Source organism: Cryobacterium sp. PH31-O1, from assembly GCF_030063455.1.
Taxonomy (GTDB): domain Bacteria; phylum Actinomycetota; class Actinomycetes; order Actinomycetales; family Microbacteriaceae; genus Cryobacterium.
Map to the genome: position 1 here is coordinate 170,792 of NZ_JASITB010000002.1, position 113,398 is coordinate 284,189.

The window sequence follows — 113,398 nt, forward strand, 5'->3', positions numbered from 1 at the left end:
TATCGCCGAGGGAGTGTGAGCGGAGCAGCACGGTGGCGGTGCCCGGCGCGAACGATACCGTTTCGAGCAGCGAGCGGATGGGTGCGACGCCGATACCGGCCGCGATCAGAACGACGCGGGGCGAGGTGCGGGCGCTTTCGGTGAAGAGTCCATAAGGGCCTTCGAAGCTCACTCGGGTGCCGCGCGGCACCCGCGGCAGCTCGGCGGAGGCGTCCCCGAGGCCGCGTACCGTGATGCGCAGCGAGCGTCCGTTCGGCGCGGCTGACAGCGAGAACGGATGCGCCTGCCACCACAACCCAGCCGACCAAAACCGCCAGATGAAGAACTGGCCACTCGAAGCCCCCAGCAGGTCGAGTCGACGCCCCACGAGGCTGATCGAGACGACGCCGGGCGCCACCTGCTCGATGCTGTCCACCCGCAGTTGGTGCCGCAGGGAACGAACGACCGGAAGCACGAAACGAAAAACAACAATCGCCGCAGCGACGGCCGCGTACAGGGCGAGCCAGTAGTAGCGGGCGATCGCGCCCTCGCTGAGCAGACCCCCCACACTCAACTGGTGTGGAATGGCCACGAGCACCGAGAGGTAGGCGAGCAGGTGCACAGCGTGCCACGCCTCGTAGCGAAACTTGCGACGCACCACCAGGAGCGACGTCACGACGACACCGATCATGAGCGCGAGGCCGAGAAAGGCGAGCGGCATATCGGGCAGGGACGTGAACATGTTCCAGACCTCGACGAACACGTTGACGTTTTCGGCGAGCGCATAGCCGGTGATTAACAGCACCGCGTGGCCAAGGATGAGGTACAGGGCCGGCTTGCCGAGCGACTGGTGCACGGCCATAGCCTGGTCGTGCCCGAAGGCGCGGTCGATCGGGGGCAGCCGTGCGGCCAGCACGAGCATCACCAGCAGCAGGTCAGTTCCGACCAGCCCGGCGACGATTCCGAGCGAGGTGAAGGCGTCGGCCGGGGTGCCGAATCGGGCGGCTCCCCCGTCGGCGAGAAAGATGGCGATCACGATGGCGACCGACGCGACACAGAGAATCTGCAGGCTGTCGGCGAGGCGCATCCGCTTGCCGTAGGCCGGGTGGGGCAACGCTGCGCGAGTGCGGGGCGTTGGCACCGGACCGGACCGGGTGGTGCGCGTGTCGAGGCTCATGAGTAGAGCATCGACCGAAGGCCCATCGAACAGCTATCGATAACCTGTGAACAGTCTGTGTGTCGTCAGTGCGTCGACGTACCCATCGTTGACGCATCGGCGTGTGCACATTCAGCTATGCCCGCAGCGGCCGTCGCCGTCGAAGGTGTGCGCGCGCCAACAGCACAATGATGAGCGCAATTACACTGCCCAACACCGTTTCGAGCACCCGATCGAGTAACAGTTGCGGCACCGCAACCGGACTCGTGAGGTGCACCACGGTTAGGGCGAGCGGGGTAACGAACAGCAGTGCCGCCCCGTAGTGCTTCCCGATCAATATCTCGGCACCGAACTGACCGGCGGCGATCACAAGAATGAGCACCGCCACCGGTGGCCCCGGCAGCAGCACCAGCGCGGCGATGCCGACACCGAGTGTTGTGCCGATCATGCGGTGCAAGGACCGTGACACGGAGTGTGCCGCGCCGGGTGGCGGGAGAACAGCCACTACGCTGACCACCGCCCAATACGGATGCCCAATGCCCACAGCGAATGCCACGGAACCAGCGATGAGCGCACCCACGACGTTCTGCGCTACAGACACCCACACTGTCGCATCCGTGATGGCTCCAGGAAGAAAATCGGGATTGCGGGACAGATTCTTATAGAGGTCTGGTTCGCGCTGCCCGGCAACGCGGCGCAGCACAGCTCCCGACATAGTGAGCAACCAGGCGAACGCTGCGGAGGCGACAGCCACGAACAGGCGAGGCCAGAACTCATCCGCCGGCGTGGGAAGCTGCGCGACGACGGCGTAGCCAAACACGAAGAAGATCGGCGTGGCCGGAAAGAGGCCTGCCGTGGCTGCCACGAGAATTCCGGTCACGATCACCACGACCAGCCCGGCCGTGAGCACGAGCAGGGGCGCTTCGATAATGGCTAAGACGAGGGCGAACGCGATGATCGCGACCATGAGGGTACCGGCAACGGTGACCGTGCGCAGGCGCACCCGGTACGGCTCGTTACGGCCAAACAGCGCCGTCATTGCACCAAACGCCGCGTAGGCGGCCCAGTCGAGCTTGCCGGTAAGCACGAGAACGGTCAGGGGCAGGGCGGTGGCAACCGCGGCGCGAGAGGCGACCTCGAACTGAAATGAACGCAGCGAGCGCACCCACTGCTTCAGGGATTCAGGCTGGTGTGATTCGGGTCCAGTCGGCTCGGCAGAGTGATTCACGGGCTGCTCGCTAAATTTTTTCGATCGGGGCAATCTTGATCAACAGTTTTTTAGCACCCATGGTGTCGAACTGCACGTGCGCAATACGCTTGGTGCCTTCGCCGGTGATCTGGTTGACCCGGCCCTCGCCAAAATCGTGATGACGGATGCGGTCGCCCGCGACCAGCTTGAGGCTGCCGTTGTCGCGAACCGTTCCGGTGATCTTGTTCGCCCACTCGGTCTTTGGCTTGCCCGGCGGCAGGCCGGCCTGCTTCGCGCTGTTGGCGTAACCGCTGCGTCCGCCATAACCGTCGCTGCTTGACCCGCCGAGCGAGTTGCCGAAGCCTCCGAACCCGCTATCCCGGCGGGCATTGAGCGCGCGCGGCTGGGTACCGCCGCGGGAGTTGGCCATACCCGGCGACTGCTTCCAGTCGATCAGCTCTGCCGGAATTTCCTGCAGATAGCGACTGGGCATCGCTACATTGATGTCACCAAACTGCGCTCGGGTCATGGCGAGCGACAGGTAAAGCCGTTTGCGCGCGCGGGTGATGCCCACATAGAACAGGCGGCGTTCTTCGGCCGGTCCGCCGGGCTCGTTCGCTGACATCTGGTGCGGCAGCAACCCCTCCTCAACACCGGTCAGGAACACCGCCTCATACTCGAGCCCCTTAGCGGTGTGCAGGGTCATCAGTGAGACCGTGCCAGAGGCATCGTCGAGGTCGTCGGCCGCCGCCACGAGTGACACCTGGGTGAGAAAGTCCACGAGACCACCGTCGGGATTCTCCTTGTTGAAGTCCTTGGTCTGGGCCACGAGTTCTTCAATATTCTCGGCCCGTACCTCGTCTTGCGGGTCACGGCTATTGCGCAACACGGCGAGCAGCCCGCTGCCGTTGAGCAGAAACTCGAGCACCTCAGAGACATTCGATGCTCCGACTTCCACGCCGTCATCGGTGACCGAGGTGGGCACGAGCATGAGCGCCGCAGCGTCCAGCAATTCGGCGAGCTTCAAAATGGCGCCGGTGACTTTGGGACCGAGGCCGAGTGCGGCCGAATTGCGCATTGCCTGCCGAAAGGTGAGCTCGTTATCGTCGGCAAAACTGGAGAGGCCGGTCTCGGTGGCTGGGCCGATCCCGCGCTTGGGGGTGTTCAGAATGCGCCGCAGGGCGAGCTCATCGACCGGGTTGGCGACGGCGATGAGATAGGCCAGGGCATCCTTTATCTCGGCCCGTTCGTAGAACTTGGTGCCGCCAACCACCCGATAGGGCGTGGCCGAGCGCACCAGAATCTCTTCGAGCGCTCGGGTCTGCGCGTTGGTGCGATAGAAGACCGCCATGTCGCGGTAAGCCATGCCTGCGGCGTGCAGCACCTGAATCTCATCGGAGACGAACTGGGCTTCGTCGTGCCCGGAGTAGGCGGTGAAGCCCACGATTTTTTCGCCGTCACCGCCCGCACTCCACAGCTTCTTGTCGGTGCGGTCGAAGTTATGGCCGATCACGGCGTTCGCGGCCGAGAGAATGTTCTGGGTGGACCGGTAGTTCTGCTCGAGCAGAATCACCTTCGCGCCCGGATAGTCCCGCTCGAAACCGCTGATATTGCGGGTGTCGGCGCCGCGGAAGGCGTAGATCGATTGGTCGGAATCGCCGACCACGGTGAGTGACGCCCCGGGGATGGCGCCGGTGGCGTCGCGCAGGTTGCGCACGTGCACGCCGTCTTCTTCCATCTCTTGGGCGAGCTCGGCCGTAACCGGCCGGGTGAGCTCGTGCACGAGGGCGTACTGGGCGTGGTTGGTGTCTTGATATTCGTCGACCAGGAGGTGCCGAAACCGACGCCGGTACAGGGCGGCGACCTTGGGGAACGCACGAAAAAGGTAGACGGTCTCGCCGATGAGATCGTCGAAGTCGAGGGCGCTCGCGGCGCGCAGCCGGGCCGAGTACTGCCGAAAAATCTCGACGAACATGACCTCCTGCGGGTCGCTCATGTTCGCGTTGCGTGCGTAGGAGTCGGCATCGGCGAGCTCATTCTTGAGCTTGGAGATCTTCGCGCCCGCCGAGCCAGGCGTGAACCCGTAGGTGTCAGCGTCGAGCCCCTTGATGATGCGTTTGAGGGTGACCTTCGTGTCGGCCGAGTCGTAGATGCTGAACGTGCGGGCCAGGCCGATCTTTTCGGCTTCGCGGCGCAGAATGCGCACGCAGGAAGAGTGGAAGGTGCTGATCCACATTCCGTCGGCCCCCTGGCCGAGGATGGCGTGCACCCGCTCGCGCATTTCGGCAGCGGCCTTATTGGTGAAGGTGATCGCGAGAATCTGGCTGGGCCAGGCATCGCGGGTTTCGAGCAGGCTCGCGACCCGCCGGGTGAGCACGCTGGTCTTGCCCGAGCCGGCGCCGGCGATGATGAGCAGCGCCTGGCCGCGGTATTCGACGGCCTCTTTCTGCTCGGGGTTGAGCCCGTCGAGCAGGGGGCTGTGCTGGGTGTTGCCGGTGCCCGCGTAGCCGGATGCCGCGTTTCCATTTGTATCGAGAATGATCGGCGTGGCCGAGCGGCCGGTGGTAGCGGGCGCGGATTCCGCGTTCAGAGGTGTGATCATGTCGGTTTCCAGTGTAGGCGAGGCCACTGACAGGAGAACTGGTCAGCACGAACTGGTCAGCGCCGCGCGTCCCGCACGTGCACGGCCAGATCGGGGTGGTCGGCGAACACACCGTCGACGCCCGAGTCGAGAATCAGGCGAAATTCCGACTGCCAGTGGCCGAAATCCGCCTTGCGGGTGCCGCTTCGAAACGTCTTCGCCAGAAACTTGTTCTCCGGGCGCAGGGTCCAGCAGTAGATCTCGAGTCCGGCAGCGTGGGCGTGGTCGACCAGAGCGGATGCCCCGATCACATCCCCAGCGTCATCCGCATCGAGAATGAGCGACTTGGGCACGCTGATGCCGTCGACCCCGATATCACCTGTGGCAGTGCTCGAGCCCATGCTGCTGCGGGAGCCGCCGGCCAGACGCGTGCCCGAGCGGCCCGCCGCCAGGGCCGCGAGACCGTCAGCGGTGAGGTGATCGGCGTAACTGAGGGCGCCGGCGCCGTACTCGGCCAACTGGTCGGCCGGATGTCCCTGGTCTTCGAGCAGAAAGATGCGCTTTCCGCGTATGCCCTGTGCCCGCACCTGGGCGAGCACGCTCGGTTCAAAGCTTTCGACGGTGAGCCGGTCGGTGTTCCAGCCGGCGGCGGAGACCTCGGCGGCGAACAGTTCGGGCAGCGGCAGGTCGAGGCTCGCGAAGTAGTGGCCGTGCTTAATCTCGGCGACGATTCCGAGCGCCCGGTCGGAGTGCTCGGCAGCGGCGTCAACGAGGTCGAACAGGTCGCGCAGCCGCAGAATCGGCTGCTGGTCGTCGAATGTCGTGTTGCTCTGCCGGAGGGTGGGCAGCCGTTCCCTGGCGCGCAGGGTACTTAGCTCTGCCCAGGTGAAGTCCTCGGTGAACCAGCCGGTGACCATTCGCCCGTCAACGTGTTTCTCGGTACGGCGAGCGGCGAATTCGGCGCGAGTGGCGACATCCGTTGTGCTGGAAATTTCGTTTTCGTGGCGGATGACGAGCACGCCGTCCCGGGTCGCGACCAGGTCGGGTTCGACGGCGTCGGCTCCGAGCGCGAAGGCGAGAGTGAAAGCTGAACGGGTGTGCTCGGGCCGGTGGCCGCTTGCACCGCGGTGGCCAATGACGATCGGGTGCATGGTCTCAGGCTAACCGCGCCAGCAGAACGGATGCTGGGGCGGGCATCCGCTCGCAGCGAAACGAGTGCGAAACACCGCCGATAATGCTGCAAATCGGCTGATCCCCGGCGCATTCGCCGGTGCTCTCGGGTACCGTGGAAGAAGTGCCGCACCAGGCGCTGCGTGCTGGTTCGCCTGCGCGCACCGAATACTCCAGCTGATTGTGAGTACAGCAACACATGGCATCCTCCAACCCCGCTTTCTCCCGCAACGAGGCGTTCGGCCCTCGCGGCGCAGTGGCGTCGTCGCAGGCCCTCTCTGACAACGATCTGCAGTCGATGTACAACCGGCCCGCCGCCGGTGCACAAGACACCGAACGCATGACCTACGAAGACACCATCACCAAGACCGGTCTCGGCTTTGCCCTGCTGGTCGTCGCCGCCATGATTTCCTGGGTCGCTACCCCGGTGCTTCCGTTCCTGTTCATTCTCGGTGCCATCGTCGGTTTCGTGCTCGGCCTGGTCAACACCTTCAAGAAGGAGCCGTCGGCTCCGCTTATTCTCGCGTTCGCCGGGGCCCAGGGCTTGTTCGTCGGCGGCATCTCGCGCGTCTTCGAAGAGCAGTACGGGGGCGTCGTCATGCAGGCGGTTCTCGCCACCCTCGTGGTCGTCGCTGTCACCCTGGCCCTGTTCAAGAGCGGCAAGATCCGCGCCTCGAAGAAGGCAACCAAGATTTTCTTGATCGCCATGATCGGTTACGCGGCGTTCTCGCTCATCAACGTGGGAATGATGATTTTCGGCGGCAGCGACCAGGCCTTCGGGATGCGCAGTGCGAGCATCGAAATTCTCGGCTTCGACATCAAGCTCGGCATCCTCATCGGCCTGCTCGCGGTGCTCCTGGCCGCGTACTCGCTCGTGCTCGACTTCGACTTCATCCAGAAGGGCGTCAACAACCGCCTGCCGCGCAAGTACGGCTGGACCGGCGCGTTCGGCATCATCATGACCGTCGTCTGGCTCTACGTCGAGATGCTGCGCATCTTCGTGCTCGCCCGCGAGTAGCTCTCGAAATGCGCCCTCGTTCTTTCGGAACGAGGGCGCTTTTTCGTACCCAGGGTGGGTCACACTGTGGTTGGCTTAAGTAATGAGTTTCACTGACCTGCACGCGCTGCTCCCGCTCGAAGCAAACGGCCTGAACGCCGCGTTTGGTTACATCGGCAGCGCCATCGTGCTCCTCGGCCTCGCCTGGGTGGTTATCCTCGCCATCCGCCGGTACCTCAAAGCCCCTAAAGACTGAGCTGGCTTACACCGGGAATACTCGCGATCAACGAAGCGAACGCAGGTAGCGCTTCCGCGCGATGAGCTGTGCCACCATTAGCAGCGGGTAGAGGTCTCGCCACGGCTGCTGCGGGGCCGCCCGGGTCAGTGAGCGCACCGTGAGACGCACCGCGTCGCCGTGCCCCACGACCTCCGTCACGTCGAAGCGGCGGTAATCTCGCGCACTCGAGGGCCAGGCAACAAGCCCAGGATTGGTCACTCTGGATCAGCCCCTTTGAATCAGCCCCTTTGACAGATGAAAAGCGGGGCCGGCTCGTCTGAGCCGGCCCCGCTGCCACGCTAGCGCGGGGCTACTCCCACTCGATGGTTCCCGGCGGCTTCGACGTGACGTCGAGCACGACGCGGTTCACGCCGTCGACCTCGTTGGTGATGCGGTTAGAAATTTTCGCGAGCAGGTCGTACGGCAGGCGGGTCCAGTCGGCGGTCATGGCGTCTTCGCTCGACACCGGGCGCAGCACGATGGGGTGGCCGTAGGTGCGGCCATCGCCCTGCACGCCCACCGAGCGCACATCGGCCAAAAGCACGACGGGGCACTGCCAGATCTCGCGGTCAAGACCCGCGGCGGTCAGCTCGAAGCGCACGATGGCATCCGCTTTGCGCAGCAGGTCGAGGCGCTCCTGCGTGATCGAGCCGACGATGCGAATGCCCAGGCCTGGCCCGGGAAACGGCTGGCGCTGTACGATTTCGGCCGGCAGGCCGAGTTCGGCGCCGATCGCGCGCACCTCATCTTTGAACAGAGTGCGCAGCGGTTCGACCAGTTCGAACTTGAGGTCGTCGGGCAGGCCACCCACGTTGTGGTGGCTCTTGATGTTCGCGGTCCCGCTTCCGCCGCCGGATTCGACCACGTCGGGGTAGAGCGTGCCCTGCACGAGAAACCGGATCGGGTCTCCGTCGATTTCCTTGGCCTCTTCGATCAGTTCGGCCTGGGCCTGCTCGAAGGTGCGAATGAACTCTCGGCCAATGATCTTGCGCTTGGTCTCCGGGTCGCTCACGCCCTCCAGCGCGGTGAGAAACTGCTCGCGCACATCAACGGTCACCAAGCGGATGCCGGTGGCCTTTACGTAGTCCTCTTCGACCTGACGACGTTCGTCTTCGCGCAGCAGACCGTGGTCGACGAACACGCAGACCAGCTGGTCACCAATGGCCTTGTGTACCAGGGCGGCGGCGACAGCGGAGTCGACCCCGCCGGAGAGCCCACAGATAACCTTGCCGGTGCCGACCTGGGCGCGAATCTTGGCGACCTGCTCGGCAATAACGTTGCCGCTGTTCCAGTCGGCGGCGATGCCGGCGGCACGGTGCAGAAAGTTCTCCAGCACGTGTTGGCCGTTTTCGGAGTGCTTGACTTCGGGGTGCCACTGAACGCCGTAGAGCCGCTTTGCGTCATTGGCGAACGCGGCCACCGGGGTGGAAGCCGACGAAGCGAGCACGGTGAAGCCGGCGGGGGCGGTGGCGACCGAGTCGCCATGGCTCATCCACACGGTTTGGCTGTCCGGCTGGTCGGCCAGCAGCACGTTACCGTCGTTGCTCACGGTAACCGGGGTTGATCCGTATTCGCGCGCTCCGGTGTGGGCGACGGTGCCGCCCAGGGCGGTAGCCATCACCTGGAAGCCATAGCAAATTCCAAGCACGGGCACGCCAAGCTCGAAGATCGCCGCGTCGAATGCGGGCGCACCCTCGGCATAGACGCTTGACGGGCCGCCGCTCATAATAATTCCGCGCGGGTTTTTTGCCAGAACTTCGGCGGCGGTGATGGTGTGCGGAACAATCTCCGAATAAACGGATGCCTCCCGCACGCGCCGAGCGATCAGCTGCGCGTACTGCGCCCCGAAGTCGACCACGAGCACGGGGCGATCGAGCCCGGAGTCGGCGAGGGGGGCATCCGCTGTGGCGGTATTAGCGGGGGTGCTCACGAAGCCACCGTCGCAGCTGCCGCAGCCTTCTTAGCCTCGAGCTGCTCGAGGGTTTTCTTGACGCGGCGGGTCATGGGGCCTTCCAGAAAGAACGAGAGTGTGGGGATGATGCCGCCGAGGGCGATCAGCACGAAGAGCGGGAACGGCCAGCGCATGATGCTCCACAGGCGGAAGTCGGCGAACAGATAGAGCACATAAAACCAGCCGTGCACGATCAAAATGATGGTGCTGAGGTTGATGGCGGCGACGGTTCCGCGCGGCACCATGGCGAGGAAACCCTCGGTGCCGTTCATTTCGAGTTCGTAGCCGAGCACGAACTTGGCGTAGACCTCGGCGCAGAGCAGCAGCAGAAAGACGCCCGTGATGATGGACGACACCTGGTAGAGCCGAAGCGCACCGGGGATTCGGGAAATATCGGCGGGCTTGGGATCAAGTGGCATGGGGTAATTCTATGCGCCCGCGCTGGGAGTGCTTGCAGCGGCCAATTCGAGCTCGGCTTCTTCCTGCTCGCGTTCAAGCGCGTCCCGCACCAGCCGGTACCAGAGGAAGACCGCGAACCCAGCGAAGACGACCCACTCGATCGCGTAGAAGATGTTCAGCCAGTTCAGTGACTGGTCGACTTCGGGCACCGGGGAATCGATCACATCAAGGCCGGCCGGGGCCGTTGCGTCGACGATATAGGCGGAATAGACCGATTCATTGGTGAAATCCGCCCACAGATTGATCAGAGCGGATGGCGCGACCTTGGTTAGCTCCATCGAGTCGCCCTCCGGGTCGGGCAGCTCGGGGGCTTCGCCGGTGAGAAAACGCCCGGTCAGGGAGACTGGGGTGTTTTCCGGTTCGCTTTGGAGCGCGGCGATGACGGTCTCCGCCGTGGTTTTGTCGGGGGCCCAGCCGCGCGCGACGGCAATACTGACGGCGGCATCCGTTTGAAAGTGGCTGACCACCCAGAACCCTTCGGTGCCGCCGTTGATGCGCGTGCTGATGATCGTCTCGTCGCCGGCCACCCAGGTGCCCAAAGTGGTGACCATCTGGCCCGTTGCGATCTGCATCACTCCGCCGTCAGGTTGGGCCACCTCGGCGAGTGGCTGCGCCTGTTCGGTGGTTCGCTCCACGACCACACCAGACTCAATGGCGCGTTCCAGCTGCCAGTTCCCCAGCAGGGCGAAGGCTGCGGCAATGCCGAGGGCAAGCAGCAGTGCGGCCACCCAGCGGGGGCGCACCATCATTCTGATCACGAATAGTCACCTGTGTGGGTTTCTCGCCCGGGTTTGCGTGCCGGTGTGTCGGCCGTGTCATCGGGTTGTGGGGAATGCTGGCCGAGAGCGAAATCAGCCATTGGATCCAGACCTGGATCGGTCGAATGCGAGCGTTTCACTGTATTGACAGTATCGGCCGCTGGGTGGGAATTGGCCGAGTCGCGTTTGGAGGCATGGCGTGCGTACTCGTCGGCGTCGGCGGCCTGGGCGGCGGTCGCCGCCTCGACGAGGGCGATCTCCTCGTCGAGCATGGGGTTGCGCGGCGCCCTGGCGGCACCGGCTGCCGGCACGCGGCGGCGCAGAGCCGACCCGATCCTCTCGGAATTCGAAGCGAACAACGGGCCGAGGATCGCCATGACGAGAACGTACAGGCCCGCGAACGGCTGGAGCCTGGGGTCGAGCCCGGCCGACACCGACAGGGTAGCCAGGATCAGCGTGAACTCACCGCGGTTTACGAAGATCGCGGCGGTGTTGAGGGCTTCGCGCGGCCCCATTTTGTGCAGCCAGGCCAACAGGGCGCCTGACAGCAGACTGAGCACAAAGGTCATCACGATGGCGATGAGTACAACGCCGATCACCGATCCGAACTGGGCGACGTCAAGGGCAAGACCGAAGTTAAGAAAGAAGAATGCCGCGAAAATATCGCGAAGCGGCACCGCGACGCGTTCGATTCTGGCGCGATAGCTGCTCGCGCCGAGCACGACACCGATCAGGAACGCGCCGATCGCATCCGTTACGCCGATGATCTCGCCGATGCCGGCGAACAGCACCACGAGCCCGAAGAACAATATGGTGAAGAGTTCGTCATCTTTGGTGCGCATGAGGCGCGATACCAGGCGCCCGCCCCAGCGGGCGAGCGAGAACATCGCCACCAGAAACAGGAACGCGATGGACAGTTGCAGCACGATCGGCCAGATCTCGGTTTTGCCGCTGAGTACAACGGAAACGATCGAGAGGTAGATCGCGATGAAGATGTCGCCGACGACGGTGACGCCGAGGATCATCGGGGTCTCTTTATTGGCGAGGCGGCGCAGTTCGATGAGCAGTTTGGTGATGATCGCGCTCGAGGAGGTGCCGGTCATGCCGGCGATGACGAGCGCTTCGCGCGGGCCCCAGCCCACGAGCAGTCCGAAGATGAAGCCGGCGCCCATGTTGATGAGAATCCAGGATCCGCCGGAGATGATCAGGGTCTTGGCATTGCCGAAGAATTCTTCCTGATCGAACTCGAGGCCAAGGCTGAACAGCAGCAGGATCAGGCCGAACACGGCGATGAGTTCAATGTCGCCGGATTGAAAGTCGAGGGGGAAGAAGTCGCTGTTCGGGCTCGCAAGAACACCGACGATCATGTAGATCGGGATGGTGGGGAGCCCGATCAACTTACCCAGACGTCCGAGAACGTAGGCAACGACGAGCAGGATGCCAAGAACGAGGAGGTCTTCGCCCACATGCATCGCTTATCCCCCTGGCGGAGCGTCGACGGTCTTCGCCTTCACTTCACCGGTGCGGAAGAAGGCGAAGGCCTTGACGACCTTTTCGGGTGAGCCTGCGACGACGAGGGTGTCACCGGGGAAGACCTTGAAGTCGGCGGCGGGGGCCGGGTTGGCGGATTCGCCGCGCACGACGGCGACGACGGTGAGCCCGGCGATACCGCGGTCGGCGGGGTTGCCGAGCGCCTGCCCGGCGATGTGGTCTTCATAGTCCACGGTGAACCAGTCGATGCTGAGGCCGGGAATCTGGTCGAGGGCGCTGAGCGACTCGGTGATCTGGGTTCCGCCGAGCAGCTCGGCGAGGGTATGCGCTTCGTCTTCATTGAGCCGCAGCGAGACTTTGCTCGCGTCGGGGCCTCCCTCATCGTCGGCGAAGGTGATGAGGTCGCTGTGGCCGGAACGGTGGGCGATGACGCCGACCTTGCCGCCGTCATCCGTGATGAAGGTGTGCAGCACACCCACGCCGGGAAGTTTGACCCGCCGAACATCAACCATTGTCATGACTCCTGAGGTTTAGGGGCAGTTCCCCTATTGTATCGGAGCCGCTTTTGCCCCCGCGCGCCCGTACCGGTGCCGGTGCCGCTTTCGCCCCCGCCGGTCGCCCGCGTCCGCCGCGGCCAACGGATGCCCCGGGTCCGCAGCGCCAAGCGGATGACCGCGCCCCATTTCGGTAGCCGCTACGCCGATTACCGTAGCGCTCACCCAAACCGGGCGCGGTCATGGCGATCGGCCGACGAGTTATGCACAGAATGGGCCAGGGCGGCCGACCAAAGCACCTCGCGTGGCACTCTCACGTCATGACAGTCGCATCCGTTGATCCCCCCAGCACCCTCTTGGCCATCACTCGAACGGATGGCCTCCTGTTGCGCTGCGACGCGGCAGCGGTCGGCCTCGAGCAGGAATTGCGCCGCGGATTCTCGCAAGGGCAGCTCGTGCGCATCCGTTACGGGGCCTATGTGGGCACAAGTGTGTGGTCGAAGCTCGGCCCGAATGGCCGCTATCTGTGCCGCATTCGCGCCTTCGCGGCGATCAGTGCCGAACCGCCGGTGTTCTCGCACCATTCCGCGGCGGCGATCTGGGGGTTACCGCGGCCCGCCGCCTGGCCGACGGATGTCCATATCAGCGTCCCCGAGGCATCCGGCGGCCGTTCGCGACCCGGGGTAGTTCGGCACACTGCTGGACCGCCGCCACTGGTCGTCGAACGCGACGGGCTCCGGGTGACAACGGTCGCTGACACCGCGGTCGAGATGGCCCGCGTTCTGCCGTTTGCAGACGCCGTCGCGATGATGGATCGTGCCATCCATATTCCCCGGCGGGGCGTCAGCTTGACGACTCGCGAGGACCTGGATCGGTCGCTCGCGGCCCTTGCCGGTCCGGTTCGGCTGAAGGGACGGGGTGGTGCGCTGCGGGCGGCTGAGTTCGCGTGCACGCAATCAGGGTCGGGCGGCGAATCGATCAGCCGGGCCAACATCCATCTGCTCGGATTCGAGGCTCCAGAATTGCAGGTGCGTTTCGACGACGCCGCAGGGTTCATCGCCTTCGTCGACTTCTTCTGGCGCTCGATCAGCAAGGTCGGCGAGTTCGACGGCCTCGGCAAGTACCTCAAGGAGGAGTACACGCGCGGCCTCACAACGGCACAGGTCGTGATGGCGGAGAAGGACCGCGAGGACCGCGTGCGGGCGCTCGGTCCGACATTTGCCCGGTGGGACTGGACGATCGCCCGCGACCTGGCCGTCTTCGGCAAGTTCCTGAGCAGCCACGGAATCCCCCGTGCGCGATAGGCCGCGCATCATGGCCGCGCCCCGTTTCGGTAGGCGCTACGCCGATTACCGTAGCGCGCACCCAAACCGGGCGCGGTCATCCCAGAGACGCGCGGGCGGGGGCGTGCGACAGCGGCTAGTTGGTGACCACGATGTCGGGGGCCTCGAGGCGCACCCGGTCGGCTGATTCGTCGTTGGGTTCCTCCTGCGAGGCCCGCTCGGCGGCGACCCGGGTGAGGTAGAAGCCCACCTCGCGGTCGACGCGCTCCTGATCCCAGCCCAGCACACCCGCCATGAGCGCTGCGGCGACCGGGGCGGCCGAAACCCCGCGATCCCACGCTTCGATCGAGATGCGGGTGCGGCGAGCGAGCACGTCTTCCAGGTGCAGCGCACCCTCGTGCGAGGCCGCATAGACGACCTCAGCACCAATGTAGTCGTCGGCACCGGGCAACGGGTCGGCCAGCGCCGGGTTGGCGCGAATGAGGTCGAGCAGCTCATCGGTGAGGGTGCCGTAGCGGTTGAGCAGGTGTTCCACCCGCACGGTGTGCAGCCCAAACGCCCTGGCGATCTTGCCGCGTTTGTTCCACGCAGCCTGATATCCCTCAGCTCCCAACAAGGGGATGTCCTGGGTTGCCGACGCGGGAATGCGGCCGTCGAGGGCTGACACCGCGGCGTCCACGGCGTCTTTGGCCATGATGCGGTACGTGGTCCACTTGCCGCCGGCGATCACGACAAGGCCGGGTACAGAATGCCCGACGAGGTGTTCGCGGGACAGCTTGGAGGTCTGGTCGCTCTCGCCGGCCAGCAGCGGGCGCAGCCCGGCGTAGACCCCCTCGACGTCTTCCCGGGTGAGCGGAACACTCAGTACCGAGTTGATGTGCTCGAGGATGTAGTCGATGTCGGCTGCCGTCGCGGCTGGATGCGCCTTGTCGAGGTACCAGTCGGTGTCGGTCGTGCCGATGAGCCAGTGGCGGCCCCACGGAATGACGAACAGAACGCTCTTCTCGGTGCGCAGCAGCAGCCCCATCGCACTCTGGAACCGATCACGCGGCACCACGAGGTGAACGCCCTTCGACGCGCGCACCTTGAAGGTGCCGCGTTCGCCGACCATGCGCTGGGTGTCGTCGGTCCAGACGCCGGTCGCGTTGACGACCTGCTTGGCCCGCACGTCGAAGTGTTCGTCGGTCTGCAGGTCGTGGGCGCGTACGCCGACGACGCGTTCCCCCACCTTAATGAAGCCCTCGACGCGCACCCGGCTGGCCGCGTGGGCTCCGTAGAACGAGGCCGTGCGCACAAGCGACGACACATACCGGGCGTCGTCGACCTGGGCATCGTAGTAGGTGATGCCGCCGACCAGGGCGTTGTTGGCCAGGCTCGGAATGAGCTTCTGCACCTGACTCTTAGACAGGTGGCGGTGGTGCGGCACTCCAGGCGGGCGGCCACCGGTATAGGAGAAAATATCGTAGAGCAGCATGCCTGCACCGATATAGAGCCGTTCGGTGAACCGTTTCTTGAGCGGATACAGAAACCGTACCGGCTTCACCAGGTGCGGCGCGATGCGCTGCAGCAGCAGCCCCCGCTCCGTGAGGGCCTCACGCACCAGGCGAAAGTCGAGTTGTTCCAGATAGCGGATGCCGCCGTGCACGAGTTTGGACGACCGGCTCGAGGTGCCAGACGCCCAGTCCCGCGCTTCAAGGATGCCGACGCTCAGGCCCCGGGTGACGGCATCGAGGGCTGCACCGGCCCCGACGATGCCGCCGCCGACGACGAGGATATCGAGTTCTTTGTCTTTGAGCTTGGCGAGAGCGGCGACCCTCTCCTCAGGCCCCAACTTTGTGGACCTCGTGACTGAATTACCAGTAACCAAATTGTGGGAGGCCATTGCTGCTCCTGTTCAGACTCAGTGTTCAAGACGAGCGGTCAGGGGAAGTGCGACGAACAACTGCGACATCATTGTTGCGGGTAATGCTGAAAAGAACGTCTGTCTTCGACGCTAGTTCACTCGGTACGGCGCGACAACCACTTCAACCCGTTGAAATTCTTTGAGATCGGAGTATCCCGTGGTCGCCATCGACCGGCGCAGCGCGCCGATCAGGTTGGCCGTTCCGTCGGCGACGGGTGCCGGGCCGTAGAGAATCTCTTCGAGCGGGGCCACGGTGCCGACCTCGACCCGCTTGCCGCGCGGAAGCTGCGGGTGGTGCGCCTCGGCGCCCCAGTGGAATCCGCCGCCGGGGGCATCCGTTGCCCGGGCCAGGGCGGTACCGAGCATAACGGCGTCGGCGCCGCAGGCGACGGCCTTGACGATGTCACCCGAGGTGCCGAGGCCGCCGTCGGCGATGACGTGTACGTAACGACCGCCGGACTCATCCATATAGTCGCGACGCGCGCCGGCGACATCCGCTACGGCCGTGGCCATCGGGGCGTGGATGCCGAGGGTAGCGCGGGTGGTCGACGCGGCTCCTCCGCCGAAACCGACCAGAACACCGGCCGCGCCGGTGCGCATGAGGTGCAACGCTGCCGTGTAGGTGGCCGCACCGCCGACGATAACGGGGACATCGAGTTCGTAGATGAACTTCTTGAGGTTGAGCGGTTCCTGGTTCTGCGACACATGCTCGGCCGACACGGTCGTGCCGCGAATAACGAACAGGTCAACGCCGGCAGCTACGACGGTCTCGTAGAGTTCCTGCGTGCGCTGGGGCGAGAGAGCCCCGGCCACCGTCACCCCGCCCGCGCGGATCTCGGCGAGACGGGCGGTGACCAGCGCCGGCTGGATCGGCGCTGAGTACATGTCCTGCATGCGCGCGGTGGCTTTATCGGCGGGCAGGCTGCGAATTTCGGCGAGCAACGGCTCGGGGTTCTCGTGCCGGGTCCACAGGCCTTCGAGGTCGAGCACGCCGACGCCGCCCAGCTGGCCCATCATGATGGCCGTGGTGGGCGAGACGACGGAGTCCATGGGGGCAGCGAGCACCGGAATGGCGAACTGATAGGCGTCGATGGTCCAGCCGACCGACACGTCCTCCGGGTCTCGGGTGCGCCGACTGGGCACCACCGCGATGTCGTCGAAGGCGTATACGCGGCGAGCACGCTTAGAACGGCCGATCTCGATTTCCATGACTTCAGTTTAGACGACCACCACCGACATCCATTTTTCAGCGGATGCGCCCGCCCGCCACTCTCCCGGTGCCAGCCACCCTGGCGGACTCCGGGCGAAGCGAACCGGCGAAGCTAGCGGCGGTAGTTCGGAGCCTCAACCACGATCTGCACGTCGTGCGGGTGCGACTCCTTGAGCCCGGCCGGCGTAATACGCACGAACTTGCCCTTCTGCTTGAGCTCGGCGATGGTGCGGGCGCCCACATAGAACATGGACTGGCGCAGGCCACCGATGAGCTGGTACGCCACGGCGGCCAGCGGACCGCGGAACGGGACCTGGCCCTCGATGCCCTCGGGGATGAGCTTCTCGTCGCTCGGAACGTCACTCTGAAAGTAGCGGTCTTTCGAGTACGACGTTTTCGAACCACGGGTCTGGAGCGCGCCGAGCGAACCCATGCCGCGATAGGTCTTAAATTGCTTGCCGTTGACGAACACAAGTTCGCCGGGGCTTTCGGTGCAACCGGCGAGCAGGGAGCCGAGCATGACGGTGTCGGCACCCGCCACGAGCGCCTTGGCGATGTCACCGGAATACTGCAGTCCGCCGTCGGCGATCACCGGAATACCGGTTTCGCGCGCGGCGAGGGAGGCCTGGTAGACGGCGGTAATCTGGGGAACACCCACACCGGCCACGATGCGGGTGGTGCAGATCGAGCCCGGGCCCACGCCCACCTTGATGGCATCGGCACCGGCGTCGACGAGCGCCTGGGCGCCGGAGCGGGTGGCCACGTTTCCACCGATCACGTCGACGTCGGCGAAGGCTTTGTCTGATTTCAGCCGACGGATGATGTCGAGCACGCCGGCGCTGTCGCCGTTGGCGGTGTCGACCACGAGCACGTCCACCCCCGAGTCGAGCAGGGCGCTCGCGCGCTGCCAGGCGTCACCGAAGAAGCCGATGGCCGCACCCACGCGCAGGCGTCCGGCGTCGTCCTTGGTCGCAAGGGGGTATTCCTCGCTTTTGTCGAAGTCTTTCACGGTGATCAGGCCGGTGAGCTTGCCGTTGGCGTCGATCAGGGGGAGCTTTTCGATCTTGTGCTTCGCGAAGATCGCGAGCGCGTCTTCGGGGGCCATTCCGACCTTGCCGGTGATCAGCGGGGACCTCGTCATAACCTCACTCACCCGGGTGAGTGCCTTCTTGGCGTGCGGCACGAAACGCATGTCCCGGTTGGTGATAATTCCCACGAGGATGCCTTCGCCGTCGATGACGGGCAGCCCGCTCACGCGGAACTGGCCGCAGAGGGCGTCGACCTCGGCCACGGTAGCGTCTGGCGACGTGGTCACCGGGTTGGTGATCATGCCGGATTCGCTGCGCTTGACCAGGTCAACCTGCTCAGCCTGGTCGCCGATGGATAGGTTGCGGTGCAGAATGCCGAGGCCGCCCTCGCGGGCCATGGCGATGGCCATGCGGGTCTCCGTGACGGTGTCCATGGCGCTGGAGAGCAGCGGCAGTGACACGTCGATGCGCCGGGTCAGGCGGGATTTGGTGACCGCCTCACTCGGAATGACGTCGGTGTGCCCCGGTAGGAGCAGCACGTCGTCGTAGGTGAGCCCGGTGAATCCGAACGGATCTGGCTGATCCATGAAACCCCTTACCTGTAGCGAAAAACAGAAAATTGTCCGGCAAAACGCGTGACCACCCCACGGGACGTGATCCGAATTAACCGGTCCTTCAATGTTAAGCGTGTTTGGGGTCATCACATTCCGCACACAATTACCGCAGGTTGCGGAGTTTCGAAACATATAGGACATAATCGGCACGTACTCTCAACAACGACGTTGGAAGTACTTGCCCGGCGTCCGCCCGGTTACCCACCGGTCGGCACCCACATGGAGGTCCCGTGAAGTCCACTCTTACGGCTCAGAGATACATTCCCAGGATGCTGGCTATCCTGTTCGTGACGCTTCTCGCAGCCCTGACCATGGCCACCTTTTCGGTGAGCAGCGCGCACGCCGACGAGGTCGGCACCGAGTTCGATTTCACCATCTCCGGCAATGTGCAGTTCGACGGTGAGGCCCTCGACGGTGTCGCCGTTGCCGTCGACGGTAATGGCTACAAGGCCGACACCGTGACGGATGCCGAGGGTAAATGGTCTATCGGAGTTCCCGAGAAGGGTAGTTACGAGGTCACCCTCGACGAAGACACCCTGCCGGAGGGTGTCATCGTGGCCAAGGGCGGCAACGTCATCGATACCGAGTTCGGACTGACCGACCGCCGCTCGGTGAACTTCTTCCTCGGCGAAGGCACCCGTAACACTGTGAGCTTCTTCGACCAGTTCGTGAACCGATTCTTCAACGGCTTGAACTTCGGCCTGCTGCTCGCCCTCGCGGCGATCGGCGTGTCGCTGATCTTCGGTACCACCGGGCTGAGCAACTTCGCCCACGCCGAGCTGATCACCTTTGGTGCGCTGATGACGCTGGTGTTCTCTGTCAATCTGGGGTTGCCGATCTGGCTCGCCATTCTGATCGCCATCCTTCTCAGCGGCGCGCTCGGGTACAGCCTTGATGCGGTGCTCTGGAAACCGCTGCGCCGTAAGGGCGTGGCGGTGATCCCCCTCATGATCGTGAGCATCGGCCTGTCGCTCGCCCTGCGCTACCTGTACCAGTACTTCTTCGGCGGCAGCACGAGCCAGCTTCCGGGTGCAGGCATGGCCGATCTCAAGTTCGGTCCGATCTCGCTCTCCCCCATCGACCTCGCGAGCATGGGCATCAGCATCGTAGTATTGCTCGCCGTGGCCTACTTTCTGCTGCGCACCCGCATCGGCAAAGCCACCCGCGCCGTGTCCGACAATCCCAGTCTGGCCTCGGCGAGCGGCATCGACGTCGACAACGTCATTCGCATCGTCTGGGTGGTCGGTGCGGCCCTGGCCGGGCTCAGCGGCGTACTCTGGGCCTACTTCCGCCCGGGTGTCAGCTGGGATATGGGCTTTCAGATGCTGTTGCTGGTCTTCGCCGCCGTGACCCTCGGCGGTCTCGGCACGGCGTTCGGCGCCCTCGTCGGCTCTCTCATCGTCGGGCTCTTCGTTGAGCTGTCGACGCTCTGGCTTCCGTCCGACATGAAAATTGTCGGCGCCCTCGTGATCTTGATCCTGGTGCTGCTGTTTCGACCGCAGGGCATTCTGGGTCGCAAAGAAAGAATTGGTTAGGGGTTCTCATGGACTGGGGAGCAATCTTCAACAACGCCGCCGTCGAGCTGGTCAGCCCGACCACGGCCGCCTACGCACTCGCCGCCCTCGGACTGGCCGTGCACTTCGGTTACACCGGCCTGCTGAACTTCGGCCAGGCCGGGTTCATGGCCCTCGGAGCTTACGGCTACGCCATTTCGATTCTGACCTTCGGGTTTCCGGTCTGGGGCGCCTTCCTGGTCGGCGTGGGGGCATCCGTTGTTTTCGCGCTGATTTTGGGTATTCCCACACTGCGGCTGCGTGCTGACTACCTCGCGATCGTCACAATCGCCGCCGCTGAGATCGTACGGCTGTTGTTCACGACGAATACCTTCGCCGCGGTCACCGGTTCGGCCAACGGCCTGAGCGGCTACAAGAACGAATTCGCCGCGCTCAACCCGCTCGCGGACGGCAGCTACGGATTCGGCCCGTTCACGAACAACGCCTACGACACCTGGCTGCGTATCGTGGCCTGGTCGATCGTTATTCTCGCGGCCCTGCTGGTCTGGCAGGTCATGCGCAGCCCCTGGGGACGCGTCATCAAGGGCATCCGCGAGGACGAAGACGCCGTGCGTGCGCTCGGCAAAAACGTCTACGCCTACAAGATGCAGTCGCTCATTTTCGGTGGAGTGCTCGGCACCATCGCCGGCATGATCTTCGCCCTACCGCGAGCGGTCGTGCCGTCGAACTACCAGACGACCCTGACCTTTTTCATCTACGCCATTTTGCTGCTCGGCGGGGCAGCGACGGTGCTCGGCCCGATCATCGGTTCGATGATCTTCTGGGTGCTGCTTTCGTTTTTCTCCGGCTTCATCGCCCGGGCCGTTGAGGCCGGCTGGCTGCCGTTCATGACGGCGATCCAGGGCGGGCAGTTGCGCTTCATCCTGGTGGGAGTGGCGATCATGTTGATAGTCATCTTTAGACCGCAAGGCATCTTCGGCAACAAGAAGGAGTTGGCTTTTGTCCGCTAGCGCTGGTCTCGATTCGGCGGCTCCCCTCGAGCCGCCCGTTCCCACTCAAAAGCCGATCAAGACGACCGGCCTGCACATCGGCGAGGCCGAGCCAGGCTGCCGCAAGGTCGACCCGATTCTCGTCGTTGACAACGTGCGGCGAACCTTCGGCGGTCTGACCGCCGTTGATGTCGACCACGTAGAAGTTCCGCGCGGCGCAATTACCGCCCTGATCGGCCCGAACGGTGCCGGCAAGACGACCCTGTTCAATCTGCTGACCGGTTTCGACAAGCCCGACGACGGCAAGTGGACCTTTGACGGGCGTTCCCTCGCCGGCGTTCCCGCTTACAAGGTCGCCCGCATGGGCCAAATTCGCACCTTTCAGCTCACCAAGGCGCTTGGGTTACTGACCGTAATGGACAACATGCTGCTCGGTGCCAAGGGCCAGACCGGCGAGAACATGTTCCGCGCGCTGATGCCGTTTCTCTGGCGCAACCAAGAGGAGGAGAATCGGGCCAAAGCGCTCGACCTGCTCACCCGGTTCAAGCTCGACACCAAGAAAGATGACTACGCGGCGAGCCTTTCCGGCGGGCAGCGCAAGCTGCTCGAAATGGCGCGGGCGCTCATGAGCGACCCAACCCTGGTGATGCTCGATGAGCCGATGGCCGGGGTTAACCCGGCGCTGACCCAGTCGCTGCTCGACCACATTCTCAACCTCAAGTCCCAGGGCATGACCGTTTTGTTCGTGGAGCACGACATGCACATGGTGCGCCACATTGCGGACTGGGTGATAGTGATGGCCGAGGGCAAGGTGGTCGCCGAGGGCGATCCGCACGAGGTGATGAAGAACCCGGCCGTGATCGACGCCTATTTGGGCCAGCACCACGACGAAGATATCGGCGAAGACCCGGGTACCGAGACCGAGAACGTGTCAGCCATAAAGGAGTTGCTCGATGACGAACGCTAATCCTATGACCGCGCCGGCTCCGACCGAGACCCGGGAAGCGGTCGTCGAAGTCAAAAACGTGACGGCCGGCTACGTCACCGGCGTCAACATTCTCAACTCCTGCTCGCTGACCGCTTACGCGGGCGAGCTGATCGGCATCATCGGCCCGAACGGTGCCGGCAAGTCGACGCTGCTCAAGTCGATCTTCGGCCAGGTGAAGGTTCGCGACGGCGTGATTCTGCTGCGCGGCAAGAACATCACCAACCTCAAGGCCAACAAGCTGGTCGCGCAGGGGGTGGGCTTCGTTCCTCAGAACAACAACGTCTTCCCCACCCTGACCATTCGCGAGAACCTCGAGATGGGCATCTTCCAGAAACCCAAGGGACTCATCGAGAGGCTCGAGTTTGTCACCGAGATTTTCCCCGAGCTGAGCAAGCGGATGTCACAGCGCGCTGGGTCGCTCTCCGGCGGCGAACGGCAGATGGTTGCCATGAGCCGCGCGCTCATGATGGGCCCACACGTGCTGCTGCTCGACGAGCCGAGCGCCGGCCTCTCCCCCGTGCGTCAGGACGAAGCCTTTCTGCGGGTGAAGGAAATCAACAAGGCCGGCGTGACCACGATCATGGTCGAACAGAACGCCCGTCGCTGCTTGCAAATCTGCGACCGCGGCTATGTGCTCGACCAGGGCCGTGATGCCTACACCGGAACCGGACGTGAGCTTTTGAACGACCCCAAGGTGATCGGCCTGTACCTCGGCACCCTCGGGCAGGACTAACACCCGAAATTTGCTGTACCAGCCTGTGGCGGCGTCTGAGATGTTCTCGGACGCCGCTTCTCTTTGTGTCGGTGACAGACGTCCATAGCTGGCGCCTCCAGGGGACCTGGTACGCAGAAGGGCCCCGGCCGAAGCCGGGGCCCTTCAACTCAGTAAAGCGGTGAAGCTAGTTGATGCGGGTGTACTTGTTGTCGGCACCGAACTCGTAGACGCCGATGGTTGCTTCGGTGGGGTCGCCGTTCTCATCGAACGTGATCGGACCGGAGAAGCCGTCGTAGTCCACCTGGTCGCCAGCCTTCAACGCCGCAGCGGCCTCAGCGAAGTCAGTGACCGTAGCGCCTTCTCCACTGCCGCCGGAGACCTGGCGGAGGTAGCTCGCGATCGATTCTCCTGAAGTGTCGTTGGCTGCGTAGGCAGCCAGGGCGATCAGGATCACGGCGTCGTACGACTCGGCAGCGTAGCTGTAGTCAGTCAGCGTCGGGTCGACCTCGAGGAGGCGGGTGGTGAAGTCACCGAGAGTGGTGGTGTCGAGGCCGGGCAGCGTGCCCTTGGAGCCCTCGATGAGGCCAGCCGCGAAGTCGGCACTGTAGTCGGAGACGTTACCGTCGACGAAATACAGCTTGTCGCCGGGGAAACCGGAACCGACCAGGGCTGGGGTGATGACCTTGGCCTGGTCGAACGTGACGAGCGCGATCGCGTCGGGGGCTGCCGCGGTGACTTCGGCGATCTGCGAGGCAAAGTTGGAATCGCCCTCGTTGAACAGCGAGGTCGCAACGACTGTGCCGCCAGCGGCCTCGAAGGCATCGCTGGTGTACTTGGCCAGGCCGGTGCCGTACGCATCGTTGAGCACGATCAGACCGAGGGTGGCGTTGCCGTCGTCAGCGATCTGGGTGCCGAGCACTTCGCCCTGCAGAACGTCAGACGGAGCCGTACGCCAGTACAGGCCATTATCGTCGTAGGTCGTGAAGGCGTCCGAGGTGTTGGCCGGGGAGAACTGCACGACGCCGGCGCCGGTGATCTGGTCGATCACGGTCTTGGAGACACCAGAGGAGGCCGCACCGATGATGGCCGAGACATCCTGCGACAGCAGGTCGGTCACGGAGACGGTGGCGGTGTCGGTCGTGGTGTCGCCAGAGTCGCGGAAGATGGCTTCAACGTCGATACCGAGGCCGGCCGCGTTGATGTCGTTGACGGCGAGCTGAACGCCGGCTTCTTCGGGCGGGCCGAGGAAGGCCAGTCCACCACTCTGCGGGAGGATGGTGCCGATCTTAAGGGACAGATCGCGGTCACCGGCCTCCACCGGCTGAAAGTCTGCGGCATCCGCCGACGGTGCCGCCGAATCGCTGGGCGCCGTAGCGGCGCCGTTGCTGCAGCCGGTGAGCACGAGTGCGCTCACTCCGACCAGTGCGATACCGGTAACGAGGGTACGAACTGAGCGGGAGGCCGAGGCCTTCGCGAATACGCTCATTTTGCTCCTTGATAGTTGAAGAGAGGTAACTCTGGTCAGCCGATTGACTGCCGTGGTGTCAGAGTAGGCAATCGAGAGCTCCGAAACCTACCTGTGCGTGTTACAACCGTGTAAAGCGACCAAATCGTTACGAACGAACGCCGGTGATCCCCTGATAGTCAATGATCTGCTTTTCAGCCAGGGCGAACACACACTCTCCCCAAGAGGCGCACACCGCGCTTCCCGAAATCACCTGCGGCCAGCCCGCTGCGAGCGATGCACCGCCGTCATCGCCGGTGATGAGGGCGGCCAGAGCTGCAGTGACCACCCCGTCGTAGGCTTCCGCGCCGCCGTCGGTGCCGGCCAGGCCGGGGTCGGCGGTCTTCAGCCGGGCGGTGAATGCCTTATCGGCGGCGAGCGGTGTGCCGCCGTTGGCGAAGTCGCCGAGGGCCACCATAGTGGCGTTGCCGACGGTGCTGTCAGCATCCGCTGGTAATGCTGTCGTCGCGTCCCACAGCACCAGGTCGACTCCGCGTGCCACCAGGTCGGCGTAGGCGGCAGCGAGGTCGCCGGCCGAGTTTCGATGGATGAGCTGCACGGGCTGGGTCGGCGTGGTTTGCTCGGCGAGGATGTCACGCACCGCCAGTTCGGTGCCGGCCACCTGGGCGGCGCCGCTCGCGGCGTTGTCTCCGGTCATGGGAAAGAGCGTTCCGATAAGAAGCGTTCCGTCGCCGGAGGGTGCTGCTGTCGCGGCCGTCGTCGGGGTGGGACTCGGTGAGGCGGCCGGGGTGCTCGTGCAACCGGTGAGGGCGAGGGCGCCAAACAGTACGGCGACGATGAGCGGGCGACGGGGCATCTGGATCCTTTGGTGCGAGGGCAAGTAGTTTCAGGGTATCGATGCTCAGGCTGGTTCGAGGGCGCTGCGGCGCGGTGCACGACCGGAGGCGATCATGTCGATGGTCAAAATGATCAGGGCCACCCAGACCAGGCCGAAGCCGACCCAGCGTTCGACCGGCATCGCCTCGTTCAGGATGAACACGCCGACGAGAAACTGAATGACGGGCGCGACGAACTGGATAAGCCCGAGCACCGTCAGCGGCAGCCGACGCGCAGCGGCAGCGAACAACAGCAGCGGAACCGCGGTAATGACACCGGCAGCGAGCAGGCCCATGGTGTGCACCGGTGAGACCGTACCGAAAGTGAGGCCGGACACGGTCGCCACGACCAGCAGCTGCACAACAGCGACCGGGGCTAGCCAGGCCGTTTCAAGGGTGAGGCCGGTCACAGCGTCGACGTTTGGGCCGACGCGCTTCTTGATCAGGCCGTAGAACCCGAACGAGAATGCGAGGATCAGCGAGATCCAGGGCAGTGTTCCGTAGCCGACGGCGAGTACCACCACCGCGAGAAAACTGATTCCAATGGCCACCCATTGCAGGCGGCGCAGGTGTTCGCGCAGCACAAAAACGCCCAGCAGCACGGTGACGATGGGGTTGATGAAGTAGCCGAGGGCGGCCTCGACGACGTGCCCGGTGGTCGCGGCAATCACGTAGGTCTGCCAGTTGATGAAGATGAACACCCCGGCCAGCCCCATGGTCCAGACCAGGCGTGGCTGTTTGAGGGCCCGCCCGAGCACGCCCCAGGTGCGGGTGAGGGTGATGATCAGGGCGCAGAAGACCAGCGAGAACAGCACCCGCCAGGCCACGATTTCAAAGGCACCTGAGGGGGCGAGGAGCAGAAAGTAGAGCGGCAGCACACCCCAGAGGGCGTAGGCGAGGCCGCCGAAACCGAGGCCGGCGCGGTGGGTGGAACGAGCCGCCATCTCGGCTGGGGCGGCGGCATCCGTCATGAGTTATCTCCTGCGCTACACGAAATGGGCAAACAAAAAACTCCCGGATGGCAAGGCCATCCGGGAGTTTCAGTCTAGAGACTAGTTTCAGGCTCTAGATAACGAAGTGAAGAACCTACTTAGCGTACGACCACGGCGAGCACGTCGCGAGCGGAGAGAACCAGAAGGTCATCGCCACCGAACTTGACCTCGGTTCCGCCGTATTTGGAGTAGATGACCTTGTCGCCGACGGCGATGTCGAGGGGAACGCGGTTGCCGTTGTCGTCGATACGGCCGGGGCCGACGGCAACAACTTCGCCCTCCTGGGGCTTTTCCTTCGCGGTGTCAGGAATGACCAGACCTGATGCGGTGGTCTGCTCGGCGTCGACCTGCTTGATGACGATGCGATCTTCGAGCGGCTTAATGGAGACCGACACGGTTGACCTCTTTCTAAGATTTGGGTTAGCAGACTCACAGCGAGAGTGCCAAGTGAAGTTTAGGGGGCTTCTGGCACTCACGCAACGTGAGTGCCAGAACGGGGTCATTTTGGTAGCGTTGCAGCATGGATCGAACCGAACTCGTTGAGCTGCTGTCCCCCGCGAGTTTGCGGCTGCTGGACTCCCTGCCGCCCTATGACAGCAACGGTGACGTGCTGAAACTCGTGAGCGATCTGCGCAAGGCCGGGCACACGGCCGGCCTTGTGTCGGCCGTGCTCAGCCAGTCCAGGCTACGGGCGAAGGCCTCGGCCAAGTTCGGTGAATTCGCCGAGCGGATGCTGTTCACCGAGGCCGGCCTGGAGCAGGCGACCCGGTTGCGGGTGGCCGCACTGCACGCTGGCCGGTTCGCCGGACTCGGTGCCACCCTCCATCGAGCGCCGCGGGTAGCCGACCTCGGCTGCGGCATCGGCGGCGACGCGATGGCCCTCGCGGCGATGGATCTGCCGGTCGTCGCCGTCGACGCCGACGAGGTCACGGCAACCGTGGCGAGTTTCAACCTCGCGCCGTTCCCCAATGCGTCTGCGCTCCAAGCCGATGCGGAGACCGTAGATCTGACTGATTTCGATGCGGTTTGGCTCGACCCGGCTCGCCGCACGAGCGGGCACAGCAACACCACGCGGCTGACTCGCTCCGAGGACTATTCGCCCTCGTTGGACTTCGCCTATCTGCTGGCCACTCGCCTGCCGCTCGGCATGAAGCTCGGGCCCGGCCACGACCGCGATCAGATTCCGGTCGACGCCGAGGCCCAATGGGTCTCGGTGGATGGCCAGCTGGTGGAGATGGGACTGTGGTTTGGCGCCCTCGCTCGCCCGGGCATTCGTCGGGCGGCACTGCTCCTGACCGCGGGGGGCGTGCACGAACTTACAGCTGGCGCCGACAGCGACGACGCCGTGGTGGGCGCCCTCGGCAGCTACGTGTACGAGCCAGACGGCGCGGTGATTCGGGCGCGCCTGATCGGCGACCTGGCCCGCTCGCTCGATGCCCGCATGCTGAGCGAGTCAATCGCCTACCTGACCAACGACACCCTCACGCCGACGCCGTTCGCGAGTGCGTTCCGGGTGCTGGAAACCCTGCCCTTCGATGAGAAAAAGCTGCGGCTGGCGCTGCTTGAGCGCCACATCGGCACGCTCGAGATCAAGAAGCGCGGCGTCGACGTGGATCCGGCGACGCTGCGCACCCGGCTGAAGCTCAAGGGGCCGGAGTCGGCGACGCTGATTCTGACGCGCACGAACGGGCATCGGGTGGCGCTGCTCGTGGAGCGCGTGCGCTGACTGAACGGCTAGAGCAACGGCAGTACGATCTGGCTGATGTAGACAATCCAGCCGGCCGCGAGCAGAACCCCGACGAGGCCGCTCAGGAGCCCGCTCAACCAGAGGGTGCGCGCCCGGTTCTCTGTGCTGCGTGCTATCAGAGCGAGGGTGATCGCGCCCAGTGCGATCGGCAGTCCGAACACACCGATCACGCCGAGGGCGAGCCCGACCAGCCCACAGACCACGGAGGCGAGCGAGAGCCGACGGCGGCCGGTGACGCGCGCGACCTCAGCCTCGGTGTAGGAATAGGGCACGAACTCGGTCGGAGCGGTTACCGTCGATGCCCAGTCCAGCTGACTGCCGGGCGGCGCCGGGGCGCGCGTGTAATCCAGCTGCGCCGAGGCGTCTTCGTGCTGGTGGGGTGTGGTCATGGCTGTCCTCTGGCCTGAAGTCGCAGTCGCAGCCGCAGCCGCAGTCGCTCAGCCCGGCCGGTCGAGTCGGACCGGGCTGGATCGAGTTCTGGTTAGTAGGTGGAACCGGTGGTGGCAGCCCCACTAACGATAATCGCGATCAAAATGAACACGCCGATGATGCTGATGACGATACCGAGGTAGCCCAGGATCAAACCCCACAGGGCCAGACCGTAGCCCTTTTCACCGGTCTTCTTGATCTGGCTCATCGCCATGTGTCCGGTGATGACCGCCACTAGCGAGATGAAGAATGCGCTCACGAGCGAGATGATCGCCAGAACGTTGTACTTGTCCTGGGGGTTCTGCTGCCCGTATGGGTTCTGGCCGTACGCGGGCGGCTGGCCGTAGGCGGGCGCTGCCGGGGTGCCCGGTGCCGGGTAGCTGGGGTAGGCCGGGGCTGCGGGCACTCCATTCACCGGCGGTACGCTCGGGCCGGCAGGCTGCGAGCTTATCGGGTCGCTGTTCGTCGGGTCGACGGGGGGCTGGGTGGGATCAGACATCGGCGGTCTCCTTCATGATTTCGTTCGGTGGTCGCTCGGCCAGATTATCGTGTTACGGCGCGCCGAGCGACTGGGCCGCGTTCGAGACCTGGATCTGGTCGACCGGCAGGGTGGAATCGGCGCCGAATTCGAGCGTCGAGGGCTCGTGCCCGGCCATGATCAGCTGTGCGCCGAGGGCGGCGATCATGGCGCCGTTATCGGTGCACAGGGAGAGCGGCGGGATGCGCAAAACCACGCCGGCGGCATCCGTTCTCTCGGTCGCGACCTGACGCAACCGAGCATTGGCAATGACCCCGCCGCCGAGCAACAGCCGCGGCACGTTGTAGTCGGCGCACGCCGCGAGGGCTTTGGTCAGCAGGATGTCCACGACGGCCTCACGAAAACTGGCCGCGACATCGCTGATCGGCACGGGCTCGCCCGCGTCCTGGCGCTGTTCGACGAAACGGGCGACCGAGGTCTTCAGTCCCGAAAAGGAGAAATCGTAGCGGTGCGCGGCCATGTCCTTGGGCTTGCTGAGTCCGCGCGGAAAGCGAATCGCTTTCGGGTTGCCGGAGGCAGCGACCCGGTCGATCTGCGGCCCGCCGGGGTAGGGCAGGGACAGCAGGCGGGCGACCTTGTCGAAGGCCTCGCCGGCAGCGTCGTCAATGGTCTCGCCGAGAAGTTCCACATCGCTGACCAGGTCGCGCACGAGTAGCAGCGAGGTGTGTCCACCGGAGACGAGCAGGGCTATGGTGGGATATTCCAGCGGTTCGGAGTCGCTGACGTCGCCCCTGCTGTGCAGCAGGTCGGCGCCGACGTGGCCGACCAGGTGGTTGACAGCGTAGATCGGCTTGTCGAGCGCGACGGCGAGCGCCTTCGCGGCGCCAACCCCGACCATGAGGGCACCGGAGAGTCCCGGTCCGCTGGTGACGGCTATGGCGTCGAGATCGCTTAACCGGATGCCCGCCTCGGCGACGGCCGCGTTAATGGCCGGCACGAGTTCGTCGAGGTGGGCCCTGGCCGCGATCTCGGGCACGACGCCGCCGTAGCGGGCGTGCTCGTCCATGGAGCTGGCGATGGTGTTCGAGAGCAGCGCGGTGCCGCGCACGATGCCGATCCCGGTCTCATCGCACGAGGTCTCAATGCCGAGCACGAGAGGGTCTGATCGATTCATAGCGGTGCGGTTCATGAGGGCACCGATTCTATGGGGGTCACGAGCATAGATTCCAGTTCGGGAATATTTAGGCGCATGACGATCGCGTCGACGTTGTCGGGCTGGTAGTACCCTCGGCGCACCCCGATGTCGATGAATCCGAGGCGCTCGTAGAGGCGCTGGGCGCCCGGGTTATCGGCCCGAACCTCGAGGAAGACGAGCCGGGCACCGCGTTTGCGAGCCTCGCTGATGAGGGCCTGCATGATCGTGCGCCCCAGCCCGTGGCCGCGCGCCGCTGCGGCGACGGCGATGGTCTGAATATCGCCCTCGAGGCTTCTCTGGGGGGCGAGCAGCCCGGCGTAGGCCTCTATTCTGGCCGGATCGTCGGGTGGGAACGCCACGAGGTAGTAACAGGCGGGGTCGCCGAGGTCGCGCATCATCATCGACGCCGACCAGGCATCGTTCTCGAAGATGCTGGTCTCCAGCGCCATGATGGCCGAAAGGTCGGCCTCGTGCGCGCGGCGCAGCTGCCAGGTCATCGGCTGACCCGCTTGGGCCCGTTCGAGAGCGTGACATCGGGCGACCGCAAATAAAGCGGCTCATTGGCCGCGAACGGGCGATCGTGGGCGTGGCTCAGTTCGGCGACCAGACCGAGTTCGCCAGCCGAGACAGTGGCGGCGTCGAGCCGAGGCCAGCGCGCGTGCAGCCAGGTCGGGGCGTCGAGGTCGGCCGGTTTGGCCAAGCCGGGCGGGCCGACGCGCACGGGCAGGCCGACGGCATCCGCTTGCGAATAGGCGCTCCAATAGATTTCGCGGCGGCGGGCGTCGGTGACAACCACGAGCGGGCCCACGTGGCCGCGGCGATAGTGACCGTAGGCGATGGCGTCGTGGCTGATCACCGGAACGAGCCGTTTGCCGGCACCGAGGGCGAAGACGCGGGCCGCAGCGATACCGACACGCAGCCCGGTGAACGGGCCGGGGCCCATGCCGCCGACCACGCCGGAAAGGTCCGCCGGAACGATCTTGGCTTCGCGCAGGCAGTCCAGGATGAAGGGGCCGACGATCTCGGCGTGACGCATGGTGTCGGCTTCGCCGCGTTCGGCGATGACCCCACGGCCTCGGTCGACGACGGCGACGCTCGTGCCGGCGGAGGTATCGATGGCGAGTAGCACCCGTTCAGCCTAGCTTTAGTGGGGCCAGCGCTTCGCGCGGCGGCGCCTGGGTCAGCTCGCAGCGGGCTTCGGCGCGCGCTGGGCACGCACGGCCTTGATGCTCAGTTGCACCACGGCCAGGATCAGCAGCCCGGCAAAGAGGATGCCAGAGAGCCGTGGCGGAATGATGAGCGCAAGCGCCACGCCGGGGGCGGAGACGAGGGTTGCGGCGACTCCGACCACGAGACCGGCGCGCACGTCGACCCGGCGGCCACGAATGTTCGAGACGGTACCGACGATGCCGGTCGGCAGCATCACGAGCAGCGACGTGCCCTTGGCGATCAGGTCGCTCGCGCCGAAGAGGGCGATCAGGCCGGGCACGGCGATGACACCGCCACCGATCCCGAACAGACCCGACGCGATGCCCATGAACAGGCCCAGGACAATGTAGCCGACGACGACATACCAGGTGAGGTCGACGGCTTCTCCGCGAACCGGGGCGACCAGCAACAGGCGAGCGGCCACCACCACGAGCAGGCCGATGAACATCCAGCGCAGCCAGACCAGCGGGATGCGGCGCAGCAGCCTGGTGCCGATGATCGCACCGACGACGGCGCCGATGACGATGAAGCCCGCGGCAACGAGGTCGACATGTCCGTTGAGAAAGTAGGTGGTGGCGCCGACCGCTGAAGCCGGCACAATGGCCACGAGCGAGGTGGCGGCGGCGCGGCGCTGGTCCATCTGGGCCAGCCCCACGAGCAGGGGCACCATCACGATGCCGCCACCGACACCGAACATGCCCGAGAGGAAACCGCCGATCATGCCGATCAGGGCAAGGACAAACCAGTACCGAACGCCCGCTGAGGGCAGGCCGGAATCAGGTGTCACGGGAGCGCACGAAGCGGGCAGCGGGATACGGGCATGGCTTCAGCCTAGGCGGGTTCCGTTGGCAGCAACTCCGTCAGACCACTCCAGCGCTGCCCATGGCCGCTGATTGTCAGGGTTCGTGGCTCGTCGAAATCGTGGTCAAGATCGAGAACGAATTTCGCGGCATCCGCTTCGCCTGCTGCGAGCGACCGGCCCTGCGGCCGCTCGATCTCGATGTCGAGCCAACACTCGGTCACGCCGTCGAGCAGGCCGCGGCCCCACTCCACCACCACGATGGATCGGTCGAAATCGATGTCGAGGTCGTCGAGTTCCATGGCGCTGCCGAGACGATAGGCGTCAACGTGCACGAACGGCGGCCCCCCGACCAGGCTCGGATGGGTGCGCGCGAGCACGAAGGTCGGGCTCGTGACGGCGCCGCGCACTTGGAGGCCCTCGCCGAGGCCGCGCGTGAGGGTGGTCTTGCCGGCGCCGAGCGGGCCGGTCAGCACGATCAGATCACCGGCCTGCAGGAGGCGAGCGAGGTTGACGCCGAATCGGTGCATCGCCGCTGCATCGGCAATCGTGCGGCGTACCTCAGCCATTGATGTGCCGCCGGGGCACCCTGTGCCCGATGCGGGTGACGATCTCATAGTTAATGGTGCCGGCGGCGTTGGCCCAGTCGGTGGCGCTCGGCGCTCCGGTGCTCGGGTCACCGAACAGCACGACCGCATCGCCGACGGTTACCGCGGGGCTGTCGAAGCCGAGATTGACCACGAACTGGTCCATCGCCACCCGGCCGACCAGGGGATAGTTCTCACCGTGAATGTGCACACGTGCCGCGCCAGAAGCCTGCCGCGGAATGCCGTCGGCATAGCCGAGCGGCACGAGCACGAGCGTCGAATCGTGCGGCGCCCGCCACAGGTAGTCGTACGAGACGCCGGCCCCAGCGTTCACCCGACGGACGAGCGCTACCCGGCCGCGCAGGGTCATGGCCGGAATTAGACCGAGGTCGGTGCTGGTCGCATCGTCGAAGGGAGACAGCCCATACACGGTGATACCGAACCGCACCATGGTGAACCGGGCGGCCGGCAGCCGCAGCGCTGCAGCGGACGACGCGAGGTGCACGAGCGTGGGGGTCAGTCCGGCGATGCGCGCGGCGGCGACTCCTCGTTCGAAGCATTCGAGGGCCTGCTGGTCGTCGAACGCTGAGGCGTTGGCGAGGTGGCTCATGACACCGTCGACCCGCAGCAGACCGTCCCGTTCGAGTTCAACGGCGAGCGCAAACACCTCGGCCCAGTCGTTCTCGTGCACGCCGTTGCGGCTGAGACCGGTTTCGAGTTTCAGGTGAACGGATGCCGTCTGGCCGAGTTCCGCCGCAGCATCCGCTACCTGCTGCACCTGGCGGGCTGAGGAGAGCCCGAGGGTGACGTCATCGTCGATGGCGGCGCTGAAATCGGCATCGGGATCGTGCAGCCAGGCCAGGATGGGCGCGTCGATGCCGGCGTCCCGCAGGGCGAGGGCCTCATCGATGTCGGCAACGCCCAGCCAGTCGGCCCCGCCGGCGAGGGCAGCGCGCGCCACCGGGACCGCGCCGTGACCGTAGGCGTTGGCCTTGATCACCGCCATCGCGTGCGGAGTGCCGACGAGTTGGCGCAAGTGGGCCATGTTATGGCGGATCGCGGCGAGGTCGATCACGGCTTCGCGAAACCCGCTCACAGCTCCCCCTCGGCGACGACGAAGGCGCAAGCCACCCCGGCATCGTGGGTCATTGTGACGTGAACCCGGCTGATGCCACGAGCGGTGAGCGCCAGGAGGGCAGTCCCGCTGAGTTTGAATTCGGGATTGCCGTGCGGGTCGTTCACGATTTCCATTTCTTGCCAGGTGGCCCCCGCACTGTCGCCGAGGGCCTTGATCAAGGCTTCTTTCGCCGCAAAGCGCGCCGCAAGGGAATGCACCGGGAGACCCCGCTCGCTTTCGGTGAACAAGCGCGAAACCAGACGCGGTGTGCGCTCGACCTGCCGGGTGAACCGCGCCAGGTCGACAACGTCCACCCCGATGCCCTTGATCATGGAACTTTTCGGCCGTTCCTACTCGACCGTGACTGACTTTGCGAGGTTGCGCGGCTGGTCGACGTCGAGGCCCTTGGCGATCGCGAGTTCCATGGCGAACATCTGCAAAGGCACGACCGCGAGCAGCGGTTCGAACAGCGGCGCCGCGAGCGGAATGTGAATGACAGTCTCGGCGAACGGCAGCACCGCGGCGTCGCCGACCTCGGCGATGGCGATAATGCGGGCGCCGCGAGCGCGGATCTCCTGGATATTGGAGACGACCTTCGGGTGCAGGTGGGCTGAGCCGCGCGGGCTCGGCACGACGACGAACACCGGCTGGCCGGGTTCGATCAGCGCGATCGGGCCGTGCTTGAGCTCACCGGCAGCGAAGCCTTCAGCGTGGATGTAGGCGAGTTCCTTGAGCTTGAGTGCACCCTCGAGCGCGATCGGAAAGCCGACGTGGCGGCCGAGGAACAGCACAGCGCGGGTGTCGCTCATCCAGCGGGCCAGTTGGCGCACCTCGTCTTCGACGCCGAGAACGGCCTGGATCTTCTCCGGAATGGCCTGCAGTTCTGCCACCTGCGCGGCCTGCTCGGCCTCGGTAAGACTGCCGCGCACCCGGGCGAGGTGCAGGGCGAACAGGTACAGCGCGGTGATCTGGGCAACGAAGGCCTTGGTCGACGCTACAGCGACCTCGGGGCCGGCGTGGGTGTAGATCACGGCGTCACTCTCGCGCGGGATGGTCGCGCCCTGCGTGTTGCAGATGGAGATAGCCCTGGCACCGAGCGCCATGGCGTACTTGACGGCCATGAGCGTATCCATGGTTTCCCCGGACTGGCTGATCGAGATCACCAGCGTGTCCGCGGTGAGCACCGGGTCGCGGTAGCGGAACTCATGGCTGAGTTCGACGTCCACCGGCACCTGCGCCCACTTCTCGATGGCGTACTTGGCGGTCTGACCGGCATACGCGGCGGTGCCGCAGGCGACGATGACGATACGACGGATGCCCGCGAGCACGTCATCACCGAATTCGGTCAGTTCCGGCACGACCACCTGCCCGTCGGTGATGCGGCCGCGCAGGGTGTTGGCGACGGCGTCGGGCTGCTCGGACACTTCCTTGGCCATGAAGCTGGACCAGCCGCCCTTTTCACTGGCGGAGGCGTCCCAGGCGATGTCGAATTCTTCGGTCTCAACCGGGTGACCGTCGAAGTCGGTGACGGTGACGGCATCCGCTGTGATGGTGACGATTTGGTCCTGGCCGATGGCGACGGCTCGGCGGGTGTATTCGACGAACGCGGCGACGTCGGAGCCGAGAAAGTTCTCGCCGTCGCCGAGGCCGATGACGAGCGGGGAGTTGCGGCGGGCACCGACGACGACCCCGGGCTGGTCCTGGTGCACGGCGAGCAGTGTGAACGCACCGTCGAGCCGGGCCACGATGCTGCGGAACGCTTCGGCCAGGTCGCCGACGCGCTGGTATTCGCGGCCGAGCAGCACGGCGGCGACCTCGGTGTCGGTTTCGCTTTCGAAGGTGAAGCCCTCGGCGAGCAGTTCGTCTCGCAGCGGGGCGAAGTTCTCGATGATGCCGTTGTGAATGAGGGCGAGCTTGTCGTTGTCGCCGAGGTGCGGGTGGGCATTGCCGTCGGTAGGTGCGCCGTGGGTGGCCCAGCGGGTGTGGCCGATGCCGGTCTGGCCGTCGTTGATCGGATGCGCCTTCAACTCAGCGGTCAACGCCGAGAGCTTGCCGGCCTTCTTGGCGGTGTTGAGTACGCCCGACGAGTCGATGATGGCGATTCCCGCGGAATCATACCCGCGATATTCCAGCCGTCTGAGCCCTCCCATGAGAACGTCAACAGTCTTGTTGCTTCCGACATAACCTACGATTCCGCACATGGAAGTCGATTTTAGTCGGACTAAGCTTGGGGGAATGTCCGAACCGGTGCTGACCCCTGTAATGAACGGTCACCGCACCCCTTTTGTTGAGCTCGATCGAGCCGACTGGGCGGCGCTTGCACCGACCACCCTGCTGCCGCTCAAAGAGACCGAGATCGTGCAGTTGCGCGGCCTCGGCGAGCCGCTCGACATCAACGAGGTGAAGGATGTCTACCTTCCGCTCAGTCGGCTGCTCAACCTCTACGCGGCGAACGCCCGCACCCTGCACCGTGCGACGAGTAGTTTTCTGGGTGAACGCGCCCGCCCCACCCCCTTTGTAATCGGTGTGGCCGGCTCGGTCGCGGTCGGCAAATCGACCACCGCCCGGCTGCTGCGCGAGATGCTTGCCCGCTGGGAGGACACTCCCCGGGTCGAACTCGTCACGACCGATGGTTTTCTGTTTCCCAATGCCGAGCTGAACCGTCGCGGTCTGATGGAACGCAAGGGATTTCCCGAGTCGTACGACCGGCGCGCCCTGCTGCGATTCGTCAGTGCGGTTAAGAGCGGCGCCCCCGAGGTACGGTCACCGTTCTACTCGCACTTGAGCTACGACATCGTGCCTGACGCGCAGATCGTGGTACGGCAACCCGACATTCTCATCGTCGAGGGTCTCAACGTGCTGCAGCCGCCCGGCCCTGGCCATGGACTCTCGGTCAGTGATCTGTTCGACTTCACCATCTATGTCGATGCCCGCACCCAGGACATCGCCCGCTGGTATGAAGAACGCTTTCTCAAGCTGCAACGGGGGGCCTTTGCCAATCCCAACTCGTTCTTTCACCGTTACGCCGCGTTGACCGAGGATGAGGCCCGCGCCAAGGCGCGCACCATCTGGACCAGCATCAATCAGCCCAACCTGCTGCAGAACATTCGTCCCACCCGGTCGCGCGCGACCCTCGTGCTGCGCAAAAACCCCACGCACGCCGTCTCGACGGTGCTGCTGCGCAAGGTCTGACCCCCGCGCACGTACGCACTCTGCGGACGGGGCCCGGGCCCGGACCCCGGGCCCAGTTTATAAACTGGGCCCACGGACGGGGCCCGGGCCCCGTCCGGTAGGGGGCAGCCGGGCAGGGGGCAGTCGGGGAGGGGGCAGCCGGGGAGGCTAGCGGGTTAGGCGGGCACGCACTACGTCGGCCAGGGAGTGCGCCAGCCGGTCGGCAGTGGGCTGGTCGGCGGCTTCCACCATCACCCGCACCATCGGCTCGGTGCCGGAAGGGCGCAGCAGCACCCGGCCGGTGTCACCAAGTTCGGTTTCTGCGGCGATAACAGCCTCGGCGATGACCGCGTCGGCACCGAGCGCCTTGTGGTCAACGCCCCGCACGTTCACGAGAATCTGCGGATACACCGTCATAACGGATGCCAGTTCGGCGAGCGTCTTACCCGTGCGCGCCATTTCGGCGACGAGATGCAACCCGGTGAGGATGCCGTCGCCGGTCGTGGCGAACTTGGTCATGATCACGTGGCCGCTCTGCTCGCCGCCGAGGGAATACCCGTGGGCGTTGAGCTCTTCGAGCACGTAACGGTCGCCGACCTTGGTCTGCACCATGGTGATGTCGTTGGCCGCCATGGCCTTGCGCAAGCCGAGGTTGCTCATGACGGTCGCCACGAGCGTGCGGTCCTTGAGAACACCGCGTTCGGCCATCGACACGGCCAGAATGGCCATGATCTGGTCGCCGTCAACGATGTTGCCGTCGCCGTCCACCGCGAGACAGCGGTCGGCATCGCCGTCGTGGGCGATGCCGATGTCGGCGCCGTGCTCAAGCACGGCTTTGGCGAGGTTGTCGAGGTGGGTCGAACCCACGCCGTCGTTGATGTTGAGACCGTCGGGGTCGGCGCCAATCACGGTGAGGCGAGCACCGGCATCCGTGAACACCTGCGGTGAGACACCGGCAGCGGCACCGTGGGCGCAGTCGAGCACGACGTGGATGCCGTCGAGGCGGTGAGGCAGGGTCGTGAGCAGGTGCACAACGTAACGGTCTTCGGCGTCGGCAAAGCGACGGATGCGTCCGACGTCGCCGGCGATCGGCATCAGCGTGTCACGACCGATGTAGGACTCGATGCGGTCCTCGACGTCGTCGGGAAGTTTGGTTCCGCCAAAGGCGAAGATCTTAATGCCGTTGTCGGGCGCAGCGTTGTGTGAGGCAGAAATCATCACACCGAAGTCGGCACCGATATCGTTGATCAAAAAGGCTGCAGCGGGGGTGGGGATGACGCCGGCGTCGAGGACGTCAACACCGCTGGAGGCCAGGCCGGCCGAAACGGCAGCGGTGAGGAATTCACCGGAGATTCGCGGGTCGCGAGCGACCACGGCGACGGGCCGCCGACCCTCGGCAAGACGTGCTTGGGCACGACGTCCCTTGGTCAGCACCGCGGCGCTGGCCTGGGCAAGGCTCAGGGCCAGGCCAGCCGTGAGATCACGGTTGGCCAAGCCCCGAACGCCGTCCGTGCCGAACAGACGAGTCATTTCGTCGTCGGCTATCGGGTTAGCGCTTGCTGAACTGAGGTGCCTTACGGGCCTTCTTGAGTCCGGCCTTCTTACGCTCCTTGACTCGAGCGTCGCGGCTGAGGAAGCCGTTCTTCTTGAGGATGGCGCGGTTGTTCTCTTCGTCGATCAGGTTCAGGCAGCGTGCGATGCCGAGGCGCAGCGCGCCAGCCTGGCCGGACGGGCCACCACCGGTGATGCGGGCGATGACATCGTACGAGCCGAGCAGGTCGAGGACCTTGAACGGGTCGTTGATGAGCTGCTGGTGCAGCTTGTTCGGAAAGTAGTCGGCAAACTCGCGGCCGTTGACAACGATCGTGCCGGAGCCGGGGACGATGCGCACGCGGGCGATGGCCTGCTTGCGACGGCCGACGGCTGCGCCGGGAACGTTGAGAACGGCGCGGGGCACCTTGGTTACGGTTTCGGCCGGAGTCTCGGTGGAGTAGCTCTCCGGAGCCTGGTCAATCTGGTCTGCGATCTTCGCCACGATGATGGGAATCCTTTTTATCTAAGAGTCGAGAAGTCTGGGTGCCGGCGCTACTGCGCGACCTGGCTGAGCGTGTACGGCTTGGGCTGCTGAGCGGAGTGCGGGTGCTCAGGGCCGGCGTACACCTTCAGCTTGGTGAGCTGGGCGCGACCGAGCGAGTTCTTCGGCAGCATGCCGCGGATCGCTTTTTCGACCGCACGGGTCGGGTGCTTCTCGAGCATCTCGGAGTAGTTGGTCGCCGTGAGTCCGCCCGGGTAACCGGAGTGGCGGTACGCGATCTTCAGGTCGAGCTTCTTGCCGGTGAGGGCAACCTTCTCGGCGTTGACGATGATGACGAAGTCACCACCATCCATGTGCGGGGAGAAGGTGGCCTTGTGCTTGCCGCGCAGCAGGATTGCCGCGTGGCTGGCCAGACGTCCGAGAACGATATCGGTGGCATCGATGACAACCCAGTCGTGCTGGAGTTCGCTTGCCTTGGGGGTGTAAGTGCGCGTCACTAGTGTGCTGCTTTCTTCTTTTTCGAACGGAGGTGTTCGTGAATCCCGCTCCGGGCATGTTTTCGTAAAGAGAACACTGTCGATGGAGGGCTCACGTTCGGATGCCGTGCTGCAACGCACAGACACCAAGGGTCAACACTAGTCGGAGGCGGCCGCGGACGCAACCTGGGCAGCGACCGGCAGCGAGCGCCGGTTGCGGGTGTCCGCGGCGCGCTGGGCCAGGGAAGCGTCGTCGGGGTAGCCGACGTCGATCAGGGTGAGACCGTGCGCCTGCATCACCTTGAACTCGCTGATGCGGTGCTTGTCGAAGTGCAGGTGGGCGAGGGTGCTGCCGTCGAGGCGCCCCTCCCCCACAGCCACGCAGGCGCCGACCATGGCGCGCACCATGCTGTGGCAGAAGGCATCCGCTTTAATGGCGGCAATGATGAGGCCGTCGTCGTCGCGGTGCCAGCGAAAGTCCTGCACGGTGCGGATGGTCGTCGCTCCCGGGCGCGGCTTGCAGTAGGCAGCGAAGTCGTGCAGGCCCACCAGCGTGGCTGCTGCGGCGTCCATGACGGTGAGATCGAGTTTGAACGGATGCCACGTGGTGCGCAGCCGCTGCTGCGGGTCGTGCAGGGCGAGCGGGTCAGCGATGCGGTATTCGTAGCGACGCCACAGGGCCGAGAACCGGGCATCGAACCCACCAGGAACGACCGTGGCCCGGCGCAGCACGATGTCGGGCTTGGTCACCAGGATGCCGCCGAGGCGGCGCAGCACCGCGGTGCCGAGATCAACCGGAGGGCGATTTCCGGTGCCGCGCTGAATGCGCACGAGCGAGTGCGCCTGTTCGGCGGTGAGGTCGAAATGGGCGACCTGACCGCGGGCATGCACCCCGGCATCCGTTCGGCCCGCGACGATCAGGGTGGGGTGAGGGGGGAAGCTCTGCAAAATGCCGGCGAGCCCGTTTTCGATGTCGGCCTGCACGGTGCGAAACCCCGGCTGGCGGGCCCAGCCGGTGAAATCGGTGCCGTCGTAGGCGAGGTCGAGGCGGATGCGCGTGGAGCCCAGCGCTGCATTCGCGGCGCGGGGCACAAAAAGATTCACGAGGGTAAGCCTAGGTGGCGCGGGCGGGTTATCGTTGAAACCGGCCCCGGTCCACCCCCATTCTGAGTGCCAAAGAAACCTCGTCTTGCCCATGACTCGCTCCCCGCGCTCGTTCCCGCTCACCGGGAGGACTCGGTCAACGGCGGCGGTATTCGGGCCAGAGAACGCACCAGTGCTGGGGCCGAAGAATGTGCAGCGCAGCGGCCGCTTGGCCGGGCTCGACGGTCTGCGCGCCCTCGCCGTCATTGCCGTCGTGGTCTACCATTTTTTTCCGGCTCTGCTGCCGGGCGGGTTCATCGGAGTCGACGTTTTCTTCGTGATCAGCGGATTTCTGATCACCGGGCTGCTCGTCTCCGAACACACCCGAACCGGGCGCATCTCGCTGCGCCGTTTCTGGCAACGCCGCGCCCGCCGCCTCGTTCCCCCACTCATCCCGGTGATTCTGATCAGCTGCAGCATCGCATTCTTGATCGGCGGCGACGTGCTGGTCGGGCTCGGCGCCCAGCTGCTCGGTGCCACGACCTTCGGCTACAACTGGGTGTCGATCGCCAATGACGCCAGCTACTTCAGCGTCAACGAGCCAGAGCTGCTGCGCAATCTGTGGTCACTTGCCGTGGAAGAGCAGTTCTACCTGGTTTGGCCGCTGCTGCTGCTGGCCGTGCTGCTGCTTCGCCGCCCGCCGGTGCGTCTGGCCGTCGTTACCGCCCTGTTCATCGCCTCGGCCTTCTGGATGGGCCTGCTGTACCAGCCCGGCGCCGACCCCACCCGCGTGTACTACGGTTCAGACACGCACAGCTTCGGACTGTTCGCCGGTGCTGCCCTGGCCCTGCTGCTGCGCCGTCCGAGTGGGCACCGCAATGAGTTGCCACGTCTGCGCCCGTGGCTCGGCGGCGCTGCCGTGCTGGCGATTGCTGCCTTCGCGCTCTGGTTGCCCGAAGACGGCACCGCGACCTTTCGCGGAGGGCTCGTCGCGGTGAGTCTGGCCACCGCGGTCGCTATCTGGGCTGGCGTGCGCGGCGGCAGGTTTGGACGGCTGCTGGACAGCACGCCATTGCGTTACCTCGGTGAACGCTCCTACGGCATCTACCTGTGGCACTGGCCGGTGCTCGTATTACTGCAGCTGCTCTGGCCGGCTGCCTCGCGGTCGGGCAGCCTGCTGCCGATCGGACTGCTCGCCGCCACTATCACCCTCGTTCTGGCGGTCGTGTCGTATCGCTGGCTCGAAGTACCGATCCGGCGGGTCGGCGTACGCGGCAGCATCCGTCACATTGGCCGTCTCTGGACCGGCACCACCCGGCGCCGGCGCCTGGTTGCCGCGGCCGCCGCTCTGTCTCTGCTTCTGGTCGGCGGCACGACTGCCGCCGTGGTCGCGGCGCCCGCACAGACCTCGGCCCAGCTACGCATCGAGCGCGGCCAGCGGGCAATGGATGCTGCGGCACGCGCCGCGACACACGCTGCAGCCGCTGCGGAGGCGGCCGCCCAGGCCGCTGCGACACCGGTGCTCGCGGACGGCCCAATCACGGCCATCGGCGACTCGGTCATGCTGGCTTCAGCTCCGGAATTGCAGGCCACCTTTGCGGGCATGACCGTGGACGCCTCGGTCTCACGCGGCATGTATTCTGCGGACGATATATTGCTGGCACTGAAGGCAGCAGGTCAGCTCCAGCCGCTCGTCGTGATCGGGCTCGGCACCAACGGCCCGATCACCGGCGACGAACTGACCAACATTTTGCGCATACTCGGACCGGATCGGCAGCTCGTGCTCGTCAACGCCTATGCCGAGCGCGATTGGACCGACGGCGTCAACGCGACGCTCTCCGAGTTCGCTGCGGGCAACCGTCGCGTCGAACTGGCGAACTGGCATGACACGATTGCCGGCCGCCTCGATCTTTTGGCGGGCGATCACGTGCACCCAGGTCCGATAGGCGGCCAGCTGTACGCGGACGAGGTACGCGCCGCGGCGGATCGTCTCGCGGCGGTGCCGCCACTGTCCGACTCCAGCTGGCTGCTGCGCTCCCCCGACGCGCCCCGTCCGCCGCCGTTTCGCTGAAGAATCAGAACTCGAGCACGTAGGCGAGTTCCCGGTTGGTCGCGAAAAAGCCCATGCCGGTGTATAGATCTAGCGCGCCGGTCGGGCTCGCCGAGTCCACGTCGAGGGTGGCGCGCTCGTGTCCGGCGGCACGGCTGGCAGCCAGCTGCGCGGCCAACAGTGCCTGCGCGATGTGGCGGCCGCGCCATCCGCTCAGCACGCCGACCAGGCCAATGTAGCTGTTGCGGTAACCGGCTGCCGCCCAATCCTCTTCGTTCACGGTCGACATGATGAAGCCAACGACCCGCTCGCTGCCGCCCGGCTCCGTTGCGATCGCGACAAACGAGAGCGCGTCGACAAACGACGGGCCGCTCACGTAGGAATTCCAACTCTCGTCGGGGATGGGCTGACTCGACCAGTGGTCCATAAAGGCGGCGTCGCGCGCGGCGTGCACGGCGGCCGACAGCTCGGGAATGTACCCAACCAAACGGATGCCGTCGGACAATTCAACTTCGCGTATCGGGTCGGAAAGCATGCGGTCAAGCGACAGAAAGTATCGCGTGCAGGCCAGACCTACCCGTTCGTAAAGGCGCGAGGTCTGCGGCGCTCGCTCGTCACACGACGCGACGATCCAACCGGGCAGCAATTTGTTCGAGGTCACCAATTGCTGCTTGGCACGAGCGACCTGCCAATTCAGAAGTTGACGTCCAATGCCTCTTCCGCGCATCTCGGGGAGCACTCCCCCACCCAGGTTGGATTTCACTAAGGTCTCTTGCCCCTGCTGGAGCACGACGAGCCCGTGCGCGACCAGACGATTCTGGCTGTCGAAGCCGACCAGAGTGTCCGTGGCAACATCGACAAAGGAGAAGTCGAAGGCCTCGCCAACATCCTCCCGCTCGAGAACATAATTGGGATGGTCGGCCCGGCCGATCTCCTTCTCGAGCTGCCAGATGGCGTCGATATCGGCTCTGCTGGCTGGCCGCCACAGCGCGATATCGGGGTGCTCGGGAACCGGCAGCTGTGCGGGCGCGTTCACGCGCGCTGAGAGCGGGGTCGTGACATCGGTCATGCTTAACCCTACCCACGCACCCGCGGTTCGGGCTAGAACTGCAGGGTGTACGCCATCTTGCGGTGAGTGGGCACAAAGCCCATACCGGTGTAGAGGCCGAGGGCTCCGGTCGGGCTGTCCGAGTCGACGGCGAGGGTCACCCGCTCGTGGCCCAAGGCACGGCCTGCCCCGAGCTGGGCAGCCAGCAGGGACTGGGCGATGTGGCGGCCGCGCCATCCGCTCAACACGCCGACCAGGTCGATGTAGCTGCCGGTGAAACCCTGGGTGGCCCAGACGTTCTCGTTCGCGGTCGACAGCACGAAGCCGACAACGCGCTCGGTGCCGGATGCGTCTGTACCGTAGGCCACGAACGAGAGGTCGGGGCGAAACCATTTGCCGCCCACGAACGCGTTCCAGTTCTCGTCGCTCATCGGCTGGCTGCCCCAGTGGTCCATAAAAGCGTCGTCACGGGTGGCGTGCACCTCGGCCGAGGCCGCGGCAGTAAACGCGGCAATGCGGATGCCGGCGGCCGCGGTGATCACCGGCACCGGGGCATCCAGGGGTCGTTCGAGGGTGAGAAAGTAGCGTGTGAGGCTCAGGCCGGCGCGTTCGAACAGCGCGGCGTTCTGTGGGGAACGTTCGTCGGAATAGCTGACGATCCAGCCGGGCAGGGTCTTCGGCGAAGAGGCGAGCTGCTGCTTCGCCCGACCCAGCTGCCAGGCAAGCAGTTGACGACCAACGCCGCGGGCTCGAATCGACGGATGCACCCCGCCGATCGTCATCGAACGCACGAGACTCACCTGACGCGGCGGAAACATGACCATGCCGACCGCAACCACCTGCCCGGCGGCGTCGAGCCCTACGAGCGAATCGAACTCAGCATGAAAGTGTGAGTAGCCGAAGTCGGCGGTGATCGCGCCACGGGCGGTCAGAAAGTTAGGGTGGTCTACCCGGCCCATGACCTGCCGAAGCTGCCAGATACCGTCGATATCGTCGATCGTCGCAGGCCGCCAGAGCGCGACGTCAGGATGCACTGGCAAATCGAGCTGAGCGGGGGCGGTCACGCGTTCATTGAGGGGCCGCAGCACTGAAATCATGCTTCAACCCTAACGACCCACCGTTGGCGGGCACAAAAAAGGGGACCCGACCGAAGTCGGGCCCCTTCAAGCGAAAACAGTTTCTACTTGGCTTCCTCGGCGACGGGTGCGTCAGCATCCGCTTCGACGACAGCTTCGGAGTCTTCGACAACAACGTCGTCAGCTACGACCTCGTCAACGACAACGTTCTCAGAACCGACCGGGGTCGCGGCGACGGTCGCGGTCTTGGAGCGCTTGACCTTGGGGGTCAGGGGCTCGAGAACGAGCTCCATCTGCACCATGGACGCGTTGTCACCCTTGCGAAAACCGAGCTTCGTGATGCGGGTGTAACCGCCCTGACGCTCGTTGACCTGCGGGGCGATGACCGTGAACAGCTCGTGCACGACGGTCTTGTCGGTGATCGTCGCGAGAACGCGACGACGGGCGTGCAGGTCGCCGCGCTTGGCGAACTGCACCATGCGCTCGGCGAGCGGACGCAGGCGCTTGGCACGCGTCTCGGTCGTCTTGATCGACTTGTGGGTGAACAGGGCCGCGGCCAGGTTCGCAAGCATGAGGCGCTCGTGCGCCGGGCCGCCCCCGAGACGGGGGCCCTTTGTGGGCTTAGGCATTGGTAATCTCCAGTATCAAAAAATCGAAAGGCAGCGTTGAAGCGCGAGCCTTAGATGGTCTCTTCTTCGTAGCCGCTGTAGAAGTGCGCGCCGTCGAATCCGGGAACCGAATCCTTCAGGGACAGGCCGAGCTCAACGAGCTTGTCCTTCACTTCGTCAACCGACTTCTGCCCGAAGTTGCGGATGTTCATCAGCTGGGTCTCCGAGAGGGCGACCAGTTCGCTGACGTTGTTGATGCCTTCGCGCTTGAGGCAGTTGTACGAGCGCACCGACAGGTCGAGGTCTTCGATCGGAATCGAAAGCTCGGTCGAGAGCACAGCGTCAACCGGCGCGGGGCCGATCTCGATGCCCTCAGCGGCGGTGTTGAGCTCGCGGGCCAGACCGAACAGCTCGGTCAGGGTGCGACCAGAGGATGCGATGGCGTCGCGAGGCGAGATAGCCGACTTGGTCTCCACGTCAACGACGAGGCGGTCGAAGTCGGTGCGCTCACCGGCACGAGTTGCCTCGACGCGGTAGGTCACCTTGAGCACGGGCGAGTAGATCGAGTCGACCGGAATCTGGCCGGCCTCGGAGAACTCATTGCGGTTCTGGGTGCTGGAGACGTAACCACGGCCACGCTCAATGGTCAGTTCGAGTTCGAACTTCGCCTTGTCGTTGAGGGTTGCGATGACCAGTTCCGGGTTGTGCACCTCGACGCCGGCCGGGGCCGAAATGTCAGCTGCGGTAACCTGACCGGAACCCTGCTTACGCAGGTACGCGGTGATGGGCTCGTCGTGCTCGCTCGAGACGACGAGGCCCTTGATGTTCAGGATGATCTCGGTGACATCTTCCTTCACCCCGGGGACGGTGCTGAACTCGTGCAGCACGCCATCGATACGGATGCTGGTTACAGCAGCGCCCGGGATCGAGGAGAGCAGGGTACGGCGAAGTGAGTTGCCGAGGGTGTAGCCGAAGCCAGGTTCGAGCGGCTCGATGATAAACCGTGAACGAAACTCCGAGATGTTCTCTTCGGTGAGCGTTGGACGCTGTGCAATAAGCACTGTTGATTCCTTTCGGCTAAGTGTCCGCTATATGACACTTGCAATGACGAGAGAGTGAAAAGTTGAAAGAAAAGAGTCCCCACGGGCTTCGGCAACAATGCAGTGCCGAGCCCGTGGAGTTGACAGCGAGTGCTTTAGACGCGGCGGCGCTTCGGCGGACGGCATCCGTTGTGGGCCTGGGGCGTCACGTCGTTGATCGAACCGACCTCGAGGCCGGCGGCCTGCAGTGAACGGATCGCGGTCTCGCGGCCTGAGCCGGGTCCCTTGACGAAGACGTCAACCTTCTTCATTCCGTGTTCCTGCGCCTGGCGGGCGGCCGACTCGGCGGCCAGCTGTGCGGCGAAGGGGGTCGACTTGCGCGAACCCTTGAAACCAACCTGGCCCGACGAGGCCCAGCTGATGACAGCTCCTGTCGTGTCAGTGATCGACACGATCGTGTTGTTGAAGGTGCTCTTGATGTGGGCCTGGCCCACAGCAACGTTCTTCTTTTCTTTCTTACGCGGCTTCCGTACGGCCGACTTGGGTTGTGCCATGAATTTCTCCTGAATCCTAAAGGCGTTAGCGGGCTAGGCCGGGGGCCTAGCGCGCCTTCTTCTTGCCGGCTACGGTGCGCTTCGGACCCTTGCGGGTGCGAGCGTTGGTCTTGGTGCGCTGACCGCGAACGGGCAGGCCCTTGCGGTGGCGAATGCCCTCGTAGCTGCCAATTTCAACCTTGCGGCGGATGTCAGCGGCAACCTCACGGCGGAGGTCACCCTCAACCTTGAAGGTTCCTTCGACGTAGTCGCGGAGAAGGACGAGCTGGTCGTCGCTCAAATCCTTGACGCGGATGTTTCCGTCGATTCCAGTGTCGGCGAGGGTCTTGAGGGCCCTCGTACGGCCAACACCGTAAATGTAAGTCAATGCAACTTCCACGCGCTTATCGCGCGGGATGTCGACGCCGGCTAGACGTGCCATTGTGTCTCCTGTTAGTGATGGAGGTCTGTAACAGCTCCTGTACACCGGCCTCCAACCGATGGTGTCACCCGTGACGGGCTCCCGGAACTGCTATTTCAATATTCAGTTATTCAGGTAAATCTCGAGGCGACGAATCGCAACGGATTTAACCCTGGCGCTGCTTGTGACGCGGGTTCTCGCAGATGACCATCACGTTGCCGTTACGGCGGATGACCTTGCACTTGTCACAGATCTTTTTGACGCTGGGCTTGACCTTCATGGTGATTCCTTGTTTTCGCTGTCTTCGTACCCTCGGGATGCCGAGGGCCGTTACTTACAGCAGCCGTTACTTGTAGCGGTAGACGATCCGGCCTCGGGTCAGATCGTAAGGACTCAACTCAACGATCACGCGGTCCTCCGGGAGGATGCGGATGTAGTGCTGACGCATCTTGCCCGAGATGTGGGCAAGAACTCGGTGGCCGTTTGACAGCTCAACGCGAAACATCGCGTTGGGCAGAGCTTCGACTACTGCGCCCTCGATTTCGATGACACCGTCTTTTTTGGCCATACCCTCACTGTCGCTCTGTATTGATTGCTGGTCATGCGGGATTGATGCCAGACACGCCACAAAAGACGACACCAGACACCAAGGATCAATCTTATGGTATGAGATTGCCTTTTAGCAATTCAGTCCTATAATCGCCACCGCAAGCGCCCCCGACTCGCCAGCGGCGGGCTTGACCGCAGGAGTTGGGGGCGCCGATAAAGCGGCTGGGGCGTTTGCTCAGCGGCTCACCCGCTGGGCGGCGATGATTTCGCGGCTGACCAATTCGAAGAGCGGATGCTCCGGCACCAGCCCGCAGACGACCTCAGCGATCCGCGGCGCGGCTTCCCCGGCCAGCAGCAGCTGAAGTTCCACACTCTGCGCATCCTCCGGTACGTCGAACCGGAACGCTGCGCGAATGGCTTCCAGCAGAGCGACCGGATTGGCTCCGCCCTCGGCGAGCTCCGCCGCCGGCCCGATGAACCGTTCAAAGCGGCTGAGTTTGCGCATCGGTTCCCGCCCAACCCGTACGACGGCGTCCTGCAAAGCCGGGTTCTCGAATCGGGCCAGGATCTTCTCCCGATAGGCGCGCTGGGCGACCTCGTCCAGACCGTGCTTAGCCACGAGCAGCCCCGAGGTCTCCTCGAGCACCCGACGCGCGGCATCCCGCACGACCGACAGCTCGAGCGCCTCGCTGATTGTTGCCGCCCCGGCCAGATGACCGAAGTACGCGATGGTCGCGTGCCCGGTGTTCACCGTGAAGAGCTTGCGCTCGATGAATGGCTCGAGGTTGTCGACGAAGGTCACTCCGGCGATGTCGGGTACCGCGCCCGCAAAGCCGCCGCGCTCGATCACCCACTCGGCGAAGGTCTCCACGGTCACATCGATGCCGGCATCCGCAGACTGCCCCGGCACGATGCGATCGACGGCGGTGTTGGCGAAGACGACCCGAGCGGTGACGGCTGCCCGATCGGCCGAAAGCACGTGGGAGAGCACGTGTTCGGCCAGCCGGTCGGTCGCGTTTATGGCGTTCTCGCAGGCGATCACCGGCAACGGCGGCAGGGTCGCCCGCCGTCGCACGAGCCCGGCCGCGATCACCGGGGCAACGAACTTGAGAATGTTCGGGCCGACCGCCGTGGTGACGATGTCGGCCGTAGCGATCTCGGCGACAAGCTCCTCGGACTGCGTGTCGCTGTTGATCGCCCGAAAGTTGTCAACGACGTGCACGCTCGATTCACCGCCGACCTCGAACACCCGGTAGCTCGGAGCCGCGTGCAGCGCGTCGATCAACGCCGCATTCACGTCGGCGAAAACAACCTCGTAGCCGGCCTCGTGCAGCAGCAGTCCGACGAATCCGCGCCCGATGTTGCCCGCGCCGAAGTGAACGGCTTTCATGCTTCGTTGACCTCCTCGAGCAGTTGAAAGATCTCGTCGGCCGACCCGGCATCGAGGAGTTTCTGCACCTCGTCGGTGTCGGAGAACACGATGGCGACCTTGGACAGAATCTCTAGGTGTTCGTTGTTGAGGCCGGCGATGCCAACGGCGAAACGCACCGGTTTGCCGTTCCAGTCGATTGGCTGCGGGTAGCGCACGAGCGAAAGCGAGGAACGCAGGATCGATTCCTTAGCCTCGTTCGTGCCGTGCGGTATGGCCAGAAAATTGCCCATATAGGTGCTGACCGAAGCTTCCCGCTCGAACATCGAGTCGATGTAGTCGGGGCGCACCGCGCCTGAGTCCACGAGCAGGGCTCCGGCTTCGCGAATGGCTTCGTCCCGGGTGGTGGCCGTGCCCTCGGCCACCACGTTGGTGCGGGCGAGGATGTTCTGCGTCACCGGGTCACCTCGTTGTCGTTCAACATGATCAGCTCGACGACCTCGTCGTACTTGGGGCTGTTCATGAAGTTCTCCACCGAAATGTGCACCGAGTTCGGCGACTTGGTGCGCGCCCGATCGGTGAGGTCCTGGTGGGTAATAACGAGGTCGGCGGTTCCGTCGAGGTTCGCGATGGCCTTGTTCACAACCGTGACTCCCTCGATTCCGGCCTTCTTGATCTTGTTGCGCAGTACAGAGGCGCCCATGGCGCTCGACCCCATGCCGGCATCGCAGGCGAACACGATGTTGCGCAGCGGTCGACCAGCGCCGACGCCGGCGGCATCCGTTTGGCCGGCGAGGCCGCCGAGCACCGAACTGGACTTGCCCTTATAGGCCTCCGTCTGCGCAACCGCAGCGCCAAGGTCACCGGTGCTGCCGGCGGCCAGGTCGCCCTTGCGGCTCGCGCGCAGAATGACCGCGGCGATCAGGAACGACACACCGGCCGCGCCGATCACCGAGAGGATGACCCCGACGTAACTGTCGGGCGCGGTTTGGAACAACACGGCGAAGATACTGCCCGGCGAAGCTGGAGCACGCAGCCCGGTCTGGAACGCCACGTTGATCGCGACACCGGTCATGCCGCCGCCGATCGCGGCGAGGATGATGATCGGCTTCATCAGCACGTAGGGGAAGTAGATCTCGTGGATGCCGCCGAGGAACTGGATGATGATGGCACCGGGGGCGCTCGCCTTCGCGATGCCGAGCCCGAAGAAGGAGTAGGCGAGCAGAATACCCAGGCCAGGGCCGGGGTTGGCCTCGAGCAAAAACAGCAGCGATTTGCCGTTTTGCTCGACCTGCTGAACGCCGAGAGGGGTGAGTACGCCGTGGTTGATGGCGTTGTTCAAAAACAGCACCTTGCCGGGTTCGATCAGAATGCTCGCCAGCGGCAGCAGGTTGTTTGCGACGAGCCAGTCGACGGCGGTCTCGAGCACGCTGCTGATGCCGGTCACGACCGGGGCGATGCCAAAGAACGCAGCGATGGCGAGTATGGCGCCGAGGATTCCGGCCGAGAAGTTGTTGACCAGCATCTCGAAACCGGCTTTGATCTTGCCGTCCCAGATGGCGTCGACCTTCTTGAGCAGCCAGGCCGAGAGCGGGCCCATAATCATGGCGCCGATGAACATCGGGATGGTGCTGCCGACGATGACACCCATCGTGGCGATCGTTGCGATCACACCGCCGCGGGTGTCATAGATCATGCGGCCACCCATGTTGGCGATCAGCAGGGGCAGCAGGTAGGTGATCATTGGGCCGACGAGGCCGACATATTGCGGAAACGTGGTGCCGTCTTCTGCGGTGCCGAGCGATGTCGCGGCACCCTGCCAGCCGACGGCGTTCATGTCGCCGAACCCGCCGAGAATGCCGTTGGGCGCCCAGCCGGTGGGAATGAACAGGGCGGTGATGAGTCCCCAGGCGATGAACGCGGGAATGTTCGGCATGACCATGCCGCTCAAAAATGTGCCGAAGCGCTGCACGTGCACGCGCGTGCCTGGGCGTTTCGGGTCGACTGACGTCGTCGTCATTTCAGGACCTCTCTTGTTTGGTTTGGTGTGCCGTGGTGAATAAAACGGATGCCCCGCCGCCGACCGCGAGCCGGGTCACGGATGCGCCCCCATCGCGTTCAGGGCGAGGTCGAGCGCGGCTTCGCCGTCTCGGTCAGTGAAGATCGAGGTGGGCAGCAGTCGAGCCTGCGCCCCATGGTCAGCGCACTGCTGCGCCATAGCCACAAACGCGGGCGCGAGGTGCGGGCCGATCAGTACGACGTCGACCGGGGAGCGGGCGACGGCGGCGCTGAGTCGCACGAGCAGGTCGGTTTCGGTGATGGCGGTCACCGAGACGGTGAGACCGCGCAGGGTGGCGCTGCGTCGCAGGCGGAGCGCCACGAACGTGCTCGACGCGCCCGCGCCGCACACCACCAGAATCTTCATCGATTCGCCCTTCCGACGCTTGCGATCCTGTCAAAATGCTGAGCATTAATCCAAGATCACAATTTCCGCACCCCCGGAAAGGGCCCCCGGGGCCCAAAAGGTGGGCACAATGGTCGCAGAAACGACGAACCGGGGTTCGATCATGGCCGACAAGCAGACGAGGATGCTGGATTACCTCGTGCGCACGCCTGCCTGGGTCACGGCCGGCGAACTCGCCGATGCGCTCGGGGTCACGCCGCGCAGTGTGCGCAGTTACGTCACCAACCTGAAGGCGGCGGCGCATCCGCTCGCCGTGATCGAGTCTGGACCGTTGGGGTACCGTCTGAACCGCACCGCCTACGCCACATTCGTGCAGACACCGCCTTCGGAGACGACGGATTCACCGCAAAACCGGGTGTACCAGCTCGTGCGGCGACTCACCGACAGCGTGGGTTTCGAAGGCGCCGGCGGGCTCGATTTGTATACCCTCGCCGAAGACCTGTTCGTGAGCGACTCAACCATTGAGGCCGACCTTGTGCGCTTGCGCGCGCTGCTCCAGGGTTCGGAACTGGAACTGACCCGGCGCGGCAACATCGTGGGGCTGGCCGGCTCGGAGACCGAACGTCGCCGGCTGCTCGGGCGCATGTTCCGGGACGAGAGCAAGCGTGGGTTCCTGGAGCTTGCCGCCATCTCGCGCGAGTTCGATTCCCACCAACTGGGCGCGTTCAAGACCGACCTTCTCGCCGCCCTCGACGTTTCGGGCTATTTCATCAACGAGTTCGGCACTGACGGCGTGCTGCTGCACCTCGCCATCGCCGTCGATCGCGCGCGCAAACGGGCGCCAGCAGCACCCCTGACCCCGCTAAACGATCCCCCACCGGACGGTCCCACGCCGACCGATCCCCCGCCGGAACTGGCCAGCACCCTCGCCGACCTCGTCGTCACGCACTTCGACCTCGTGCTCGACCCGGCCGAACTCGACTACCTCGCGGTATTGCTGCGCACCCGGGTGCTCGCGCCGGGACACGACCTGCCGGCGCAAGCGGCGGCATCCGCTTTCGCCCGACCGCAGGATCTCGCGGTCGTGCGCCGCATCGTGGCCCAGGCCAGCGCTGAGTACCTCGTCGACCTGACCGACGAGGACTTCATCGCCCGCCTCACCCTGCACGTTCGCAACCTCATCGATCGGGCCGGGCAGAGTTCCTTCTCACGCAACCCCCTCACGCGCTCGCTGAAGACGTCCTACCCGATGACCTATGAACTTGCCGTCTACATCGCGAGCGAACTGCAGCGCCACGAGCGAATCGTGATCAACGACGACGAGATCGCCTATATCGCCATGCATGTCGGCGCCCACCTCGAGCAGCAGCAACGGCAGGAGCAGCGGGTGCGCACGGTGCTGGTCTGCCCGAATTACTACGACCTGCAGGCGGTGCTGCGCGAGCGTATTGAGGGCGCGCTCGGCGCCGACCTCGACGTCGTCGGCGTCATCACGCGCGCCGACGTGGACTGGGACCGGATCGATGCCCCGCTCGTGCTGACCACGATCGAGCCGCCTCGGCCGGTCGACGGGGCCCTCGTGATCCATCCGTTCCTGACCGAGGTCGATGTGAGCAACATTCGCCAGTTCGTCAGCCGGGTGCGCCGCAGCGGACGCCGCGCCCTGATCAAAGACGAGTTGCTGCGCTTCTTCGACGAAGACCTGTTTCTGCGCAACTTCTACCCCGCCGACGCCGCGGCCATGATTCGCGCCCTCGGCGAGCGGATGCGCAAACGCGGCATCATCACCCAGGCCTACGTCGACGGCGCCCTCGACCGCGAACGGATGTCATCGACCGCGTTCACCGACAACCTCGCGGTGCCGCACGCCATGGAGATGACCGCCCTGCGAACGTCCATCGCCATCGTGCTGAACGACATACCGATGGACTGGGGCGAAAGCCGGGTCACGGTCGTCGCGATGATCGCGTTCAGCGCCGCCGGGCGCTCGTCATTCCAGGTGGTGTTCGACCAGTTCGTCGAGGTGTTCGCCGACCGGGCCGATGTGCACCGGCTGGTGCAACGCTCGGGCGATTTCGCGAGCTTTATCGACCAACTCGTGCATCTGATGGACCAGTAGTCGCACCCAAACGCTGCGCGGGCGCCCTCGCCGGCAGCTTGGGGCGTTAGGGGATGGGAACGGGGATGATGCCGAACTGGGCGAGCCCTGCGGCTCCGCCGTCTTCGGCGGTGAGCACCCAGATACCGTCTTTGTGTACCGCAATACTGTGTTCCCAGTGCGCGGCGGCCTTACCGTCGCTCGTGGCGACAGTCCAGTCGTCGTCGCGGGTGTAAGTGTCGATCGATCCGAGCACGACCATCGGCTCGATGGCGACAACCAGGCCGGGCTTCACGTCGGGGCCCTTCTGGCGCACACGGTAGTTGAACACCGGCGGGGCCTCGTGCATGGAGCGACCGATGCCGTGGCCGACATAGTCGGTAAGAATTCCGTAGGTGCCCTGCGATTCGATGTAATCTTCGATGGCTTCACCGACCTCATTGAGGTGGCGGGCGGTGTGCAGCCGGGCGATGCCGTGCCAGAGTGACTGCTCGGTCACGTCGGACAGTTTCTGGCGTTCGGCCACGAGCTCGGGCCGGCTCGGGTCGGGGATCACATAGCTGAAGGCGGCGTCGCCGTTCCAGCCCTCGATAATCGCACCGCTGTCGATCGAGACGATGTCTCCGGCACCGAGGCGGCGAGCGGAGGGTATGCCGTGCACGACGTCGTCGTTGACCGACGCGCACACGGTGTGGTGGTAGCCCTCTTCAAGCTTAAAGTTCGGCTTTCCACCGAGCGCGACGATGGCGGCCTCAGCCGCAGCGTCAAGGTCGAGGGTCGTCGCGCCGATGACCATGGCCGCGCGGGCAGCCACGAGCGATGCCGCGGTGGCCAGGCCCGGTGCCACCATGAGGCGCAACTGGGCCGGGTTCTTGTAGATGGAACGTCGAAGACTCACTGATTGCCTACAAACTAGCTCCGAACAGGGGAGCGATATTTTTATGATTGTTCACATGGTGATGGGCCGAGCCGCGAGGCCCGGCCCGGCCCGAACGGGTGAAGCAGTTTTAGAGCGTTGTGGTGCTACTGCGCCTTGGAACTGGCCAGGAGGCCGCGTTCGGCCAGCGCGGCGAGAATACGGTCGGTGACCACTTCAACGGCGCCGAGGCCGTCGATGGTGACGACGAGGCCGCGGGCGCTGTACACATCGATAAGCGGAGCAGTCTGCTCTGCGTAGACATCGAGACGGTGACGGATGACGTCGGCCGTGTCGTCCGCGCGGCCCTGCTCGGCGGCCCGCTTGAGCAGTCGGGCGACGACCTCATCGGTGTCGGCGGTGATCAGCACGACCACGTCGAGCTGGGTGCCCTCCGCGACGAGAATACGGTCGAGCTCGGCCACCTGATCGGTCGTGCGTGGGTAGCCGTCGAGCAGAAAGCCGCTGGCGGCATCCGCTTCATTCAACCGGTCGGCGACGATCGCGTTGGTGAGGCTGTCTGGCACGTAGGCCCCGGCGTCCATGAACGACTTGACCTCGAGCCCCAGCGGGGTGTTGTTGGTCACGTTGTAACGAAAGATGTCACCGGTGGAAATAGCCGGAACGTCGAAGGCGAGCGCGAGGCGCTCGGCCTGAGTACCCTTGCCCGCGCCGGGCGGGCCGATCAGTAGTAAGCGCGTCATTTAAGAAGCCCCTCATAGTGTCGCTGTTGCAGTTGCGAGTCGATCTGCTTGACCGTCTCGAGCCCCACCCCGACGACGATGAGAATGCTCGCGCCGCCGAACGGGAAGTTCTGGTCGGCGCCAATGACCGAGAAGGCGATCAGCGGTATGAGCGCGATCAGGCCCAGGTAGATCGAGCCCGGCAAGGTGATGCGGGTCAGCACGAAGTCGAGGTACTCGGCGGTCGGGCGGCCCGCACGGATGCCGGGAATGAAGCCGCCGTACTTCTTCATGTTGTCGGCGACTTCTTCGGGGTTGAACGTGATGGCCACGTAGAAGTAGGTGAAGCCGATGATGAGCAGGAAGTACATGGCCATGTACAGCGGCTGATCGCCACCGGTGAGGTTCTGAGAGATCCAGACCACCCAGGCCGGGGCTTCGGATCCGGCGGCCGGCTGGTTGAACTGCGCGAGCAGGGCCGGCAGGTAGAGCAGCGAGGAGGCGAAGATCACGGGGATGACGCCCGCCATGTTGACCTTGATCGGAATGTAGGTGTTGTTGCCGCCATAGGTACGCCGCCCAACCATGCGTTTGGCGTATTGCACCGGGATTCGTCGCTGGGATTGTTCGACGAAGACGACGCCGGCGACCACCAGTACTCCCACGATCAGCACAATGATGAGGGTGTCGAAGCCCTGCTGCTGGCCGATCGCGGTCAGCGAACCGGGGAAGAGCGCGGCGATCGAGACGAAGATCATGAGGGACATGCCGTTGCCGACGCCGCGTTCCGTGACGAGCTCACCCATCCACATGATGACGCCGGTGCCGGCGGTCATGGTGATGACCATGAGCATGATCGCGTACCAGGCGTCGTTGGTGATCAGCTGGGTGCACTCGGTACTGGCGGAGGTGCCGAACAGGGCGCCGCTGCGAGCCACCGTGATCAGGGTGGTCGACTGGAGGATGCCGAGGGCGATGGTGAGGTACCGCGTGTACTGGGTCAGAGTGCTCTGACCGGACGCACCCTCCTTGTAGAGGGTGTCGAAGTGAGGAATGACCACGCGCAGCAGCTGCACGATGATCGAGGCCGTGATGTACGGCATGATGCCGAGCGCGAAGACGCTGAGCTGGAGCAGTGCGCCACCGCTGAACAGGTTGACGAGCTCGTAGAGTCCGCTCGTGCCCTGATTGGCTGCCAGACACAGTTGCACGTTGCCGAAGTCCACGAACGGTGCCGGAATGAACGAGCCCAGACGGAACAGAGCAATGATGCCCAGGGTGAAGCCGATCTTCTTGCGAAGGTCGGGCGTGCGGAAGATCCGCGCAATGGCGCTAAACAAAAAGGCCTCCAGATTTTTACGCAGATCGACCCGCACAGGTCGTCTTAAAGCGATCGAGCTTGTCGAATCACACCAAACGATTTACTCGTTGACGGATTCGACAAGCTCGATTGAGCGTCTACGGACTTACTTTACAGATCCACCCGCGGCGACAATTTTCTGCTCAGCTGAAGCAGAGACCTTGTCGACCGTCACGTTCAGCTTAACGGTAATTTCACCGGTTCCAAGAACCTTGACTTTTTCGTTGTCACGAACTGCACCCTTGGCGATCAGGCCGGCAATGGTGACATCGCCGCCGTTCGGGTAGAGCAGTTCGAGTTTTTCCAGGTTGACAACCTGGTACTCGACGCGGAACGGGTTCTTGAATCCACGCAGTTTCGGGGTGCGCATGTGCAGGGGCATCTGCCCACCCTCGAAGCCGACGCGCACGGTGTAGCGTGCCTTCGTGCCCTTGGTGCCTCGACCCGCGGTCTTACCCTTGGATCCTTCACCACGGCCAACGCGCTGGCGGGCCTTCTTCGCTCCGGGGGCCGGGCGAAGGTGGTGTACCTTCAGCACGTGCTCACGGGGCTCAGTGGGCTCTGCTGCAACAGCGGCCTTTTTGGGAGCTGCGGCCTTTTTGGGGGCAGCGGCCTTCTTCGTGGCGGGCTTGTCGGCACCAGGCTGGTCCACTACGCGGGTAGCTTCCTTCTCCTCAGCCATTAATCTATCTCCTCGACCTTTACGAGGTGAGCGACGGTGTTGACGTAGCCACGGTTCTGCGAGTTGTCCTCGCGGATCGTGACGGCGCCAATGCGTCGCAGACCCAGGCTGCGAAGAGTGTCGCGCTGGTTCTGCTTCTCACTAATTTTGGACTTGATCTGTGTGATCTTCAGCTGGGCCATCAGGCACCTGCCTTCGTGGTTGCGGCCGCTGCAGCTGCAGCAGCGTCGGCACGAAGAAAACGGGCCGGAGCCACGTCTTCATAGGCGAGGCCACGGCGAGCCGCAACCGCACGGGGCTCTTCGAGCTGGTGCAGGGCCTCGACCGTGGCGTGCACGATGTTGATGGTGTTCGACGAACCGAGCGACTTGCTCAGCACGTCGTGGATACCAGCGCATTCGAGTACGGCGCGCACCGGGCCACCGGCGATAACGCCGGTACCTGCTGCTGCCGGACGAAGCAGAACGACGCCGGCTGCGGCCTCACCCTGTACGGGGTGCGGGATGGTCAGGCCGACGCGAGGAACGCGGAAGAAGTTCTTCTTCGCCTCTTCGACGCCCTTGGAGATAGCGGTCGGGACCTCGCGGGCCTTACCGTATCCAACGCCGACCAGGCCGTTTCCGTCGCCGACGACGACGAGAGCGGTGAAGCTAAAGCGACGACCACCCTTGACGACCTTCGACACGCGGTTGATGGTGACGACGCGCTCCAGGAACTGGCTCTTGTCGGCATCGCGGCTTCCGCGGTCCTTGTTCGGATTGCGCTCACGTCCACCACGACGAGCCTCGCGGGGCTCGTTCTGCGGCGGGGTCGTGGAGGCAGCGGTTTCAACCGGCGCCTCGGCAACGGCAGCAACAGGTGCTGTGGTTTCGATCTTTTCAGTGCTCACAGGTTCAATCCACCCTCTCGAGCTCCCTCGGCGATGGCTGCGACGCGTCCTGCGTACTTGCTGCCACCACGGTCAAATACAACGGCTTCGATGCCGGCGGCTTTCGCACGCTCAGCAACAAGCTCACCGACCTTGCGGGCCTTGGCGGTCTTGTCACCATCGAAGGTGCGCAAATCCGTTTCGAGCGTGGATGCCGACGCAAGGGTGAAACCCTTGCTGTCGTCGACGACCTGCACGAATACGTGGCGAGCCGAACGCGTGACAACGAGGCGCGGGCGAAGCGCCGTTCCCTCAATCTTCTTGCGAAGACGTGTGTGTCGACGTCCGCGGGCTGCGGCCTTGCTCTTGCCTCTAGTTCCGAGTCCCATGGTTACTTACCGCTCTTTCCGGCCTTGCGGCGAACAATCTCGCCGGCGTAACGCACACCCTTGCCCTTATAGGGCTCTGGCTTGCGAATCTTACGGATGTTGGCGGCAACCTCGCCGACGGCCTGCTTGTCGATTCCGCTGACCGTGAGCTTGTTGACGCTCTCCACGGTCAGGACGATGCCGACGGGCGGCTCGACGACGACCGGGTGCGAGAAGCCGAGGGCGAACTCAACGGAGGTGCCCTTCTGCGCCGCGCGGTAACCGGTACCGACGATTTCAAGACCCTTGGAGTAACCAACAGTTACGCCGATGATCTGGTTGTTGATCAGGGTGCGGGTCAGACCGTGCAGCGAACGCGACTGGCGTTCGTCGTTCGGACGGGTGACGAGAACGTGACCGTCCTCGATCGACACCGAGATGGGGTTGGAAACGACGAGCGAGAGCTCGCCCTTCGGGCCCTTGACGGAGACGGCCTGGCCGTCAGCCACAACCGTGACCCCTGCGGGGATCGGGATGGGGAGTCTTCCAATACGTGACATTCTCAGTTACCACACGTAGGCGAGAACTTCTCCGCCTACGCCCTTCTTCTCAGCCTGGCGGTCGGTAAGCAGACCGCTGGAGGTGGACAGGATGGCAACGCCGAGGCCGCCGAGAACCGTGGGGATCTCGGTCGACTTTGCGTACACGCGAAGGCCGGGCTTGGAAACCCGCTTGATGCCTACGATGGAACGCTCACGGTTCGGACCGAACTTGAGGTCCAGCGTGAGGGTCTTGCCTACTGTTGCATCCTTGACGGTCCAGGCGGAGATGTAACCCTGAGCCTTGAGGATGTCAGCGATGTGCGCTTTCAATTTGCTATGCGGCATCGACACGGTGTCGTGGTACGCCGAGTTCGCGTTGCGCAGTCTGGTCAGCATGTCTGCGACCGGATCTGTCATTGTCATTTTGTGGTGCCTTTCTCGCCTGGTTTCGCCCATCCGTTACACGAATGACGACCTGTGGTGGTGAGGAAACCGATCGGTTGATCAGCTTCCGGGGTGAAAATCTGTGTGCGCCCGCGATTTTTCTACGAGCGAGTCCAACCGCGGTTGGGAGCCTGCAAGCGCAAGCTCCCAACTCTAGTTGAAAATGTTCCTGCGTAGTGAGGAACTACTTCTTGACGTCGTCCGACTTGAACGGGAAGCCGAGCGCCTTGAGCAGCGCGCGACCCTCATCATTGGTCTTCGCGGTCGTGACGACCGTGATGTCCATACCGCGTACGCGGTCGATGCGGTCCTGGTCGATCTCGTGGAACATGACCTGCTCGGTCAGGCCGAAGGTGTAGTTGCCCGCACCATCGAACTGCTTGTCGGACAGACCGCGGAAGTCACGGATACGAGGAAGGGCCAGGCTGAGCAGCCGGTCCAGGAACTCCCACATGCGGTCGCCACGAAGTGTGACGTGGGCGCCGATGGGCTGTCCCTCACGCAGTTTGAACTGCGCGATGGACTTGCGGGCCTTGGTGACCTGCGGCTTCTGGCCGGTGATCTTGGTGAGGTCAGAAACCGCACCGTCCATCACCTTGCCGTCGCGTGCTGCTTCGCCGACACCCATGTTGACAACGATCTTCGTCAGGGTGGGGATGCGGTGCACGTTGGTGAAGCCGAGTTCCTCGGAGAGCTTGGCACTGATCTCATCGCGGTACTTCTGCTTCAGACGCGGCAGGGCTTTGACGGGCTCGGTGCCCACAGCGCCTTCAACAACTGCGGTATCAGCCATTAGAGGTCCTTCCCTGACTTCTTGGCGTAACGAATGCGGACCGTCTTGGTGACGCCGTCCTTCGTTACCTCTTCCTGGCGGAAGCCGACGCGGGTCGGCTTCTTGGTCTCCGGATCGACGATCGCAACGTTGGACACGTGGATGGCGGCTTCGAAGGTCTCGATGCCACCCGTCTTGGTGCCGCGCTGGGTCTGGCCGACGCGAACGTGCTTGGTCACGAAGTTGATGCCCTCAACGAGGACACGGTTCTTCTCGACGTCGACGGAGATGATCTTGCCCTGCTTGCCACGGTCTCCGCCGCGAGCCTGGCTGCGGCCGCTGATGACCTGAACGAGGTCACCCTTTTTGATTCTGGCCATGATTAAATAACCTCCGGTGCCAGCGAGATGATCTTCATGAACTTCTTGTCGCGAAGCTCGCGACCGACCGGTCCGAAGATTCGGGTGCCGCGGGGGTCACCGTCTGCCTTCAAGATCACTGCAGCGTTCTCATCGAACTTGATGTAGGAACCGTCTGAACGACGGGTCTCTTTCTTGGTACGAACGATGACAGCTTTGACGATGTCACCCTTCTTGACGTTTCCGCCCGGAATGGCGTCCTTGACCGTGGCGACGATGACGTCGCCGAGGCCCGCGTAGCGGCGGCCGGAGCCACCGAGAACGCGGATGGTCAGGAGTTCCTTGGCGCCGCTGTTATCAGCGACCCTGACTCGTGATTCTTGCTGAAGCATTTCTTATCTCCCTATGGACAAGTAAGCGCGAGGCTTACTTGGCCTTCTCAAGGATCTCGACCAGGCGCCAGCGCTTGGAAGCGCTGAGCGGCCGAGTCTCGCTGATCAGGACGAGGTCGCCAATGCCGGCTGCGTTCAGCTCATCGTGCGCCTTCAGCTTGGACGTACGGCGGATGACCTTGCCGTACAGCGGGTGCTTCACGCGGTCTTCGACCACAACAATGATGGTCTTATCCATCTTGTCGCTGGTCACATAACCACGCAGAGTCTTGCGGTAACCGCGTACGAGCTCGGTGGCTTCGCCCGCGACGACCGTTTCGTCAGTCTTCGCCATGACTAGGCCTCCTTCGTCTCGACGGTCTCAGCTGCAGCGTCGTCGGTGGACTCCACTACGGCCTTGGCCTTCTTGGTCTTCTTTTCGGCCTTCTCAGCCTTGGCCGGAGCCGGGGCTGCAACCGGGGTGGCACGAATGCCCAGCTCGCGCTCACGGAGAACCGTGTAGATGCGAGCGATGTCGCGCTTGACCGCACGGAGGCGGCCGTGGCTCTCAAGCTGACCGGTGGCCGACTGAAAGCGCAGGTTGAACAGCTCTTCCTTGGCCTTCTTCAGCTCTTCGAACAGCTTTTCATTGTCAAAAGTGTCGAGCTCGACTGGGGCGAGCTCCTTGGTTCCGATCGCCATTATGCGTCGCCCTCCTCGCGCTTGATGATGCGTGCCTTGAGGGGCAGCTTGTGAATAGCGCGGGTCAGCGCCTCTTTCGCAACGGCGTCGGTGACACCGCTGAGCTCGAACAGAACGCGACCCGGCTTGACGTTGGCAACCCACCACTCGACCGAACCCTTACCGGAACCCATGCGGGTTTCGGCCGGCTTCTTGGTCAGCGGGCGGTCGGGGTAGATGTTAATCCACACCTTTCCGCCACGCTTAATGTGACGCGTCATGGCGATACGAGCGGACTCGATCTGACGGTTGGTCACATAAGCGGGGGTCATCGCCTGAATACCGTACTCACCGAAGGACACCGTGGTGCCACCGGTAGCGTGACCGGTACGACCCGGGTGGTGCTGCTTACGGTGCTTGACTCTACGTGGAATCAACATTATTTAGCCTCCGCGACTGCTGCGACCGGAGCCGCTGCCGCTGCAACCGGGGCATCTGCCCGCGGTGCACGGCGTGGTCGATCGTCACGACGCTCGGGGCGGGACGACTTAGCGTTGGCCTGCTCGCGAGCGAGTTCCTTGTTGGTGATGTCGCCCTTGTAGATCCAGACCTTCACGCCGATACGGCCGAAGGTGGTCTTGGCTTCGTAGAAGCCGTAGTCGATGTTCGCGCGAAGGGTGTGCAGTGGCACGCGGCCTTCGCGGTAGAACTCGCTGCGGCTCATTTCGGCGCCACCCAGACGACCGGAGACCTGGATGCGAACACCCTTCGCTCCGGCGCGCTGTGCACCCTGCAGGCCCTTACGCATCGCGCGGCGGAAAGCCACACGAGCGGAGAGCTGCTCGGCAATACCCTGCGCGACGAGCTGGGCATCCTGCTCGGGGTTCTTGACCTCGAGGATGTTCAGCTGGATCTGCTTGGCGGTGAGCTTCTCAAGGTCAGAGCGGATGCGCTCTGCCTCGGCGCCGCGACGACCAATCACAATGCCCGGACGGGCGGTGTGAATGTCAACGCGAACGCGGTCACGGGTGCGCTCGATCTCGATGCGGCTGACGCCGGCGCGGTCGAGGCTGGTGCTCAGCAGGCGACGGATCTTGACGTCTTCTGCAACAAAATCAGCGTAACGCTGACCCGGCTTGGTCGAGTCAGAGAACCAACGCGACACGTGATCGGTGGTGATTCCCAGACGGAAGCCATAGGGATTTACTTTCTGACCCATTACTTCGTACCCTCCTCAGGAGTGGTGAGCACAACCGTGATGTGGCTGGTGCGCTTCTTGATTTCGAAAGCGCGACCCTGGGCACGAGCCTGGAAACGCTTGAGGGTCGTACCCTCATCAACGAATGCCCGGCTAATGAACAGGTCCTGCTCGTCCAGATATGTGTTGGCTGCATCTGCCTTGACCCGGGCGTTGGCGATGGCCGAAGCCACCAGCTTGTACACGGGATCGCTTGCGCCCTGGGGCGCAAACTTCAGAATTCCCAGCGCTTCCTGCGCCTGCTTGCCGCGGATCATGTTGACAACGCGACGAGCCTTCTGGGGGGTAACGCGGATGTGACGCACGCGTGCGATCGACTCCACCATTTCTTCTCCTCCTTCACGTCCCCGCGTTAGCGGCGACGGCCCTTCTTGTCGTCCTTCACGTGTCCACGGAAGGTGCGGGTAGGCGCAAACTCGCCGAGCTTGTGACCGACCATGCTCTCGGTGACGAACACCGGGATGTGCTTGCGGCCGTCGTGCACTGCGATGGTGTGTCCGAGCATGTCGGGGATGATCATCGAGCGGCGCGACCAGGTCTTGATTACGTTCTTGCTCTTGGCTTCGTTCGCCGTGAACACCTTGCGAAGCAGGTGGTCGTCAACGAAAGGGCCCTTCTTAAGACTTCTTGGCATCGTCTACTCCTACTTACGCTTCTTGCCGACGGTACGGCGACGAACGATGAGCTTGTCGCTTTCCTTATTCGGGTGGCGGGTGCGCCCTTCCTTCTGGCCCCAGGGGCTGACGGGGTGACGTCCACCGGACGTCTTACCCTCACCACCACCGTGCGGGTGATCGACCGGGTTCATGGCAACACCACGAACGGTCGGGCGAACGCCTTTCCAGCGCATACGTCCGGCCTTGCCCCAGTTGATGTTCGACTGCTCGGCGTTACCGACCTCGCCGATCGTCGCGCGGCAGCGAGCATCCACGTTGCGGATTTCACCAGACGGCAGACGAAGCTGGGCGTAGACGCCCTCCTTCGCAACGAGGCGAACCGACGAACCGGCGGAGCGGGCCATCTTGGCGCCACCACCCGGACGCAGCTCGATCGCGTGAATGATGGTACCGGTGGGGATGTTCTTCAACGGCAGGTTGTTACCGGGCTTGATGTCAGCCCCGGCTCCCGACTCGATGATGTCGCCCTGGCTCAGCTTGTTCGGCGCGATGATGTAACGCTTCGTGCCGTCGATGAAGTGCAAGAGCGCGATGCGCGCCGTGCGGTTCGGGTCGTATTCAATTTCAGCGACGCGGGCGTTGACGCCGTCCTTGTCGTTGCGCTTGAAGTCGATCACACGGTACTGGCGCTTGTGGCCACCACCGATGTGACGGGTCGTGATGCGGCCCTGGTTGTTACGTCCACCGGTCTTGGAGAGCGGGCGCAGAAGCGACTTCTCCGGGGTGGAACGCGTGATTTCCGCGAAGTCGGCAACGGATGATCCGCGTCGACCCGGGGTCGTGGGCTTGTACTTACGAATAGCCATTAGTTATCCCTCTGCCTGTCGCTTAGCCGACGGCCGTGAAGATGTCGATGGAGCCAGACTTGAGCGTGACAATGGCACGCTTGGTGTCCTTGCGCTTGCCCATGCCGAACTTGGTGCGGCGCGTCTTGCCCACACGATTCAGGGTGTTGATCGAAGCGACCTGCACCTTGAAGATCGATTCGATCGCGAGCTTGATCTCCGTCTTGTTCGAACGGGGGTCAACGATGAAGGTGTACTTGCCCTCGTCAATCAGGCCGTAGCTCTTCTCAGAGACAACCGGAGAGATGATGATGTCGCGGGGGTCCTTGTTGGTCGCGATAGTCATTATGCGGCCACCTCTTCCTTCTTGGTCTTGCTCTCCACGAACGCGTTGAACGCGCCGGTGGTGAAGACGATGTCATCGCTGACGAGCACGTCGTAGGCGTTGAGCTGATCCCACGAGAGGATGTGCACCGTCGGGATGTTGCGAATGCTGCGCAACGTGGTCTCGTCGGTACGCTCGAGAACGACCAGCACGTGCTTGCTCGTGGCGATCTGCGTGAGCAGCTCCAGGGCAACCTTCGTGTTGGGGGTCTCCGCCGTGAACAGTGCCTCGACGATGTGCAGGCGGCCACCGCGGGCGCGGTCGCTCAGTGCACCCTTGAGGGCTGCGGCGATCATCTTTTTCGGGGTGCGCTGGTCGTAGCTGCGCGGGGTCGGTCCGTGGACGATTCCACCACCGGTCATCTGGGGAGCGCGAATCGAGCCCTGACGAGCGCGACCGGTTCCTTTCTGCTTGAACGGCTTGCGGCCGGCACCGGAAACTTCTCCACGGCGCTTGACCTTGCTCGTTCCCTGGCGTGCGGCAGCGAGCTGCGCGACAACGACCTGGTGGATGAGGGGAATGTTGGCGGGAACGTCGAAGAGCTCGTCGGGAAGCTCGGCAGAGCCTGCCTTCTTGCCCTTGGCGTCAATGATGTCGAGTGCTGTAGCCATTATGACTAGGCTCCCTTCACTGCGTTGCGAACGAATACGAGGCGGCCACGAGCACCGGGAACGGCACCCTTGACGAGCATGAGGCCCTTGTCGGCGTCAATAGCGTGCACCTTGAGGTTCAGCACGGTAACGCGCTCGCCACCCATACGACCGGCCATGCGCATGCCCTTGAAGACACGGCTCGGGGTCGAGGAAGCACCGATGGAACCGGGCTTGCGGTGGTTGCGGTGCGAACCGTGAGAGGAGGAGACGCCCTTGAAGTTGTGACGCTTCATAACACCGGCGAAACCCTTACCCTTGCTGGTGCCCATGACATCAACCTTGGTGCCGGCAGCGAAGACACCGTCAACGGTGAGCTCCTGGCCCAGGTTGTAGTCAGCGGCATCCGCGGTGCGGAGCTCGGTGATGTGGCGACGCGGCGTGACGCCAGCCTTGTCGAAGTGACCGGCAAGGGGCTTGTTGACCTTGCGCGGGTCGATGGGACCAGCGGCGATCTGAACGCCGTTGTAGCCGTCGACGGCCTTGGTGCGAATCTGCGTGACAACGTTCGGCGCGATCTCGATGACGGTAACGGGAACAAGCTTGTTGTTCTCGTCCCACACCTGGGTCATGCCGAGCTTCTTGCCGAGGAGACCCTTGGTGGTCTTGGTATCGGAGTAAGACATCGCGGGCCCTAGAGCTTGATCTCGATGTTGACGTCGGCCGGAAGGTCGAGGCGCATGAGCGAGTCGACAGCCTTCGGGGTCGGGTCAATGATGTCGATCAGACGCTTGTGGGTGCGCATTTCAAAGTGCTCCCGGCTGTCCTTGTACTTGTGAGGGGAACGGATGACACACACCACGTTCTTCTCGGTCGGAAGCGGCACCGGGCCGACGACTGTAGCGCCCGCACGGGTCACTGTGTCGACGATCTTGCGCGCCGAAATGTCGATGACCTCGTGGTCATACGACTTAAGTCGAATGCGGATCTTTTGTCCCGCCATGTCGAACTCTCTCTCTGTCGAGGCGTCTTACAGACAACGGCACGATTTGCCGAGGTTGCATTGGACGCCGTAGTAGCACTGCTGCTATTAGCACCACTGTTCATATGTCAATTTCGATTTCGCGCCGAATAACCGACGCTCATCGTCAACGTCGACTCCCGGAAGCAGACTCTGGGGGACGGCACGGTTTTACCCACGCCGACCAGATCGTTGATTTATGCTGCGCTCTGCTCCCCGCGGCCTAGCCTGCAATCAGCACTTCTCGACAAGTGTTCTTCGAAAGAGTGTGACGCGACTATGCACTGCCTGGCAGTGATTTCGGCGACGCGTAGCGCACGCCGAAAGTGTTGAACTAGAAGAGTCTGCCACACAGTTGCCATTACATGCAACCCGGGCGTGTCGCGCTCGGCGTGTCGCACGATATACGAGCGGATGCCTGCGGCCGGCCCGCCGCGGGCATCCGCTTTCGTACGATTGTCGCGGCTAGCCCTGGGTGATCCCGGCGGCCACGCGTGGGCTCTGGTCTGGGCAGCTCTTCACGGTGGATTCGGTGAGCACGCGCTGGGCCATAATCTGGCGGGATTGGTCTGACAAACCGGTGGTCGGGTATTCGGCGAGCACCTTGGTGATGATCTCGGGAATGCTGAGGGTGGCGTATTCCTTCAGGCTGTCGCAGACCAACACGCTGTAGACGCTGACGGTGCTGGCCACGATGTTGTCGAGAATCTGCTGCTCGGTCTGCGCGGTGGGCGACGGGGTCGGTGTGGTGATCGCGGTCGGGATCGGGGTCGGCGTCACCTCGGTGACAGCAGATTGGGCAGCGGGAGCGGATCCGGCCAGGCGCGGCACGATCACCACGGCGAGGATACCAATCACAACGACGGCGATCAGCATCAGGATGCGCATTTCCAGTTTCGATATCTGCATGCGCAGACCATAACCGGATATCGCGATTCGCGCCCCGGGTAAGCGAGCAATCGTCATCCGCTTGAAATGTGCGGCAACGTACGCAGGGTGCAAAAAAGGGGGCCGGGCCCGAGGGCCCGACCCCCTTTTCAGAGATCGAAGTAGAAGAAGACTACTTGATGATCTTGGTCACCGTGCCGGCGCCGACGGTGCGGCCACCTTCACGGATAGCGAAGCCGAGGCCCTCTTCCATGGCGATCGGCTGAATCAGCGCGACAGTCAGGTCGGTGGTGTCGCCAGGCATGACCATCTCGGTGCCCTCGGGCAGCGTGATGACGCCGGTGACGTCCGTAGTGCGGAAGTAGAACTGCGGGCGGTAGTTCGCGTAGAACGGGTTGTGACGGCCACCCTCGTTCTTGCTGAGGATGTACGCGGTGCCCTCGAAGTCGGTGTGCGGCGTAACCGAACCCGGCTTGACGACGACCTGGCCGCGCTCAACGTCTTCGCGCTTGGTGCCACGAAGAAGAAGTCCACAGTTCTCGCCGGCCCAAGCCTCGTCGAGCTGCTTGTGGAACATCTCAATACCGGTAACCGTGGTCTTCTGCGTCGGGCGGATGCCGACGATCTCGATCTCGGAGTTGATCTTGAGGGTTCCACGCTCGGCGCGGCCCGTAACAACGGTGCCACGGCCGGTGATCGTGAAGACGTCCTCGATCGGCATCAAGAACGGCTTGTCCTTGTCGCGAATCGGGTCAGGAATGAACTCGTCAACGGCCTTCATGAGCTCAAGGATGTTGGCGGTCCACTTCTCGTCGCCCTCAAGCGCCTTGAGTGCGGAAACCGCAACGACGGGGGCGTTGTCGCCATCGAAGCCCTGGCTGGAGAGAAGTTCACGAACTTCGAGCTCGACGAGCTCCATGATCTCTTCGTCATCAACCATGTCGGCCTTGTTCAACGCGACGAGCAGGGTCGGAACGCCGACCTGCTTGGCGAGAAGAACGTGCTCACGGGTCTGAGCCATCGGGCCGTCAGTAGCGGCAACCACGAGGATTGCGCCGTCCATCTGAGCAGCACCGGTGATCATGTTCTTGATGTAGTCAGCGTGGCCCGGAGCATCGACGTGCGCATAGTGACGCTTGTCGGTCTCGTACTCAACATGCGAAATGTTGATCGTAATGCCGCGCTGGCGTTCTTCCGGAGCCGAGTCAATCGACGCGAAGTCGCGCTGAACGTTGATCTTGGACGGGAACTTATCGGCAAGAACCTTGGAGATCGCTGCAGTCAGCGTGGTCTTTCCGTGGTCAACGTGACCGATCGTTCCGATGTTTACGTGCGGCTTTGTCCGCTCGAACTTGGCCTTGGCCACTGTGGGTCCTCCTCAGGACTCGCGTGCAAATTCACGGCCGCCGTTATGAGCGGCCGGTATGCGCTGGATGTGTCTACTTATGTTACTCGGGCCAGGTGGCCTAAGCGATTTCGGGCCCGAAGGCCACCTTAGGGGTTATTCGCCCTTGTTTTTGTTGATGATCTCGTCGGCAACAGCCTTCGGGACCTCCGCATAGCTCTCGAACGTCATCGAGTACACCGCACGGCCTGAGGTCTTCGACCGCAGGTCACCGATGTAGCCGAACATTTCCGACAGTGGAACGTGAGCGCGAATTACCTTCACGCCCTGCGCATCCTCCATGGTCTGGATCTGCCCACGACGCGAGTTGAGGTCTCCGATTACGTCACCCATGTATTCCTCAGGGGTACGAACTTCGACCGCCATCAGCGGCTCGAGCAGAACGGGGTTCGCCTTACGAACGGCTTCCTTGAAGCCCATCGAGCCGGCAATCTTGAAGGCCATCTCCGAAGAGTCGACGTCGTGCGCAGCGCCGTCAAGCAGGCTGGCTCGAACGCCCACCATCGGGTAGCCGGCCAGGATGCCTACGCGGAGCGCATCCTGAATTCCAGCATCCACCGAGGGGATGTACTCGCGCGGGATACGGCCACCGGTGACCTTGTTGAGGAACTCGTACGACTTCTCAGCAGTGATTTCCATCGGCTCGATCGCGATCTGAATCTTCGCGAACTGGCCGGATCCACCGGTCTGCTTCTTGTGCGTGTAGTCGTGACGCTCAACGGCCTTGCGGATCGTTTCGCGGTAGGCCACCTGGGGCTTGCCGACGTTCGCCTCAACGTTGAATTCACGCTTCATGCGGTCGACCAGGATGTCCAGGTGAAGTTCACCCATTCCCTTGATTACCGTCTGGCCAGTTTCCTGGTTCTGCTCGGTACGGAACGTGGGGTCTTCTTCGGCGAGCTTCTGAATGGCAAGGCCCAGCTTTTCCTGGTCCTGCTTGGTCTTGGGCTCGATGGCGACCTCGATAACCGGGTCAGGGAATGTCATGGACTCGAGTACGACCTGGTTGTTCGGGTCGCACAGGGTGTCGCCCGTGGTGGTGTCCTTGAGGCCGATGACCGCGTAGATGTGACCGGCGGTCACGAAGGCCACCGGGTTCTCCTTGTTGGCGTGCATCTGGAAGATCTTGCCGATGCGCTCTTTCTTGCCCTTGGTCGAGTTGATGACCTGGGCTCCGGAGTCGAGACGGCCCGAGTACACGCGCACGTAGGTGAGGCGACCGAAGAACGGGTGCACCGCAACCTTGAACGCGAGAGCCGTGAACGGCTCCTCGGCGTCGGGGTGACGCATGATGATCTTTTCTTCGTCGCGAACGTCGTGCGCCTCAATGGCTGCCACGTCGAGCGGAGTCGGAAGGTAGTCAACGACAGCGTCGAGCATCGGCTGAACGCCACGGTTCTTGAACGCAGAACCACAGAGAACCGGGTAGATCTCACTGTTGATGGTGAGCTTGCGGATGGCGCCCTTGATCTCGGCAACGCTCAGCTCTTCACCGGCGAAGTAGCGCTCCATGAGGTCGTCGTCGGTTTCGGCGACGGTCTCGAGCAGGAGCTTGCGGTACTCGGCAGCCTTCTCGACGAGGTCAGCGGGGATCTCTTCGATGGCGTACTTCGCACCCATCTCCACGTCACCCTTGGAGTCGCCGCGCCAGGTCAGCGCACGCATCTGAACGAGGTCAACGACACCCTCGAATTCAGACTCTGCACCGATCGGCAGCTGGATGACCAGCGGCTTCGCGCCGAGGCGCTTGATGATGGTGTCGACCGTGAAGTAGAAGTCGGCGCCGAGCTTGTCCATCTTGTTGACGAAGCAAATGCGGGGCACGTCGTACTTGTCAGCCTGACGCCACACGGTTTCGGACTGGGGCTCAACGCCCTCCTTGCCGTCGAACACGGCAACGGCACCGTCGAGGACGCGGAGCGAACGCTCCACCTCCACGGTGAAGTCCACGTGTCCGGGGGTGTCGATGATGTTGATCTGGTTGTTGTCCCAGAAACACGTCGTCGCAGCGGAGGTGATCGTGATGCCACGTTCCTGCTCCTGCGCCATCCAGTCCATCGTCGAGGCGCCGTCGTGGGTCTCGCCGATCTTGTGGTTGACACCCGTGTAGAACAGGATGCGCTCAGTCGTGGTGGTCTTGCCAGCATCAATGTGAGCCATGATGCCGATATTGCGGACCTTACTCAGGTCGGTGAGCACGTCAAGTGCCACGGGGGTCCTCCGGAAGGGTAGGGGTGGGGAGTGCGGAACAGGGCCGTAAGCATCCGCTTACCAGTGAGCAGGCGCGCGCAAAACGTGCACGCGCCTGCTTGGTGATCAGGAAAGCTCGATGGATCTAACTACCAGCGGTAGTGAGCGAAGGCCTTGTTCGCTTCAGCCATCTTGTGAGTGTCTTCACGACGCTTGACAGCGGCACCGAGGCCGTTGCTCGCGTCGAGGATCTCGTTGGTGAGACGCTCGGTCATGGTCTTCTCGCGACGGGCCTTGGCGTAGCTGGTCAACCAGCGAAGGGCCAGGGTGTTGGCGCGGTGCGGCTTGACTTCAACCGGAACCTGATATGTGGAACCACCGACGCGGCGCGAACGCACCTCGAGGGTCGGACGCACGTTGTCGAGTGCCTTCTTCAAGGTGACGACGGCATCGAGCTCGTTCTTGGCGGAGACTCCGGCGAGGGCATCGTAAACGATGCGCTCGGCGAGGCCCTTTTTGCCATCGAGAAGGATCTTGTTGACGAGCTGGCTGACGATGGGTGCACCGTAAACCGGGTCGGCAATGACAGGGCGCTTGGGAGCGGGTCCTTTACGGGGCATTACTTCTTCTCCATCTTTGCGCCGTAGCGGCTACGTGCCTGCTTGCGGTTCTTGACGGCCTGGGTGTCCAGTGCGCCGCGAATGATTTTGTAACGCACACCGGGGAGGTCCTTAACACGGCCTCCGCGCACGAGCACCATGGAGTGCTCCTGCAGGTTGTGGCCCTCGCCGGGAATGTAGGCGGTGACCTCGGTGCCGTTGGAGAGCTTGACGCGGGCGACCTTGCGCAGAGCCGAGTTCGGCTTCTTCGGGGTGGTCGTGTAAACGCGGGTGCAAACGCCGCGCTGCTGCGGATTGGACTTCAGGGCGGGAGCCTTGGTCTTGGTGACCTTGGGGCTACGGCCCTTCCTGACCAACTGCTGAATGGTGGGCACTAATTACTCCTTGTTATTGCTGCACGGTGACAGCTTTGTGATGGTTAGCATTCGACCTTCGTCTTTCGACTGAGGTCGAGTTCATCTGGACCCGCTTGAACTCACACGATTGCTCGTGGGAGTTTTGGTGGGTATGCCGTGGGGGCAAGGTCGAAGACCCGCCCTACATGTGTGGAATCTCGGCCTGTGCTCTCAAGAGGGCATAATTCAGGCGCACGACAAAGCGCACACCGGATAATTCTAGCCCGGCGGTGCCTGCCCGGTCAAATGGGTTGCGCCCCGCGACACCGGTGCCGACCGGCGTGCCCTTCGCCCCGTTCTCGTCTGCGCGCCCGGTTCTCGTCTGCGCGCCCCGGTTCTCGTCTGCGCGCCCCGGCCTTTCGGACGGGGCCCGGCCTTTCGGACGGGGCCCGGGCCCCGTCCCTGGGCCCAGTTTATAAACTGGGCCCATGTTCATAGGGTGGGCCCGGTGGCTTCAGCAGTCGACGCACCGCCCGTTCACGTGCACGGGGCCCGGGCCCCGTCCCTGGGCCCGGTTTATAGACTGGGCCCATGTTCATAGGGTGGGCCCGGTCGAGAACAGAGTGGATGCCGCAGCTCGGCTAGGGATTGCGCGGCCAGAGCGGGGAGTCCAGGGTGCTCTCAAGGTCGGCGAGCAGGGCCTGCACCTGCGGCTCGACGAACTGCGCGATCGCCGCGAGCAGCCGCGGCCGCTCGCGCGTGAGCTGGGCACACACTCGAATCCCGACCTGGGTAGCGAAGTCGTCGGCGAGCTGCATTTCGGCCTTCAGGATGGCCTTCTCCTCGGGGCTGAGTGGCGGAAGCGGCTCGGCGGGTGCGAGTGGCTCGTTAACATCGGGCTTCACGGAGCGTCGGGGGGCTGGCTGCGGTTCGGGGGGCTGCTGGTCGGCGAGCTCGCTGAAGGTGAAGAGGTAGGGGGCATCCGCTGCCGGTTGGGGGTCTAGGTCGAGACCGCGAAACTCCGGGTCGAGCCCCTCGGCGGGCCGATAGGCCTGGGCGGATTCGCGCCGCTCACTCAGGTTGAGCTCGTGCGCGAGCATGGGCAGGTTTAGTTCGGTGTATTCGTCGACCGAGGCGTCGATCACAATCTTCATGCGCATCGACAGCGCATGCTGCACAACATGGGGCACGTCGACGGCCAGTCCGGCCGAGGCAATGATCGGCGATCCGAAGCACTGACGGCAGAGGCGGGACCGACCGCGGTGCGTCGCGGGGCGCCACCGGGTGATCCAACGCAGCCAGTTCTCAACCTCGTGGTTGACGCGCGACTCGATGGACCTATCCATAGTGCATAAGGGTACTCGTACGCGGTCACGCGTGGGATGGCAACGACGCGCGGGCTAGTTGTCGTCGTTCTTTTGCCAGGGCCATTCAGGAGCGCCCGAGCCTGACGGTTTGGCGAGCAGCACGACGAAGAACAGGAACGCGATCAGCCAGCCGCTCACCGCCACGGCGATTGCGAACGGACTCATCATCTCCCCGCCGATGAAGACGACCGAGCGAAAGAGTTCGCCGGCGCCGAGGCTGTAAAACACTCCCCCGGAGACGCAGTAGCCCAGATAGGCGGCAACCCCGGCCAGGAAGATCGGCAGCGGCGGAACCTGCCTGAGGCGCTCGGGCGAACGCAGCACCGCGCTGAGCATGACCCAGACCAGTGCGAGGACCGCCGTGGTGACCATAATGGGGCCAAGGAGGGCGCCGGCATCCGTCTCGTTGATGACATCGCGATTGAGCAGCAGGCTGAGCACCCCGAACGCCGCCACGATGAGGGCCACGTACAGGGCCACCGAGAAGGCCGCCATGGTGACCGCGTACTTTCGGTATTCCCGCATGGCTCCAGCGTAGGCCAGCGCGGGGCAGCGCGGATGCTCCGGCCCGGCCTGACCGACGCCGCTGACGTCGGCGTCGGTTGGCGGGCCCGGGGACGGGGCCCAGGCCCCGTCCCCGTCCCCGGGCCCAGGTTCTATCATGGGCCCGCGTTCCGGGCCCGGGCCCCGTCCGAAAAAAAGACGGACGGGAGACGAAAACCACGAAGCCCCGACTGCCGAGGCAGCCGGGGCTTACGAGTGAAACCGGGTATTACGGGCGCAAGACCTCTTAGGGGCGGGTGAGGTGCGGGCCGTCGGCGAGCAGGCGCTCGTACTCGGTGCGCGCCTCGAGGTTCTTAGCAGTGACGCGGCGTCCGCGGCGGGCGATCCAGGCTCCGGCCCAGATCGGTACCTCCCGGGCGATGAGCCCGGCGGCGATCGCCCCGGGGTTCAGCCACAGGGTGCTGACGATGCGGCTGAGTTCGCCCGGGCTGAGTCCGTCGGACCGGCCGTCGAGGACGAGGCCGAGCATGGCCGCGCCGATGTAGGACAAGTAGACGACGACGGCGACGAGGAATCCGAACAGTACGTAGGCCCACCAACCGCCCCGGTTGACCAGGGCGATCAGGGCGCTGTAGGCCAGAAAGAAGAAGATGACCGGAATGTAGAACACCGGCAGCGCGGCGAACTCGGTGAACCCGTTGACGGTGTCAGCTACGGTCGTGCTCGTCACACCGATGATGATGAACGCCGCAACAGCGTAGAGCACCGCAAAGACGACCGTGGCGAGCAGCGCGATCAGAATGCCGCCGCCCCGGTTGCTGCGGTCCTTTGGCTTGGTGGGCGCCTGCACATAAATGGGCGACTGGGCTGACGGGGTGTAGGCCGGGGTGGTCTCCACCGGCACGTCAGGGGTGTACGCGCCGGATGCAGCGTCAGCGGCAGCCGTGGTCTCCACGACGCGCGCCTCCGGCACAATCTGTACGACCGGCTCCGAGTCGAAAGCCGTGCTCGTGGCAGGAACCGTCTCGGCCGGAGCATAGGAATCGGCGTAGTCATCGGCGAGGCTCGGCGCGTCGGCATCAGCAGGCGCAACCGGGGCGGCCGTCGACATGGGCGCGAGGTTGCGGGCCGCTTCCGAGGCGGTCGCGGCATCCGCGCGCTCAGCCGCGCTCAGGTTGGCGTTGATGGCGTCATAGTCGATGACGATGGGCTCCGGCACAACCGGCGCGGACGGCGCGGCGTGCTCGCCCTGACCGCTGGAACCGTGCTCGGCCGGGCTCAAATCGGGCGCTGCGGCAGCATCCGTTTCAGGGTTCTTCTTGCCGTCGGTGGGCGTGTTGTCGCTCATGCTGCACTCCTCGTGGCCTTCGCCGTGACTGACTTCTACTGTACCAAGGGCGCAGCAAATGCCCTGAAGACTCGGCGCGCCGCCGCATTATCCAGCGGATGCCGGCGCCGCTGCCACGAGCGAATACACCAGCCCGGAGACGGTCGCGTTCACCAGGCCAGGCAGCCCGGGCGCTGCAACGGAGTCGAGGCCACTGACCAGGAACAATCGGCTTCCGGATTGCAGACGGGAGACGAAGTCGAGCACCTCGGCATAGCTGCCCGTCACGGTGACCTGCAGCGGGAAGGCAGCAAAGTTGGCCGCGGTGACCGCTGTCGTGACCGCCGGCGTCGCTACAACCGCAGTTGGAACCGCCGCTGGAACCGCCGCAGCCTCAATTGGCACCTCCGCCGGAAGGACCGACGAGTACGCCACCGCCTCGGTCACGGTCATTCCGGTCAGGGTGAGGCCGGCGGCAAAGGCCTCGGCGTCGAGCTGGTCGACCAGGGCCGGCATCGCCGAGCCGCTCGGCACTGACTCGGCGAGGGCATCCGCTGTCGTGGTGAGAGCGTCGAGGTTCGCGAAGTCGTGCTTGAGGCGGCCGAGCAGGGCGACGTGCCCCTCATTCGTCGCCTGCACGGCGATGCGACTCGCGTTGGCCGCGTTCATGGTCTCGAGCTGCGGCTGAATTCCAAGCAGAACGCCGAGCACGACAATGACACTCGTCACTAGCGCCGAGCCGATGAGCCAGAGTTTGTTGTGATTCATGGCTGCTTCTCTTCCGTCGGGTCGAAACGATGCGCGAAGGCTAGGTCGTTGACGTGCATGGTGATGGTGACCGTGTAGATGCCGGTGGTCTGGTCGAGCGCAACCGAGCCGGGCAGTGCGTCGGCGAAGCCGTCGAGGGTGCCGAGCGCGCTCAGCCAGGCCGGAATATCCGGCAACACGGTGCTCGTGGCGGTAAACGACACCGTCGCCACCCGCAAGCCCTGTAACGGCGCGGTCGCCTGGGTGTACGCCGCGAGCGGTGTAGCCGAGTCGACCTGCACGGAGCTGATGGCCACGCTGCGCGGAAGGGTGCCCTGCACGGCTCCCAGATACACCTTCCAGTCGATCTCGGTGGAGGCCCCCACACGCTGCGCCGCCTCGGTGAGTGTGACCTGGTTTTGCAGGGCCCGCACGGCAAAGTACTGGCCCTGCTCGGTCAGCAGTGTCGCCGTGCGCGCCTGCTCGCTGGCCAGGTCGGCCTGCGCCGTCAGCGAGAGCGCCGTCACCGAGCCCACGAGCAGGCCGACGACCACGGCCACCCCGCCGACGCCGAGGCTGAGGCGTCGTCGTTGCTGCTGGTCGCGCCGCTCCGCGCGCACCTCGGGCGGCAGCAGGTCGAGCCGCTGGTCGCCGCCGATGACGAGCGCGTCTACCTTCGCGCGGCGGCTCATGCGGCACGCCCGAGCGCAAGTCCGAGGGCCACGGTGTAGGCGGCGCTGCCGAGACGCAGCCCCTCAGCGTCAATAGTGGATGCCAGCCCCACCGTCGACAACGGATCTCCCGTGGACACCCCCAACCGGGTAAGTTTCGACACGGCCTCCGGGAGCCCCGGCAGTTGGGCTCCCCCACCGCTGAGCACGATCGCGGACACCGGATCGCTCGGCCGGGTGCTCGCGTAATAGCTGAGGGTGTTGACCACACTGCCGAGTTGGTCGTTCATGACCTCGGCGATGATGTGGGCACCGGCCGCGTCGATCGGGCCCGATCCGCCGGCGATGACCCCGTCGAAGGGGACGTCGTTGCGTGCAGCGCCGGAGGCGGCGGTCGCGGCCAGCAGGCCGACGCGACGCTTGATCAGGTCAGCGGTGGCGGCATCCGTTTTCAAGCCGGCGGCGAGCGCCTGGGTGACGTCGTCGCCACCGGTGGGGATGATGCGCACGAACTGCGGCACGCCCTGCCGGGTGATGACCACGCTCGTGGTGGTGGCGCCAAGGTCGATCACGGCGACGACGCCGTCGAGACCAGGGCGGGTGACCAACAGTCGACTGACCGCGAACGGAATCAGGTCGACGTCGATCGTGGTGAGGCCGGCCAGACGGGCCGCCGACACGTTGGCAAGGACCGCGGCCTTGACCGCCGCGATGAGCAGCCCGTTCACCGTTGGCCCGTGCTCGGTGGTGGATTCGGAGATGGGGTAGAAATCGAGCAGGGCGTCGGCGACGGGAACAGGGAGAAGATCCTGCACCTCAAACGGAAGCGACTGGCGAATGCGGGCCAGCGACATTTTGGGCACGCTCAGGTCGCGGGCGAGCACCCTCTGGCTGCCCATTCCCAGCACGACCTGGCGAGAACGAAACCCGCCACTCGACCACAGCGCTTTGAGCGCGGCCGCGACGGTGTGCGGCTCGAGCACCTCGCCGCCGCTGACGGCCCCAGGAGGCAGCGGCACCTCGTGGTAGCGCAGCACGGTGGGCCTGGTCTTGCCGGGGTTTCGAACCTCCACTGCGCGCAGATGCGCGGTACCGATATCTATTCCTACAACGCTCTGGGCCACGAGATGTTCTCCTTAATAGAGGGGTACGAAAATCACGGAACGATCGCGCCCGTCGCGCTGAAGGCCGAGCTGACTTCGACGAGACGACTGATGCCGTAAGTGGCGGCGACCGGCGACAGGTATTTCGGCGGGGCAATGTAAAGAAATCGGGGATCGTAGGTGTAGTTCTTGATGTACCCATTACCGACGCCGCCCACGGTGCTGTGTACAATCCCCCGATACTTCTGGGCCAACGAGCCGTTGATGGTGAGCACACCCTGTTCACCGCCACGGTTGTAGTTCTGCACCTGCACGGTGTGGTCGAGCGAGAGCATGGCCGCGTCGATGCGCCGGTTGTCGGGCAGAATAGCGCCGCCGCCGGCCGGGCAGCTGCCGCCGGCACAGACCGGGTTCCAGATCCACAGGGCGTTTTGGGCGACCAGTCCGAGCACATCGGCAGCGGCGTCCTCATAGGTGATATCGCCGGTGACGTAGACAAAATTGTCGGTAGCGACGGTCATAGTGCCCGCCAGCGTGCCCTTCACGAAGGCATCGCCGTGGCGGCACCCATACGATGTGGGCACGGAGGCCACGTCTTCGTTTGCCAGCGGAAAGCCGAGGCCGTTGCCGCCGGCACAGGTGGCGGCGCTCTGGCCAACGGGCCAGGCGGTGTCGCTCGTAAAGTTGGGGTCGGCCGCCAGCAGCGGCACGCTCTGCACGAAGAGCAGGTTGGCATCGAGTACCGGTACGGTGGCCCCGACTGCGGAGCCAAGAGCCCCGGCGCCGGTTCCCGGCATGCCGCAGGCCGCCGGGGTGCTGCCCGACGTGGCCGGTTCGCCGGCAACCCGGGTGGCCTTGCTCCACGGGGAGCGGATGGTCATGGTGCCGCCGGTGTTCAGCACGATGCTGGTGGGCCCGGTATAGAGGCAGCCGGGTTCAGCGACGCCGGCATCGGTGCGGGTTTCGCCCTGCAATGACGCGTTAGTGGCGGGCATCGCGATGACCGGGCTGTTCTGGGGCGGTCCACCATTGAAAACCTGGCCACCGCAGGGCGATCCGTTGGAGTTTTCGCGCCGATAGTTGACCCCGGGCAGCGCCGGATTGCCCGTGGTCACCCTGCCATTAAAGGTGGCGTCGCAGACCCGAAGGGTGTCGTTCGAGTGCACCGGGCCATTCACCACGTCGCCACCACCGAACGCAACGTCGCTACACACTGTGGAGCCGCCCGCCGGCGACGGTCGGCCCGCCCACGCGTAGGTGTTTGCGCACCCTGCAGCGGTGACACCGCTCTGGGCCGGATCCTGAATCTCGTACATTGTGAAGTACAGATAGTCGATGAACCCAGCCTGCCTGAGGTTTGCCACAACACTGCGCGTTTTAGTTCCAACTCGACCGGTTGAGCGGATGCGCAGCACTCCCGACGACGAGTACGCCGAGTTATCGACCTCGTAACGAAAAGACGCGGTGCCGTCGCTGCCGGCGACACGTGCCCAGCCGCCGGCGGCACCGACCTCGAAGGCTGGGTTCGCCACGGTGGGAGCGGTGAGGGTGCTGCCGACGCTGAAGGCTGCCGCGGAATTGCCGAACCGGTAGTAGGTGTTGTCGTTGGCCAGTCGGCTCTCGTATTCATCAACACCGGCGTAGGCGGCGGCCATGGCGCCGTTCCAGTTCTGATCACCGGTGGCTTTAAGGCTGCCGCTGACCGAGAAGGTCATGGCGGTGGCAACCAGGGTGAGCAGTACGAGGCCGATTCCGATCACAACGAGCAGGGCGGCTCCGCGCTCGGGCTGTGCCTGAGGCGCGAGACGTCGACCGATGCCGCCCATCATGGCCCCACCATGGCGAAGCGAACATTGGGCATGCCCACGGTGTTGCTGAGGGTAACCGCGCTGCGCGCATCCGTTGCGCTGGTCTGCACCGTGAGATTTACGGTGACGGTGACGATACTGCGAAGCTGCACCGGGGTGGGCGCGATATCAAGAGGCAGGATGCTGCCCGCCGAGTCGGTAAGGCTGAACAGGGGTGGGCCGCTGCCCTCCGGCGCGACGGTCTGGGCGAGGATGCGGGTGGAGAGCGGCGTGCTGGCGAAGCTGAAGAGCCCACCGGCGAGGGGAACCGACGGCCACCGCGTCTCGACCAGGCGGCGCTCGGCGTCGACCTCGAGACGAATCTTCACCGGTTGCTGCGTCGAAAGGCCGAGATTGACGTAGGCGAACAGGGTAAGCGATTCATTCGTTGCCGCCGCGATAGCCGGGTCGGCGAGCGCGGGACTCGCCACCGGGTTGGCCGTGGCGGCGCGAATGGACCGCGCCATGGCATTCATACCGTTCGACGCTTCTCGGGTATTCGCACCAAGCGCCGAAGCCGAACCGAGCGAGCGAGTGGCGCTCACATACAGGCCAGAGATCATGACGAGACACACTCCGAGCAGCACCACCGAGACGAGCAGTTCAACAAGCGACAGGCCACTCTCGACGTTGTCAGCTCGCAGCGTGCGCCAGCGCGTCACGGGGTCACCACCGTTCGCGGGTCGAGGGTGAGCACGGCTCCCGCCGTTCCCTTGGTGAGCAGGGCGAGGCTCGCCGCCGCGACCGGAGTGGTCTGCGAGCCACTCGTCGGGCCGGAGTACAGGGCAAAGGAGCCAAACGGCAGGCCAAGCTGGGCGGGGCCGGCCGGAAGCGGCCCGAACGTATACACGGTCGCCAGCGCGCAGCCGGGGTCGTCGGGCGCTGCGCCGGCAGGCTGGGACACTGCCCGCAGGTATTGCCCATCGAGGCCCGAGACGGTGAACACCCCGAGCGGTACATTCACGCTCGCGGTTGCACCGGGCAGGGTGGCGACCTGCGCTGCTGCCGGGCCGATTGCGCCGTCGGCGGCCGGGGTAGTCCACGCGGCCGGGTCCACCGAAACGCACCCGAGGGTGGCGGGTGTCGCGGGGATGGTGGGGGTGGGCGCCACATAGCTGCCGGCGAACACCTGGTAGCCGGACGCAAACGGGTGCAACTGAAAGTTTTGAGTCGTGGCCACGCCAATATGTGCCGGGGTGTATGCCGCGTAGGTGCTGCGCCAGGTCGTGTGCAGGTTGCTCGGCAGCAGGGTGGTTCCCGTCGTCACGTTGGTGGCGTAGTTGGCCGTGACGGTGCCGGCGAGGTCATAGGCGAAGGCAACGGATGCCGCAGCGCCGGCCACCACCCCCACTGTCATCGTGGAGGTGGTCGTCTGGTTCTTATCGACAAAATTGGGGCGCGCCACGCTGACGTCGTAGGTGCCTGGCTTGACCTTGAGCAGGTAGCTGCAGCCCTGGGCATCCGTTACCGGCGGGGCGAAGGCGAGGGTCTGGGCGCCGTTGGGCACCGCGTTGGGGACGGCTGAAATGGCTACTCCATCGGCACCGCTACCGGCAGCGGTGAGGACCGAGACGAGGACTGTGCCGAGGGTGGGGTCGTTGATGCGGCTGCCGGGCGCCAGGGCGCTGTCGGCACGTACCACCGGGGTCGAGGCGCGCATGCTGTTCCAGGTAACCGTGACGTTGACGTGGCGGTAGCGCAGCTGACCGCCGCCGGAGCCACAGGTGCCGTCGACTCCGCTGGAGGTTTCCCACGCGGTCGCGCGGCGCACGGTGAAGGTGGTGCCGTTCTGTACGACGGTACTGTCGCGGTCGAGCACGCTGAACACGTCGCCCGCCGATCGGGCCAGGTCGATCTCCTCGGCCGCGAGGTTGGTGGCGACTTCGCGCGATCGGGCATCGTTGCTGAGGTAGAGCGAGGTGACGATGCCATAGCCAACGCCAACAGCGATGATGGCGAAGATCATCATGGCCACGAGAACTTCAATGAGACTGATACCGGCGTCGTTGCCGTTGCTACCGGCGGCGTTTCGGGCTAAGCGGCGGCCCACGTGAAGGAGCAGGGTATTCACAAGAGCCTCCTTCGCGAGATTCAAGGTGAGCGAGAACCGGGCGGCCGGGGCGACCCGAAGGCCTACCCCGGCTCACGCCGATTGAAATTTGAAGCAGTGCCGTGATGTGAAGCGCGGCTGCCGGCGGATGCTGCGGCCGGGCCGGCGCATCCGCTACCCGACTACCAGGTGCAGGTCGCGGGAGCAGCGGTGGTGGCGTTGTTGGTGATGCCGCGCGACTCGGTCACGTAGTACTTGGCCGTGGTTGAACTGGTGGCGCCGATGCAGAAGGTCGTCGCGCTGAGATTCTTGTAGCTGATCGAGGATGTGTTCGGACCCTTGGTGTAGCCGTAGCTGGTAGCCCCGGTGATCGACGCAATATCGGCGGCGGTGGCCGGCATGGTACCGGTCTCGGTCTGCACGGCGATGATGGCGGTCTTCGCGTTGGCGAGGTCGCTCTTGACGCTTGCGTCCTTGGCGTTGTTCTGCACACCCAGATAGACCGGGATGGCGATGGCCGCGAGAATTCCGATGATGATCACGACGACGAGCAGCTCGATCAGCGTGAACCCTCTCTGGTTCTCGGTGAAGCGTGCGCGGCGCAGGTTGAGGGAAGCGAGCAGGCGAGTAATCATGGAGTGTCCATTCGGGTTGGAGTGGGTGATGCGAAAGCGAGCCGGGTAAGGACTCGTGATGCCGTGCGGTGTTTTTTCGATCGAGGGTGCGATCGAAGCTTCAGATTAGGGGCGAGATTTTCTCAAGCACGACCCACATTTGCGGGTGATTTGGGGTATTCCCCACCCCCATAACGAACGCCACCCAGACGGGGGTTAACCTGCCGTCTTTCGGGCACGCCAAACGCCCCGCCAGGGCGGGGGCATCGGGCAGGCAGGGACTACTTGATCATGCTGGCAATGCTGAAGATGGGCAGGTACAGGGCAACGACCATGCCGCCAATAACCACGCCGAGAAAGGCAATCAGCAGGGGCTCAATCATGGCGGTGAGCTGCTCGGTCGCGGCATGCACCTCCTGGTCGTAGAAGTCTGCGACCTTGTCGAGCATGATCTGCAGCGTGCCGGCGTCCTCTCCCACCGCGATCATCTGCGTGACCATGGCCGGAAAGACCGCGTGTTCGGCCAGCGGTGCCGAGATGGGCTGCCCCTGGCGCACCGCGTCGGCCACCTCCACCAGTGCGTGCTGGATGGCCCAGTTGCCGCTGGTCTCACCCACAATCTTGAGTGCCTCCAGAATGGGCACTCCGGCGCCAAGCATGTTGGCAAAGTTGCGACTGAACCGCGCCACCGAGATTTTCTTCTGCAGGGCACCGAACACCGGCAGCTTTAACCGCAGCGGGTCGAGCCGACTGCGAACACGATCGGTGTGCTTGTTGCGCCGCCACCACACGCTGAACGCAGCGACCAGCACCAGGCCGATGGGCACGACGAACACCATTGACTGCGACAGCGTCACGAGCAACTGGGTGGGCAGCGGCAGCGCGCCGCCGAGGCCGGCAAACATGTCCTGAAAAATGGGAACGATGAAGATCAGCATGATCATCACGGCCGCAACCGACATCGACAGCACGATCACCGGGTAGGTCATGGCCGACTTGATAGTGCCGCGCAGCTTGACCTCCTTTTCAAAGTTCTCGGCAATCGAGTTGAGCGCCCGGTCCAGAAAGCCTCCGGTTTCACCGGCCCGCACCATGTTGATCATGATCGGCGGAAAGGTGAGCGGATGTTGCCCCAGCGCCTGCGAGATAGACTGCCCGGTCTCGACGTCGGCGACCACCGCCACAAGCACCGCGGTGAGGGGTTTGCTCTCGGTCTGTTCCGAGAGGATGCTCAGCGTGCGCAGCAGCGACAGCCCCGACCCGATCATGGTCGCGAACTGTCGACTCATGATGGCGAGGTCTTTGAGACTGACTCCCCGGTGAAAGCCCGAAAACTGGAGCGAGCGGGAAAGCCCGGTTGCCGCCGGTACCTCGGCGATGGTCATCGGTGCGATGCCCTGGGCGTTGAGGTGGCTCGCCACGAGCGCCGGGGTAAGGGCATCCAGCTGCCCCTTCACGTTCTTGCCGGCGCTGGTGCGCCCGGTGTAGGTGTACGCGAGCGTGCTGGGCATCAGCTCGCCGCCTTCATGCGGTTGCCGTCGAGGTTCGGTTCGGCAACCGAAATCATGGGAATCGGAGCCAGCCGCGCGCTCGCCAGCAGTGGTTGGGCTCCTTCCGGCACCTCGAATCGAGACTCAACGAAGCCCGCCGAAGCGAAACTCCCCTCAAAACCAGCAGCATCCGACGCGAAGGCGAAACCATTAGTCTGACGCGGCCTCTCAGCGCGGTGAACCAGCTTGGCAAGCCCCTCCACGTCTTGGGCGTGGTCGAGGCCTGCCTGGCGGGTGATGACCCCCGTGTTGACCAACGCTGCCAGGTGCTGGTCGAGCGTGTGCATGCCACGGTCCCGCCCGGTTTGCATCATAGATTCGATCTGGTGCGTCTTGCCCTCCCGTATGAGATTGGCGATGGCCGAGGTCGTAATAAGCACTTCGGTGGCCACGACCCGGCCGCCGCCGTTCGCTCGTTTCACGAGGGTCTGGCAGATCACGCCCTGGAGGGTCTGAGCGAGTTGCGAGCGAACCTGGTTTTGCTGGTGCGGCGGGAACACGTCGATGAGACGGTCGATGGTCTGGGCAGCACTTTGCGTGTGCAGGGTCGCAAACACCAGGTGGCCGGTCTCTGCTGCGGTCAGCGCAACCTGGATGGTTTCAAGGTCCCGCAGCTCACCGATGAGAATAACGTCGGGGTCCTGACGGAGCACGTGTTTGAGAGCGGATGCGAAACTGTCGGTGTCGCAGCCCACCTCGCGTTGGTTTACGAGCGACTTCTTATGGGTGTGCAAAAACTCGATCGGGTCTTCAACCGTGACGATGTGGTCTTTGCGGGTGGTGTTTACGAGGTCGACAAGAGCGGCCAGAGTTGTCGATTTGCCCGAACCGGTGGGCCCAGCCACGAGCACGAGACCGCGCGGAAGAGCCGAGAATGCACTCACCGACGGCTGAATACCGAGGGTTTGCAGGGTCTTGATCTCGCTTGGAATGAGCCGAAAAACCGCACCGACCGCACCGCGTTGCTGGTAAACGTTCACTCGAAAGCGGCTGCCCTGCTCCAGCGTGTAGGCGAAGTCGAGTTCGTGGTGCCGGTCGAAAATGGCCTCCTGCTCGGCCGACAAAATGCTGCGCACGGCCCGCTCCACCTTGGCTTTGGACCACACCGGTGCAAGCTCAAGGGGATCGAGATCACCGTTTTCGCGAATGGCCGGCGGCGACCCCACCGTCACGTGCAGGTCGGAGGCCTGACGAGCGATCACCGTGCCAAGCGCGTCGAGCAGGTCGCAATCGGGCGCGCTCGATGAGGTCTGGGTCTGGTTCTCGTTCTGGTTCTGGTTCTGGTTCTGGTTCTGGTTCAGGTTCTCCCTGTCGACCTGAGAAAACCGTGCGCTCGAGACGCCGGTAAAGGTGGAACGCGCATAGTCGAGGCGAGGCGAATTGAGGCGGGCGTTCTCGACGAATTCGGCAGGGTGGCCGGGTGCCGGAATGAGCGTGGGTTCGGTCATGGAATAGTCCTTCTCGGAGCAATTAGGTCGGGTACACATTGCGATGGAGCCGGTTGTGCGGGTAAGGCTGTGCTGTAACGCTGTGCGGGTAAGACTGTTGGGCACGGCTGTCGCGTCGGGCGGCCGAAATCGAATTCAGGCGACGACGCGCAAAATCTCGTCGATCGTCGTCAGGCCCAGCTGCACTTTCTGCCAGCCGTCCTGCCGTAGGGTGATCATTCCCTCGGAGCGAGCGACCCGGCCAATTTCGGTGCTCGAAGCGCGGGCCACGGCCAGTCGTTCAATCTCTTCGGTGACTGTCATGACCTCGTGAATAGCGATTCGGCCGCGGTAGCCCGTGTGGGAACAGTGCGGGCATCCGTTTGCCTGAAACAGCATGGCAGGCGGTACAGCGGCAGGCACCGAGCCCGCTTCCGCGGAAGGCTGGCCCATAAAGTTCACGCTGGCGAGATAGGCGGCGCTGTGCTCGGCTGGAGTTTTGCACCGATCGCAGAGCCGCCGGGCCAGCCGTTGGGCCACGACGCAGTCCAGCGCGCTGCCCACGAGAAAGGGTTCGATGCCCATCTCGACGAGGCGGGTGATGGCGCTCGGGGCATCGTTGGTGTGCAGGGTTGACAGTACGAGGTGGCCGGTGAGCGATGCCTCGATGGCGATCTGGGCGGTCTCCCCGTCGCGAATCTCCCCGACCAGAATGACGTCGGGGTCGCACCGCAGTATGGCGCGCAGCGAGCTCGCAAAGGTGAGGCCGGCCTTGGTGTTCACCTGGATCTGGCTGATGCCCGGCATGCGATACTCCACCGGGTCTTCCACGGTAATGACGTTGATCTGCGGTCGGGCGATGGTGTTGACGGTCGTGTACAGCGTCGTGGACTTGCCCGAGCCCGTGGGACCGGTGACCAAAATCATGCCGTACGGCTTGGTGTACGACCTCTGAAATGCCGCCTGGTTAGCATCGAGCAGGTTGAGGTCGCCGAGGCTCAGGCTCGTGGAAGAGTTGTCGAGAATGCGCATGACAATTTTTTCGCCCCACACCGTGGGCAGTGTCGCTACGCGCAGGTCAATCTTTCGCCCTTCGTGGGTGACCGACATGCGCCCGTCCTGGGGTTTGCGCCGCTCGGCAATATCGATATCGGCCATGATTTTCAGCCGGGAGATCACACCGTTCTGGGTGCTCTTGGCGGCGCTGTGCATTTCGTGCAGCACGCCATCGATGCGATACCGCACGTCAAGGTGGTGCTCCCCCGGCTCAATGTGAATGTCGGAGGCACGGTCTTGAATGGCCTGGCTCACGATCACATTCACAAATCGCACGATCGGCGCCTCATCAACCGCGTCGGCGGCGCCAAACGCGACGGCCGTAATGGGGGCCTGTTCTTCTACCAGCGATGTCGACAGATCGCTGAGTTCATCATCCGCGCGGTAATAGCGCATGATCGCGGCGCGCAGGTCAGCCCGCTCGACCACGACCGGGGTCACCGGCAAGTGGGCTGCAGCCCGCACGTCGTCGAGGGCGAACACGTTTCCCGGGTCGACCATGGCCAGGGTGAGGTGGCCGTTGACGACGTTCAGCGGCAGCACCTCGTGCCGGTTGCAGAGAGCTGCGGTCGCCAGGGCTAGGGCAGTGCGTTCCACAACAAAATCAAGTAGCTGCACGAAGGGCAGCCCGATTTGCTCTGCCCGCGCGCGGGCGAACTGCACCTCGGAGACGATGCCCTGGTCGACGAGAGCGCGCACGGCGCGGTCGTCGGCCGGGTCACCGGCGCGCAGCGAATCGAGTTCTTCGATGGGCAATTCGCCGTGCAGAATGAGAATTTCGGTCAGAGTGGTCATGCTAAAGGCTCCCTCGGGTAGGGATTGGAGGTGCGCAACCGTTGGGCCGGGTGATCCGAATGGGTGGTTCGGTGCCTTCGAGTTGTGCGTGTGCGGTAACGCTAGCGACGCACACGACGCCGGGGTAGTCCCGTGATCTGGGGGTCTTGCCTACGGGCTCCGTGGCGGAGTGCTCCCTGCCAGGGTGTTATGGAACGGGTGCTACCGGACGAGGTGCAACGGGGCGAGGTGCAACGGGACGAGGTGCTAGCGCGGCGCAGCGCTACTTCGCGGCAGCATCGGCCGGGAGCACATAAATCAGTGCAGAAATTGTGGCGGTGACGGTGCCGGCATCCGCTTCACCGCTGATGTCGGTGGCAAAGGAGACGATGGAGACCAGACGTTCGCCCGTTCGTAGACCCTCGATGAAATCGAGCACGCCGGTGTAGCTGCCGCCGATGGAGAGGGAGACCGGAATGACCAGAAAAGACTCGGGGGTGGCGGTAGCGGCAGTGGGTGCCGGGGTACCGGTGGCGTCGGGAGCCTCGGGGGTACCGGCTGCTGCGGCTGCGGCCGCAGCAGCCGCGACGGCATCCACCGGCGCTGTGGGAGACTCGGGATCGCCGAATGATATTTCGTCGACGGTGACTCCCAGCGTCACGGCACTCGCGGCAAGCTGGGAGATAAACGTTGAAGCATCGATCGTGGTTGGCACGGCCAGCTGCTGGTCAACGAGGTTGTCACGAAGATTGTCGAGGTCGCCCAGGTCTTGCACACGACTCTCGATCTGGGCGGTCGTATCGTTGTTGGCCGCTTCTACAGAACGCGTCTCGGCGTGATCTGAGCGCGTTTCCGAGACCCGGGGAACAATCACGAAAATTCCGGCCAGCAGTATTAGCAGTACGAGCACAAACGCTCCCGCGTAAGAGAGGGCTTTATCGAGTGTCATCGGCCTTACTCCTTGCCCGTCTTCGTGGCAGCGGAATAGACCACGTCGTTGATGTGTAGGGTCAGAGTGGCCGTGTAAATGCCCTCGGCCGATCGGGAGATGGCACCGGGATCGGCGTCGACAAACCCCGGAAGCTCGGCCATGGCATCAAGCCAAGTGGGGATGCTCGGCAGCGTGGGGCTGGTCAGGCCCATCTCCACGGTGGCCACCCGGGCGGCCTGCAGCGGCACCTCGGACTGGGCGTATTCTTCGAACGGGGTGGTGGCATCCACACTCACGCTGCCAATAGTGACGCCGGCCGGGAGCGCCGCCTGCACCGTGATGAGGTAGGTGCGCCAGTCAATATCGGTGGCCTGCACCACGTCGACGGCACTCTTGGACTCGGCGATGGCGTTTTCGACGCTTCGTAGCTCGAAGAACTGATCACCCTGTAGCAGCAGGGCAGCGGTTCGATCCCGGGCTGCTTGAAGTTCGGTGGCGCTCACGGTGGCTTCGCGCCAGACGAGACCGGAAACTACCGCCCCCACCGCGATAACGACCACCATGACCAGGGCGAGCCGGCGCCGAAGTGACTTCGCCTGCCGCCCCGCCGTCACCTCGGGCGGCATCAGGTCGGCACGAGGCTCACCACCAATGGTTTTCTCCAGGTTGGCGCTGGCACGACTACCGAGTGCCAGGCCAACGGCGACCAAAAATGTGCCCTGCGTTGCCCGCAACTTCTTGGCGTCGAGGCCGCTGCCAACGGCGATGCCGGTGGGCGCCGCAAACACGATCGGTAGTTTGGCCATCACACTCAGCGCGGCATCAAAACCGGGCAGGTGAGTGCCGCCACCGGTAAGCACGATCTGCGTCACCGTGAGATCAAGGCGGCTGTTGCTGAAGTAGCTCAGGGTGTTGCGCAGGCCCTCCAGCAGGTCGTAGGTGACGTCGCGAATAATCGTAGCGGCCTCGGTGTGCTCCAGTGCCGGCGACCTGGTGAGGCCCACCGTGCGCTTGAGGTTCTCTGCGGCATCTTCATCGATGCCGAGTTGCGTCTTAAGAGCCTTGGTGAGGTCGTTCCCACCGGCCGGCAACAGGCGCACGAACTGAGGAACCCCGGCATCGGTGATAACCACACTGGTTTTTCCCGAGCCCACGTCGATTTGGGCGATCACGCGGTCTGTGGTGGTTCCGTGGGTGATGGCACGACTCAGGGCAAACGGCATGAGGTCTACCTCAATGGCCGAGAGTTTGGCGGCGCGCGCCACTTTGAGATTGCCCGCAACGACGTCTTTCACCGCGGCGATCAGGAGGCCCTTGATCTGCGGCCCGCTATCGCCCTCACCGGCTGTCTCCGAAATGGGGTAGAAGTCCAGCAGGGCGTCTTTCACCGGGAACGACAGCAGGTCTTGCACCTGAAATGGCAGTGATTCCCGAATACGTCTCATAGACATGCTGGGAACGCTGAGGTTGCGCGCGACCACGCGGTTGTTGCCCATGCCGAGCACGACGTCGCGACTGCTGAACTTGTCGGCGCCCCACATGCGCTTGAGCGCCGACGCGACGACCTCAACGTCAACGACTTCTCCGCGCGTTACCGCGCCCATCGGCAGCGGCTCTTCAAAGTAGCGCAGCAAAATGGGCGTGTCCGTGTCGGCACCGCCCAATTCAACGGCACGAACGGCCGAAGTGCCGATATCGATTCCGACGACGCGAGATTTCATTGCGTCTGCCTCCTACGGGGTGTTGTGTGGTTGCGGTGGTGCATGGCCGGTCTGGCTCAGGCCAGGCCGAATAGTCCCAAATAGCTGGTTGCGAGCTGGTCGCCGGCGAAGATGCCCACCCAGGCGCCCATAAGCATCCAAGGCCCGAAAGGAATGCTGCTCTTACGGCCAGCCTTGCCAAAGAGCATAAGAATGGTGCCGAAGACCCCACCGAGCAGAAAAGCGCCGAACGCCCCCACGAAGAGAGCGCCCCAGCCGAGCCAGCCCAGGAAGAGTCCGAGCACTCCGGCCAGTTTAACATCGCCGAGGCCCATGCCGCCGGGGCGCACGAGCGCGAGCACGAGGTACAGCCCGAACAGGCCGCCGCCGCCGATACCGGCGCTGAGCAGGCGGCCGGGCTCCCCCGCGAGCAGAGCGGATGCGGCCAGCAGCACTCCCCCCACGAGATAGGCCGGCAGCACGATGGCGTTGGGCAGGGTGTGGGTGTCGAGGTCGATGAGGGCGAGGGCCACGCTGATGCTCGCAAGGTACAGCAGAGCCACGGCCATCAGAATCAGCGCGAGCAGGTCGGGGGTCGTGAGCGGCAGGGTGGCGGTCGCGGCGACCCACCAGGCCACCCCGGCGAAGAACAGTGCCGTGCCGAGTTCAACCGCAGGGTAACGCGCGGAGATGTGCGCGCCGCAGTCGCGGCAGCGGCCGCGCAACACGAGCCACGACACGATCGGAATGTTGTCCCATGGCCGAATGCGCGCCCCGCAGCTGCCGCATGCACTCGGCGGCGACACAATGGATTTATTCGCCGGCACCCGGTAGATCACGACATTGAGAAACGATCCGATGAGAGCCCCGAGCAGCCCGAAGACGACGGCAATCACACTACTCATTCTTCTTTACGTCGCGCGTCGAAACCCGCTCGCCAAGCCTGGCGGGGCTTGGTTCTGTTGGCGGCCCGGGAGTCGTCCCGAGGGCCAGGTCCATGTTTGGAATACCAATCGGAACAGAAACGAAGCTTGAGGCATCGCTAGTGTCGATTGTGCTGCCATAGAGCTGGCCTTGCCACTGCCCGGAAAGGGAAATTCCGCACGGGCTGTAGCCCAGCGTTGTCACGTTTGCACCCAGATCTGAATCAATTTGAAGGTGTTGATCGTTTTTCGCTTTCCCCGTACCCGTCGTGCTGCAAGTCGGCTTTTGATCAACGATTTCATCGGGGGTCACAAGCCAAAGCTTGGTCGCGTTTACGGCCGTGATCGTCGAAGACTTGGCCAAGTCAAAATTGCTCGCAAAAACCACAAGATCATATTTGAGTTTCAAGTTGGAATTTAGTTGCAGGCCATTCGAACAAGCCCGGGCATCCAGGATACCGGGACCGCTGAACGCGTTAACCGCGGCCTGCTGGGCGGCAAGATCGCACGGTTCCACTTTTTTTCCCTGAATCTGTGTGATCGTGTGAACAGGCCAGCCGGGCCAGTCGCTGTAACGGAAGTCCGCCCACGGGGGCACCACCGGGGATGAGGGGGCCGGCACCTTTGGGTTCTCTCCCACATACAAATAATTCCCCCTGCCGATATTATTTGTGCCGTTGCCCTGGGCCGCGGAGACCGACCAAGCGTTCCCTCCGATACTGGCAGAGTCATTCATGGTCAAGGTTCCGGCGCTCACAAAGCCGGAGATCCAATCGCCCGTTCCCAACACCGTGGCGGCCGAAGTCCATACGTTGCCGTCAATTTGGCAGAGGTCGTTGGGCTGGCCGGATTTTTTTTTCTGGCCGGTCAGTGAACCGGCCGCGACCACTACATTAGCCAGAAAGGCGCTAGAGCTCTTTTTCTTGACGCCGCACAACACGTCACCCGTCTTGACCATGACCACGGCCGGCGGCCCTCCGGCCATTCCCGGGCGAATTGAGCCGTTGAAGTCTCCGCCGACGTACGAATAGAGCGCGGGACCAGTCCCCGCGATGGCTGCGCCGGCGGCGGGGATCCAGGTATAAACTGCTTCGACGATGCGATTGTTGCCGGGACCATTCGCGCCGCTGCCAAGGTCGCTAGCAGTTCCAGTGGAGACGATCTTGACGCTCGTGGCATTAGGCGTCGGGCAACCTGAGTTCCAAACAGTCGTGTTTCCCGACTGGTACGACACTTTAAGCACAAAGGCTGGGGTCAGCCCGGTGAGCGGTGGACATTTGCCGGCGATCAGGCTCGCGCGCGCGGAGTCAATGCCGGCCTCGGCGGCGGACTGGGCTTGCACTTCGGCGCGAGCCGCACTCGTCACGTTCACAGAGGACATGGTGGAACCGACAATGACGAAGGAAATGATCGTGAACACGGCCATCACCCCGACGACGGCGAGCAGTGAGCTACCGGCATCGTGGTCTGGAAAGATACGTCTTCTTAACCCATGCATGTGGATCCCGTTCCGGGTTGACGATTCGTCGACGTTGAATTGAAGGAGACGGGGGTTCCGCCTTTGGTCCCAACGTTAAAGTGCAACTCGACCTGGCTCGGGTTGCCAAGCCCTGGTCCCGGCACCGCGAAAAGCCCAGATTCCGGCATGGGCGAGACTCCATCGCCCAAAAGAGTCCAATGGCTGGAACTCAGGTCTCTCGCAATGGCAGTCGTCGATCGCTGAAAGTAGACAGCCCCGTTTCGGTACAGCCAAGCCTCACACGAGCTAGTCCCGGCCGTTATCCCCATGACGCGGAGTGCGAGCATGTTGCCGTCCCCCGAAATCGTTATGGCGAGAGAGTTGCGCACGCCACTGTCGATCGCCTGCGAAAGGATCTGTCCCGTTGTAGTTGCGGTCGAGCGAGAAGTAATTGTGTTCTGCGCGGCCACGCTCGAGAGCAGCATCGCGCTCACCAGTGACAGGACGACGACGGAGAACGCCGAATACAATATGAGCTCGATCAGGGTGAAACCCGAGTCGGAGTCGATGTGTGCGCTGCGCGGAGAGAAGATGGTGGGGCCTAGGCAGTTAGGTAGATGAGCGTCGACGCTTCCGAGATGGACTTCACCTTGGCGCGTTCGTGGACCCAGACCCGAATCTTTTGAATCCTGGGAGCGCTCGGTGTATTACAGACGAGATCGCTGATGCCCTCGATCTCTACGGCCAGTGGCGGCGCTGCATCGACCGACTTATGTTTCTTGAGCTCAGCACACGACCAGGTGTCGTCGCCACGAAGCAGGGCCATCTCCTGCGAAACCAGTTGGGTGGCCGTTGCGAGTGTCGCATTTGACGCCGACACCCGCGCCGACTGCATCAGCAGAGGGAGAAAGCCGATGGCCAGCAGCCCGAGCAACAGCATCGAGACCATAATCTCGAGCATGCCGAAGCCGCTGTCGTGCGCTTCAATAGAGTGCGCAGCGCGTTCTGCCATGGCTGATACCTGTCTTCAGGAGGCTCGGGCTACCGGAACAGCCCGAGCTTCGACCCACCCTGACCCCTCGCATCGGGGCTAGAGCGTGGGCGTGGGCCCAGCACCCTTTTTGGCCGTGGTTGTGTCCGTTATGAAGTATTGGTTGCTGGAACTTGCCGACGTTCCGGTTCCGTAGGAGCCCGAGATCAAAAAAGCTGCTCCAGCTGATGGAACCACGGCAACGAGGAAGATTTTGTCGCTCTTCGAGTATCCGGGGAGAACGGCCTTCGCCGCAGCGGTGGGCGAAGCGGACTCCAAAACGGTGAGTGCGGCAACAGCATCTGCAACGCTGGTTCCCGATATGACCGCCATGGCGACCGACGATTTCGCGGTGGTCAGTGCGGCCTGAACGGCGCTGTCTTTGGCGCCTTCCTGCTGGCCGATGAAGATGGGGATGGCTACGGCTGACAGAATGCCGAGGATGAGCACCACGACGAGCAGCTCGATGAGGGTGAAGCCCTTGTCCTTGGTGCCGAGAGCGGCGCGCCTACGCGCGAGACCAGTGGTCAGTGTGCGAATCATGCGTAAATCCTTTGTATTGGTTGATACGAGCCAGAGACCCATAAGCCCCTATACCCATAATGCTAGCTAGGAAGACGCGGGCGTAGAGCGTAAATTGACCCGCTAGGTACCCCAGTTCAGGCCACACGATGTCAAGTCGCTAAAGAACCCCTCCTGCCCCCTATTTCACGTAGTCAAAGATGGTAAACATGGGCAGATAAAGTGCTACAACCATGCCGCCAATGACCACACCGATAACGGCAATCATGAGCGGTTCAATGAGCGCGGTGAGCTGCTCCGTCGTGGACTGAACCTCTTGGTCGTAGAAGTCCGCAATCTTGGAGAGCATTTGTTCCAACGCCCCCGCATCCTCTCCCACAGCGACCATCTGCGTGACCATGGCCGGAAACACCGGCTCCAACGACATCGGCCCGGCAATGGAACGGCCAAGGCTCACCGAGCTCTGCACCTTGCGCAGCGCATTCTCCACCACCCAGTTACCCGAGGTCTCCCCCACAATGGCGAGCGACTGTAAAATGGGAACGCCAGCGCCGATCATGGTGGCAAAATTGCGGCTAAAGCGGGCGACGGCCAGCTTGGTAAGCAGCTCGCCAAACACGGGGAGCTTGAGCTTGACCGGGTCGACCACCCGGCGCACCCGTTCGGTGTGCTTGTTCTTGCGCCACCAGAAGAAGAAAACCACACCGAGCACGAGCAGCACCGGCGCCAGCCACACCATAATGCCCGACAGAACGACCAGAATTTGGGTGGGCAGCGGCAGCTTTCCACCGAGGTCGGCGAACATTCCCTGAAACACCGGCACAATAAAGATGAGCATGCCGATGACGGCGACGACGGCCAGAATCAGCACGATTACCGGGTAGGCGAGGGCCGACTTAATCGTGTCGCGCAGTTTCACCTCGGCCTCGAAGTTCTCGGCGATGGAATTGAGCGAGTCTTCAAGAAATCCGCCGGCTTCACCGGCCTTCACCAGGTTGATCATGATGGGCGGAAAGATGGTGTCGTGCCGCACCATGGCGTCAGAGAGCGACAGGCCGGTCTCGACGTCGTTTCGAATGGTGGTGAGCACCGCGGCCAGCTGCTTATGCGTGGTTTGCTCGGCCAGAATGTTCAGGGTGCGCAGCAGGGTAAGCCCGGCCGAGGTCATGGTGGCCATCTGGCGGCTCATGACAGCCAGGTCTTTGAGACCTACACCGCGGCTTACGCCTGGAATGTTAATATCGCGGTTCAACCCGGTCTTGGCCGCCACCTCCACGATCGAGATCGGTGAGAGCCCGAGCGAGCGCAGCCGCACAATGGCGGCTCCCTCGGTCTTGGCGGTGAGTCTTCCCTTAACGATCTTGTCGGTGGAATCCCGGCCGCGATAAGCCCACGAGAGTGTGGCATCCATTTATAAACCGCCCTCGGAATACGCGTCGTGAAAGTCGATGCTTGAGCCGCGGTCGCCCACGCCAGATTCAATGTAAGCGCCGCGCCTGGCCGAGCCGGAGGGTGCCCCGGGTTGGTGAATGAGCTGGTCAAGACCGATGACGTCTTGGGCCTGCTCTTCCGCCACCTCGCGGGTGATCGTGCCGTTGTTCACGAGGTCAGCCAGGTGCTGGTCCATGGTGTGCATTCCGAGTCCGCGGCCGGCCTGCATGGCAGAGTTCAGCTGGTGCGTTTTACCCTCACGAATGAGGTTGGACACCGCGGGGGTGCTCACGAGCACCTCGGTGGCCACCACCCGCCCGCCTCCGGTCTTTTTCACGAGGACCTGGCACACCACACCCTGCAGAATCAGGGCTAATTGAGTGCGCACTTGCGCCTGCTGGTACGGCGGAAACACGTCGATGAGTCGGTCGATGGTCTGGGCGGCATCCTGCGTGTGCAGGGTGGCGAACACCAGGTGCCCGGTTTCGGCGGCGGTCAGGGCCACGGAAATGGTTTCAAGGTCGCGCAACTCGCCGATCAAAATAACGTCGGGGTCCTGCCGTAGAACGTGCTTGAGCGCGGCGGCGAAGCTGTGGGTGTCGTGGCCGACCTCGCGTTGGTTAACGAGGGACATGCGGTGCTGATGCATGAACTCGATCGGGTCCTCGACGGTGACGATATGGTTGGCCCTAGTGCGGTTGACCAGGTCGATGAGCCCCGCCAAGGTCGTGGACTTACCGGAACCGGTCGGCCCGGTTACGAGCACAAGACCTCGCGGTAGGCGCGCGAACCGGGCGACCGTTTCGGGGACCTCGAGCTCAGCGAGAGACTTGATCTCCCGCGGAATCAGCCGAAAGGCGCCTCCGACCGAATTTCGCTGCAGATAGTAGTTGACCCGAAAGCGGGCCCCACCGGCGGTATAAGCGAAGTCAAGTTCGAGATCGCGGTCGAAACTTTCACGTTGTTGCGGTGTCAGCAGGCTGTACAGGGCCGACGAAACCTTCTCTATCAGCCATTCTCCGGCGCCATCGATGGCGCGCAGTGCTCCGTCCACTCGGATGCGCGGGGCTGCTCCGACCGTTAGGTGCAGGTCAGAGGCACCCCGGTCAAGAACCTCCTGCAGGGCTGCCAGCAGGTCTGGGTCAGGAAACGACACGAAGCACCTCGTCCACCGACGTCAGACCGAGTGCGACCTTTGCCCACCCGTCTTCGCGCATCGTGATCATGCCCTGTTTGCGTGCGGCGGCTCCGATTTGGGCGCTCGAGGCATGAGCGACGGTGAGGCGCTCGATCTCTTCGGACACCGTCATGACCTCGTGAATGCCGATTCGACCGCGGTACCCCGTCTGCGAGCAGCTCGCGCAGCCGGCCGATTTATAGATCACGGTGCCGGTAGTGGTGGGGTCGGTGGGCGGGCCTATCTCGGGCGCGCCTGTTAAGCGGTTGGAGACAAAACCGACCGTGGGATTGACCGCGAAACCGATATTAAACAAGTCGGTGCGGGTCTCGGGCACCTTGCACCGGTCGCATAGTCGCCGGGCGAGGCGCTGCGCCACCACACAGTCCAGCGCTGATCCCACGAGGAAGGGCTCGATTCCCATTTCAATGAGTCGGGTCATGGCGCTCGGCGCATCGTTGGTGTGCAGGGTCGACAGCACGAGGTGCCCGGTCAACGCCGCCTCAATGGCAATCTGTGCCGTCTCCTGGTCGCGAATCTCACCGAGCAGCACAACGTCGGGGTCGGAGCGCAGAATTGAGCGCAGGGCAACGGCGAAGGTGAGGCCAGCCTTGCGATTCACCTGCACCTGATTTACTCCCGGCATGCGGAACTCCACCGGGTCTTCGACCGTTATCACGTTGATTTCTGGCCGGGAGATGGCGTGCAGCGTCGTATAGAGCGTCGTCGACTTGCCCGACCCGGTAGGCCCGGTGACCAGGATCATGCCATACGGCTTGGTGTAAGCCATTTCGAACTCGTTGAAGTTGTCGGTGAGGAGGGCGAGGTCTTTCATGTTCATCGACGAAGTGGCACTGTCGAGAATTCTCAGAACCGTCTTTTCCCCCCAGACCGTGGGCAGAATAGCCACCCGCAGGTCGATCTTGCGGCCATCATGACTCACCGACATGCGTCCATCCTGCGGTTTGCGGCGCTCAGCGATGTCGATTTCGCTCATGATCTTGATACGGGAGATGACGCCGTTCTGAATGTTTTTGGGGGCTGATGGCATCTCATGCAGTACGCCGTCAATGCGATAGCGGATGCGCAGGTTCTGCTCCGTCGGTTCGATATGAACGTCCGAAGCCTTGTCCTGAATGGCCTGAGAGATAAGCAGATTGACGAAACGCACAATGGGAGCAGCGTCATCGGAGGCCTCGACATCACTAAAAGTCTCATCTTCAGGCGCCTTGCGCTCCTCTTCGAGAGAGTTGCTGAGGTCGCTGAGCTCGACGTCGGCACGGTAGTAGCGCGCGATGGCGGCCATCAGGTCGGAACGCTCGACCACTACGGGAGTGACCCGCATGCCAGAGGTTTCTCGCACGTCATCGAGGGCGAACACGTTTCCAGGATCGACCATCGCCAGGATGAGCCGCTTGTCCTCAAACCCGATCGGCAGCACCTCGTGACGGTGACAGATCGCAACCGGAACCTTGGTGAGCGCGAGCTCGTCGACCGGATAGTCGAGGAGTTCGACGAAAGGTAATCTAGTTTGTTCCGCCCGGGCACGAGCGAACTGCAGCTCAGAAATCACCCCGCTGGCCAGAAGGGCTCGCACGGCCGTTTCATCCGCCGTGTCGCCGGCCGAAAGACTGTCGAACTGTTCGGCAGGTAACAGGCCGTGCGAAATCAAAATCTCTGTCAGGCTCGACACTAGGCGTCCCCCAAAGTGTGACGCTGCTGCGATTTTCGCTCTGGCTCAGGCAGCTGCGCCAAGTGATGATGCCCGAGGTGTGTGGGTGACACTCCAACGTATCCGACCCTGATAGTCGCTGACCAGACCCACAATCGGGGGCCAGCTACCCATGCTGAAGCGGCTAGAGGCCGCGGGCGCGCAACGCCTGCTGCACGAGCGGGTCGGGCGTCTGCGCCAACCAGGTGAGCAGGTCGGGATAGGTGCTCGGGTTGCCCGCGAGTTGCGGCCACACCTCGGGGCGCTTCTGGGCGAGGTCGTAGAGCACAGCAGCCGAGGTGGCCGGATCTGCGGCGGCCAGGCTGGCAGCGCTGGGTGCTGGTGCCGGCGGTGCGTGGGTTGGCGCGACCGGGGCAGCGGGACCGGCGGTGGGTGCTGCATCCGCTTGCGCAAGCGGAACGGAAGTCGGCGCGAAAGCTGGCGCGACGGGCACGGCAACCGGTGCAACGGCATAGCCGGGATAAGCCGCGGCACGCACCGGGCCGTACTGAGTGAAGTAGCCGCGAACGGCGGCCGGCACGGTGAGCGCGTAGAACACGAGGGCGGGCAGCCCGAAGGCCAGGGCGAGGCTCAGCGTCGCCGCGGTGGTCAGGATGATCAACGCAAAGGGGCTGTAGGCCGTGCCTTCAAACAGCCAGGAGTACAGCTCGCCCAGGTTGGCGTCGGTGATGGTCTGCCCGCGCAGCACCACGAAGACGATGCCGAGCACGGTGATCAGGCCGGTCAGTGCGAGCACCAGCCACTGGCTGCCGGCCGGGTTCGCCCGCAGGGTTGCGCGGGCGATGACGGCGACCACGATGATGATCGAGAGCACGATCGCGGCACCTATGTTGAGGCCGGTCGACTCCGAATCGGCGCCGCTGCCGACCAGGTTCGCGATGACCAACAGCAGGCTCAGGCCGGCGGTGCCGATGATGAGCACGAGGGTGAGTGAGGCCACGCCGAACCATTTGCTGATCGGTTCCATCGGCGCCATGGCCAGGCGCAGCGCCGGGCTTGCGGCCAGGCCGAGCAGGCCGGCCAGCAGAATGAGCGGGTAGCCGCCGTAGCTGAGCGATTCGACACCGCCCACGGACAGGCTGTTGCTCGTGACGGCGTCGATCGTGATGACCCCGATAGCGATGCCGCCGAGCGTGCGGGCGACGGCGAGCCAGATCGCGTTACCGCGCACGATTTGCACGATTGGCAGCAGCACGGCAGCCGCGCCGGCCAGCACGGCGACCACCGCGGTGAGCAGCACGATGGCTCCCACCTCAGCGGATGTCGACGCCACGATTCCGAGAATGATCGCGCCCAGCATGGTCAGCGCTGCAACCGCGCCGTAGCCGATCACGATGCGGCGCCAGAGGCGGGCGATCGGGTGGTAGCCGACGAGTCCGACCAGTTCGGCGGAGCGCGGCTGGGCGGCGAGCAGGGCGCCGGCCAGTCCGAACGCGGCCGCATAGCCGAGCCCGGTCGTCTGATCAGTCGAGAACACGTCGGCGAGCATGTACCCGAGCACGAGCAGTACATAGGGAACGTTGACGAGCAGTCGGATCAACCAGACCTGCGCCAGGCTGATGCCCCCGCCGAAGACACCGGCGCGCACGAGGTAGGTGAGGCTGAGCGAGAACAGCGACACCAGCGTGATCAGAACGACCTCGATGCGGCCGGTCGCCCCGATCGTTTCGCTCATGCTGTAGGTGTCGGGGCTGAACATCCACGGCAGGGCGAGCGAGATGAGCAGCAGAAGCAGGGCGCCGCCGTCGCGTGCCCCGTCTGAGACCGGGATGCCGGCGAAGGGGTTGGGTCGGGCTGACGGCTGTGCGTACTGCGCGGGGCCGGGCGCGTGCTGCGGGGCGGCGGGCTGTTGCTGGTTCGGGTCGAAGGTCATCTGGGTCCTCTGTCTTCGGTCTGGCTGCTTGTCACTGCGATGCTCGTGCCGTGTCGCTTGTTATTGATACAGCTGGTCGAGTTCGCCGTCCTGGCTGAGTCGCACCAGGTTCTGGGCGGCGATGCCGGTCACGTCGGCCACGGTGCGCAGGGGGCTGACGAACCATCCGCCGTGCTCCTGCACCGTGACGACCCGCCAGTCGGCAGCGCCGAGCTTGTCGAGCCACCCGGCGTCATCGAGGCACCCGTCGAACGAGGAGTAGCCCGAATCTGTCGTGACGCACACCCCCGAAAATTCGGTGCGGTACGGCCAGTTGTAGCCGTCGCCCTCGATCACGATGCTATCGATGCCGAGTCGCGCCAGGTCGCCGTCGACCTCCGGAGTCACCGCGAAGTCGGTGACCTGCAGGTTGTCGTAGGCGTTGCCGCCGTCGGTGGGCATCAGCGCGTCGCCGTAGAGGCTGAGAAAGCGCCGTTCGGCTTCGGGCAGCACGGCGGCGAGGTCGCCGTAGTCGCCGTTTTCACCGAAGGCGATCATTGCCTCGGTGAATCCTTCGGCGGCCGCGTCGGCGGTGTCGAAGGAGGCCACGTCGTCGGCGGCGACGAGGCTGCCGCGGTCGGAATCATCCGTCAGCATGTTTTCACCGGCCGTGAGCAGCGGGCTGACATACCAGGATCCGCCTTCGCGAACCGTGACTACGGCGGCATCGTGGCCGAGGGCATCGGCGAGGTCGGCGGCCGTCTGGGTGAACGGCAGCAGGTCGTTGAGCTCGTCGATCGACGACTCGCGCAGGTCGGCGAGCATCAAATCCGTGTCGCTGTCGTCGTAGCCCCACGATTCCTGCTGCAGGCGCAGCTGTGGTGCGACGACCTCGAGGTAGGCGTCGGTGATCGATTCGGCGTCACCAGTCATGGTCATTTCGCCCGCGGTGATGGTGACGACCGCGATTCCCTCGTCGATGTCGTCAGACTCGAGTTCCAGCCCGGTGAAGGTGATATTGAGGCTGTCGAAGACCGTGTTGATGAGCTCCGGCACGTCGACAGCGTCGCCGTTCTCGTCGTCCATGGCGATCGTACCGAGCTGGTCGATCGGCGCCTTGAACGACTCAATCTCAGCGGGCGACAGCGAGCCGTACAGGCTGACCAGATCCATCTCGGCGGTGCCCTCGAGCAGTTTCTCGACCGCCGCCGTCGGGGAGGATGCCCCGCCCAGCTTGGAGAAGATGGCCCCGTAGGCCCACACGCCGCCGCCGGCGACCAGCAGCACGACGACGCCGATCGAGCCCCAGAGCAGCAGCTTTCTGCTGGGGCGCCTGGGTGCCCGGCCGGGAGCGGGGTTGGTGGGAGCAGCAGGAGCGGTGGGGTCGGCGGGGGCGGTGGGAACGACGGGGCCCGTCGTCGGGGCAGCGACAGCGGCAGCAGGAACCGCGCGGCCGAATGGGTTCGGTTGAGCGAACGGGTTCGGAACGGATGCCGACGGTTCGGCGGCGGCCGGTTCGACTGCAGGGACGACCACTGCGGGGGCAACGACAACGGGGACGACAGGGACGACCGCGATCGGCTCGGGGGCGACGTGCGCTATCGTACCGAGCTGCAGCATCCACTCAATCAGGGCCGGGTAGCACGACGGGTTCGACGCGATGACGGGATGCAGCTCGTGGTGGGCAGCGGCGATCTCAGCGAGCCGGGCCAGCGGGGTGGCCGGGTTGGCGGCTTCCCAATAGAGCGGCGAGGTGGAATCTGTCACGAGGGTAAAGCTCCTAGATAGTCGGTGGAAGGTCGGGGTGGCGCAGGCTTAGGGCCTGGCCGCGATCACCAGTTGAGAATGGTGAAAACCGTGACGGCGGCCGTGGCGAGCACGACCAGGGCGGTGCTCGAGGTGATCGCGATCAGCGTGAGCCGGCGGCGGCGGCGCTTGGTGACCGCAGCGCGCTCGCGGATCTCGGCGGCGGCATCCGCGAGACGCAAGCGCGTCAGGTCTGGTTGCACGTCGGCAACCGGCCTGGGCACCGGGGGTGGCACGATCGCCGGCGTCGGCCGCGCCGCGTAGCGCACGCTCGCGCCGCTCTGCACTTGCGGCGGCTCGTAGCGGCGTTGCAGCGTGTCGACCATGGGAATGCGCGCGGGGGCTGCCGCCCGCCGAGTGCCGAAAAGGGTGTCATGGTCGGTGTCAGGGGTCGTGCTGCCCCGGGGAGAACGCACGGTTGCCTCGTCGATCGAGGCTGCCGCTTGCTCGGAACCGTCGGCTTCGGGTTCCGCAGCCCCGAGCGGGCTGCCCGCCCGGGAGCGCCGCGCCACGATGCGGGTGTGTTCGTCGTCGGTGCGCTGCACGATGACGGTGTCGTCTTCGCCCTCATCGCCGTCGCTGGGCTCAGCGAGCTGATCGGGCGCGACGGATGGCTCGGCCACGTTGGGCTCGCTGCTGATCGTCGGCGCGGGGGCCGCGGCGCCGTGCCGCGGCTCACCTCGCCGCACAATGCGGGTAGCCTCGTCGTCGTCTGCGTCGTCGACCGCGTGATCGATGTCGTCGGGGGTTGGGGCCGGCCGGTGCGGGTCAGCGGGCAGCATTGCGGGCCACTCGTTGTACCGGTCGGGTGTCTTCGGTGCGGGTGTCGATGGTGTCGGACTGGTCGTCGCCAATGGCGACGCCGTGCCAGGAGTTGACCCCGCCGGCGATGACGTCGATTACGATCACCGACACATTGTCGCGGCCGCCGTGTTCGAGGGCGCCGGCGAGCAGCGCGTCTGCCGTCTGCTGGGTGCTGCCGCCGAGGGTCAGGCCGGCCTTGATGGCCTCGTCGGAGAGTTCGCCGCTGAGCCCGTCGGAGCACACGAGCAATCGTTCGCCGGTCACGACCGGGCGCAACCAGTAGTCGGCCTTACTGTTGTCGGCGCCCATCGCGCGGGTGATGACGTTTTTGCGGGCGAAGGTGGCGACATCCGCTTTGAGCAGTGAACCTTCGTCGATGAGTTCCTGGGCGAGGGAATGGTCAACGGTGAGCTGCTGAAACTCCCCACCGTGCAGCCGGTAGACGCGCGAGTCGCCCACGTTCACGATGAGCCATTGCGGGGCATTCTCATGGTCGATGAGCACCAGGCCGGTCAGGGTGCTGCCGGCACCGCGCCCGGTCGAATCTGACACGGCCCGCACCGTGGCGTGGGCGCGTTCAACGGCAGCCACTACATCGCCGGCCGGCACGGCGGTACGGCCGACGCAACCCTGGAATTCCGCGATCACCGCGGCGCTGGCGCGCTGGCCGGCTTCGAGGCCGCCCATGCCGTCGGCGACGATGAACACCGGTTGGCACGCCAATAGCGAGTCTTCGTTCTCGCTGCGTTTACGGCCGACGTCGGTGCTCGAACCACACTGCAGCGATACCCCGGCGCTCATCGCCCGCTGGTCGGCGAGTTGGGTCATTGCTCAGGCCTCCAGGTAGATGCGCGCGGCGAGCTCCCCCAGCAGGAACCGATCGGTCAGGGCTGCACTCGCACCGGCATCGAGCTCGTTCTCTACGCCGCCGCCGTCGATGAGAACGACGCCGTTGGTGGACTGCAGATCGCTGATACCCCAGACTCCCTCAACGAAGTCGAGGCGGGCGTGGGTCTTCGACACGGTCTTGCCGGGGTCATGCAACGGCACCAACTGCGCGTCGGGATGTGCGCCGCCCCGCGCGGGGTTGCGCCCGAGCAGCACCACCGGTTTGGTGAGCGAGACCTTGAGACCGTGTTCGGTTTCGAGGGTCCACGGCTTCATGCGACGCACCACGATCATGGTCTCGTCGAGGTCGTCGTCAGCGTCGTCGTCTTGGCCAGCGTCGTCTTGGTGACCGTCGCCTCGGTGAAGGTCTGTGCCGGCTGGGACTTCGACGGCTGCGCTCGCCCCGGGCGCTTCTTCGGCCTCAGGTACGGTCGAGACGACGGGCGAGACGGCGGCGGGCACGGCTGCAACGGACGCCGCCCCAGCGACACCGACAGCTGCCGTTGGCTCGGTGGGCGGAGCAGGTGCCGGAATTGGTGCCGGAGTGGGCGCCGGAGCTGCGCTGGCCTGAGCGACCGGTGCTGGCGGAGCCCACGGGTTCGCCGGTTCTGCTGCCGGGGCGGGCGGGGTCGCCTCGACCCGAGGGGCGGGCGGCGCCGGAGGGGACGCAAGAACGGGCGGTGCTGGCGGGGCTGGCGGGGCTGGCGGGCCGGCAAAAACCGGCGGTGCGGGCGGCGCCGAGAACACCGGGCGCGCTGAGACGGCTGCTGGCGTCGTCGGGCCAGAAACCGGCACGGCCGGCCGGGTACTCACGTAGAACGGCGGCGGTCCGGTGGGCAGACCGTTCACGACGGGCGGTGTCAGGGGAGCGGGCGGAACGGGCGGAGCCGTGGCCAGGAACGCTGCCGGAGGGGCCGGCGGCGCGGGCGGCATCACGCTCTGCACGACCGGAGCGGGGGCCGCAGCCACGGCCGCAGCCGTCATCGACAGGGGCGTCACCGGAGCAAATGGCACGTAGCCGGTTGCGGCCATGCCGGGCATCCAGCCGGTGTCGACGCTCTTTCCAAAGCCGACGATGCCGGCCCAGATGGGAAAAGAGACCAGGTAGAGCAGGGTGAATCCACCGCCGTGGCCCAGGCGCCGGTTGACGTTGTTGACAGCCATTATCAAGACGACGAGGGCCACGAGGTTCGCTGCCGGAATGAACAGGCCCACGACCCAGAGGGCTGAATAGCGACCGAGCTCAAATAGCGTGATGGTGTTAACGATCGGCACCCAGCCCTTCCAGGCCTGTTCCCCGAGCTTCACGAAGATCTTGCCGAGGGCGATCGACGAGAACACGTACACACCGATGCCGATCAGCATGGAGACCACGATGACGGCGACCACCGCTCCAGATGATTCATCCATTTATGATTCGCGGCTGCTGACAAGCGGCCGCTCCCCCAATCTGCTGGTGTCGCGCCGGTTCGGGCGCACGGTGGTGACGTCGTAACGAGACACGCGTCGTCGAAAAGTAAAGAGTCGGCGGGCATCCGCAAGCCGAGAAAATGAACGCAGCGAGATGGCCGCGCGCAGGCGTTGTCGCCGGGTGCCGCTCGCGGCGAGACCGGCTCGTTCCGCCGTGACGAGGTGCCAGAAGGCGTCGCTCTCGGCCGGCTGCGGCGTGATCTCGCCGAAGACGGCGCGGTCGGCGAGGGCTGCCAGCTGTGCACCGCCAACCGACTGGTAGTGCGCGGCGACTTCCACCCGGGTCATGTTGCCCTGGTCGGCAAAGCCGCGGTCAACGGCGGCGTCGACGTACTCGTCCCAGCCGCCGCTGAACCGCGCCGACACGTCGGCCGCCCGCGCGCGATCCCGGCGGCGTTTGAGTTTGGCGCCGAGAATGACCAGGAACGGCGTGCTGATCGCGAGCAGCGCGGCCAGGCTGATGCCGCCAATCTTGAGAATCGCGAACAGCCAGGCCAGGTCGGAGCCGGTGACCGGGTCCTGGTCCTGCTGGTCTTCGCCGCTGGTCGGATTGGCCTCGGGGGCACGCTGCTCGGTGGCGCCCTCGGTGAGCACCTCGGTGTTGTACTGCGGGTCGCGGGTCGTGTCGTCGATGGGCGACAGCGGGTTTTGAAACTGCGGGGTCGCATCCACGGTGACCCAGGGGCTGTCGCCGCTGGCCACTTCAACCCAGGCTGCGAGGTTCTGCCCGGCGCAGACGCCCTGAAGGCAGGCGCCCGGCGCGCTCGAATCAGCGGCGTCGGTCGTGCCGAGCGTGAAACCGACCACCACACGAGACTCGAAGCCGAGGTGGCGAGCGAGCAGCGCGGTGGCCACGGCGAACTGTTCGTCGTCGCCGATCGCGGCGACCAGCTGGGCGTTCTCGGTGGCGGTCGTGCTGTTCTGCTTCTCGAGCAGCGCGGTGAAGAGTGCGTCGATGCGGGCGACCGAATGGCCGGACAGGCTCGGTGTGAACTGGTAATCACCGAGGTCGGCGGTCCAGGAGTCCGCGGCCGGCGCGGTCAGCGCGTGGCTGAGGTAGCCGCGCTCGCGCAGGCGGGTGACCAGTTCGGCCAGGCCGGCGCCGTCGCTCGTAACCGCCTGGGCGTCGACCCAGTCGATGAGACTTTCGGGAATGAGCGTGTCGTCGGCAGCGTCGCCGGCCGGGCGGGCGAGACCGGCGAGGTCCGTCGCATCCGTCGGCTGCTCCGAGACAATTGTGTACCGGTCGCCGTCGTCGAGGGCGTTCAATTGAATACCGGATGCGGTCGCTGCGTTATAGAAGAACCCGTCACTCAGCTCGGCGGCACGATCACCGGCAAAGCGGATGCTCGTCAGCGCGCCGGCGCCCGGCATCCACACGCCGCTGTACCCGGCGACGTCGAACCGGGACGTGACGCGGTCGGCCGTCGAACCGCGGGTGTGTGGCACCCGGGCGAAGGCGCTCGGCTGGTCGTTCTGGTCGGCGGCCGGGTTCACGACCCGAAACACCTCGCCGTCGTAATAGCTGAGCACGGCGAGCCGCACGCGCGAATCGGAGCCGTCGCCGACCGCGTCGCCTGAGACAGTGAACAGTTCGGTGTTGTACTGGTCCGCGCTGAACGAGCTGCGGTACTGGCTGAGCGGGCTGACGTGCTCGCGCAGTTCCACGGCCGGGTCGATGCTGCTGCGCAGCACTTCGCGGGCCGGCGCCGCCGCGACCGCTGAGAGCCCGCCGAGGGTGACGCTGACGGCGAGCACCAGAACGCCGGCGGCGAGTCCAGCCCGGCGCAGGCGACCGCCGAGTGCGCCGGGAGTGCGCCGCACCCCGGTCGTGCGGGCCGCCAGGTCGAGCGCCTGGCTGCGAGCCAGGTGGGTGCGCCAGGCCAGAAAGCCGAAGGCGAGCAGCAGGGCGGCGAGGCCGTTGAGGCTTTCGCGCGGTGCCGGCACGCTCACACCGAAAACGGTCAGCGGAATGCTCACGGCGGTCGACCCGAAGACCAGCCCGAAAAGTTGCACGGCAAAGGTCAGCGGCACAGCGAGGGCGAAGAACCGGCCACGCCAGGCGAGCGAGAGCGCCACCGTGGTGCCGCCGAGAAACAGCAGAAAGGCGGGGGCCAGCAGCGACTGGTACGACCCGACCGGCAGCGCAATGGTGACGAGTTCTTTCCAGCTAAACACCGTGGCCGTCACCAGGTCGAGCAGTCCGCCGAGCGCGTTCGGCACGCTCGTGAGAGCGCTCGGCACCGCGAGCGGCACGCCCAGCACGAGGTAAACGCCAAGCACGGCCAGCAGCACCGTGAACCAGGACCAACCTTGGCGGGCCGCGAGCCAGGCCAGAGCGAGTCCGGCCAGAATCGCACCGGCCGCCATGACCAGGTAGCTGGCGTCCTGGTAGATCGGCCAGGCCGCCCAGACGGCAACGAGCATCATCGCCACGACGAACAGGGCGTTGATCACCCGGGCAGGGCGCCCGCTCCGCGCACGGCGCGGCCGAACCATGGGCACAGCACCGGTCGCTGGCCGGCCCGCCGCGCGCGGCGCTGCTGGCGCGCTCATGCGGCCCGCCGGCTCAGCAGGGAACGAAAGTCGTCGAGCACGCCGATGGTCAGCACGCTCGTGCCAGCCAGGTCGCGAAAGCTCGGCTGCTCGTTCGGGTTGCACAAAACGGCCACGACCTGCACATTGGTGGCGAATTTCAGGGTCAGCGCCTGCAGCCGCCGCGCAGTCATCGTCGAGCCGCAGACCACGAACGCGATCGAGATATCGGGCACCACCTGGGCCGCGAGCACGCAGACGTCTTCGACGTTCATGGCGTGCGGGCTGGTGTCGATCGCGGTGAGGTCGTCGAGCAGGGTGCGCGTCGAGACGACGCTCAGGCTGCGCACCGAACGGATGCTGCTGCGCACGATATCGGGAATCTCCTCGCTCGCCACGACGGCCAGGTCACGGCCGTCGCGAATGGCGCGCACGCCGAGCGAGCCGGTCGCGCTGACCGCCATCTCGAACTCGTCGTCGGAGGCGTACTCAGCGGCGTTCAGGCTCAGCACGATGGCGAGGCGGGAGCGCCGGCTCTCTTCGAACTGCCGCACCATGAGCTTGCCGGTCTTCGCGGTGGACTTCCAGTGGATGTGCCGTTGCCCATCGCCCGGGGCATACTCGCGAATGGCGTGAAAAGAGATGTCGGAGTCGACGATGTCACTCGTGGGGTTGCCCTCGAGGTCGCGCACGAAACCGGCGCTCGTGCTCGGAATCGACACGGTCACCGGGTGCACGAAAAGACGGTTCACGTCGGCCCAGGCCACTTCGCGCCCGAGCACGCCGAGCGGGTCGCTGCGCACCGTCGTGACCGGGCCCACATCGATGACGCCGCGCCGGTACGCGGGCACGCGAACGTGCTCTGCGTGAACCTGGCCGGCGCGCAAAAGCGGAACGTAGACATCCGCGAGCCCTTTACCGATGGGAACGTCAACGCGACCCGGCAGCTCGAGCCGTTTGGAGATGTTGGTGACGGTGAGGGTGCCGAGCACCTCGGAACCGGCGACGACCCGGTCGACCGGCAGCACGAAGTCGACGCTGTAGGCACGACCGCCGGCCAGAAACGGCAACGAGATGAGAATGAGGGCGATCGCCACACAGCCGATCACGATCAGTTCGGCCCAGCCGAAGACGAGGCCGAGCGGCAGCAGCACGATCGCAGCGGCGACGACCACCCAGCCGGCCGGGGTGACCGTTTCGCCGACCCATTCAACGGATGCCTTCACACCGATTCGCACAGCGCGCGAGACCCGCATCCAGAGCACGACCGCGCCCACGAGAGTCACCGTGGTGGACTTGCTCGTGCGCGTGGTCGAATACCTGGTGTGCGTGGCAGACCGGGTCTGGGTGCTGGTTCTCGCCAGATTCGAGGTCTGGGAGCGCCGCGATTCGGTGTGAAAGCTCACGCCAGGTCGCTCCGACTGGGCGGCAGCACGTCGAGCAAAATCTGGCCGATGACGGCGCTCGCGGTGACGCCGTCGAACTCGGCCTCGGGGTCGAGCACCATGCGGTGCGCGAGCACCTGCTCGGCGAGTGCTTTGACGTCGTCGGGCGTGACGAAGGTGCGACCGTGGGCGACGGCCCAGGTCTTGGCCGCCTTGGTGAGGGCGCGGGCGCCGCGCACGCTGACGCCCATGCGCACCTGGCGGGCGTCGCGGGTGGCCTCGACCAGACGGCCGATGTAGTCGTAGACGAGCGGGTTCACGAACACGCCGCGTGCGATGTCACTCATGCTCACGAGGGCTTGCGGGGTGATCACCGGGGCGAGTTCGTGGCGCACATCGGCGGTGCCTTCAAGGATACGAATTGTCGCGGCCAGGTCGGGGTAGCCGAGGGAGGCCTTCATCATGAATCGGTCGAGCTGGGCTTCGGGCAGCCGGTAGGTTCCGGCCTGCTCGATCGGGTTCTGGGTGGCAATGACGAGGAACGGCACACCGGTGGAGCGGGTGACGCCGTCGATGGTGACGTTGCCCTCTTCCATCGCTTCGAGCAGGGCCGACTGGGTCTTCGGGCTGGCCCGGTTGATCTCGTCGGCGAGCACGACGTTGGCGAAGATCGGGCCGCTGTGAAACTCGAATTCGCCCGTCTTCTGGTCGTAGACGGTGATGCCGGTCACGTCGCCGGGCAGCAGGTCGGGGGTGAACTGAATGCGGGTCGAGACGCCCTGCACGGTCTGCGACATGGCGCGGGCGAGCGAGGTCTTGCCGGTGCCCGGGTAGTCCTCGAGCAGCAGGTGGCCCTCGCTGACCATGGCGGTGAAGGCGAGTTCGATCACGTGGCGCTTGCCGAGGACGACCTGCTCCACGTTGTCGACCATCATCGTGAAGGTCGCGGCAAACCAGTCTGACTGCTCCGGGGTGATTGTCATGTCTGTGGCTCTTTCAGTGTGGCGAGTGCGTTACGAGGCGGGATTGCATAAAACGGCGGTGGTCTGGGTCACGCCGGAGACTGTGGCCAAGCCCTGGGTTTGGGGGGCAGTCCAGCTGATGGTCCAGTTCACGTTTCGCGTCTGGGTTGCGTTGCCGGGAACGTTGGCGCCGTCGCGATAGGCCCACGTGCGCTCATTGATCGAGTTCGGCACGTCGTACTCGGCGCGGGTGACCACCGCCTTCGCGAGACCGCTCGAGGTTGCGTCCACGGCCACCTCGAGGGTGCCGCCGATGACACATCCCGTGTTGTTCAGGCCAGTCACCTTGTACTTGACCTGCCAGGCGCGCGAGGCATCCGCTGCCGCCACCCTGGACCAGTCGCTGCACAGCGAGGCGTCGCTGTCGGTGCAGTACCGAGCTCGAATGCCCGGGTCGGCGCCGAATACGGTGGAACCGGCGGTCTCGTCGAAGTTCTCGAAGTCGACCACGAAGTCTCTTGGCACCTGTGCCGACGAGGTGGGCGTCTCGATGAGGTACTGGCCACTGGCCGGCGCTGCCATGTCGTAGGTATACGAGCCGTCTCCCGGCGCGGCAGGCTGCTCCCAGGTGGTGATCGAACCGGCGTTGGCCGAGGTGACCCCATAGCCGTTGGAGTAGCACACCGTGACGAAGTACTTGGTGTGCTTGGTCAGGCCGCCGATCGCGGAGTCCTCCGACGACGCCGCGCCCTCCGGGGTGAAGCCCGCGGCGGTCAGCGTGCAGGTCGCGCCCTCGGTGAGCGAGGCCACGTAGCGCACGTGCACCGGCACCACGCTGGAGTTCGGGTTGAATCCGGTGCCCGCGACCGTGATCGATCGGTTCTGCGAGCTGAGCGAGCCGGCACCGGTGATGGCGGGCGATCCGGCCACGAGCACCGTCGTCTGCGTCGTCTCTTCGGTCGGGCCGCTGCCGGCCGGCTGGTCGTTCCTGCTGAGCGGGGTCACGGTGATGTTCTGGCTGCCGACGCCGAGGGCGAGGCTGAGTTCGGTCGTTCCGACGCCGGGCGTCAGCACCGGGTGTTCGGTGCCGTTGACGCTGTAGCGGTTCGTCGAGGGGTCGTTGTTTTCAATCGTCACGGTGACCGCACCGGTCGAAGCGCTCGTGGTGCCGTCCTTGAAGACGGGTTCCGCCGCAAGTCGGCCCATGCCGGGGGTGTCGTACGACCAGGCCGTCACGCTCACCGCACTGCGAGATTCGCCGACAGCGTTCACCGCTTTGGCTTCGTAGAGGTCCTTCTGGCCGTTCTCGGTCGTGCGAATTTCGCCGCAGTTGCCCGACGTGTCGCAGCGGGCCACCGAGGCGCCGTTGCGGTACAGGTTGAATCCCTCGAGTGCCGGGTAGGCGGCATTGGCGGCGCCGGGGCTGACCGACAGGGTCACGGACCGGTTGCCGTAGGCAATCTGAGCCACGGCGTTCGGCGCTTTCGGGTAGCCCTGCAGGTCGACCGTGATCGAGCCGTTGCGGCTTCCCGCGCTGAGCTTGCCCTGCGCGTCGCGCACCACGAAGCTTGCCTCACAGACCCCGCCGGCGGTGTCACCCGACCAGGTGGCCCTGACGTTCTTCGAATTCTCGACAGCAAACGACACACCGACGCAGGTACTGGGGGCGGTGACGGAGACCAGCTGGAGCGGGGTGCTGCGGTAGAGGTTGACCTCACCGGCCGTGCCGACGACGTTGATCGAGCAGCTCGACCCTGACGACTGGGTGCAGGTCGTGGCGACCGTGCCGCCCTTGGGCAGTTCGCTCGGCGCCGGCCCCACCTTGAGCGCGAGCACTGCCGGAACGACCTCTTTATGGCTGGACAGGCTCACCGTGACGGCGGCTTCCCTGCCGGCGACGGCGTTGTCGGCGACGCCGATGGTGAGGATCGGGCCGTCCTGGGTCACGGTGAACTGGTCGGTGGCGACGTCGATCGCGAAGGCCAGCGGCGGAACGGCGCCCTTGCCCTGCCACTCGACCATGTGGCGGAGGTCGTAGCGAACGGCATCGGAGCCGGGGCTCTGGGTCAGCGCCGCCGGGCGCAGTTCGGGCTGCGGATCGAGCGGCTCGACCACGATCGGCACGACCAGCTGGGTGTAGTCCTCCTGCCCATCGATGCGCGCCGGCACCGTGCAGGAGTCGGTCCACGGCGCGTCAGACCCGGCCGTGTAGGTCACCGTCGTGCCCGCGTCGAACGTGCAGGTGGCGTTTCCACGCTCTCCCGACGAGCGGATGCCGGTGCGTTGCAGTTCCAGCGTGGTTCCGGCCGGGATCGACACGAGACTGGTCAGGTCGAAGCTGACGGCGGCGTCTTCCCGCACCTTCTGGTCGACGTTGCCCTTCTTGAGGGCGATGATGATGGCGTCCTTCGCCGGAATTCGCAGGAATCCGTAGGTGGTCACCAAGGCGCCCTGAAAATTCGGTCCGGTCAGGACAAACGGTGCGAGCAGGCCCTCGTCGGGAACCTTGCCGCTGATCTTCCAGCCCGATACTTCGAGGCCGGGATGGTTTCCCCACAGGGTCAGGGTCAGGTCGGAGACATCACCGGAGTTCCAGGACACCTTGTCGGTGACCACGTCGACGCCCTGGGGGAACGCGTCCCGTTCGTCGAGCGCCAGGGTCGTGTCGATCACGACCGGGTAGTCGGGAACAAAGGAGCGCACGACCTTGACCACGATGAGTCCCTGGCCGACGTCTCCGTTGGGGTTGGTCACCGAATAGACGAAGGTGAGCAAGCCCGGTTCGGTACCGGCGGTGAACACCACGCGCTCGTCGCTGACCGTGTCGATGCGCTGTGCGAGCGCATCGAACTCGGCGGTGCCGACCGCAGCGTCGGGGGTGACCTGGCTCAGGGTGAGGCTGCCGCCGCCGGGCTCGATGTCGTTGGCGGCGGGAAAGACGACCACCTGGTTGCCTTGGCCGGCCTGCACCTCGACGTAGTCGCTGAAGGTGATCGGGCTCGGGTTGGAGCGTTGATCGAGCACGCCGATGCGCACGAGGGCTGCGCCAGTGGCGCCGGCGGTGTCGCGCACCCGGTATTGAAATTCGATGGCGCCGTGATAGTCGAGCGGGCTCGAGTAGACGATGGCGTCGCCGGTGGCGTTGATCGAGGCCGTGCCGCGTGCCGGCTGCGTGAGCACCCGGTCAAGCATGACGGTATCGCCGTCGGGGTCGATGCCGAAACTGTCGAAGGGAATCTCGATGGTCTCGCCCGACAGCACCCGGCCGTAGAGGGTGTGCGGCTGCGGCGCCGTGTTGTCGCCGTCGGCGAGTACCTCAACGGTGACCACGGCCGAGTCGATGAGTTCGGGCGAGCCAGCGGTGTACACGCTGTAGGAAAGCTCGTAGCTGCCCGGTTCGTTCGGGGCGAGGTAGCGCAGCTCGGTGCCGGCCGCGAAGGCGAGGCCCTGCTCACTGCGGTTCTGCACCGATTCGGCGTTGAGCATGACAATGTTGCCGTCGGGCGCCACGTCGTTGGCGAGCACCGGAATGTCGATCTGGGCGCCGACCCGCACCGAGACGCTGTCGTTCATGGCGATCGGCGCTTGCGGAACCGAGGCCGGAAGCAGGTACACGGTGGCCTCGCCGCGCACGGTGTAGAGCGGGTTCTCGGTGCCGTCCGACACTGTGTAGCGCACGGTTCCGAGCTTGCCCGGCCGTTCATCGGCGGTGGATCCGCGCACCCGCAGAATGTTCTGCCCCACCACGTCGACGCTGAGTGAGGCGCCGAGAACGGTCTCGGGGATGGCTTCGCCGAGCAGCAGCACACGGCCCGCCGGGTTCGAGACGGCGGTGAAGACGTCAACGCTGGTGTCGGCCTTGGGCCGCACGAAAACTGTCACCGGGGAGGTCGTGAGCGCCTGCGCATCCGCTGACACCACCGAAATGCGTACGAGTGACACGACCTCGCGCAC

At 64.5% G+C, this 113,398-nt stretch carries 113 protein-coding genes (2 of these 113 cut by a window edge); 11 read left to right on the top strand and 102 right to left on the bottom strand.

Annotated features, from left to right (window positions below):
- The 4 genes from QMK31_RS05570 to QMK31_RS05585 form a co-directional block, all read right to left on the bottom strand.
- On the bottom strand, positions 1 to 1,156 hold the 5' portion of the coding sequence (locus QMK31_RS05570) for a ferredoxin reductase family protein (protein ID WP_283499967.1). The gene continues 269 nt to the left of window position 1, outside the view; only the first 1,156 of its 1,425 coding nucleotides appear in the window; its start codon is at positions 1,154 to 1,156; its stop codon lies off the left edge, out of view.
- A 115-nt stretch (positions 1,157 to 1,271) separates the two neighbouring features.
- Positions 1,272 to 2,363 carry an FUSC family protein gene (locus tag QMK31_RS05575; protein ID WP_283499968.1) on the bottom strand — a complete coding sequence of 364 codons (1,092 nt, stop codon included), beginning with the start codon at positions 2,361 to 2,363 and terminating at the stop codon, positions 1,272 to 1,274.
- Between the two features lie 10 nt (positions 2,364 to 2,373).
- Positions 2,374 to 4,926: an ATP-dependent helicase gene (locus QMK31_RS05580; RefSeq protein ID WP_283499969.1), complete on the bottom strand. Its 2,553-nt coding sequence runs from the start codon at positions 4,924 to 4,926 to the stop codon at positions 2,374 to 2,376.
- A gap of 56 nt (positions 4,927 to 4,982) precedes the next feature.
- Positions 4,983 to 6,056, bottom strand: coding sequence for a glycerophosphodiester phosphodiesterase family protein (locus QMK31_RS05585; RefSeq protein ID WP_283499970.1), 1,074 nt, complete (start codon positions 6,054 to 6,056; stop codon positions 4,983 to 4,985).
- Positions 6,057 to 6,274: 218 nt separating this feature from the next.
- Between QMK31_RS05585 and QMK31_RS05590 the strand changes: the two genes are divergently transcribed.
- Together QMK31_RS05590 and QMK31_RS05595 are read left to right on the top strand one after the other, a co-directional pair.
- Positions 6,275 to 7,093 carry a Bax inhibitor-1/YccA family protein gene (locus QMK31_RS05590; RefSeq protein ID WP_283499971.1) on the top strand — a complete coding sequence of 273 codons (819 nt, stop codon included), beginning with the start codon at positions 6,275 to 6,277 and terminating at the stop codon, positions 7,091 to 7,093.
- A gap of 82 nt (positions 7,094 to 7,175) precedes the next feature.
- Positions 7,176 to 7,328, top strand: a complete 153-nt coding sequence (locus tag QMK31_RS05595) for a hypothetical protein (protein WP_283499972.1) — start codon at positions 7,176 to 7,178, stop codon at positions 7,326 to 7,328.
- A gap of 27 nt (positions 7,329 to 7,355) precedes the next feature.
- Here QMK31_RS05595 and QMK31_RS05600 read toward each other — a convergent pair whose 3' ends face one another.
- The 6 genes from QMK31_RS05600 to QMK31_RS05625 form a co-directional block, all read right to left on the bottom strand.
- Positions 7,356 to 7,568 (bottom strand): hypothetical protein, encoded by a 213-nt coding sequence (locus tag QMK31_RS05600; protein WP_283499973.1) that lies wholly within the window; start codon positions 7,566 to 7,568, stop codon positions 7,356 to 7,358.
- 91 nt (positions 7,569 to 7,659) lie between these two features.
- Complete coding sequence (gene guaA / locus QMK31_RS05605) at positions 7,660 to 9,279, bottom strand: glutamine-hydrolyzing GMP synthase (protein ID WP_502852551.1); 1,620 nt, start codon at positions 9,277 to 9,279, stop codon at positions 7,660 to 7,662.
- Entirely contained in the window at positions 9,276 to 9,719 is a 444-nt protein-coding gene (locus tag QMK31_RS05610) for a DUF3817 domain-containing protein (protein WP_283499974.1), read from the bottom strand. Before QMK31_RS05610 ends, guaA begins: the two co-directional genes overlap by 4 nt.
- A gap of 9 nt (positions 9,720 to 9,728) precedes the next feature.
- On the bottom strand, positions 9,729 to 10,508 hold the full coding sequence (locus tag QMK31_RS05615; RefSeq protein WP_283500269.1) for an SURF1 family protein: 780 nt from the start codon (positions 10,506 to 10,508) through the stop codon (positions 9,729 to 9,731).
- 5 nt (positions 10,509 to 10,513) lie between these two features.
- A complete protein-coding gene (locus QMK31_RS05620) occupies positions 10,514 to 11,989 on the bottom strand; it encodes a cation:proton antiporter (RefSeq protein ID WP_283499975.1) in 1,476 nt (491 codons plus the stop codon).
- A gap of 3 nt (positions 11,990 to 11,992) precedes the next feature.
- Positions 11,993 to 12,526, bottom strand: a complete 534-nt coding sequence (locus QMK31_RS05625) for a cation:proton antiporter regulatory subunit (RefSeq protein ID WP_233193339.1) — start codon at positions 12,524 to 12,526, stop codon at positions 11,993 to 11,995.
- Positions 12,527 to 12,822: 296 nt separating this feature from the next.
- Between QMK31_RS05625 and QMK31_RS05630 the strand changes: the two genes are divergently transcribed.
- Positions 12,823 to 13,806 carry a hypothetical protein gene (locus tag QMK31_RS05630; protein ID WP_283499976.1) on the top strand — a complete coding sequence of 328 codons (984 nt, stop codon included), beginning with the start codon at positions 12,823 to 12,825 and terminating at the stop codon, positions 13,804 to 13,806.
- Between the two features lie 115 nt (positions 13,807 to 13,921).
- Here QMK31_RS05630 and QMK31_RS05635 read toward each other — a convergent pair whose 3' ends face one another.
- From QMK31_RS05635 to guaB, 3 genes are all read right to left on the bottom strand, one after another.
- A complete protein-coding gene (locus QMK31_RS05635) occupies positions 13,922 to 15,667 on the bottom strand; it encodes a glycerol-3-phosphate dehydrogenase/oxidase (protein WP_283499977.1) in 1,746 nt (581 codons plus the stop codon).
- Positions 15,668 to 15,778: 111 nt separating this feature from the next.
- Positions 15,779 to 16,897, bottom strand: a complete 1,119-nt coding sequence (locus QMK31_RS05640; protein ID WP_283499978.1) for a GuaB3 family IMP dehydrogenase-related protein — start codon at positions 16,895 to 16,897, stop codon at positions 15,779 to 15,781.
- A 113-nt stretch (positions 16,898 to 17,010) separates the two neighbouring features.
- On the bottom strand, positions 17,011 to 18,513 hold the full coding sequence (gene guaB, locus QMK31_RS05645) for an IMP dehydrogenase (protein ID WP_283499979.1): 1,503 nt from the start codon (positions 18,511 to 18,513) through the stop codon (positions 17,011 to 17,013).
- 296 nt (positions 18,514 to 18,809) lie between these two features.
- Between guaB and QMK31_RS05650 the strand changes: the two genes are divergently transcribed.
- The 4 genes from QMK31_RS05650 to QMK31_RS05665 are packed head-to-tail and all read left to right on the top strand — an operon-like array spanning position 18,810 to position 22,764.
- Positions 18,810 to 20,075 (top strand): branched-chain amino acid ABC transporter permease, encoded by a 1,266-nt coding sequence (locus tag QMK31_RS05650; protein WP_283499980.1) that lies wholly within the window; start codon positions 18,810 to 18,812, stop codon positions 20,073 to 20,075.
- An 8-nt stretch (positions 20,076 to 20,083) separates the two neighbouring features.
- On the top strand, positions 20,084 to 21,064 hold the full coding sequence (locus QMK31_RS05655) for a branched-chain amino acid ABC transporter permease (RefSeq protein WP_283499981.1): 981 nt from the start codon (positions 20,084 to 20,086) through the stop codon (positions 21,062 to 21,064).
- A gap of 55 nt (positions 21,065 to 21,119) precedes the next feature.
- Positions 21,120 to 22,010, top strand: a complete 891-nt coding sequence (locus tag QMK31_RS05660) for an ABC transporter ATP-binding protein (protein WP_283500270.1) — start codon at positions 21,120 to 21,122, stop codon at positions 22,008 to 22,010.
- Positions 21,997 to 22,764 (top strand): ABC transporter ATP-binding protein, encoded by a 768-nt coding sequence (locus QMK31_RS05665; protein ID WP_283499982.1) that lies wholly within the window; start codon positions 21,997 to 21,999, stop codon positions 22,762 to 22,764. The genes QMK31_RS05660 and QMK31_RS05665 overlap by 14 nt, the downstream gene beginning before the upstream one ends.
- A 166-nt stretch (positions 22,765 to 22,930) precedes the next feature.
- Here the strand turns inward: QMK31_RS05665 and QMK31_RS05670 are convergent, their stop codons facing one another.
- The 4 genes from QMK31_RS05670 to groES form a co-directional block, all read right to left on the bottom strand.
- Positions 22,931 to 24,232 carry an ABC transporter substrate-binding protein gene (locus tag QMK31_RS05670; protein WP_283499983.1) on the bottom strand — a complete coding sequence of 434 codons (1,302 nt, stop codon included), beginning with the start codon at positions 24,230 to 24,232 and terminating at the stop codon, positions 22,931 to 22,933.
- 127 nt (positions 24,233 to 24,359) lie between these two features.
- A complete protein-coding gene (locus QMK31_RS05675; protein WP_283499984.1) occupies positions 24,360 to 25,067 on the bottom strand; it encodes an ABC transporter substrate-binding protein in 708 nt (235 codons plus the stop codon).
- 45 nt (positions 25,068 to 25,112) lie between these two features.
- Positions 25,113 to 26,057, bottom strand: coding sequence for an EamA family transporter RarD (gene rarD / locus QMK31_RS05680; RefSeq protein WP_502852557.1), 945 nt, complete (start codon positions 26,055 to 26,057; stop codon positions 25,113 to 25,115).
- 119 nt (positions 26,058 to 26,176) lie between these two features.
- A complete protein-coding gene (groES, locus tag QMK31_RS05685; RefSeq protein ID WP_092107311.1) occupies positions 26,177 to 26,473 on the bottom strand; it encodes a co-chaperone GroES in 297 nt (98 codons plus the stop codon).
- Positions 26,474 to 26,598: 125 nt separating this feature from the next.
- Here groES and QMK31_RS05690 point away from each other — a divergent pair, with 125 nt between their 5' ends.
- Entirely contained in the window at positions 26,599 to 27,804 is a 1,206-nt protein-coding gene (locus tag QMK31_RS05690) for a class I SAM-dependent methyltransferase (protein ID WP_283499985.1), read from the top strand.
- 8 nt (positions 27,805 to 27,812) lie between these two features.
- Here the strand turns inward: QMK31_RS05690 and QMK31_RS05695 are convergent, their stop codons facing one another.
- From QMK31_RS05695 to glmS, 10 genes are all read right to left on the bottom strand, one after another.
- A complete protein-coding gene (locus QMK31_RS05695; RefSeq protein WP_283499986.1) occupies positions 27,813 to 28,214 on the bottom strand; it encodes a hypothetical protein in 402 nt (133 codons plus the stop codon).
- Positions 28,215 to 28,306: 92 nt separating this feature from the next.
- A complete protein-coding gene (locus QMK31_RS05700) occupies positions 28,307 to 28,753 on the bottom strand; it encodes a DUF4190 domain-containing protein (protein ID WP_283499987.1) in 447 nt (148 codons plus the stop codon).
- Positions 28,754 to 28,805: 52 nt separating this feature from the next.
- Entirely contained in the window at positions 28,806 to 29,921 is a 1,116-nt protein-coding gene (gene tsaD, locus QMK31_RS05705) for a tRNA (adenosine(37)-N6)-threonylcarbamoyltransferase complex transferase subunit TsaD (RefSeq protein ID WP_283499988.1), read from the bottom strand.
- Positions 29,918 to 30,424, bottom strand: coding sequence for a ribosomal protein S18-alanine N-acetyltransferase (rimI, locus tag QMK31_RS05710; protein WP_283499989.1), 507 nt, complete (start codon positions 30,422 to 30,424; stop codon positions 29,918 to 29,920). The genes tsaD and rimI overlap by 4 nt, the downstream gene beginning before the upstream one ends.
- Positions 30,421 to 31,056 (bottom strand): tRNA (adenosine(37)-N6)-threonylcarbamoyltransferase complex dimerization subunit type 1 TsaB, encoded by a 636-nt coding sequence (gene tsaB, locus QMK31_RS05715; RefSeq protein ID WP_283499990.1) that lies wholly within the window; start codon positions 31,054 to 31,056, stop codon positions 30,421 to 30,423. Before tsaB ends, rimI begins: the two co-directional genes overlap by 4 nt.
- Before the next feature lie 51 nt (positions 31,057 to 31,107).
- Positions 31,108 to 31,923 (bottom strand): sulfite exporter TauE/SafE family protein, encoded by an 816-nt coding sequence (locus QMK31_RS05720; protein WP_283499991.1) that lies wholly within the window; start codon positions 31,921 to 31,923, stop codon positions 31,108 to 31,110.
- Positions 31,924 to 31,967: 44 nt separating this feature from the next.
- On the bottom strand, positions 31,968 to 32,504 hold the full coding sequence (gene tsaE / locus QMK31_RS05725) for a tRNA (adenosine(37)-N6)-threonylcarbamoyltransferase complex ATPase subunit type 1 TsaE (RefSeq protein WP_283499992.1): 537 nt from the start codon (positions 32,502 to 32,504) through the stop codon (positions 31,968 to 31,970).
- Positions 32,497 to 33,567, bottom strand: coding sequence for an alanine racemase (gene alr, locus QMK31_RS05730; RefSeq protein WP_502852675.1), 1,071 nt, complete (start codon positions 33,565 to 33,567; stop codon positions 32,497 to 32,499). Before alr ends, tsaE begins: the two co-directional genes overlap by 8 nt.
- A gap of 47 nt (positions 33,568 to 33,614) precedes the next feature.
- Positions 33,615 to 33,971, bottom strand: coding sequence for a holo-ACP synthase (locus QMK31_RS05735; RefSeq protein ID WP_283499995.1), 357 nt, complete (start codon positions 33,969 to 33,971; stop codon positions 33,615 to 33,617).
- Positions 33,972 to 33,989: 18 nt separating this feature from the next.
- The gene (gene glmS, locus QMK31_RS05740) at positions 33,990 to 35,840 is read right to left on the bottom strand and encodes a glutamine--fructose-6-phosphate transaminase (isomerizing) (protein ID WP_283499996.1); all 1,851 of its coding nucleotides are present in this window, start codon (positions 35,838 to 35,840) and stop codon (positions 33,990 to 33,992) included.
- A 34-nt stretch (positions 35,841 to 35,874) separates the two neighbouring features.
- Between glmS and coaA the strand changes: the two genes are divergently transcribed.
- Complete coding sequence (gene coaA, locus QMK31_RS05745) at positions 35,875 to 36,831, top strand: type I pantothenate kinase (RefSeq protein ID WP_283499997.1); 957 nt, start codon at positions 35,875 to 35,877, stop codon at positions 36,829 to 36,831.
- Between the two features lie 147 nt (positions 36,832 to 36,978).
- On the opposite strand, the gene glmM is transcribed toward coaA, so the two are convergent.
- The 4 genes from glmM to truA form a co-directional block, all read right to left on the bottom strand.
- Positions 36,979 to 38,340, bottom strand: coding sequence for a phosphoglucosamine mutase (glmM, locus tag QMK31_RS05750; RefSeq protein ID WP_283499998.1), 1,362 nt, complete (start codon positions 38,338 to 38,340; stop codon positions 36,979 to 36,981).
- Positions 38,341 to 38,359: 19 nt separating this feature from the next.
- Positions 38,360 to 38,845 carry a 30S ribosomal protein S9 gene (gene rpsI / locus QMK31_RS05755; RefSeq protein WP_283499999.1) on the bottom strand — a complete coding sequence of 162 codons (486 nt, stop codon included), beginning with the start codon at positions 38,843 to 38,845 and terminating at the stop codon, positions 38,360 to 38,362.
- 50 nt (positions 38,846 to 38,895) lie between these two features.
- On the bottom strand, positions 38,896 to 39,342 hold the full coding sequence (gene rplM, locus QMK31_RS05760) for a 50S ribosomal protein L13 (protein ID WP_092107284.1): 447 nt from the start codon (positions 39,340 to 39,342) through the stop codon (positions 38,896 to 38,898).
- Between the two features lie 138 nt (positions 39,343 to 39,480).
- Positions 39,481 to 40,425 carry a tRNA pseudouridine(38-40) synthase TruA gene (truA, locus tag QMK31_RS05765; protein WP_283500000.1) on the bottom strand — a complete coding sequence of 315 codons (945 nt, stop codon included), beginning with the start codon at positions 40,423 to 40,425 and terminating at the stop codon, positions 39,481 to 39,483.
- Between the two features lie 91 nt (positions 40,426 to 40,516).
- Between truA and QMK31_RS05770 the strand changes: the two genes are divergently transcribed.
- Complete coding sequence (locus tag QMK31_RS05770) at positions 40,517 to 42,475, top strand: acyltransferase family protein (RefSeq protein ID WP_283500001.1); 1,959 nt, start codon at positions 40,517 to 40,519, stop codon at positions 42,473 to 42,475.
- 4 nt (positions 42,476 to 42,479) lie between these two features.
- On the opposite strand, the gene QMK31_RS05775 is transcribed toward QMK31_RS05770, so the two are convergent.
- From QMK31_RS05775 to QMK31_RS05830, 12 genes are all read right to left on the bottom strand, one after another.
- A complete protein-coding gene (locus QMK31_RS05775; RefSeq protein WP_283500002.1) occupies positions 42,480 to 43,523 on the bottom strand; it encodes a GNAT family N-acetyltransferase in 1,044 nt (347 codons plus the stop codon).
- A gap of 32 nt (positions 43,524 to 43,555) precedes the next feature.
- Positions 43,556 to 44,599, bottom strand: coding sequence for a GNAT family N-acetyltransferase (locus QMK31_RS05780; protein ID WP_283500003.1), 1,044 nt, complete (start codon positions 44,597 to 44,599; stop codon positions 43,556 to 43,558).
- A gap of 83 nt (positions 44,600 to 44,682) precedes the next feature.
- Positions 44,683 to 45,207: a 50S ribosomal protein L17 gene (gene rplQ, locus QMK31_RS05785; RefSeq protein WP_283500004.1), complete on the bottom strand. Its 525-nt coding sequence runs from the start codon at positions 45,205 to 45,207 to the stop codon at positions 44,683 to 44,685.
- 50 nt (positions 45,208 to 45,257) lie between these two features.
- Positions 45,258 to 46,247, bottom strand: coding sequence for a DNA-directed RNA polymerase subunit alpha (locus QMK31_RS05790; RefSeq protein ID WP_104200450.1), 990 nt, complete (start codon positions 46,245 to 46,247; stop codon positions 45,258 to 45,260).
- 134 nt (positions 46,248 to 46,381) lie between these two features.
- Positions 46,382 to 46,780 (bottom strand): 30S ribosomal protein S11, encoded by a 399-nt coding sequence (gene rpsK / locus QMK31_RS05795; protein ID WP_092107270.1) that lies wholly within the window; start codon positions 46,778 to 46,780, stop codon positions 46,382 to 46,384.
- Between the two features lie 46 nt (positions 46,781 to 46,826).
- The gene (gene rpsM, locus QMK31_RS05800) at positions 46,827 to 47,201 is read right to left on the bottom strand and encodes a 30S ribosomal protein S13 (protein ID WP_092449488.1); all 375 of its coding nucleotides are present in this window, start codon (positions 47,199 to 47,201) and stop codon (positions 46,827 to 46,829) included.
- A gap of 145 nt (positions 47,202 to 47,346) precedes the next feature.
- Positions 47,347 to 47,460 carry a 50S ribosomal protein L36 gene (rpmJ, locus tag QMK31_RS05805; protein ID WP_035834639.1) on the bottom strand — a complete coding sequence of 38 codons (114 nt, stop codon included), beginning with the start codon at positions 47,458 to 47,460 and terminating at the stop codon, positions 47,347 to 47,349.
- A gap of 66 nt (positions 47,461 to 47,526) precedes the next feature.
- A complete protein-coding gene (gene infA / locus QMK31_RS05810) occupies positions 47,527 to 47,748 on the bottom strand; it encodes a translation initiation factor IF-1 (RefSeq protein WP_035834638.1) in 222 nt (73 codons plus the stop codon).
- Positions 47,749 to 47,964: 216 nt separating this feature from the next.
- Positions 47,965 to 49,119 carry a mannitol-1-phosphate 5-dehydrogenase gene (locus QMK31_RS05815; protein WP_283500005.1) on the bottom strand — a complete coding sequence of 385 codons (1,155 nt, stop codon included), beginning with the start codon at positions 49,117 to 49,119 and terminating at the stop codon, positions 47,965 to 47,967.
- Positions 49,116 to 49,556, bottom strand: a complete 441-nt coding sequence (locus QMK31_RS05820; protein ID WP_283500006.1) for a PTS mannitol transporter subunit IIA — start codon at positions 49,554 to 49,556, stop codon at positions 49,116 to 49,118. Before QMK31_RS05820 ends, QMK31_RS05815 begins: the two co-directional genes overlap by 4 nt.
- Complete coding sequence (locus tag QMK31_RS05825) at positions 49,553 to 51,118, bottom strand: PTS mannitol transporter subunit IIBC (protein ID WP_283500007.1); 1,566 nt, start codon at positions 51,116 to 51,118, stop codon at positions 49,553 to 49,555. The genes QMK31_RS05820 and QMK31_RS05825 overlap by 4 nt, the downstream gene beginning before the upstream one ends.
- A gap of 75 nt (positions 51,119 to 51,193) precedes the next feature.
- Positions 51,194 to 51,523, bottom strand: coding sequence for a PTS sugar transporter subunit IIB (locus QMK31_RS05830; protein ID WP_283500008.1), 330 nt, complete (start codon positions 51,521 to 51,523; stop codon positions 51,194 to 51,196).
- Between the two features lie 109 nt (positions 51,524 to 51,632).
- Between QMK31_RS05830 and QMK31_RS05835 the strand changes: the two genes are divergently transcribed.
- Entirely contained in the window at positions 51,633 to 53,621 is a 1,989-nt protein-coding gene (locus QMK31_RS05835; RefSeq protein WP_283500009.1) for a BglG family transcription antiterminator, read from the top strand.
- Positions 53,622 to 53,667: 46 nt separating this feature from the next.
- Here QMK31_RS05835 and map read toward each other — a convergent pair whose 3' ends face one another.
- From map to QMK31_RS06130, 59 genes are all read right to left on the bottom strand, one after another.
- Positions 53,668 to 54,498, bottom strand: a complete 831-nt coding sequence (map, locus tag QMK31_RS05840) for a type I methionyl aminopeptidase (RefSeq protein WP_283500010.1) — start codon at positions 54,496 to 54,498, stop codon at positions 53,668 to 53,670.
- A gap of 125 nt (positions 54,499 to 54,623) precedes the next feature.
- Positions 54,624 to 55,220 (bottom strand): adenylate kinase, encoded by a 597-nt coding sequence (locus QMK31_RS05845; protein ID WP_283500011.1) that lies wholly within the window; start codon positions 55,218 to 55,220, stop codon positions 54,624 to 54,626.
- Positions 55,217 to 56,539: a preprotein translocase subunit SecY gene (secY, locus tag QMK31_RS05850; RefSeq protein WP_283500272.1), complete on the bottom strand. Its 1,323-nt coding sequence runs from the start codon at positions 56,537 to 56,539 to the stop codon at positions 55,217 to 55,219. The genes QMK31_RS05845 and secY overlap by 4 nt, the downstream gene beginning before the upstream one ends.
- A gap of 126 nt (positions 56,540 to 56,665) precedes the next feature.
- A complete protein-coding gene (gene rplO / locus QMK31_RS05855) occupies positions 56,666 to 57,241 on the bottom strand; it encodes a 50S ribosomal protein L15 (protein WP_283500012.1) in 576 nt (191 codons plus the stop codon).
- Entirely contained in the window at positions 57,241 to 57,423 is a 183-nt protein-coding gene (gene rpmD, locus QMK31_RS05860) for a 50S ribosomal protein L30 (RefSeq protein WP_066597599.1), read from the bottom strand. The genes rplO and rpmD overlap by 1 nt, the downstream gene beginning before the upstream one ends.
- Positions 57,423 to 58,130, bottom strand: coding sequence for a 30S ribosomal protein S5 (rpsE, locus tag QMK31_RS05865; protein WP_502852571.1), 708 nt, complete (start codon positions 58,128 to 58,130; stop codon positions 57,423 to 57,425). Before rpsE ends, rpmD begins: the two co-directional genes overlap by 1 nt.
- A complete protein-coding gene (gene rplR, locus QMK31_RS05870; RefSeq protein WP_092107252.1) occupies positions 58,127 to 58,498 on the bottom strand; it encodes a 50S ribosomal protein L18 in 372 nt (123 codons plus the stop codon). Before rplR ends, rpsE begins: the two co-directional genes overlap by 4 nt.
- Positions 58,499 to 58,500: 2 nt before the next feature.
- Entirely contained in the window at positions 58,501 to 59,037 is a 537-nt protein-coding gene (gene rplF / locus QMK31_RS05875) for a 50S ribosomal protein L6 (protein WP_092107250.1), read from the bottom strand.
- A 6-nt stretch (positions 59,038 to 59,043) separates the two neighbouring features.
- On the bottom strand, positions 59,044 to 59,442 hold the full coding sequence (gene rpsH, locus QMK31_RS05880; protein ID WP_092107248.1) for a 30S ribosomal protein S8: 399 nt from the start codon (positions 59,440 to 59,442) through the stop codon (positions 59,044 to 59,046).
- 205 nt (positions 59,443 to 59,647) lie between these two features.
- A complete protein-coding gene (rplE, locus tag QMK31_RS05885; protein WP_283500013.1) occupies positions 59,648 to 60,256 on the bottom strand; it encodes a 50S ribosomal protein L5 in 609 nt (202 codons plus the stop codon).
- Positions 60,256 to 60,615, bottom strand: coding sequence for a 50S ribosomal protein L24 (gene rplX, locus QMK31_RS05890; protein WP_092451143.1), 360 nt, complete (start codon positions 60,613 to 60,615; stop codon positions 60,256 to 60,258). The genes rplE and rplX overlap by 1 nt, the downstream gene beginning before the upstream one ends.
- A gap of 2 nt (positions 60,616 to 60,617) precedes the next feature.
- Complete coding sequence (gene rplN / locus QMK31_RS05895; protein ID WP_035880831.1) at positions 60,618 to 60,986, bottom strand: 50S ribosomal protein L14; 369 nt, start codon at positions 60,984 to 60,986, stop codon at positions 60,618 to 60,620.
- A gap of 34 nt (positions 60,987 to 61,020) precedes the next feature.
- Complete coding sequence (gene rpsQ, locus QMK31_RS05900) at positions 61,021 to 61,320, bottom strand: 30S ribosomal protein S17 (RefSeq protein WP_283500014.1); 300 nt, start codon at positions 61,318 to 61,320, stop codon at positions 61,021 to 61,023.
- Between the two features lie 2 nt (positions 61,321 to 61,322).
- Positions 61,323 to 61,667, bottom strand: coding sequence for a 50S ribosomal protein L29 (gene rpmC, locus QMK31_RS05905; protein ID WP_283500015.1), 345 nt, complete (start codon positions 61,665 to 61,667; stop codon positions 61,323 to 61,325).
- On the bottom strand, positions 61,667 to 62,086 hold the full coding sequence (rplP, locus tag QMK31_RS05910) for a 50S ribosomal protein L16 (protein WP_283449400.1): 420 nt from the start codon (positions 62,084 to 62,086) through the stop codon (positions 61,667 to 61,669). Before rplP ends, rpmC begins: the two co-directional genes overlap by 1 nt.
- Complete coding sequence (rpsC, locus tag QMK31_RS05915; protein WP_283500016.1) at positions 62,086 to 62,865, bottom strand: 30S ribosomal protein S3; 780 nt, start codon at positions 62,863 to 62,865, stop codon at positions 62,086 to 62,088. The genes rplP and rpsC overlap by 1 nt, the downstream gene beginning before the upstream one ends.
- Positions 62,865 to 63,230 carry a 50S ribosomal protein L22 gene (rplV, locus tag QMK31_RS05920; RefSeq protein WP_283500017.1) on the bottom strand — a complete coding sequence of 122 codons (366 nt, stop codon included), beginning with the start codon at positions 63,228 to 63,230 and terminating at the stop codon, positions 62,865 to 62,867. The genes rpsC and rplV overlap by 1 nt, the downstream gene beginning before the upstream one ends.
- A 26-nt stretch (positions 63,231 to 63,256) precedes the next feature.
- Complete coding sequence (gene rpsS / locus QMK31_RS05925; RefSeq protein ID WP_104127852.1) at positions 63,257 to 63,538, bottom strand: 30S ribosomal protein S19; 282 nt, start codon at positions 63,536 to 63,538, stop codon at positions 63,257 to 63,259.
- A 9-nt stretch (positions 63,539 to 63,547) separates the two neighbouring features.
- Entirely contained in the window at positions 63,548 to 64,387 is an 840-nt protein-coding gene (gene rplB, locus QMK31_RS05930) for a 50S ribosomal protein L2 (protein WP_092339441.1), read from the bottom strand.
- 22 nt (positions 64,388 to 64,409) lie between these two features.
- On the bottom strand, positions 64,410 to 64,712 hold the full coding sequence (gene rplW / locus QMK31_RS05935) for a 50S ribosomal protein L23 (RefSeq protein WP_283449392.1): 303 nt from the start codon (positions 64,710 to 64,712) through the stop codon (positions 64,410 to 64,412).
- A complete protein-coding gene (gene rplD / locus QMK31_RS05940; RefSeq protein WP_092107231.1) occupies positions 64,712 to 65,362 on the bottom strand; it encodes a 50S ribosomal protein L4 in 651 nt (216 codons plus the stop codon). The genes rplW and rplD overlap by 1 nt, the downstream gene beginning before the upstream one ends.
- A 5-nt stretch (positions 65,363 to 65,367) precedes the next feature.
- Positions 65,368 to 66,027 (bottom strand): 50S ribosomal protein L3, encoded by a 660-nt coding sequence (gene rplC, locus QMK31_RS05945; RefSeq protein ID WP_092107229.1) that lies wholly within the window; start codon positions 66,025 to 66,027, stop codon positions 65,368 to 65,370.
- Positions 66,028 to 66,035: 8 nt separating this feature from the next.
- A complete protein-coding gene (rpsJ, locus tag QMK31_RS05950) occupies positions 66,036 to 66,344 on the bottom strand; it encodes a 30S ribosomal protein S10 (RefSeq protein ID WP_035834607.1) in 309 nt (102 codons plus the stop codon).
- 483 nt (positions 66,345 to 66,827) lie between these two features.
- Positions 66,828 to 67,271 carry a hypothetical protein gene (locus QMK31_RS05955; RefSeq protein ID WP_283500018.1) on the bottom strand — a complete coding sequence of 148 codons (444 nt, stop codon included), beginning with the start codon at positions 67,269 to 67,271 and terminating at the stop codon, positions 66,828 to 66,830.
- A 151-nt stretch (positions 67,272 to 67,422) separates the two neighbouring features.
- Positions 67,423 to 68,616, bottom strand: coding sequence for an elongation factor Tu (gene tuf / locus QMK31_RS05960; protein ID WP_283500019.1), 1,194 nt, complete (start codon positions 68,614 to 68,616; stop codon positions 67,423 to 67,425).
- Positions 68,617 to 68,751: 135 nt separating this feature from the next.
- The gene (gene fusA, locus QMK31_RS05965) at positions 68,752 to 70,866 is read right to left on the bottom strand and encodes an elongation factor G (protein WP_283500020.1); all 2,115 of its coding nucleotides are present in this window, start codon (positions 70,864 to 70,866) and stop codon (positions 68,752 to 68,754) included.
- A 128-nt stretch (positions 70,867 to 70,994) separates the two neighbouring features.
- Entirely contained in the window at positions 70,995 to 71,465 is a 471-nt protein-coding gene (gene rpsG / locus QMK31_RS05970; protein ID WP_092107221.1) for a 30S ribosomal protein S7, read from the bottom strand.
- Positions 71,465 to 71,839 carry a 30S ribosomal protein S12 gene (gene rpsL, locus QMK31_RS05975; RefSeq protein WP_035834602.1) on the bottom strand — a complete coding sequence of 125 codons (375 nt, stop codon included), beginning with the start codon at positions 71,837 to 71,839 and terminating at the stop codon, positions 71,465 to 71,467. Before rpsL ends, rpsG begins: the two co-directional genes overlap by 1 nt.
- A 602-nt stretch (positions 71,840 to 72,441) precedes the next feature.
- On the bottom strand, positions 72,442 to 73,146 hold the full coding sequence (locus QMK31_RS05980; RefSeq protein ID WP_283500021.1) for a spermidine/putrescine ABC transporter substrate-binding protein: 705 nt from the start codon (positions 73,144 to 73,146) through the stop codon (positions 72,442 to 72,444).
- A 54-nt stretch (positions 73,147 to 73,200) separates the two neighbouring features.
- The gene (locus tag QMK31_RS05985; protein ID WP_283500022.1) at positions 73,201 to 73,692 is read right to left on the bottom strand and encodes a DUF6121 family protein; all 492 of its coding nucleotides are present in this window, start codon (positions 73,690 to 73,692) and stop codon (positions 73,201 to 73,203) included.
- A gap of 265 nt (positions 73,693 to 73,957) precedes the next feature.
- A complete protein-coding gene (locus tag QMK31_RS05990) occupies positions 73,958 to 75,019 on the bottom strand; it encodes a hypothetical protein (protein WP_283500023.1) in 1,062 nt (353 codons plus the stop codon).
- 87 nt (positions 75,020 to 75,106) lie between these two features.
- The gene (locus QMK31_RS05995; protein ID WP_283500024.1) at positions 75,107 to 75,766 is read right to left on the bottom strand and encodes a hypothetical protein; all 660 of its coding nucleotides are present in this window, start codon (positions 75,764 to 75,766) and stop codon (positions 75,107 to 75,109) included.
- A complete protein-coding gene (locus QMK31_RS06000) occupies positions 75,763 to 76,437 on the bottom strand; it encodes a hypothetical protein (protein WP_283500025.1) in 675 nt (224 codons plus the stop codon). The genes QMK31_RS05995 and QMK31_RS06000 overlap by 4 nt, the downstream gene beginning before the upstream one ends.
- The gene (gene pilM, locus QMK31_RS06005; RefSeq protein WP_283500026.1) at positions 76,434 to 77,540 is read right to left on the bottom strand and encodes a type IV pilus assembly protein PilM; all 1,107 of its coding nucleotides are present in this window, start codon (positions 77,538 to 77,540) and stop codon (positions 76,434 to 76,436) included. Before pilM (QMK31_RS06005) ends, QMK31_RS06000 begins: the two co-directional genes overlap by 4 nt.
- A 32-nt stretch (positions 77,541 to 77,572) precedes the next feature.
- Positions 77,573 to 79,348 carry a hypothetical protein gene (locus QMK31_RS06010; RefSeq protein ID WP_283500027.1) on the bottom strand — a complete coding sequence of 592 codons (1,776 nt, stop codon included), beginning with the start codon at positions 79,346 to 79,348 and terminating at the stop codon, positions 77,573 to 77,575.
- A complete protein-coding gene (locus QMK31_RS06015; RefSeq protein ID WP_283500028.1) occupies positions 79,345 to 80,028 on the bottom strand; it encodes a prepilin-type N-terminal cleavage/methylation domain-containing protein in 684 nt (227 codons plus the stop codon). The genes QMK31_RS06010 and QMK31_RS06015 overlap by 4 nt, the downstream gene beginning before the upstream one ends.
- On the bottom strand, positions 80,025 to 81,437 hold the full coding sequence (locus tag QMK31_RS06020; protein ID WP_283500029.1) for a prepilin-type N-terminal cleavage/methylation domain-containing protein: 1,413 nt from the start codon (positions 81,435 to 81,437) through the stop codon (positions 80,025 to 80,027). Before QMK31_RS06020 ends, QMK31_RS06015 begins: the two co-directional genes overlap by 4 nt.
- Before the next feature lie 161 nt (positions 81,438 to 81,598).
- Entirely contained in the window at positions 81,599 to 82,051 is a 453-nt protein-coding gene (locus QMK31_RS06025) for a type II secretion system protein (protein ID WP_283500030.1), read from the bottom strand.
- Between the two features lie 260 nt (positions 82,052 to 82,311).
- A complete protein-coding gene (locus QMK31_RS06030; protein WP_283500031.1) occupies positions 82,312 to 83,541 on the bottom strand; it encodes a type II secretion system F family protein in 1,230 nt (409 codons plus the stop codon).
- Complete coding sequence (locus QMK31_RS06035; RefSeq protein WP_283500032.1) at positions 83,541 to 85,028, bottom strand: type IV pilus twitching motility protein PilT; 1,488 nt, start codon at positions 85,026 to 85,028, stop codon at positions 83,541 to 83,543. The genes QMK31_RS06030 and QMK31_RS06035 overlap by 1 nt, the downstream gene beginning before the upstream one ends.
- A 135-nt stretch (positions 85,029 to 85,163) precedes the next feature.
- The gene (locus tag QMK31_RS06040; RefSeq protein WP_283500033.1) at positions 85,164 to 86,858 is read right to left on the bottom strand and encodes a GspE/PulE family protein; all 1,695 of its coding nucleotides are present in this window, start codon (positions 86,856 to 86,858) and stop codon (positions 85,164 to 85,166) included.
- A 262-nt stretch (positions 86,859 to 87,120) separates the two neighbouring features.
- Positions 87,121 to 87,786 carry a hypothetical protein gene (locus tag QMK31_RS06045; protein WP_283500034.1) on the bottom strand — a complete coding sequence of 222 codons (666 nt, stop codon included), beginning with the start codon at positions 87,784 to 87,786 and terminating at the stop codon, positions 87,121 to 87,123.
- 5 nt (positions 87,787 to 87,791) lie between these two features.
- A complete protein-coding gene (pilM, locus tag QMK31_RS06050) occupies positions 87,792 to 89,489 on the bottom strand; it encodes a type IV pilus assembly protein PilM (protein WP_283500035.1) in 1,698 nt (565 codons plus the stop codon).
- A 56-nt stretch (positions 89,490 to 89,545) separates the two neighbouring features.
- A complete protein-coding gene (locus QMK31_RS06055; RefSeq protein WP_283500036.1) occupies positions 89,546 to 90,373 on the bottom strand; it encodes a prepilin peptidase in 828 nt (275 codons plus the stop codon).
- Positions 90,366 to 91,889 (bottom strand): hypothetical protein, encoded by a 1,524-nt coding sequence (locus tag QMK31_RS06060; RefSeq protein ID WP_283500037.1) that lies wholly within the window; start codon positions 91,887 to 91,889, stop codon positions 90,366 to 90,368. The genes QMK31_RS06055 and QMK31_RS06060 overlap by 8 nt, the downstream gene beginning before the upstream one ends.
- Before the next feature lie 562 nt (positions 91,890 to 92,451).
- Positions 92,452 to 92,862: a type IV pilus modification PilV family protein gene (locus tag QMK31_RS06065; RefSeq protein WP_283500038.1), complete on the bottom strand. Its 411-nt coding sequence runs from the start codon at positions 92,860 to 92,862 to the stop codon at positions 92,452 to 92,454.
- Between the two features lie 78 nt (positions 92,863 to 92,940).
- Positions 92,941 to 93,423 carry a type IV pilin protein gene (locus QMK31_RS06070; RefSeq protein WP_283500039.1) on the bottom strand — a complete coding sequence of 161 codons (483 nt, stop codon included), beginning with the start codon at positions 93,421 to 93,423 and terminating at the stop codon, positions 92,941 to 92,943.
- 160 nt (positions 93,424 to 93,583) lie between these two features.
- Positions 93,584 to 94,813, bottom strand: a complete 1,230-nt coding sequence (locus QMK31_RS06075; RefSeq protein WP_283500040.1) for a type II secretion system F family protein — start codon at positions 94,811 to 94,813, stop codon at positions 93,584 to 93,586.
- Entirely contained in the window at positions 94,814 to 95,989 is a 1,176-nt protein-coding gene (locus QMK31_RS06080; RefSeq protein ID WP_283500041.1) for a type IV pilus twitching motility protein PilT, read from the bottom strand.
- Positions 95,976 to 97,703, bottom strand: a complete 1,728-nt coding sequence (locus QMK31_RS06085; RefSeq protein WP_283500042.1) for a GspE/PulE family protein — start codon at positions 97,701 to 97,703, stop codon at positions 95,976 to 95,978. Before QMK31_RS06085 ends, QMK31_RS06080 begins: the two co-directional genes overlap by 14 nt.
- A gap of 163 nt (positions 97,704 to 97,866) precedes the next feature.
- Positions 97,867 to 99,615: a DUF7937 domain-containing protein gene (locus tag QMK31_RS06090; RefSeq protein ID WP_283500043.1), complete on the bottom strand. Its 1,749-nt coding sequence runs from the start codon at positions 99,613 to 99,615 to the stop codon at positions 97,867 to 97,869.
- A 60-nt stretch (positions 99,616 to 99,675) separates the two neighbouring features.
- On the bottom strand, positions 99,676 to 101,361 hold the full coding sequence (locus QMK31_RS06095; RefSeq protein ID WP_283500044.1) for a variant leucine-rich repeat-containing protein: 1,686 nt from the start codon (positions 101,359 to 101,361) through the stop codon (positions 99,676 to 99,678).
- Between the two features lie 65 nt (positions 101,362 to 101,426).
- Positions 101,427 to 102,182 carry a hypothetical protein gene (locus tag QMK31_RS06100; RefSeq protein WP_283500045.1) on the bottom strand — a complete coding sequence of 252 codons (756 nt, stop codon included), beginning with the start codon at positions 102,180 to 102,182 and terminating at the stop codon, positions 101,427 to 101,429.
- Positions 102,169 to 103,032 carry a PP2C family protein-serine/threonine phosphatase gene (locus tag QMK31_RS06105; RefSeq protein WP_283500046.1) on the bottom strand — a complete coding sequence of 288 codons (864 nt, stop codon included), beginning with the start codon at positions 103,030 to 103,032 and terminating at the stop codon, positions 102,169 to 102,171. Before QMK31_RS06105 ends, QMK31_RS06100 begins: the two co-directional genes overlap by 14 nt.
- A gap of 3 nt (positions 103,033 to 103,035) precedes the next feature.
- Positions 103,036 to 104,502 carry a DUF5684 domain-containing protein gene (locus QMK31_RS06110; protein WP_283500047.1) on the bottom strand — a complete coding sequence of 489 codons (1,467 nt, stop codon included), beginning with the start codon at positions 104,500 to 104,502 and terminating at the stop codon, positions 103,036 to 103,038.
- Positions 104,503 to 107,118 (bottom strand): transglutaminase TgpA family protein, encoded by a 2,616-nt coding sequence (locus QMK31_RS06115; protein WP_283500048.1) that lies wholly within the window; start codon positions 107,116 to 107,118, stop codon positions 104,503 to 104,505.
- The gene (locus QMK31_RS06120) at positions 107,115 to 108,503 is read right to left on the bottom strand and encodes a DUF58 domain-containing protein (protein ID WP_283500049.1); all 1,389 of its coding nucleotides are present in this window, start codon (positions 108,501 to 108,503) and stop codon (positions 107,115 to 107,117) included. Before QMK31_RS06120 ends, QMK31_RS06115 begins: the two co-directional genes overlap by 4 nt.
- Entirely contained in the window at positions 108,500 to 109,465 is a 966-nt protein-coding gene (locus QMK31_RS06125; RefSeq protein WP_283500050.1) for an AAA family ATPase, read from the bottom strand. The genes QMK31_RS06120 and QMK31_RS06125 overlap by 4 nt, the downstream gene beginning before the upstream one ends.
- 30 nt (positions 109,466 to 109,495) lie before the next feature.
- On the bottom strand, positions 109,496 to 113,398 hold the 3' portion of the coding sequence (locus tag QMK31_RS06130) for an Ig-like domain-containing protein (protein WP_283500051.1). 2,091 nt of this gene lie beyond the right edge of the window; only the last 3,903 of its 5,994 coding nucleotides appear in the window; its start codon lies off the right edge, out of view; the stop codon is at positions 109,496 to 109,498.

Excerpts from the sequence above, each read along its gene's own strand:
- QMK31_RS05980 (WP_283500021.1), bottom strand. The coding sequence starts at position 73,146 with ATGGATAGGTCCATCGAGTCGCGCGTCAACCACGAGGTTGAGAACTGG.
- QMK31_RS05985 (WP_283500022.1), bottom strand. The coding sequence starts at position 73,692 with ATGCGGGAATACCGAAAGTACGCGGTCACCATGGCGGCCTTCTCGGTG.
- QMK31_RS05625 (WP_233193339.1), bottom strand. The coding sequence starts at position 12,526 with ATGACAATGGTTGATGTTCGGCGGGTCAAACTTCCCGGCGTGGGTGTG.
- alr (WP_502852675.1), bottom strand. The coding sequence starts at position 33,567 with ATGGCCCACTTGCGCCAACTCGTCGGCACTCCGCACGCGATGGCGGTG.
- glmM (WP_283499998.1), bottom strand. The coding sequence starts at position 38,340 with ATGACTCGTCTGTTCGGCACGGACGGCGTTCGGGGCTTGGCCAACCGT.
- QMK31_RS06040 (WP_283500033.1), bottom strand. The coding sequence starts at position 86,858 with ATGACCACTCTGACCGAAATTCTCATTCTGCACGGCGAATTGCCCATC.
- QMK31_RS05690 (WP_283499985.1), top strand. The coding sequence starts at position 26,599 with ATGGATCGAACCGAACTCGTTGAGCTGCTGTCCCCCGCGAGTTTGCGG.
- QMK31_RS05655 (WP_283499981.1), top strand. The coding sequence starts at position 20,084 with ATGGACTGGGGAGCAATCTTCAACAACGCCGCCGTCGAGCTGGTCAGC.
- pilM (WP_283500035.1), bottom strand. The coding sequence starts at position 89,489 with ATGAAATCTCGCGTCGTCGGAATCGATATCGGCACTTCGGCCGTTCGT.
- rplD (WP_092107231.1), bottom strand. The coding sequence starts at position 65,362 with ATGGCTACAGCACTCGACATCATTGACGCCAAGGGCAAGAAGGCAGGC.
- coaA (WP_283499997.1), top strand. The coding sequence starts at position 35,875 with ATGTCCGAACCGGTGCTGACCCCTGTAATGAACGGTCACCGCACCCCT.
- QMK31_RS06115 (WP_283500048.1), bottom strand. The coding sequence starts at position 107,118 with ATGAGCGCGCCAGCAGCGCCGCGCGCGGCGGGCCGGCCAGCGACCGGT.
- QMK31_RS06105 (WP_283500046.1), bottom strand. The coding sequence starts at position 103,032 with ATGACCCAACTCGCCGACCAGCGGGCGATGAGCGCCGGGGTATCGCTG.
- rplX (WP_092451143.1), bottom strand. The coding sequence starts at position 60,615 with ATGGCCAGAATCAAAAAGGGTGACCTCGTTCAGGTCATCAGCGGCCGC.
- QMK31_RS05590 (WP_283499971.1), top strand. The coding sequence starts at position 6,275 with ATGGCATCCTCCAACCCCGCTTTCTCCCGCAACGAGGCGTTCGGCCCT.
- rpsM (WP_092449488.1), bottom strand. The coding sequence starts at position 47,201 with ATGGCACGTCTAGCCGGCGTCGACATCCCGCGCGATAAGCGCGTGGAA.
- QMK31_RS06075 (WP_283500040.1), bottom strand. The coding sequence starts at position 94,813 with ATGGATGCCACACTCTCGTGGGCTTATCGCGGCCGGGATTCCACCGAC.
- QMK31_RS05845 (WP_283500011.1), bottom strand. The coding sequence starts at position 55,220 with ATGACGCGCTTACTACTGATCGGCCCGCCCGGCGCGGGCAAGGGTACT.
- rplE (WP_283500013.1), bottom strand. The coding sequence starts at position 60,256 with ATGGCTGATACCGCAGTTGTTGAAGGCGCTGTGGGCACCGAGCCCGTC.
- QMK31_RS05650 (WP_283499980.1), top strand. The coding sequence starts at position 18,810 with ATGCTGGCTATCCTGTTCGTGACGCTTCTCGCAGCCCTGACCATGGCC.
- QMK31_RS05775 (WP_283500002.1), bottom strand. The coding sequence starts at position 43,523 with ATGACCGATGTCACGACCCCGCTCTCAGCGCGCGTGAACGCGCCCGCA.
- rpsC (WP_283500016.1), bottom strand. The coding sequence starts at position 62,865 with ATGGGTCAGAAAGTAAATCCCTATGGCTTCCGTCTGGGAATCACCACC.
- rplP (WP_283449400.1), bottom strand. The coding sequence starts at position 62,086 with ATGTTGATTCCACGTAGAGTCAAGCACCGTAAGCAGCACCACCCGGGT.
- QMK31_RS05695 (WP_283499986.1), bottom strand. The coding sequence starts at position 28,214 with ATGACCACACCCCACCAGCACGAAGACGCCTCGGCGCAGCTGGATTAC.
- QMK31_RS06125 (WP_283500050.1), bottom strand. The coding sequence starts at position 109,465 with ATGACAATCACCCCGGAGCAGTCAGACTGGTTTGCCGCGACCTTCACG.
- rpmD (WP_066597599.1), bottom strand. The coding sequence starts at position 57,423 with ATGGCCCAGCTGAAGATCACACAGATCAAGTCCAAAATTAGTGAGAAG.
- QMK31_RS06110 (WP_283500047.1), bottom strand. The coding sequence starts at position 104,502 with ATGGATGAATCATCTGGAGCGGTGGTCGCCGTCATCGTGGTCTCCATG.
- QMK31_RS06010 (WP_283500027.1), bottom strand. The coding sequence starts at position 79,348 with ATGATGGGCGGCATCGGTCGACGTCTCGCGCCTCAGGCACAGCCCGAG.
- QMK31_RS05955 (WP_283500018.1), bottom strand. The coding sequence starts at position 67,271 with ATGCAGATATCGAAACTGGAAATGCGCATCCTGATGCTGATCGCCGTC.
- QMK31_RS05835 (WP_283500009.1), top strand. The coding sequence starts at position 51,633 with ATGGTCGCAGAAACGACGAACCGGGGTTCGATCATGGCCGACAAGCAG.
- QMK31_RS06035 (WP_283500032.1), bottom strand. The coding sequence starts at position 85,028 with ATGACCGAACCCACGCTCATTCCGGCACCCGGCCACCCTGCCGAATTC.
- tsaE (WP_283499992.1), bottom strand. The coding sequence starts at position 32,504 with ATGGCTGAGGTACGCCGCACGATTGCCGATGCAGCGGCGATGCACCGA.
- rpsK (WP_092107270.1), bottom strand. The coding sequence starts at position 46,780 with ATGGCACAACCCAAGTCGGCCGTACGGAAGCCGCGTAAGAAAGAAAAG.
- QMK31_RS05735 (WP_283499995.1), bottom strand. The coding sequence starts at position 33,971 with ATGATCAAGGGCATCGGGGTGGACGTTGTCGACCTGGCGCGGTTCACC.
- QMK31_RS05615 (WP_283500269.1), bottom strand. The coding sequence starts at position 10,508 with ATGATGGTGCGCCCCCGCTGGGTGGCCGCACTGCTGCTTGCCCTCGGC.
- rplO (WP_283500012.1), bottom strand. The coding sequence starts at position 57,241 with ATGGCTGAGGAGAAGGAAGCTACCCGCGTAGTGGACCAGCCTGGTGCC.
- QMK31_RS06065 (WP_283500038.1), bottom strand. The coding sequence starts at position 92,862 with ATGGCAGAACGCGCTGCGCACTCTATTGAAGCGCACGACAGCGGCTTC.
- rplC (WP_092107229.1), bottom strand. The coding sequence starts at position 66,027 with ATGTCTTACTCCGATACCAAGACCACCAAGGGTCTCCTCGGCAAGAAG.
- QMK31_RS05990 (WP_283500023.1), bottom strand. The coding sequence starts at position 75,019 with ATGAGCGACAACACGCCCACCGACGGCAAGAAGAACCCTGAAACGGAT.
- rpsS (WP_104127852.1), bottom strand. The coding sequence starts at position 63,538 with ATGCCAAGAAGTCTTAAGAAGGGCCCTTTCGTTGACGACCACCTGCTT.
- QMK31_RS05815 (WP_283500005.1), bottom strand. The coding sequence starts at position 49,119 with ATGAAAGCCGTTCACTTCGGCGCGGGCAACATCGGGCGCGGATTCGTC.
- QMK31_RS05770 (WP_283500001.1), top strand. The coding sequence starts at position 40,517 with ATGACTCGCTCCCCGCGCTCGTTCCCGCTCACCGGGAGGACTCGGTCA.
- QMK31_RS05665 (WP_283499982.1), top strand. The coding sequence starts at position 21,997 with ATGACGAACGCTAATCCTATGACCGCGCCGGCTCCGACCGAGACCCGG.
- rpsQ (WP_283500014.1), bottom strand. The coding sequence starts at position 61,320 with ATGGCGAAGACTGACGAAACGGTCGTCGCGGGCGAAGCCACCGAGCTC.
- QMK31_RS06060 (WP_283500037.1), bottom strand. The coding sequence starts at position 91,889 with ATGCATGGGTTAAGAAGACGTATCTTTCCAGACCACGATGCCGGTAGC.
- rarD (WP_502852557.1), bottom strand. The coding sequence starts at position 26,057 with ATGACGGATGCCGCCGCCCCAGCCGAGATGGCGGCTCGTTCCACCCAC.
- QMK31_RS05610 (WP_283499974.1), bottom strand. The coding sequence starts at position 9,719 with ATGCCACTTGATCCCAAGCCCGCCGATATTTCCCGAATCCCCGGTGCG.
- guaB (WP_283499979.1), bottom strand. The coding sequence starts at position 18,513 with ATGGATCAGCCAGATCCGTTCGGATTCACCGGGCTCACCTACGACGAC.
- rplR (WP_092107252.1), bottom strand. The coding sequence starts at position 58,498 with ATGGGACTCGGAACTAGAGGCAAGAGCAAGGCCGCAGCCCGCGGACGT.
- rplN (WP_035880831.1), bottom strand. The coding sequence starts at position 60,986 with ATGCTTCAGCAAGAATCACGAGTCAGGGTCGCTGATAACAGCGGCGCC.
- QMK31_RS05635 (WP_283499977.1), bottom strand. The coding sequence starts at position 15,667 with ATGGCCTCCCACAATTTGGTTACTGGTAATTCAGTCACGAGGTCCACA.
- QMK31_RS05700 (WP_283499987.1), bottom strand. The coding sequence starts at position 28,753 with ATGTCTGATCCCACCCAGCCCCCCGTCGACCCGACGAACAGCGACCCG.
- rplW (WP_283449392.1), bottom strand. The coding sequence starts at position 64,712 with ATGACTATCGCGACCAACAAGGACCCCCGCGACATCATCATCTCTCCG.
- rplF (WP_092107250.1), bottom strand. The coding sequence starts at position 59,037 with ATGTCACGTATTGGAAGACTCCCCATCCCGATCCCCGCAGGGGTCACG.
- QMK31_RS06030 (WP_283500031.1), bottom strand. The coding sequence starts at position 83,541 with ATGCCCAGCACGCTCGCGTACACCTACACCGGGCGCACCAGCGCCGGC.
- QMK31_RS05580 (WP_283499969.1), bottom strand. The coding sequence starts at position 4,926 with ATGATCACACCTCTGAACGCGGAATCCGCGCCCGCTACCACCGGCCGC.
- QMK31_RS06100 (WP_283500045.1), bottom strand. The coding sequence starts at position 102,182 with ATGCTGCCCGCTGACCCGCACCGGCCGGCCCCAACCCCCGACGACATC.
- QMK31_RS06055 (WP_283500036.1), bottom strand. The coding sequence starts at position 90,373 with ATGAGTAGTGTGATTGCCGTCGTCTTCGGGCTGCTCGGGGCTCTCATC.
- glmS (WP_283499996.1), bottom strand. The coding sequence starts at position 35,840 with ATGTGCGGAATCGTAGGTTATGTCGGAAGCAACAAGACTGTTGACGTT.
- rpmJ (WP_035834639.1), bottom strand. The coding sequence starts at position 47,460 with ATGAAGGTCAAGCCCAGCGTCAAAAAGATCTGTGACAAGTGCAAGGTC.
- rpsH (WP_092107248.1), bottom strand. The coding sequence starts at position 59,442 with ATGACAATGACAGATCCGGTCGCAGACATGCTGACCAGACTGCGCAAC.
- QMK31_RS06070 (WP_283500039.1), bottom strand. The coding sequence starts at position 93,423 with ATGATTCGCACACTGACCACTGGTCTCGCGCGTAGGCGCGCCGCTCTC.
- rplQ (WP_283500004.1), bottom strand. The coding sequence starts at position 45,207 with ATGCCTAAGCCCACAAAGGGCCCCCGTCTCGGGGGCGGCCCGGCGCAC.
- QMK31_RS05595 (WP_283499972.1), top strand. The coding sequence starts at position 7,176 with ATGAGTTTCACTGACCTGCACGCGCTGCTCCCGCTCGAAGCAAACGGC.
- tsaD (WP_283499988.1), bottom strand. The coding sequence starts at position 29,921 with ATGAACCGCACCGCTATGAATCGATCAGACCCTCTCGTGCTCGGCATT.
- rimI (WP_283499989.1), bottom strand. The coding sequence starts at position 30,424 with ATGACCTGGCAGCTGCGCCGCGCGCACGAGGCCGACCTTTCGGCCATC.
- QMK31_RS05640 (WP_283499978.1), bottom strand. The coding sequence starts at position 16,897 with ATGGAAATCGAGATCGGCCGTTCTAAGCGTGCTCGCCGCGTATACGCC.
- QMK31_RS05675 (WP_283499984.1), bottom strand. The coding sequence starts at position 25,067 with ATGCCCCGTCGCCCGCTCATCGTCGCCGTACTGTTTGGCGCCCTCGCC.
- rpmC (WP_283500015.1), bottom strand. The coding sequence starts at position 61,667 with ATGGCGATCGGAACCAAGGAGCTCGCCCCAGTCGAGCTCGACACTTTT.
- infA (WP_035834638.1), bottom strand. The coding sequence starts at position 47,748 with ATGGCCAAAAAAGACGGTGTCATCGAAATCGAGGGCGCAGTAGTCGAA.
- rplV (WP_283500017.1), bottom strand. The coding sequence starts at position 63,230 with ATGGTGGAGTCGATCGCACGCGTGCGTCACATCCGCGTTACCCCCCAG.
- QMK31_RS06090 (WP_283500043.1), bottom strand. The coding sequence starts at position 99,615 with ATGACCTTCGACCCGAACCAGCAACAGCCCGCCGCCCCGCAGCACGCG.
- QMK31_RS05670 (WP_283499983.1), bottom strand. The coding sequence starts at position 24,232 with ATGAGCGTATTCGCGAAGGCCTCGGCCTCCCGCTCAGTTCGTACCCTC.
- QMK31_RS06000 (WP_283500025.1), bottom strand. The coding sequence starts at position 76,437 with ATGAGCCGCCGCGCGAAGGTAGACGCGCTCGTCATCGGCGGCGACCAG.
- QMK31_RS06045 (WP_283500034.1), bottom strand. The coding sequence starts at position 87,786 with ATGACACTCGATAAAGCCCTCTCTTACGCGGGAGCGTTTGTGCTCGTA.
- QMK31_RS06025 (WP_283500030.1), bottom strand. The coding sequence starts at position 82,051 with ATGATTACTCGCCTGCTCGCTTCCCTCAACCTGCGCCGCGCACGCTTC.
- QMK31_RS05995 (WP_283500024.1), bottom strand. The coding sequence starts at position 75,766 with ATGAATCACAACAAACTCTGGCTCATCGGCTCGGCGCTAGTGACGAGT.
- rplB (WP_092339441.1), bottom strand. The coding sequence starts at position 64,387 with ATGGCTATTCGTAAGTACAAGCCCACGACCCCGGGTCGACGCGGATCA.
- QMK31_RS05620 (WP_283499975.1), bottom strand. The coding sequence starts at position 11,989 with ATGCATGTGGGCGAAGACCTCCTCGTTCTTGGCATCCTGCTCGTCGTT.
- QMK31_RS05585 (WP_283499970.1), bottom strand. The coding sequence starts at position 6,056 with ATGCACCCGATCGTCATTGGCCACCGCGGTGCAAGCGGCCACCGGCCC.
- QMK31_RS05825 (WP_283500007.1), bottom strand. The coding sequence starts at position 51,118 with ATGACGACGACGTCAGTCGACCCGAAACGCCCAGGCACGCGCGTGCAC.
- QMK31_RS05830 (WP_283500008.1), bottom strand. The coding sequence starts at position 51,523 with ATGAAGATTCTGGTGGTGTGCGGCGCGGGCGCGTCGAGCACGTTCGTG.
- QMK31_RS05780 (WP_283500003.1), bottom strand. The coding sequence starts at position 44,599 with ATGATTTCAGTGCTGCGGCCCCTCAATGAACGCGTGACCGCCCCCGCT.
- rpsJ (WP_035834607.1), bottom strand. The coding sequence starts at position 66,344 with ATGGCGGGACAAAAGATCCGCATTCGACTTAAGTCGTATGACCACGAG.
- QMK31_RS05630 (WP_283499976.1), top strand. The coding sequence starts at position 12,823 with ATGACAGTCGCATCCGTTGATCCCCCCAGCACCCTCTTGGCCATCACT.
- rpsG (WP_092107221.1), bottom strand. The coding sequence starts at position 71,465 with ATGCCCCGTAAAGGACCCGCTCCCAAGCGCCCTGTCATTGCCGACCCG.